The organism is Enterococcus sp. AZ196 (genome assembly GCF_050498845.1).
GTDB lineage: Bacteria > Bacillota > Bacilli > Lactobacillales > Enterococcaceae > Enterococcus_A > Enterococcus_A murrayae.
On sequence record NZ_JBIPAM010000001.1, the window covers coordinates 2,497,501 to 2,612,843 of the forward strand.

Below are 115,343 nucleotides of genomic sequence, written 5' to 3' on the forward strand. Positions count from 1 at the left end.
TTATTTTTTTGTAGTTGCCGGCTTAGCTCAGTTGGTAGAGCATCTGATTTGTAATCAGAGGGTCGAGGGTTCAAGTCCTTTAGCCGGCATCATGCGGAAATAGCTCAGTGGTAGAGCACCACCTTGCCAAGGTGGGGGTCGCGGGTTCGAACCCCGTTTTCCGCTTTCCTGAAGACCAGGGAAGAACGCCGGGGTGGCGGAACTGGCAGACGCACAGGACTTAAAATCCTGCGGTGAGTGATCACCGTACCGGTTCGATTCCGGTCCTCGGCATAATACAAATATGCGCCCATAGCTCAACTGGATAGAGTGTTTGACTACGGATCAAAAGGTTAGGGGTTCGACTCCTCTTGGGCGCGTGGTTTTTTTGTTTATCGGGAAGTAGCTCAGCTTGGTAGAGCACTTGGTTTGGGACCAAGGGGTCGCAGGTTCGAATCCTGTCTTCCCGATCAAAAAGAAGGTGAAAGCCTTCTTTTTTTTTATCCTAATTTAAAGAAAAGCGTTCTTCTTTATTTCATGCGCTAAATTCGATATAATTATGGTCAGGAATAGTCAATAGGAGGCGATATCATGAGTAGAAATACCTCTGATTTGATCGAATCTTACTTGAAAGATATTTTAGAAAATAATGAAATTATCGAAATTCGAAGAGCGGAGATGGCGCAGCTGTTCAATTGTGTTCCTTCCCAGATAAATTATGTGATCAATACGCGTTTTACTTTTCAACGAGGCTATTTAGTTGAAAGTAAACGAGGTGGTGGAGGCTATATTCGAATAAGTAAAGTTAAGATTTCTGATCAGCATTATTTTTTAGAGCAATTAATGGATTCTTTTGGAACTGAAATTTCGGAGGCGAATGCTTTTGGGATTATTCAGAAATTATTTGAAGAAGAAATTATTACTGAAAATGAAGGTAATTTGATGTTAAGCGCAGTATCGAAGAATGTTCTTGGGATCAGTCAAATTGAGAATAGACTACGGGGAAGAATTCTTCATGGATTTTTGGAACGTTTAAGTTATGAGAAAAAGGAGTGAGGGATATGGATCAGCTGTATACAGAACGCGCAAAAGCAGTATTATCGATTGCGCAACAAGAAGCCAAGTATTTTAAACACCGCTCGGTTGGTTCGGAACATTTATTGTTAGCATTAGTGATCGAACAACAAGGAATCGCGGGAAAAACGTTACGTCAGATGAATTCAAGTGAGAACGATATTCGTGAAGAAATCGAGCACATGACAGGGTATGGATCGGTTAAGTCGTATCCCGAGGGAGGATATCTTCCCTATTCTCCAAGAGCAAAACAGATTTTGATTTTTGCTGATGATGAAGCTAAGCGTTTCAATGCAAAACTAGTTGGAACAGAACATATTTTATTAGGATTATTGAGAGATGACGAAATTTTAGCTTCCCATATCTTAGTAAATTTGGGTCTGAGCTTACCTAAAATGCGGCAACTTCTGTTGAAAAAAATGGGCGTTAATGAGACGCAAAATACTAATCAAGGAGTTGGAACTCGTAGAAAAACTCCTGCGAAACCTGCACAAAACAATACCCAAGGAACACCTACCTTAGATGGCTTAGCTCGTGATTTAACGAAGTTGGCCCGAGAAAAACGCTTGGATCCAGTAGTGGGAAGAGATAGCGAGGTACGACGAGTAGTACAAATTTTAAGTCGTCGTACGAAGAATAATCCTGTATTAGTTGGAGAGCCTGGTGTTGGTAAAACGGCAATCGTTGAAGGGTTGGCTCAACGGATTATTTCTGGAGATGTACCAGAAGATATGCGTGGCAAACGCTTGATGATGTTGGATATGGGAGCACTTGTTGCTGGTACAAAATATCGCGGAGAATTTGAAGATCGCTTGAAAAAAGTAATTGATGAAATTTATCATGATGCTCAAATTATCTTGTTCATTGATGAGTTGCATACGTTGATTGGTGCTGGTGGAGCTGAAGGCGCGATTGATGCATCAAATATTTTAAAACCTGCATTGGCCCGTGGCGAATTACAAACGATTGGTGCGACAACATTAGATGAGTATCAAAAATATATTGAAAAAGATTCCGCTTTAGAACGCCGTTTTGCTCGAGTACAGGTGGAGGAACCAACACCTGAAGAAGCTGAAGAAATTTTGAAAGGTCTGCGGCCACGATATGAGGAACATCATGGAGTGGAAATTACCAATGACGCTTTACATGCGGCAGTCTCTTTATCTGTAAGATACATCAATTCACGTCAACTACCAGATAAGGCAATTGATTTGATGGATGAATCTTCTGCAAAGGTTCGTCTGGATTCCACTGATGAAGTATCAGAACTTACAGAGTTGGAAGAAGAAGTTCAAGATTTAGTGACAGAAAAAGAAAAAGCGATTCAAAATCAAGATTTTGAATCAGCAGCACGTTTACGCTTGCGTGAAAAGCAATTATCTGAAGTATTGGAGCAAGCGAAAGTTAAGGCTGCAAAACAAGAAAATGGCTATATCGATCAAGTTACTGACGAGGATGTGGCGGCAGTTGTTTCTCAATGGACCGGCGTACCGTTACAGCAGTTAGAGAAAAAGGAAAGTCAGCGTCTATTAGACTTAGAAAATATTTTACATGAAAGAGTTGTCGGACAAGAAGAAGCTGTCAAAGCTATCTCACGAGCTATCCGCCGTGCTCGTAGTGGATTGAAAGATCCTAATCGTCCGATTGGTTCCTTTATGTTTTTAGGCCCAACTGGCGTCGGAAAAACGGAATTGGCGAAAGCCTTGGCTGAAGCGATGTTTGGTAGTGAAGAAGCTTTAATCCGAGTAGATATGTCTGAATATATGGAAAAATATAGCACGAGTCGTTTAATTGGATCGCCTCCAGGTTATGTTGGGTATGAAGAGGGCGGACAGTTGACAGAGAAAATTCGCCAAAAGCCTTATTCAGTCATTCTATTGGATGAAGTAGAAAAAGCTCATCCGGATGTGTTTAATATTTTATTACAAGTTTTGGATGACGGTCATTTAACAGATTCGAAGGGCCGGAAAGTCGATTTTCGTAATACCATCTTGATTATGACTTCAAATATCGGCGCAACAGAAATCCGCGAGGAGAAAAATGTTGGATTCAATGTAAAGGATATTACCAAAGATCATCAAGCAATGGAAAAACGTATATTGGAAGAACTGAAAAAAGCTTTCCGTCCGGAATTTTTAAACCGAATTGATGAAACAGTTGTCTTTAAATCGTTAGATCAAGAGCAAATTCATGAAATAGTAAAAATTATGAGCCGCTCCATTTTAGATCGTATGAGGGAACATGAAATTAAAGTGAAAATCACGTCAGCCGCTTATGATGTGATCGGAAAAGTTGGTTTTGACCCTGAATATGGCGCCCGGCCAATACGCAGGGCACTGCAGAAAGAGATTGAAGACCGCTTGGCAGAAGCATTATTATCTGGGCAAATTCAATTGGGAGATGCTGTAACAATTGGTGCCAGCAAGGGGAAAGTTACATTAACTGTAAAAAACCCTAAAGAAGAAAAAATTCCAGAAAAAGTTTAGTTGATCAGAGGATGACGTATTGACGTTGTCCTCTTTTTCTAGCTCCTCAGTTGGAAACTTTTGGAAGCTGTGATAGTATGAGAAAGTCTAAAAGGAGGACCTATCATGATTGAATTAATTGCGACGGCAGAATCGATAGTTCAAGCCGAAGATTTATTTGCTGCTGGCGTGGATACACTATACATAGGAGAAGAGGCTTTTGGTTTGCGCTTGTCTCATTCTTTTTCTCGTGATGAACAAAAAACATTGATCGAAACGGCACATGCTCAAGGGAAGAAAATAAATATTGCTGTCAATGGTATTATGCATCCTGATAAGATGAAGCAGATACCAGAATATTTAACTTTTTTAGCTGAAGTAAAACCGGACCATGTAGTTGTGGGGGACACTGGGGTTATTTACTTATTGCAAGAGTATGATTTACCTTATATTTATGATGCAGAAACATTGGTGACAAATGCGCGACAAATCAATTTTTGGCAGAAAAAAGGTGCGGTAGGTGCTGTTTTAGCGCGTGAGGTACCTTTTGAAGAAATGCTGAGTTTAAAACAGCATGTTGATGTCCCAGTGGAGGTACTAGTTTATGGTGCTACGTGTATTCACCAATCGAAAAGACCATTGTTAGATAATTATTTCAACTACACGAAGCAAATGGAGAAAACTTCAAAAGAACGTGGATTGTTTCTTTCAGAGCCGAAAAAGGCAGATACCCATTACTCAATCTATGAAGATCAGCATGGAACGCATATTTTTGCGGATAACGATCTGAATCTAATGAAAGAATTGAGTGAATTGACTCAGGCAGGCTATCAAACATGGAAACTCGATGGGTTATTTACCCCAGGAGCTGATTTTGTGGCCATTGCAAAAATTTTTGCGAATGCTAAAGCAGCAATTGAAAAGGATTCTTGGGATGAAGCAGCGATAGTCAATGCTTATCAAGAAATTCAAAAATATCATCCTGTTGGTCGAGGAATGGATACTGGTTTTTATCATCTGGACCCAACAGCGATTAAATAGGAGTAATAGCAACATGACAAAGAGAAAATTAAAGCGGCCCGAGGTTTTAGCGCCAGCCGGGACACTGGAGAAATTAAAAACAGCCATTCATTATGGCGCGGATGCTGTATATATTGGTGGAGATGCTTACGGGCTGCGTTCTAGGGCTGGAAACTTCTCATTTGAAGAAATGTCAGAAGGGGTGGCTTTTGCTAATAAGTATGGTGCAAAAGTCTATGTAGCAGCCAATATGGTGACACACGAAGGCAATGAAGAAGGGGCTGGAGAATTTTTCAAAAAGCTACGTGATATTGGCATCTCGGCAGTAATCATTTCTGATCCAGCCTTGATAGAGATTTGTGCTTCTGAAGCACCGGGGTTAGAAATACATTTATCGACACAAGCATCAGCTACAAATGCTGAGACCTTGAAGTTTTGGCAAAATGAGGGGTTGGAGCGAGTCGTTTTAGCCCGTGAGGTTTCAATGGAGGAGTTAGCAGAGATTCGTCGCAATACAGATGTTCAAATCGAAGCATTTATTCATGGAGCAATGTGTATTTCATATTCAGGGCGTTGTACATTATCAAATCACATGTCTATGCGAGATGCCAATCGCGGCGGGTGTTCTCAATCTTGCCGTTGGAAATATGAATTATTTGATATGCCTTTTGCTCAAGAGCATCGTTCATTGACAGAAAACGGCGATGTCACAGAAGAATTTTCTATGAGTGCCGTAGATATGTCCATGATTGAACATATTCCTGATTTGATAGAGAATGGCGTTGATAGTTTGAAGATTGAAGGGCGGATGAAATCCATTCATTATGTTTCGACTGTCGCTAATGTGTACAAAGCTGCAGTGGATAGCTATATTTCTGATCCAGAAAACTATGTTTGCAAGCAGGAATGGATCGATGAGTTGTGGAAGGTCGCTCAACGTGAATTGTCGACGGGATTTTATTATCATACACCAACAGAAAATGAACAGTTATTTGGCCCGCGTCGGAAGATTCCTGTGTATAAGTTTATCGGAGAAGTTTTGAGCTATGATGAAGCGAGCGGGATCGCGACTATTCGTCAACGGAATCATTTTAGAGTGGGCGATGAGATTGAATTTTATGGACCGAATTTCCAGCATTTCGAACAGGCAGTTACTGAGTTAAAAAACGATGAAGGTGAAACGATCGATCGTGCACCAAATCCAATGATGATTATAACAATGCCCGTTGCTCAACCAGTCAGACCAGGAGATATGATACGTAAGAAAAAGGACTGAGGAATATACTCTCAGTCTTTTTTTACTAGCAAGTATGAGACATGGAGAGGGACAGAAATACTGAGCCAAAATCTGATTAGGCAAAAAGTAATTATTTTTTAGCAAAATAGATTAAAATGAAGCTATTGAGTCTAAATCATTGAATAGGCCGATTTTTAAGTAAAAGCTTTGTATTAAAGTTAGCTAAATTGAATGATTGCTATAGTAAAATTAATTCATTAGTATGAACTAGGAGGTAGTTGGATGAAAGAGTTTGATTACATCGTTGTCGGCGGTGGCAGCGGCGGGATTGCTTCGGCAAATCGTGCGGGGATGTATGGCGCCAAAGTATTGTTGATTGAAGGAAACAAAATCGGCGGAACGTGCGTTAATGTCGGTTGTGTACCGAAAAAGGTAATGTGGCAAGCTAGCAGTATGTTGGAGATGATTGAGCGAGATGCTCCGAGTTATGGTGTTCAAGCGGATATTGAAAAATTTGATTTCAAAGAATTAGTGGCACGTCGTGAAAAATACATCGATTTTTTACATGGAGCTTATTATCGCGGACTTGATAGCAATCATGTTGAACGCATTGAAGGATACGCGACATTTAAATCAGATCATGTTATTAGTGTAAATGGTGAGGAATACACGGCACCGAATGTTTTAATAGCAACTGGCGGCCGACCAAGTCAGATGACCATCCCTGGTGGTGAATTTGCGATTGATTCTAATGGATTTTTTGAGCTAACAGAACAACCGAAAGATGTGGTTGTCTTGGGTGCTGGGTATATTGCAGCCGAGCTGAGCGGCGTATTGCAAGGTATGGGGACTCAAGTTCACTGGGCCTTCCGTCATAGCCGTCCATTGCGGACTTTCGATAAAATGTTGGCAGATAATTTGGTTGAAATCTATCGTGAGAATAAGATGAAGCTCTACGGTCATCATGTGGCGAAAGAAATAAAACAAAATGCGGATGGAACGTACAGTGTTCATTTTGAAAATGGCAATGTCTTAACGGGAGATCAAGTACTGTTTGCTGGCGGACGTTTACCTAATACTGATAAATTAGGTTTGGAAAATACTTCGGTCACATTAAACGAAAGAGGTTTTGTAATCGTCGATAAATATCAAAACACCACTAGCGAAGGGGTTTATGCAGTTGGCGATGTGATTGGTAAAATTGACTTGACTCCTGTGGCTATTGCAGCAGGCCGACGATTGTCTGAACGAGTATTTAATGGCAAGTCTGAAGAATTTTTAGATTATGAAAATGTACCAACCGTGATTTTTACTCATCCAACGATCGCAACGATCGGATTATCTGAAGCGGATGCTGTCGAACGTTATGGAAAAGAACAGATCAAAATCTACCGTTCACGTTTTACGCCAATGTATTTTGCATTAAGTGATTATCGCCAAAAATGTGAGATGAAATTGGTTTGTCTGGGTGAAGAAGAGAAGATCATTGGTCTTCACGCTATCGGTGTGGGAGTTGATGAAATGCTGCAAGGATTTGCTGTGGCAATCAAAATGGGAGCAACTAAGAAAGATTTCGATGATACAGTTGCGATTCATCCGACGGGCAGTGAAGAGTTTGTAACAATGCGATAAAAAGGATGTGCCGTGATCGGCACATCCTTTTTTTATTGGATGGAGCTTAAACTGATCTCGCCGGATGAAAGTGTTACTTTTTCACTTCCTAAATCAACCACTAATTCCCCAATGTCAGTGATAGCGACCGCAGTGCCTAGATACAGTTGTTCCTTACGTTTAAACGTAATTTTTTTTCCCAACACGAATGATTTTTTGCGATAAGAATCAAGGTAGGTTTTATGATCAGCCAACAGGTCAAAGAAACGATTCCAAATAGCAATAATCAACTGATTGCGTGTAATCGTTGCTTCACCTTCAGGAAATAGAGAGGTTGCTTTTTCTTGCAGCTCTTCAGGGTAATTTGCCTGCGGAATCGAAAAATTGATTCCCATGCCGATAATAATATATTTTAATGAGTTAGTTTCGACATCTGTCATTGCCTCCGATAAGATGCCGACCGCTTTTTTGTGATTCAAATAGATGTCATTGACCCACTTGATCTGGCTATTGACCTCCAGCAACTCATCAATTGCTTCAGCTACAGCAACTGCCATCAGAAGTGTGTACTGAGGCAATTCTTGCAGATGCTCTTTAGGTTCTAGTAATAAACTCATATAGATACCTTGTTGTTTTACTGCAAAAAAAGGTCGGTTGAAACGGCCTCGAGGGGCTTCCTGCATATCAGCTACAATCAATAACGGCGATTTCTTCCCGTCCATGACTGCTAATTGGGCATCCTTCATGGTGGAGGCGGAAGTTTCAAGAACAGTTACGTCAACAGCTTGCTTGATGTGTGCTTGAATTTCTTTCGGATCTAAAATATCTGAAGGGTGATAGCGATAGCCGTTGGCTAAATGTTGAATCTGATAGCCTTTCTTTTCTAGTTCTTTGATGGCTTTCCAAATAGCGGTGCGAGATACGCCTAGCTCTTGAGCCAAGGCTTCGCCGGACAGAACTTTTTCTGAAGCTTTTAAGCGTGCTAAAATTTTTTCTTTTGTTGTCAATCCTGTACCTCCGTCATACTCATTCTGGGCTCAGTGTAACAAAAAAACAGACTACATAAAAGTAGCCTGTCAAGAAAGAAGGAGAATCGTTTGAAAAATCAACTTAGTAACAAAGCATCGTCTTTGAGTTCGACACCAGAGTTTTGATGGAAAAGTTCCATTAATTTTGGAACGGTCAAATTTTGCTTTTCTTCTTTTTTCAGATCTAAGGCAATTTGGCCTTGGTGGAGCATGATTAGACGATTTCCATATTGAATAGCGTCTTCCATATTATGAGTTACCATGAAGGCAGTTAATTCTTGTTCGCGAATCAAACGCTCTGTCAGCTCCATTACAGTTAATGAAGTTTTTGGATCAAGCGCTGCGGTATGTTCATCCAGTAAGATCAAGTCCGGTCGTTGCAAGGTTGCCATTAATAAGGTGATGGCTTGTCGCTGACCACCAGAAAGCAACCCGATCTCAGCCTCTAAACGATTTTCCAAATTCAGATTCAGCATCGCTAATTGTTCCTGGAAGAAACTGCGGTCTTTACTTTTTACGCCTAGAGAAAATCCTCGTTTGTGTCCGCGTTTCATTGCTAGTGCCAAATTTTCCTCTACGGATAAACGAACAGCAGTCCCCATTTTAGGATCCTGGAAGACACGGCTGATTTTTTTTGAGCGACGAGTTACCGAGTGTTTGGTGATATCCTCTTCATTCAAAAATAGTTTGCCTTCTTCAATTGGTAATGTGCCAGCAACACTATTTAATAAAGTTGATTTGCCTGCACCGTTTCCGCCAATGATGGTGACAAATTCGCCAGGGGCTAAGCTTAGGTTGATGCCGCGCAATACATGATTTTCATTAACTGTTCCGCGTTCAAAATATTGATGAAGATTATTAATTCTTAATACTGGTTGCATTTGCGTCAGCCCCTTTCTTTTTTGTTTTGAAGGTAAATTTTGAACGAATTTGCGGTAAGGATAGACAAATGACTAATACGATCGCTGAGGCCAATTTAGAATCTGTCGGTTCTACATTCATCTCGAATACTAAGGCCAAGATAAAGCGGTAAATGATTGCTCCAGCTACGATCGTAATCAAACGGACAAGAATCGGTTTATTATGAAGCAGCACTTCTGCAATGATAATAGAAGCTAATCCAATAACGATAGTCCCAACACCGGAATTCAAATCCGCAAAGCCGTTGTTTTGTGCTAGTAAGGCACCAGAAAGGGCGATGCTGCCATTTGAGATCATGTATCCCAACAGTTTCATGTTCTCAGTCTTGATCCCATTGGCTTCACTCATATCTGGATTATCACCAGTTGCGCGAACGGCCAGCCCAATCTCTGTTCGGAAAAAAAGGACCAACAGTAAAATGACAAGTAGTACGATTAGTGCTCCCACTAGGATTACCGCGTTGTTCTTGCTCAACCCCATGTCTTGTGCAGCCGTAAAAACAGTACTTTCACCAAGCAAGGCAATGTTTGGTGCACCCATTACACGAGAGGTAACGGAATATAAGCCAGTCATCGTGATAATCCCGGCTAGTAAAGCTGGAATTTTGAATTTGGTATTCAAGATTCCAGTAACTAAACCTGCCAACATCCCGCCGCCAAATGCGAACAAAGTAGCCAGTACAGGATGCATACCATTAACAATCCCAATCGCAGCGATTCCGCCACCTAAAGGGAAGCTTCCCTCAGCGGTCAAATCGGCAATATCCAAAATTCGAAAAGTCATGTATACTCCGATCGCTAACAATGACCAGAGCATCCCTTGAGACGTCGCTGATAATAACAAAGTGATAACATTCATGATTCTTCCTTCTTTCTTTGTGAAGCTGTTCTAACTTTTTTATTTAGGTTCTTTGATGCTCTCTGGATCGATACCTAAAGCTTTCGCCATATCTTTATTAACGACTAATTTAAGTGTGTCGGCAGATTCAACAGGTGTATCCTCAGGTTTTGCATCGCCATCTAAGATTTTAGCAGCCATTTTTCCTGTTTGTTTGCCAAGCGATTTGTAGTCAATCCCAACAGTTGCTAACCCGCCACCATCGACTTGCTCAGTTGAGCCTGCGACTAATGGAATTTTCTTTTCTTTTACAACATCTCCAATAACGGAAGCAGCACTTGCAAAAGTGTTATCTGTTGGAACATAGATACCATCTGTCTCGCCGGCTAATGATTCAGTTACTTGCTGAACATCGTTTGTTGTGTTTGCTGTTTTAACCTCTACATCAACGCCTGCTTTTTTCAAAGCTTTCTCCGCAAGATCGGCTTGGATTTTTGAATTCGCTTCTCCTGCGTTATACATAATCCCGATTGATTTCGCATCTGGAACGATCGATAATAGAAGATCAATTTGTTTATCGATAGGAACCATGTCGGTTGTCCCTGTCACATTTCCACCAGGCTTTTTATCACTTTTAACGAGTTTTGCTTCTTCTAAATCAGTTACTGCAGTTACGGTGATCGGAATTTCTGTTGTTGCATTCAATAAGGATTGTGCAGCTGGAGTAGCGATTCCTAAAAGCAAATCTGGTTCATCCTTAATTAATTTCTCGCTCATGCTTTTTAAATTATCCTGATTATTTTGAGCATTTTGATAGTCGATTTTTAGGTTGTCGCCTTCTTTATAGCCGCCTTCTGCCAAACCTTCTTTGAATCCTTCATAAGCATTGTCTAATGAGGAATGCTGAACGAGCTGCAAGACCCCTACTTTTTTCGCTTCATCGTTCCCTGCGGCTTCCTTGTTCCCGCAAGCACCTAACATTAATAAACTGACCAATCCAATTCCTGCTAATACTGTTTTTTTCATCATTTTCTCTCCTTTTTCGTTTCCAAGTATTTCTTTTTATAAGTTGCTTCTCAAACCATCAACCAACGAAACCTTTCTTGCATTGATTTACTTTCTTATTGAGTAAATTAGCAAAGTAATAAAAAAATCACCCGCTTAGAATTGATGAAACTCTAAGTGGGTGATACGAATACAAAGATAGTATGATCCTTCAGCCACTTAGATTTCTCTATGCGGCCGGTGGTACGTTGAAATGCTCTAGCCATCATAGATACAAAAAACACTCAAGTTGTTTGCATCCATCGTGATGAATACAAACCTATCTAAAATAGCTAAAGTAATAGCGGTTATTCAGTTGTGAGTTTTTCGCGTTCAACATAGGAACAACCTCCAACTTGGTTAAGATGTAAATTAGTATACGTTAAGAAAAATGAGATGTCAATAATAAAACGTCGAATATTCTGAATATTCAAAAATGTAAAACAAATTAAATCAATTAATACTTGCTGAAAATTTTAAGAAAAACTTGAGGAGACGTAATCGAAGCGTTGGAGGTATTGACTTTTATATCAATGTCGTGTATCATATTAATTTGCTAAAACTATCTGAAATGATAACAGGCAGGAACGAAATATTGTCCGTTCCGGCTTTTAAATAGGGAAACAAAAGTAGAAGCTCGCGAATATTTTCAAGAGAACGTTCTATTTTTGGTTTTTTTTTGCCTAAAAGCCGCAAAAAATGTCAGGTGTTACAGTAACTTAATTTTCGTAACATTAATGTAATTTATCTTCGGATCGGTTTTCAAACTTTTAAGAGGGGTGAAGAACTTGGCTGGACACGTAGTGAAATACGGGAAACACCGAGAACGTAGAAGCTTCGCACAAATCAGTGAAGTGTTGGAATTACCGAATTTGATCGAAATTCAAACAGATTCTTATCAATGGTTCTTAGATGAGGGCTTACGAGAAATGTTTGAAGACATTTTGCCAATTGAAGACTTTAATGGAAACTTGTCACTTGAATTTGTTGACTATGAATTGAAAGAACCTAAATACACGGTAGCAGAGGCTCGTTCACACGATGCAAACTATTCTGCTCCATTGCATGTTGTTTTACGCTTAGTAAACCGCGAAACTGGCGAAATCAAATCCCAAGAAGTATTCTTTGGCGATTTCCCATTAATGACGGAACAAGGAACCTTCATCATTAACGGAGCTGAACGGGTTATCGTTTCCCAATTGGTTCGTTCTCCTGGTGTATATTTCCATGGAAAAGTAGATAAAAACGGAAAAGAAGGATTCGGCTCAACTGTGATCCCTAACCGTGGTGCATGGTTAGAAATGGAAACAGATGCGAAGGACATTTCTTATGTTCGTATCGACCGTACACGTAAAATTCCTTTGACCACGTTAGTTCGTGCATTAGGTTTTGGTTCGGATGATACAATCTTCGAAATCTTTGGCGAAAGCGAATCTTTACGCAACACAATTGAGAAAGACCTGCATAAAAACCCAAGTGATTCTCGTACTGAAGAAGGGTTGAAAGATGTATACGAACGTTTACGTCCAGGCGAACCGAAAACAGCGGACAGCTCTCGCAGCTTGTTAACTGCTCGTTTCTTCGATCCGAAACGTTACGACTTGGCAAACGTTGGTCGTTACAAAGTAAATAAAAAATTAGACCTTAAGACGCGTTTATTGAACTTGACCTTAGCTGAAACTTTAGTTGATGGTGAGACAGGTGAAATCGTTGTTGAAAAAGGCACCGTTCTAACTCATCAAGTAATGGAAGATTTAGGACCTTACTTAGAAAACGGGTTGAATTCAGTGACTTACTACCCATCAGAAGATGCGGTCGTGACTGATCCAATGACTGTTCAAGTAATCAAAGTCTTTTCACCAAAAGATCCAGAGCGTGAAGTAACAGTGATCGGCAATGCCTATCCTGATTCTTCTGTACGTACAGTTCGTCCGGCTGACATCATTGCTTCAATGAGTTATTTCTTGAACTTGATGGAAGGCATCGGCAATGTCGATGATATCGACCACTTAGGAAACCGTCGTATCCGTTCAGTTGGTGAATTATTGCAAAACCAATTCCGTATCGGGTTAGCCCGGATGGAACGTGTCGTTCGTGAACGTATGTCCATTCAAGACCAAGAAACATTGACGCCGCAGCAATTGATCAATATTCGTCCGGTTGTTGCCAGCATCAAAGAATTCTTTGGTTCTTCTCAGTTGTCACAGTTCATGGATCAAACCAATCCATTGGGTGAGTTGACTCATAAACGTCGTCTATCTGCATTAGGACCTGGTGGTTTGACTCGTGACCGTGCGGGTTATGAAGTTCGAGACGTTCACTATTCTCACTATGGCCGTATGTGTCCGATTGAAACACCCGAAGGTCCCAACATCGGGTTGATCAACAGTTTGGCTTCTTACGCGAAGGTTAACAAGTTTGGTTTCATCGAAACGCCTTACCGTCGTGTCGATCGTGCGACTGGTCAAGTAACAGATACAATCGATTACTTAACTGCAGATATTGAAGACCATTACGTTGTTGCTCAAGCAAATAGCAAATTGAACGACGATGGTACATTTGCTGAAGAAGTCGTTATGGCTCGAGCAACTTCTGAAAACTTGGAAGTAACGATTGATAAAGTGGATTACATGGATGTTTCTCCAAAACAAGTAGTTGCAGTCGCTACAGCATGTATCCCATTCTTGGAAAACGATGACTCCAACCGTGCCTTGATGGGTGCCAACATGCAGCGTCAAGCAGTACCTTTGATTCAACCTCGTTCTCCATGGGTTGGTACAGGTATGGAATACAAGGCAGCTCATGACTCAGGTGCCGCTTTATTATGTAAAAACGATGGTGTCGTAGAATTCGTTGATGCTCACGAAGTTCGTGTTCGTCGCGACAATGGCGCACTGGATAAATACGATATTACGAAGTTCCGCCGTTCAAACTCAGGAACCAGCTACAACCAACGTCCTTTAGTTGGTTTAGGTGAAAAAGTTGAAGTTGGCGATATCCTAGCTGATGGACCTTCAATGGAAAATGGCGAATTGGCTCTAGGTCAAAACGTGGTCGTAGCCTTCATGACTTGGGAAGGGTATAACTATGAAGATGCCATCATCATGAGCCGTCGTTTGGTAAAAGATGATGTCTACACATCCATTCATATTGAAGAATATGAATCAGAAGCGCGTGATACAAAATTAGGACCTGAAGAAATCACTCGCGAAATCCCTAACGTTGGGGAAGATGCATTGAAGAACTTGGACGAAATGGGGATCATCCGCATTGGTGCCGAAGTTCACGATGGCGATCTATTAGTTGGTAAGGTCACTCCTAAAGGGGTAACGGAATTATCTGCTGAGGAACGTTTATTGCATGCGATCTTTGGTGAAAAAGCTCGTGAAGTTCGTGATACTTCTCTACGTGTACCTCACGGCGGCGGCGGGATCGTTCATGATGTGAAGATATTTACTCGTGAAGCTGGCGACGAACTCTCTCCAGGAGTAAATATGTTAGTGCGCGTTTATATTGTGCAAAAACGTAAAATTCATGAAGGGGATAAAATGGCCGGCCGTCACGGAAATAAAGGGGTCGTTTCCCGCATCATGCCAGAAGAAGATATGCCTTATCTACCAGACGGTACACCAGTTGATGTCATGCTGAATCCATTAGGGGTTCCATCCCGGATGAATATCGGACAAGTATTGGAATTACACTTAGGGATGGCAGCTCGCCAACTAGGGATTCATGTCGCAACGCCAGTCTTTGATGGTGCGCAAGATTCTGATGTTTGGGAAACTGTTCGTGAATCACGGATGGCAGCTGACGCTAAGACTGTCCTTTACGATGGTCGTACAGGTGAACCATTCGATAACCGTATTTCTGTTGGCGTGATGTATATGATTAAATTGGCCCACATGGTCGATGACAAATTGCATGCTCGTTCAATTGGACCTTACTCGCTTGTTACGCAACAACCATTGGGTGGTAAAGCTCAATTTGGTGGACAACGTTTCGGGGAAATGGAAGTTTGGGCACTGGAAGCATACGGTGCTGCCTATACGTTACAAGAAATCTTGACTTACAAATCAGATGATGTAGTTGGTCGTGTGAAGACTTACGAAGCCATCGTCAAAGGTGAACCTATTCCAAAACCAGGTGTGCCTGAATCCTTCCGCGTATTAGTGAAAGAATTACAAGCCCTTGGTTTAGATATGCAAGTCTTAGATATCAATGACAAAGAAATCGAGTTGCGAGATATGGACGATGATGATGACGACTTGATCACAGTTGATGCGTTGACGAAATATGCAGAGCAACAACAAACTGCAAAAGAAGTCGAAGAACGGGCAGCTGCTGAAAAAGCGGAACAAAAATCAGATTTGATCCAAGAAATCGAAACTGCTGAAGACTTATAAGAGTCACACTTGCCATATGTAAGTCAGCTAGTTGCTAGCTGACTTACGATAAAATGAAATGGAGGGAAACCCTTTTGATCGATGTAAATAAATTCGAAAGTATGCAAATAGGTTTGGCTTCTCCTGAAAAAATCAGAAGCTGGTCATACGGTGAAGTAAAAAAACCGGAAACCATTAACTACCGTACATTGAAACCTGAGCGCGAAGGGTTATTTGATGAAAGAATTTTTGGGCCAACCAAAGACTGGGAATGTGCCTGTGGAAAATACAAAAGAATCCGTTATAAGGGAATCGTCTGCGACCGTTGTGGTGTTGAAGTCACACGTTCAAAAGTTCGTCGTGAACGGATGGGCCATATCGAATTAGCAGCCCCTGTAACACATATCTGGTATTTCAAAGGAATTCCTTCTCGGATGGGTCTTGTATTAGACATGAGCCCACGTGCGTTGGAAGAAATCATCTACTTTGCATCTTATGTCGTAATCGATCCAGGTAATACAAGCCTAGAGAAAAAACAATTATTGACTGAACGTGAATACCGTGAAAAACGGGATCAATACGGTCAAGAATTTCATGCGGCAATGGGTGCGGAAGCCATCAAGCAATTATTAGATCAAGTTGATCTAGATGGTGAGTCAGCAGAATTAAAAGAAGAGTTGAAAACTGCTCAAGGACAAAAACGTACACGAGCAATTCGTCGCTTAGACGTCTTAGAAGCATTCCGTTCTTCTGGCAATTTGCCAGGCTGGATGGTTATGGATGTTATTCCTGTCATCCCGCCAGATCTACGTCCAATGGTCCAATTAGAAGGTGGTCGTTTTGCGACTTCTGACTTGAACGACCTGTACCGTCGTGTAATCAACCGTAACAACCGTTTGAAACGCTTGTTAGACTTGAATGCACCAAATATCATCGTGCAAAACGAAAAACGGATGCTGCAAGAAGCGGTGGATGCGTTGATCGATAATGGTCGTCGCGGCCGTCCAGTAACTGGACCAGGTAACCGTCCATTGAAATCTTTATCTCACATGTTGAAAGGGAAACAAGGTCGTTTCCGTCAAAACTTGCTGGGTAAACGTGTTGACTACTCTGCCCGTTCCGTTATCGTTGTTGGACCTTTCTTGAAGATGTATCAATGTGGTCTGCCAAAAGAAATGGCGATCGAATTGTTTAAGCCTTTCGTGATGAAAGAATTAGTTCAACGTGAAATCGCGTCAAATATCAAGAATGCGAAACGTAAAATCGAACGTCAAGAAGACGTTGTATGGGACGTTCTAGAAGAAGTTATCAGAGAACATCCAGTTTTACTTAACCGGGCACCTACGCTTCACAGATTAGGTATCCAAGCATTTGAACCGATCTTAGTTGAAGGTCGTGCGATCCGACTTCACCCGCTAGTATGTGAAGCCTACAATGCCGACTTCGATGGGGACCAAATGGCCGTCCATCTACCACTAGGAGAAGAAGCACAAGCGGAAGCTCGTATGCTGATGCTAGCTGCAACCCACATCTTGAACCCTAAAGATGGTAAGCCAGTTGTTACGCCATCTCAAGATATGGTCCTAGGTAACTATTACCTAACAATGGAAGAAGAAGGCCGTGAAGGTGAAGGAATGATCTTCCGTGACATGAATGAAGCTGTTTTAGCATGGCGCAACGGCTATGTTCATTTACATTCACGTGTGGCTGTTGACCCTAATACATTAGGCGACAAACCATTTACAGAAGAACAAAAAGAACGCATGCTGATCACGACTGTTGGGAAAATTATTTTCAACGAGATCATGCCGCAAGAGTTCCCTTACTTGAACGAACCAACTGATTTCAACTTAACACAATATACACCTGACAAATACTTTGTTGAAAAAGGTGCAGATATTCCTGCAGCGATCAAAGAACAAGAAATTATCTTGCCATTTAAGAAGAAAAATCTTGGGAATATCATCGCTGAAGTCTTCAAACGTTTCAAGGTCACTGATACCTCAATGATGCTTGACCGCATGAAAGACTTAGGTTACAAACACTCGACACATGCTGGTATGACTGTTGGTATCGCAGATATCATGGCTCTAGCAGAAAAACAAGAAATCATCGATAACGCCCACAAACAAGTCGGCACGATCACGAAGCAGTTCCGTCGTGGTTTGATTACAGATGATGAACGTTATGAACGTGTTATCGCTGTTTGGAACGCAGCTAAGGATAATATTCAACAACGTCTGATTGAATCAATGGATGCGAAGAACCCAATCTTCATGATGTCCGATTCTGGAGCCCGTGGTAACATCTCCAACTTTACTCAGCTTGCTGGTATGCGGGGACTGATGGCCGCTCCGAATGGACAAATCATGGAATTGCCGATCATCTCTAACTTCCGTGAAGGTCTGTCTGTCTTGGAAATGTTTATCTCTACTCACGGGGCTCGTAAAGGGATGACCGATACTGCCTTGAAAACAGCCGATTCAGGTTACCTTACTCGTCGTTTGGTTGACGTTGCCCAAGATGTTATCGTACGTGAAGAAGATTGTGGAACTGACCGCGGTCTGGAAATCTCTGCGATTCGTGAAGGTAATGAAATCATCGAATCATTGGAAGAACGCCTTGTTGGACGTTATACACAAAAATCAGTCATGCATCCTGAAACGGGTGAAGTTCTTTTACCTGCTGATGCATTAATCAGTGAAGCAGATGCTAAACGCCTTATCGATGCCGGCGTTGAAAAACTAACGATCCGCTCAGTCTTCACATGTAATACGAAACATGGTGTATGTAAACATTGTTACGGCCGCAACTTGGCGACTGGCGACGATGTTGAAGTTGGTGAAGCAGTTGGTACCATTGCCGCTCAATCAATCGGTGAACCAGGTACTCAGTTAACCATGCGTACATTCCATACCGGCGGGGTTGCCGGAGATGATATCACACAAGGTCTTCCTCGTGTCCAAGAAATCTTCGAAGCACGTAATCCTAAAGGTTTGGCTGTTATCACTGAAGTTACCGGTGAAGTGGTCGAGATCGCTGAAGATGCTGCTACACGTACGAAAGAAGTTACTGTCAAAGGTGAAACGGATACTCGTACCTATACAGTGCCTTACACGGCTCGTATGAAAGTCGTTGAAGGTGACTTGGTCCATCGTGGAGCTCAATTAACAGAAGGTTCTATCGATCCTAAGCACTTATTGCAGGTGCGCGATGTAATTTCTGTTGAAACCTACTTGCTGCGTGAAGTTCAACGCGTTTACCGGATGCAAGGGGTAGAAATCGGCGATAAGCATATTGAAGTAATGGTTCGTCAAATGTTGCGTAAAGTCCGCGTTATGGATCCAGGCGACACAGAAATCTTGCCAGGTACACTGCTTGATATTGCTGATTTCAAAGACCAAAACTACAATACATTGGTTGCTGGCGGAACGCCTGCGACATCTCGTCCGGTCTTGCTTGGTATCACAAAAGCATCATTGGAAACAAACAGCTTCTTATCTGCCGCATCATTCCAAGAAACGACTCGTGTCTTGACCGATGCTGCGATCCGCGGTAAGAAAGATCCATTACTTGGATTGAAGGAAAATGTTATCATCGGTAAGATCATTCCTGCTGGTACAGGGATGGCTACCTACCGTAACATGGAACCAAAAGAAGTTGTCGTTGCCAGCGAAAATGTCTACAGTATCTCTGATATTGAAGCGCAGATGGCTGCCGAAGACGCTTTGAACAATTCATTGAATTAGTTTGTAACAGCTTTACGAACTCGTCCTGCTTTGCCATTTCCACTCCGTTTTTTAAGAGGGGTTGGGAATGGTGTGTAGGCGAAATGAAAATGATTTCCTAAAGCTGGAGATAGTAAGACCGCAAGATTCAAAAGAATCTTGTGGTCTTTTTATTTTCGCGCTATTATAAGAAGGTATTTGGAAAATGACAGCGGTCACTTTTATCAGATATTAAATTTCGTTTAGAGCATAAAGGTAAGGCTATATTCAGCGGCCGTTTTATGAGAAAATATCGGAAACTATATAGAGGCAAGATTTTTGAGGTGCTGCATGAGCAAAACAAAGAAGATCATCTTGATTGTCGTAGGGATCATTGTACTAATCGTTGGAGCTGCTACAGCTTATCTATTAAAAGTAAATAATGATGTGGATCAGGCAATCACTAAAATGACTAAGAGAGTCAATTATAAAAGGCAACGTTCAGATACGGTAGATTTGAAAAGCGGAGAGCCTTTTTCTATTCTATTAATGGGGACAGATACTGGTGATAAAGGGCGAACCTACCAAGGACGTTCAGATTCTATGATGCTGGTCACCATCAATCCTGAGAAGAAGCAAACGCTAATGACTAGCTTGGATCGAGATATCTATACCCAAATCGTCGGATATAAGGGTGATGAGAATAATTATGTTGTCAAAGGCGATACCTATCACGATAAATTAAATGCAGCCTATTCGCTGGGCGGCACTAAAATGGCCATCGAGACCGTTCAAGAAATGATGGATATCCCTGTTGATCATTATATCGAGATCAATATGAAAGGGTTGAAAGCATTAGTTGATGCAGTTGGAGGGATCGAAGTCGATAATAAGATCGACTTTACTTTAGATGGTGTGCATGTGAAAAAGGGCAAACAAACCTTAGATGGCCGGCATGCATTGGAATATGTGCGTATGCGTCATGAGGATCCGAAGGGTGATGTGGGGCGGCAAGCGCGGCAACGGGAAATTTTATCCAAGATCGTTCATAAAATGCTTTCAGTAAACTCCGTTACAAAATATAAAAAATACCTGCATGCGGTAGAAGATTATGTTCGAACGGATCTAAGCTGGAGTGAGATGCTGACGGTCGCCAAAGATTATACACCAGCGGCAGAAAACATCAAACAGACGCAGGTCGAGGGTCAGGGCGAGATGATCAATGACATTTATTTTCAAATTTTGGGATTGAATAACTTATTGGAAGAACAAAATATTGTCAAAAAGCAGCTCGGCTTACCTACAAAGAAAAAATTGCCGAATCTAGATGAGGATGACGACAATCAATTATTCTTTGATGACAGTGATGTTGATAAAATCAGTGCAGGAACCCATTATGATTATACTGGGTATGGGAAAATAATTTACCCAATCGATACCGATAATTATTAGAAATAGCCAATAAACTAAAAGAGAGTGTGCCCGTTTTTGCGGCACGCTCTCTTTTTGGTTGCTGAGCAGATTCGTTTCAATTTTTCTTTAAATGTTTATGATGGAATCAAAAGGGGGATTTTCTCATGACAGAAGAAAAAGCAATTTTTGCTGGTGGCTGTTTTTGGTGTATGGTAAAGCCTTTCGATCAAATGCCGGGTATTAAGAAAGTTGTTTCCGGCTATACAGGTGGACAGGTGCCCAACCCAACATACGAAGAAGTTTGCAGCGGAACAACAGGCCATACTGAAGCTGTGGAGATTACCTTTGATCCAGCAGTGATCTCTTATCGACAATTAGTAGAAATTTATTGGCAGCAAACCGATCCGACAGATGCATTTGGCCAATTTGCAGATCGCGGCGACTCTTATCGGCCAGTGATTTTTTATTCTTCACTGGAACAAAAAGCAGCAGCGGAAGCATCGAAGGAACAACTGCAGGCCAGTGGACGGTTCAATGATCCGATTGTTACATCGATTGAACCGGCACAGGCATTTTATCCTGCAGAGGACTATCATCAAGATTTTTATCGCAAAAATCCTGAGCACTATGCTGCTTACAGCGAAGGCTCCGGCCGGCGTGGCTTCATACGACAAAATTGGGAGGCTTAATGGTTTTTTAACAGCAAAACGAAAAGACCGATAAATAAAAAGGGTACAAAAGGAAGCCGCTCAGTTATTTTTTGTCGAAAAGCTTGATAACCGAAAAAGCTTAAACCGCTGAGAGAAGCAATGAATAACAGCTGCAGCAGCTCATAGCCAGATAAAAAGCAGCTCCATAGCCCAATGACCCACAAATCTCCTAAACCTAAGCTGTTTGGGAGAATTTTTTGACTAAGATAAAATAGTCCGCAAATAATCAGCGGCTGGGTCCAATAAATTTGAAAAAGAAAGCATCCGCTGATCAGTAAAATCAATCCTGTTGCCCAGAAGATCCGCATTTCTACTATCAGCTGATCCCAATCAATCACGGCTAAAACAAGCGCGCTTAACAGCCAAAACAGACGCCAAAGATGGAGCCACTGGAAATCTCGCAAAAAGATTAAAAAGAGCATACCGCAAAATAATTCTAACCAAAAACTGCGAGTGGAAAACTTTTGCTGGCAGTGGGTACAGCGGAACCTTTGACAGAGAGCGGAAAGTAAAGGAATCATTTCGCTCGGTCGAAGCTTATGCCTGCAATGGTCACAATGTGATGGGGGGTAAAGCAAGGATTCATTTCAAGGGATACGGGAACAAACGACGGCTAAAAAAGATCCGATGACTGTGCCAAAAATAAAATGTATGATCGTTCTCACCTCCCTTTTTCAATAAGATACGAAAAAAAAGCCCTTTTCCAGCATTTTCTTTGTGCTTTTGCCATAATTGTATTATGCTTTTAGTGGAGTAAATAATTAGGAGGTATGTAGGAATGAAATTTGAAAAAACAAAAGAAGTATTGAATCAACTAGTTGCAGACTTGAGTCAAATGTCCATGGTCATTCACCAAACACATTGGTATATGCGCGGCCCTGGTTTCTTGACATTACACCCAATGATGGATGATTTCATGGATGACGTGAACGATCAATTGGACGAAATTTCAGAACGCTTAATTACATTAGACGGTTCTCCTTATTCAACATTGCGTGAAATGGCTGACCAAACAAAAATCCCAGATGAAGTAGGACGTTGGGATCGTACAATGGAAGAACGTTTAGCGACGCTTGTTGATGGCTACCGCTATTTAGCAGACCTTTACCAAAAAGGGATCGAAGTAACTGGCGAAGAAGGCGATGATCCAACTCAAGATATCTTCATCGAATTCAAAACAGCGACTGAAAAACGTATTTGGATGATCCAAGCACATTTAGGAAAAGCACCTGAAATTGATGCTTAATTAAACTAAAATGAGGTTCCCATCTTTATTGATGAGAACCTCTTTTTTCATACTACTGTTGAGTTATATCCGTATTTAAGCCAATAACGCCGTCTACTGGGACAGAAATCAAGATGCCTTGAGCTTCGCTAAGCAAACCACATTGCTCACCGATGGCCTTCATAATAGCCATTTTCTTGTCTTGCTCCACTAAGATATAAACCATTTCTTTTTCCGGTTGAATACTGATGCCCCATTTTTTCATGGTTTCTTGGGAATCAAGGCGGCGCGCGTGTACGACAGTTCCGCCCGCTGCACCAGCTCCAGTGGCAGCAGTCATGACCTCTTCACTGAATCCTTGGTTGATGGTTACCATCAGTAAACTATATTTCGCATCTTGAATCATCTGCTTTTCCTCTCTTTCCATATGCTTTTGGATTTTATCGTGCATTTCTGAATCTAGAATTTTCATGACATAGCTGCTTGCTCCCGAGATGGGAATAGTAAATGCACAGCCTCTGTTTGGTTTATGAAGACAGAGACCTTCGCCAAGAGCAGCGAATAAAGCAGGCACACATTTTTTTAATACAGGACAAATGAAAAGAGCTTTCTCTGATGTTCCCAAGCCTAAATAATCCATTACTTCATTGGATGCTGTTCCTTTGCCGATACATAAATATTGGACAGGCGTATTTTGAGCATCAAATATTGCGTGAGCTTTCTTCTTATCTTTATGGTCTACGATCAGTATTAACATTCGAACTGCCGGTTTATTATGCATCTTCTTCAGCGTCCTCCCATTCTTCGATTTCATTAAGTTCCTCTATCGTCAAATCTGCCTCTTGATCAGATTGACTTTCTTGCCATTTATAGATGATTCCCATGATTTGAATTGCAATCAATGGGGTTAATGCGACAAGCGCTACGACACCAAAAGCATCCGCCATGATATTTCCATCTAAGGCTTCGCTGACCCCGATACAAAGCGGAAGTAAAAAGGTACTGGTCATAGGACCGCTGGCAACACCGCCGGAGTCAAAGGCGATACCGATGAATATCTTAGGGACGAATCTGGAAAGCAGCAAAGCGATAAGGTAGCCGGGAATGATAATCCAATAGATACTGACGCCAGTGATGGAGCGCATCATAGCTAAGCCGACACTGACTGACACGCCGATAGAAAGACACAAATTCATGGCAGCAGCTGAAATCGATCCGCCGGTGACGTTCTCGACTTGGTGATTCAAAACCTGAATAGCGGGCTCTGCTTTTACAATAAAATAGCCGATCAACATCCCAATCGGAATTAACAGCCACTTGAATTTACTAGCGGCTAGTTCGCCGCCAAGCAGGCTGCCTACCGGGGCAAACCCAATGCTTACACCCGTTAAAAAGAGTACAAGGCCGATATATGTATAAATCAGACCAACGATCATACGAATATATTGTCTGTGGTGGTAACGTCGACTGATAAGCTGAAAAATAAAAAATAGAATGGCTATCGGCAGCATGGAAATGAAGACCTCTTTAGCGAAATGAGGCAGTTCCAACATGAATTCGCGCATCACATCTTGAGTAGTACTTACATTAAGAAATTCCGTCGGTGTGTAAGCAGCATCTGTTGGTTGAAAGAAGATACCTAGTAATAATACAGCTAAAATGGGGCCGATACTGGAGATTGCTACTAAACCAAAGCTGTCGTCTGAAGCATTTTTATCGCTTCGAACGGAGGCTAACCCGACCCCTAAGGCCAAAATGAACGGTACAGTAATCGGTCCAGTGGTTGCTCCGCCTGAATCGAATGCTACAGGTACGAAATCATTCGGTGTTAAAAAGGAAAGCAGAATTACAACAGCGTACAGTACGGTCAGTATGAGCGATAAATTGATTTTGAACAAAATTCGCAGGACTGCGATCGTTAGACAAATACCGACCCCGATAGCGACTGTCCAAATTAATAAATTACTTGGTATAGCGGGCATTTGATCTGCTAATACTTGCAGATCAGGCTCTGCGATCGTAATGACCGCGCCAATTATAAAAACACTGAAGGCAAGGATGACTATTTTTTTGCTTTTGGAGAGCTGAATCCCCATTCCTTCACCTAGAGGGGTCATGGACATCTCAGCACCTAACTGAAAGAACCCCATCCCGATAATCAGCATCACAGCCCCCATTAAGAACATCGCAAATGTTCCTATTTCCATCGGTACTAAAAAGACACTAACAACTAAAACGGTAATTGTGATCGGCAGAACGGCCGACAAGGATTCTGAAATATTCTCTTTTAGTTTTTGATTCATCGATTCACTCCTTTTTTTGTCATTTACAGAAGGACTATGGCTCTACAGCTAAATCCGGTGTTTTCCTTCTCTTAAACACCCGGGTTGTTTCAACTATCGGTAACGCGTAAAGCATAAGAATCAAGCAAGATCCGCGCAATAATTTGTAACGGCAGTCGTGATCGAACCTCGTAATCGGGGAAATAGGAGCCTTCAGATTTGAACCCGACCAAAGCAATCTCGCTATAATTCATCAGGCTGGAAGTGTTATTTGCAGTTAACAGGATTGACCCTATCTCTGCATCATAACAGTTTTTGGCGGCTACGACGAGTTCTTTCGTCTCACCATTCAGTGAAATGAAGATAACGATGTCTCGTTTAGTCAGCTTGCGACTGATATTTTTAATGATTTCCGGATCGGTATGCATCTGACAATTTTTCCCCGTTAATTGGAACTTCACCATCATTTCCTGTCCAATCATTTCTGAAAAGCCGCGAGCAAAAATAAATACCCGTTCCGCGAATTTGATCTTTTGAATCGCATCTTCGATATTGCCGATTTCCATCATATTAATCGTTCGAACGACTTCCTGCTCATTTTTTAGAATGGCTCGCCGAATGCCTTTATCAACCTTATCTAATGAAGAGAAATTGATATTCTTATTTTCCTGCTCTTTTAAATGATGCTTAAATGCGGTGAAGCCCTCGTAGCCTTTCTTTTTCATCGTGCGAACGATCGTAGCCGTCGAAACATTTGCCTGCTCACTAAGCTTCACGATGGAGTAATTAGGCACTTCATGAATGTGCTTCTCAATAAAGTCCCAAAGGTATTGCTCGGTATCGCTCAATTTATGATCCATTGCTTCATTTACCCTTCTTTCAACTTAACACTAGTTAAAAAGTATCATGATTCGTAAAAAAATGTAAAGCTTTTCAGTAAAAGTGTTCAAACGTGAAAACCTTTTCGGTGCTGCTTGTCCCATAATAGGGTCAAGGAGGTCATCACTCATGTCTATCTACACATGCACTATGAACCTAGCGATTGATCTATTTATCGAAACGGACACAATGAATCCTTTTACTGTAAATCGAACGAAGGATGATGATATCCAAGCAAACGGAAAAGGTGTGAATGTGTCACTCGTACTAAAAATGTTAGGAGTCAACACCACTGCATTAGGATTTCGTGCAGGGTTTACAGGGAACTATATAGAAGATTATTTACAGGAAAAAGCCATCTGCACTGATTTTATTGAAGTTCCCGGCATGACCCGCATCAATGTGTTTACTCAAGTCAATCAAACAGGGGAGGAATACAAGCTAGTAAATCAAGGTCCAGAAATACCGGCTGAAAAGGTCCAAGCATTTTTGGATCAGATCAGAAATTTGCAGGCGAAGGATTATCTCTGTATCTCAGGAAGCCTGCCGCGAGGTGTGGAGCCTAAGATTTTAGTTGAGATCAGCCGGATCTGCAAAGAGCGGGGGATTAACTTGATTATCGACAGCAGCTATCAAGAAGTCATGGATTGTTTATCTTATCAACCGTTTCTGCTAAAGCCTAACGAGGAAGAATTGGCATCTTGGTTTGGACAGGTAATTGACACAGAGGAAGCGTATTTGTTTTATGGGCAGCAATTGTTAGAGGCGGGCGCACAAAATGTGCTGTTGTCGCTTGGTGGAAAGGGAGCAATTCTTTTTACGCAGGGTAGAGTTCTACGAGGAAATTCGCCAAAAGGAAAGGTAGTCAATACGGCTTGTGCGGGAGATACGCTATTAGGAACCTTTTTAGCCGGTCATTTTGCCAATCAGCCGCTGGAGGAAACATTACGCAAAAGCTTAGCGGCGGGAAGCTCCACAGCTTTTCGCAAGGGGCTGACCGATTTTTTGGATGTTGAGGAATTAAGTAAGCAAATTGAAATCAAAGAAGAGAGGGTAAAAACATGGGAAATTATCAATTAATCGCAGCAACAGGTTGTCCGACAGGGATTGCACACACATATATGGCTCAAGAAGCATTAGAACAGGCCGCTAAGAAAAAAGGCGTCACGATCAAAGTCGAAACCCATGGGCAAATCGGGATCGAAAATGAACTGACCGCTGAAGAAATCAGAAACGCGGAAGCAGTTATCATTGCGGCGGACAAGGACGTTCATCCTGAACGATTCGCGGGAAAACGCATCATTGATGTTTCTGTCAGCACCGGGATCAAGGATGCGGAGCGTTTGATCGAGGATGCCTTGGCTGGAAAAGGGTCAGTGGCTGCCGAAAATCATGCGGTGGATGCATTAGAGCAGGAAACAGGAAGTCATACTAGTTTTGGCCGCAGCATTTATAAGAATCTGATGAATGGTGTCTCTCACATGCTGCCTTTCGTAGTGGCCGGCGGTGTTCTGATCGCGATTTCATTTGCGGTTTGGGGAATTTATTCATTTGACCCGGATAACGCACAGTACAATTCTACGGCGGCGATGTTAAAAGCAGTTGGGGATGCGGCGATGGGGATGATGGTTCCGGTCCTGGCAGCTTATATCGCTGAAGGAATCGCGAAACGCCCTGGTTTAGTTGTTGGTTTTGTCGGCGGGATCGTTGCAATGAATGGCGGTACAGGGTTTTTAGGCGGAATTTTGGCTGGTTTCTTGGCCGGGTACTTCATTTTATTCTTGCAAAAAATCTTGGAAGTCTTACCTAAACAGCTGGATGGCTTAAAAGCGATTTTCTTGTATCCGGTCATTGGTGTGGCGGTTATTGGGATCGTGATGTCTTTATTGGCTGGTCCAATGAAAGCTGTGAATGAAGGCATGATGAGCTTTTTAGCGGGCTTTGAAAATTCAAATCCTTTGGTTCTTGGTGTAATCGTTGGCTGTATGTGTGCTTTTGATATGGGAGGACCAATCAATAAGGCGGCTTATGTAACAGGAACAGCATTATTAGCGCAAGGAAATACCACCTTTATGGCTGGTGTCTCAGCAGCATGTATCGCACCGCCGTTGATTACAGGATTTGCGACGCTGTTCTTTGGAAAATATTTCGATACGAATGACCGTAATGCTGGATTGGTCAATTTCATTTTAGGCTCCACTCATATTACCGAAGGCGCGATCCCGTTTGCGGCCAAAGATCCGATTCGGGTACTGCCAACGATGATGCTGGGTTCATCGATCGCTGCTGTTTTAACTTATATGTTTGGTGTTCAAGTGCCGGCACCCCATGGCGGGTTCTTAGTTTTACCTGTTGTAACAGGGAAGGTCCAATGGGTTCTTTCCATTCTGATCGGCTCAATCGTGGGCGGTGTGATTTTAGGCTTTATCCAAAAGAGCAGTGTGGCTGCGAAAGAAAAGAAAGCGAAGGCCGAACAAGCAGAAAAATCGGCACTTACAGAATAGAGAGGGAGCTGGAATGGGAATTATTCAAGAAGAGAAAATCTTTCTAAATCAATCATTGGCTACTCAAAAGGACGTTTTTGATTTCTTAGCTGAACAAGCTAAAAAGTTAGCCATTTCTACGGAGGAAAATCAGGTTTATCAAAAGCTGGTGGAACGGGAAAATGAAGGAACCACAGGAATGATGGACGGTTTTGCGATTCCTCATGCAAAGGACCAATCGATCAGTCAACCAAGCATTATCATCGTTACGCTGGAGCACGGAATCGAATGGAACAGCTTAGACGGTCAGTTGATTGACTTTGTCATTGCTTTGTTTATACCAGATTCAGAAGCTGGAACGACCCATTTGAAATTATTATCCGCGGTCGCACGGCTGCTGATGCGAAATGAAGTGACCGAACAATTAAAAGCAGCTCAATCGAAAACAGAAATCGCAACATTATTAAATGAAAAAATAGGTGAGAATGAATGAAGACAATCAGTGCAGGGAAAAAGAACTACTTAGATCAGCTTACTAATAAAGAAGGGATAATCGGTGCTTTAGCGATCGATCAGCGCGGCGCCTTGAAGAAAATGATCGGCAAATACAAAGAAGCGACCACAGAAGATGTGATCAAATTCAAAGAGCTGGTTTCTCAGCAATTGACGCCTTACGCGTCCGCGATTTTGTTGGACCCGGAGTTTGGTTTGCCAGCTGCAGATGTTCGTGAGAAGAATTGCGGTCTGTTATTAGCCTATGAAAAGACTGGTTATGATGCGACAACACCAGGACGTTTGCCTGATGTACTAACTGTTTGGTCAGTGAAACGGCTAAAAGAAGCTGGTGCCGATGCTTGCAAATTCCTACTATATTATGATGTTGATGAGCCGGAAGAAATCAATGAACAAAAACGGGCCTACATGGAACGGATCGGTTCAGAATGTACAGCAGAAGATATTCCCTTTTTCTTGGAGATTGTTTCCTATGATGCGGCGATTTCAGACACGGCCTCATTAGATTATGCAAAGGTGAAGCCGCGAAAAGTCATTGAAGCGATGCGTGAATTTTCGAAGGAACGCTATCAGGTCGATGTCTTGAAGGTAGAAGTGCCTGTTAATATGAACTTTGTCGAAGGATATGGGCAAGAGGCATGCTATAGTCAATCAGAAGCCGCGACGTATTTCAAAGAGCAGTCGGATGCAACCGCTCTGCCGTTCATCTTCTTGAGTGCCGGTGTCAGCGCTGAATTGTTCCAAGAAACATTACGCTTTGCGAAGCAGTCCGGTTCCACCTTTAATGGTGTGTTATGCGGTCGGGCAACTTGGGCCAATGGAGTAGAGTCCTTTGTAAAAGAGGGGGAAGAGCAGGCAGCCGCTTGGTTATCTGATGAAGGAAAACGCAACATTGAAGAATTAAATGCGGTATTAAAAGAAACCGCCACCTCTGTTTATACCAACGCATAAGAAAACCGACTATCCGTATTGGGTAGTCGGGTTTCTTCATTATTAATATAGAAGAGTTACAGCTCGGCTTTTGCCAGCTGAATTTGCTTTTTGACTTGATCAAAGCCGGTACCGCCTAATGAATGGCGGCGAGTGACCGCAGTTTTAGAAGACAGCGTATCATAGATGTCCTCTTCGATCACAGAATTAATCGCTTGATATTCGTCTAGCGGCACATCCTGCAGATAGATGCCCTTTTGGGTGCAGGCTAGTACTAGTTTACCGACGATTTCGTGGGCTTGGCGGAATGGAATCCCTTTTGCTGCCAAATAATCAGCCAGCTCAGTAGCGTTAGAAAAGTCTTTCTCAGTAGCATCGTGCATGATTTTGGTATTGACTTTCATGGTATCGATCATGCCGGCCATGATGTCCAAGCTGGTTGCTACGGTGTGAACAGTATCAAACATGCCTTCCTTGTCTTCTTGCAAATCTTTGTTGTAAGCCAGCGGCAACCCTTTTATGACGGTTAATAAGCCAATCAAATCGCCAAAAACACGTCCGGATTTTCCACGGATCAATTCTGCCATGTCGGGGTTTTTCTTTTGCGGCATGATCGAGCTGCCGGTAGAAAAAGTATCTGTTAATTCAACAAACTTAAATTCATGGCTGCACCATAAAATAATTTCTTCGCAGAAACGAGAAAGGTGCATCATCAAGATCGAGCTGTCGCTTAAAAATTCAAGGATGAAATCACGATCACTCACACCATCAAGACTGTTCATATACAGATCGGCAAAGCCTAACTCATCCGCAGTCATCTGACGATCAATCGGGAAGGTCGTTCCTGCCAAAGCAGCACAGCCAAGAGGCGAAAGATCCACACGCTTCATACTTTCCTCCAAGCGGGCTTGATCACGCGTCAGCATGCCATAATAAGCCATTAAATGATGGCCAAAGGAAATCGGCTGTGCATGCTGCAGATGGGTGTATCCAGGCATGATCGTTTCAACATGTTCTTCGGCCTTGTTCACTAAGACCGCGCGGAAATGGTTCACCTTCTCGATGATTTCAAGCAAGTGCTCCTTCAAGTATAAATGCATATCCGTCGCGACCTGGTCATTTCGACTGCGGGCAGTGTGGAGCTTGCCCGCTACAGGTCCGATTTCGTCGTGAAGCATTTTTTCTAAGTTTAAGTGGATGTCTTCATTTTCAATCGTAAAGGTTAAGTCATTATTGGCTGCTTTTTTTGCCAGGATAGTGAGACCAGCAGTGATTTGCTGCGCCTCTTCTTTTGTAATGATGCCTGTTTCACCAAGCATTTTGACATGCGCTAAGCTGCCGGTGATATCTTGTGTCGCAAGTTGCTGGTCAAACGGAATCGAGGCACCGAATGCATCGATCCACGCTTCGTTCTTTCCATCAAATCGCCCACCCCATAATTTTGCCATTGTTTTATCCTCACTTTTATCTATTGATTTTAGCAAAAAAGACCGTCGCAACGGTCTTTTTATGTCTGGCTTATCGAACTAGCTCTTTGAAGCAACAAGCGAAAATTTTTGTTCAAGAGCTGAACGAGTTCGAAAAGCTTTTAACATAGGGAGGAGGCATCTTTTCAGATACCTCAGGATGAAAACATTGCTGGTTTCCTTATTTCCTGACCGGAAAAGAAACTCTCCTAAGAGCAATGGCAAGATGTGAAACCGGACGGCCTTATTTACCGGCAAGTAAAAGCCGCCTCACATCTGGTACATCTTGCAATTTCTTTAAACTGTTGTTTGCTTGCTTTCAGCTTGGATCTCAGCATGTACCTTGGTCGGCAAGCCCCATAGTTTAATGAAGCCGATCGCTGCATCTTGATCAAAGGTATCCGCAGATGTATACGTCGCTAGATTTTCGTTGTATAAGCTGTTGTCAGATTTACGTCCTTCAACAATCACGTTGCCTTTGAATAGTTTCACACGCAATACGCCGTTTACGACTTCTTGTGATTGCTTCAAGAATGCGATCAAGGCATCCATTGTAGGGTTGAACCATAGACCGTCATAGATCATTTGGCATAATTGCTGTTCAATAACTGGTTTGAAATGGGCCATCTCACGAACGAAGGTGAGATCTTCCAATTCTTTATGCGCCTTCATCAACACTTCCGCACCTGGACATTCGTAAACTTCACGAGACTTGATACCTACCAGACGGTTTTCGATATGGTCGATTCTGCCGATGCCGTGAACGCCGGCAATCGTATTTAATTTCATAATCAATGTAGCCAAAGACAATTCCTCGCCGTCTAAAGCAGTCGGTACACCTTTTTCAAAAGTGATCTCAACGATCGTCGGTTTATCTGGTGTTTCTTCTAATTCAGCGGTGATAGCATAAGCACCCGCTGGCGGAGTTGCCCAAGGGTCTTCCAATACGCCGCATTCGCAGGCACGGCCCCATAAATTTTGGTCGATCGAATAAGGATTGTCCAAATCTGCTGGGATCGGCACGCCTTTTTCAGCTGCGTAGTTAATTTCTTCCTCACGCGACCATTTCCATTCACGTACCGGTGCAATGATCTTCAAGTTTGGATCAAGTGCGGCGATAGAAACTTCAAAACGAACCTGATCGTTTCCTTTTCCGGTACAACCATGGGCGATGGTAGTCGCTCCTGTTTGATGAGCCAGTTCGACCAATTTTTTCGAAATCAATGGACGAGATAAAGCTGATACCAACGGATAGGAATTTTCATAGTAAGTATTGCCCTGCAATGCAACCAAAACGAAATCCTGTGAAAATTCTTCACGCGCATCGATGGCATACGATTCAATTGCGCCAACCTGTAATGCCTTATTCTTAATAAATTCAGTGTCGCGTCCTTCGCCAATGTCTAAACAGCAGGCAATCACGTCGTAGCCTTCATCGACGAGCCATTTGATTGAGACGGAAGTATCTAAACCACCTGAGTATGCTAAAATCACTTTTTCTTTCATCCTGATTGCTCCCTTATCGCTTTTTCATTAAATTCTAATTAATGTGTTGAAGCAATATTAGCACCATAAAATACAAAAAGCAAGCACTTTTTAAATATTTATGCAAAATATTTTTGGTTATTCGTTTCTTTATTCATTTTCGGCTGTATATTGAATAGGAATATGTATAGTAGAAGAGAAAGAGGAAAATGAAAATATTTTGCGTTTTCAAAGAGAAAAACATTGACATGGCAAGGCTTTGCAAGTATTATGGTAAATGGTATTGTTTGCCCCACAAGAGCCCCGGAAACTCAAGTGTTTGTCAAACATTCGAAATCGAAATTGGAGGAAAAAAACGTGCGTACAACATATATGGCTAAGCCAGGCGAAGTAGAACGTAAATGGTACGTAGTAGACGCAACTGATGTTCCTTTAGGACGTCTTTCAACAGTTGTTGCATCTGTACTACGCGGAAAAAATAAACCAACATTCACACCACATATTGACACTGGTGATTTTGTAATCGTAATTAATGCAGATAAAATCAAATTAACAGGTAAAAAGGCAACTGACAAGATTTACTACCGTCACTCAAACTTCCCTGGTGGATTGAAATCAATCTCAGCAGGCGAAATGCGTGAAAAAAATTCTCGTCGCTTAATCGAAACTTCTGTTAAAGGTATGCTGCCTAAGAACACTCTAGGTCGCGCTCAAGGCATGAAACTTCACGTTTACGGTGGAGCAGAACATCCACATGCAGCACAACAACCAGAAGTCTTAGACATCACAAACTTAATTTAATAGGAGGGAAATTCATTGGCACAAGTTCAATATAGCGGCACAGGCCGTCGTAAAAATGCAGTTGCTCGCGTACGTTTAGTACCAGGAACTGGTAAAATTACTGTAAATAAAAAAGACGTTGAAGAATATATCCCGCATGCTGACCTACGTTTAGTAATCAACCAACCATTTGGCGTTACTGAAACAGCTGGTTCATACGATGTATTCGTAAACGTAAACGGTGGGGGTTACGCAGGTCAAGCCGGCGCTATCCGTCACGGTATCTCACGTGCTTTATTAGAAGTAGATCCTGATTTCCGTACACCTTTAAAACGCGCTGGATTACTTACTCGTGATTCACGTATGGTTGAACGTAAAAAACCAGGTCTTAAGAAAGCACGTAAAGCTTCACAGTTCTCTAAGCGTTAATATTTGCTTTGTATCAACGTTCCAGACACTTTCCCTTTTTGGGAGAGTGTCTTTTTTTGAGAGAATAGGTACGAAAAAAGGTACGAGTTTTTTGGTCAGACGTTTTTAATACCCGGATGTTTAGTTGTAACAACGTTCTTTATAATATTTTTATTCGTTATTTAATAGTGTTATTTTATTTTGCTTCTCTAGCTTCATTTAGGCGTTTTTCAAATTTTTCATAAGTAGAAAGATCGACAATATTCGGTGTATTTACATAGATTTCGGTCGTCTTGATATCAGAATGAGTGAGCGCTTGAGAGATTTGCGCCATTGTTGCGCCACCTTCACGAGCAAGCGTACTAAAGGTGTGTCTTAGCTTGTGTGGTGTCGTTTTAGTTAAGCCAGGATGTCTATTTCGAATTAGCCTTAAGCGGTAGTTCAGATAGTCGATATGGACAGGAACATTTAATTCGCCAGTACGTTTGGCAAAGGTAAAAATAAATTGTTGTGCCGATTGTTTAGTCCCAATCTTCAGCAGCTCTTCTTTTTGCTTTTTCTTCCAATCATTTAGTAGATCGAATAAGAAAGGTGGTAGTTTGAACTTTGTATTTTTGCGCCCTTTGGTAGCTTTTAAATTTCCAAATTTATCCTGACTTTGTACAACGGTGATATAGCCATTGTCTAAATCAATGTGTTTCCACTGTAGAGCATATGATTCACTCTTGCGGTCGCCTAAGTTGAGTGTCAGCATGAATAGAACATAATCCTGCATAATCAAGTCACCATTCTCATAATCTTCATTTGCTGCATCCAACCATGCAATCAATTCCTCAGCAGTTAAAGCTTCACCAGCTAATTGGCGTTCGGCCTTCAACTTTTGTTTCTTTGGATCCCCCACATAACGCAAGACTTTTTCAATACGATTGTATTCGATGTATTCCAAAAGTTCTGCGATATCAAACATTTGATTAACATAGCTCTTAAGGACTTTAATATTCGCGTAAGTTTGGGATTTTTGCATTAGTGATCGCATGACGAAATCTTTGTTTTCATTTAAAAACTTGATTGAATAATCTCCAAACATCGGTAACAGGTGGAGCCTAAAGACATCTTTTGTGTTGCTAACAGTCGTTGCTGTTGGGATCTGACGTGAACGTCCTGATGAGCCTGCAAGATACATATCCAGCCAAACTGTTTCGTAGAAATCTTTAAATTTAATGTTTCCAGCTAGTTCAAATGATCTAGCGCTTTTTTCATTCAATACACGTTGGATCTTTTGTTGAACTTCCCTTTCCGCTATTTCAGCTTCTTTTTTCGACCTGAACGTTTTTCTAAAACGTTGATTGGTTAGACCGAGTATTTGTCGAACCTCTTTAGGATAAAACACCTCCAGTTTGTAGCTCTTGCTTTTAAGTTTTGTTATTGCCATTTATTTTCCCACTTTCTTTCATGCAAACCAGAACGTAGGATTGACTACGCTCTGATTATAAACCGTTATCATTGACTAAAGCAATGTAACCATTGATTAACTGCTTCTTTGTCGAATCGCACGACCCCTTCAATTACGATTTTTGGTAAACCTTGATTAACCCATTTATCGAGAGTGTTATTAGAAATGTGAAGATACTGACAGGTTTCTTTCTTTGTGAAATAGCGCTTGTTCAGTGAAGCATCTTTGCGTACTTGCTCTATTTGTTTTGAGAATATCGTATAAATAGTAGTACTGAGTTCTTGGGCTTGCTCTTCACTTAGTGTAATTTTAAATTCGTTCATTTTTATTTTCTCCTTCTTATTAGGCCTCTCCTTATTAATACAGTTACTCTATTTTTTTATTTTTGTATAATGAACAGAAACTGCATGGAAACTAATTTTTTGCTCATTAGTAGCTCTATTATGGAAATTCGGACGTCGGACTATGTAATCACTGCTATAAAGAACTTCTTTATTTTTAATAGTATAAGGGCTGTCTGATAACGTTTTTATAATTTGGGGAGAACTAAGATTTCTTGATTTAAAGAATGCCTTTTTCTTATTATTTTTCATTTCTAGGTCTTTATCAAAGTATTTGCTAATATAACGTCCGCGGTTTTCAATACTGTCCACATCGATCTTGTTAATCTTAATATATCCATGTCCCCAAATCGATTCTAAACGTTTGAAAGGGATATAGGGAAAGTCAAATAGAATAAGGTGGTAATGGATGGCTCCGCGCTTTTGTAACTCCCATGTGGCTATATATTTCAATTGTGCTTTCTTTGTTTTATATAAGTCGTAATTGAGTCGTTTGATGAATTTGTTGAACTCATAATTTGCATAGTCTATATCTTCGATATTTTTCTCAAAGGTGAGAGTTAAAAATTTGGTTTGTTCTCTAAAATTTGTATCCACTAACCGAGCGATCTCAAATCGCATATTTTTATAGTATTGATGCTTCCTTTTTAAACTGTCGTACTGGTCTTCTGAAGGAAGCTCATCATAAATTCTTTTTGAAACTTTTTGATCGTATATTCATGGAAATTTCTGTTTCTTAAAAGGATCATTCGACTTATTTTTCTTTGGGAGTATTGGTTCCGTGTATTCATAGATCTCAATATACGAGGGAGTTTCAATAATTTTTTGATTATATGGTTTCAAAAGTTATCGCTCCTTTTTTGGCTATTCTGTTTTCAAAGGTCTGTAGTCTCTAATGCGAATTCGTTAAATTTCTCTAGATGTTGGTCTATAAATCAAGTTAAGTAGGAAGAAATGCTGCGCATTTCTTTGGTGGACTCCATCGTCTGCTTTTTTCGTTCGCAGCGGCGCCGGGCTTTTGTGCCCTACCGCTGTGAACGAAACCAACCGCTGAAAGTTCCACCTTTATTTCGTTCATTTTCTTGCTTCAACTTTTCGATCTCCTCACGCAGTACTTCTATCGTTTGCTCCAATTGTCTCATTTTGATTAATGACTGTACGATCCTCTTCTCAAGAACTTGCCTCTCTATCAGAAATGACTCGGATACCATTGTTAACAATTCATAAGTAGTCAGGTGGTTGTAATCCTCCTCTTTGTCAAATGCTTGCTTCAAAGCTCGATCTCTGCCAATTTTTGGGATATAGTTTGCAGCTTGATTAAAACGTTGGATATCCTCTTTTGAATAGACTCGCGTTTTTCTATGCTTGACGGAGCGGCCGTGCCGATTGTAAGTCATGAAAGGAAGCTGCTCATACTGGAAATGATAGTGACACTCTCTCTGAATAAAATTGGCCCACTTGTTAAGTGTTGAAATAGATTGGAGCCCCTGAACCTGAGGGAGGACTTCAGGGGCAGTGTAAGTCTTGGTTGGGCTCATTTGTTAGAGGTTTCCACAAGAGCCACATCATCTGCTGTTGCTGTAAGACCATAATTGACGAAGTCCCCGTTTGCCAGTCCCCAAGGGGTAATTGTGAGTCCAGTGAAACTCAGAGAGGCCAATCCACTTTTTTTCAGCTCTTCATTTGAGATGACGGGTTGTTCATTGGAGCTTTTTACCTTCACATTTATTTTTTCATAGCGTACTTTGGGTAAAATGCATTCATAACTCCATCCTAGTACTTCTCCATCTTTATGCCAGCGACTAACTTGAACAACTTTGAAAACCTTTTCAATTCTCTCTTTTGGCAATTCTAAGTCCGAAATTTTTATCATCAGTATCTCTCCTTTTGATTGTTAGTACTTATTTTAGTACAAAACCAATATAAACCTGGATTGGCAGATTGTCAATAAAATAGTACAAAAAATAATACATTAATACTTCAATTTTTTCTATATCTTTGTTATGATGAATTTAACTTAAAAACCAAGGAGGTAAAGGATATGACTCCCAATAAGCAAAAAGTTGGAAAACGAATAAATGAAATTAGGACAAATTTAGGATACAGTATGAGCGATTTTGGAAAGTTGATTGGTGACTTGCCAAGAAGTTCGGTTAATAATTGGGAGAAAGGTGTTAGTCTTCCTAAAAAAGAAAAATTAGAGAAAATAGCTCTTTTAGGCAACACATCCACAGATAATATTTTGTATGGAGATTTAGATGAATATTTATTTGATCTCATTGATGCGAATCTTCATATCCAACTAGATGATGATTTTTTGCAAATGATCGTTCTAGCTTCAAAACCTTTCGGCTTTTCTTATCATGATGATGTGAAATGGCTAAAAGTAATTCAGGATATATTGCAAAAAAATAGAATAGAAAAAATTCCAACTTTTTTATTGTACACTCCAGTAGGACAAAACATTTATATTGCTCAAGTCGACAACCCATACCCTCTTGAAAAAGCTGACATCTCAGTAGGGATGTATCCCATTTTTTATGTTTATGCAGAAGTTTCTAAGAATACTTTACACGTCATACCTTTTCCATTTAATAGAGAAAAGGACGAACTTTTAAAACAAGGAATCGATTTTATCACCATGCCAGAAGAACATATATATTTTACGAAGGGGTTTGAACTACTATCTTTGAAAGAAGAAAACTCTAAGATTGTTTTTTATGGCATTTATGAAGGAAAAATAAATATTACAGCATACGATTTTGATGCACCAAATGATTGTTATAGTACAATTGGAGTCGATGATATTCAATTATATAAACCTTTTGTGGAGGAGCTAGAGAAGTCAATAGCTATATAATAGGGGGGTGCGTCTGATCTACAAATTTAATAAATTATTTAAATAGAAATAACGATTGTGGTTATTCGTTTTTTTTAGAATCAAGTACGTGAAAGTATATGTAACGAGACTTCTGTATATCTAAAGTAGTAGAACAAGGCGAGAATGTCCTAAGTTAATGCAAGAACATATTGATTTTATCACACAGAAAAACCAAAGAAATGTGGTATAATGGACACCATTAAACATTAAAGAAGGAGTTGGCTACATATGTCTGATTATAAATACTCGGTAAAAAATACGACTAAAATCGAGCGTGAGAAGCTTCGGAATGTTGCTCTGAGCTATTCAACTTTAGATGCTGCGGAACCTTCTGATGATACTATGAAGTTAGTAGAAGAATATGTGGCAGGTAATATTGAAATTGCGGATGCCTTAGAAACGGTTATTGAAAAATATCGTGCAATGGGTCTAAAAAATGCTTGATCCTTATTTGATTCCAGATACTGATGTCTTGCAAAATAAACTAGGTATAGCGGATAAGGATATTCTTGAAAAAGCTGAAGCGGATATCACGTATTTAAAATTGTTAGATATTGATGCTTGGTTTGAAAATAAGCCGCTCAACTACGAAACATTTCTTGAAGTTCATAAATACATTTTTGGTGATCTATACGAGTGGGCAGGGCAGATTAGAACGATTGATATCTATAAAGAAGAAGCTGTTCTGGGCGGCGTGTCGTTAAAATACGGTGAAATCTCATCAATTCAGCTTCAAATTGAAACGATTATTGATGATCTGAACCAAGTAGAATGGACTGATATTAGTGTGGAAGAAATGATTCCGTTGTTCTCAGACTTGATTGCTCGACTGTGGTTAATTCATCCGTTTAGAGAAGGAAATACTCGAACGGTTATGCGTTTTGCCGGTCTATTTGCAAATGCTAAAGGATTTCCGTTGAACTCAAAACTGTTGCGCGATCATGCCAGTTATGTAAGAAAGTCATTGGTTTTATATTGTGTTGATGAAGTATCTGAAAAGGAATATTTCTTAAAAATAATGGCAGATGCAATTAACGATTTTTAGTTATATTATAAAAGTAGCCATGTTCTGGTTTGCAAATGTTTTTTAGGTACGAATTTAGGTACGAATGCACTTAAATCAGTTGAAATCTATTGATTTATTATTTTTTAAAAAGTAGTTTAAAATGCTTTTATTACAACTGTTTGGCATAAATTTGTTATTTTATATGCGGAACCAGGTCTTAAGAAAGCTCGTAAAGCTTCACAATTCTCTAAGCGTTAATATATTTTATATATCGACATTTCAGACACTTTCCAATTTTTGGAGAGTGTCTTTTTGGTTGTTTAATATTCAACAGCCACAATTTATAGCGACCTGCTATACTCTACATAAGATAATAGGATAGAGTTTACATAAGGATAACGATATGAGTAGAAAGAAACAGCGCGGTCAGGTGCGTAAACTAAGAATGCTGCTTAGGAATATTGATGGCTTCACGCCATTTGCTGAAGTCAATAGTAGTTATGAGCATTTTCATGTACCAAGTGATCCGTTTATTGAGAGCGAAAGAACCAAGGGAAAAATAAAAACAGAATTTTGCAGAGCATGGATAAGTACCACAGAAAGATTTATTCTTCAAAAGCCGGATGATCTACCTTTTTGTAAGGTTGTAGCGGTTATTGCTGTTCCTCATTATTGGAGTTCGAAAATTATTGTTTTTTATGACGAGGATTACTATAGAAGCTTTTGGGAAAGAACAGGTCCAGAGCAGTTTTGGACAAAGATAGATTCAGAGTATTCATTTTGCAAAGAGCATACTATTAAAACTTCAATGAAGGAGCTTTATTATCGTGAAAAGCTTGTTGATGACGAAATAGTTGAAGGTGATTTATGGTTTTATGGAGAGCTAAGCTAAGCGCTAGTGAGAAAAAAGGTACTTTCCACTTGGAGAGTGTCTTTTTTTAGAATAATCTAGCTAAAGGGCCCAATACCATTTTTAGGCATACGAAATAAACCTGATCAACCCATCATTTTTTTGATCAGACGGCCGGCCTAATTTTTTTATGAGAAAAGCGTCCTTATTTCTTTCTTCCCAAGAATTTGTTGACCCTATTTTTCCATTTTCGTTTATCTCGTTCTTCTTGGATCTTTTCTTTGCTTTTGCCATAATGTTTATCGGATGTATCTGGTTTTTTCGAAGGTATTTTCGCTTCTTTTGGTGGTTTTTTACTTGATTTGGCCCCCTCGGACTCCGCAGAAGGCTCTTTTTCTTTTGTTTGAGTCGGCGGCGCTTCACTTGGGAGCGGAGAGAGCGTATCTGTCTCTTGGTGGTTCAGTGTGTTTGAATCGGAACCGCGGGATGACTGAGCGTGAGCGGTTTTGCTGGCAGTTGAGGCAGCTGCTTTTGATATCGGTTTTGATTCGCGAGGTTGTTCCTCTGCAACAGCTGTTTCTTGAACAGATTCCTCTGGCTCTGCTTGAACGGCTTCGTGTTCTGCATCGATACAGCCTTTTTTGCTTTTGAATTTCACATATTCAGCAAAGCGGCGGATGCCTGAGGAGCGGAAGATCGTCAAGGTAGTCAAAACGCCCAAGACTTTGGCGGTTTCCTCTTCGGAACGCACTTGCTTCGTATCGCGAAGCGTCCACGTATGGCGTTTCCCATTGGCATCTTTAAAAATCGACACGAGATCGAATTGAAATTCGGCTATTTCATGAGTTTCAAGGCTCTTCTTTTCTAATAGCTTTTTATACAAACAAGTTTCCTTGGTAAATTGTTGATACTCTTCATCACTGGAAAATAAGCGCTGAATCACGATTTGCCATTCTTCTAATGAAAAGAAATGCTCAAAGTAGACACAGTGCCGGCGTAAGGTATCATTTGGTGCCGCCTTCAAAAAGATTTGATGGATCATTTCGCTTAGCGGCTGAAGGGAAAAATCCCCCACACAAAGCGCGTGACGAAAGAGAATAGCCACAAGGTATTCCACTACTTCTGCTGCCTGCTGTGTTTGTTCAAAATAACGAAGAACCCTTTTCATCAATGTTTCTTTCTTCATTCCAAAAATTTGTCTTGACCCAAGCTTCACTACATCCATTTTTTATACCCCCATCTAGATCATTATTTAACCCCTGTAATCGTTTCCAATTTATTTAGTTAAAATAGTAGCGTTTGATAACGAATTTGTAAATAGAAAATAGGAATACTTTTTTTCTTTACTATCTGTTAAATAGTTTAATAGTAAGGTCAATAGAGACTTTCACCGTAAAAAATAGCTTGATATGATGTTTTTAAAATAACTAAATGATGGTTTTTGTGGCAGGTGGATAAAGGGTCGGAACGTTTATTTATTTTTTTCACTTTTTTATCTGTTGCCAAGTAATCTATCTGATTATAATTTTTTTGCATAAAAAAAGAGCTGCCGCTTATTAGTAAGGCGATAGCTCGTGAGGCGGAGGCCTCTTTGTATTGCTTGTAAGGGTGGTCGCTTTTATATTATTGTTTCGTCAAAACGCAGGTGAAGATATAGTTGGAGATATCTTTTAAATCGTTGGTCAAATGATTAATTGAAATCGGAAGAATAAAATTCTTTTCCTGATTTAACAGGCAGCGTTCGCAAACAATAAAGCAGTCGATATAAAAAAATAATTTTGGGATATCCTCGATGGAATAATAGATCTCGTCATTGATAAAAAAGTATTTTTCGGAAATAATCTTGCTGATATTATTCCTAAACAGCATATGGGAGTATTCGTCTTTGGACACAATGACGATGGGGATCTTCTTTTTCTCGCCTTTTTTTAGAATAGGCATAACTAAATGACAGAACTTCAGAATGATCGATTCGGACAGGGTGATATCGGCTGAAATATTTTCTCTTAACCATGATCGGATGATCGTACTTATTTTTTCCTTCATGTAATGATCATTGCAATCTATGAAGTAATACTGGTTAAGTAAAAATTCATTGATACCCAAAGTGGTGGTGTATACCAAGTCCATCAGAGGCTTCTCAAATTCCATCTCTCCTAGCAGGTTCATTTCGAAGGCTGCTTCAAAACTTCTGATAAGCGCCACAACAGAAGGATAATTTTTGATCAACCGCTTTCGATAGTATTGGTAATCTCCTTCGATCAATCGATAGTTTTCTGGATTATAAGGCAGGTTTTTATAGATAAAAGAAATAAACGCGATATTCTCATCTTCTCCTTCGAGCCCATGCTGCGAAAAACAAGCTTTGATACTGTTAAAAACAATTCCAGTTTTTAAAAACGCGATCGTCTCGGTATCGATCGGCAGCTGCTCGTCTCTGCTGAGGCTCAAAAATATAGCGTAGTGTAGATAATGCAAACTCTTTTTACTGAATTGATTTTTCAAACAATCACCTAGATCACGTGCCATTTGTTCAGATTTAAGAAAGAGCGGCTCATTTTTCAGCTCATCGATACCGATGCCTCTCATCCAGAGGGCCAAGTAAATATAGCGGACCTTCAATTTATTCTCAAAGGCTATTTCTCCATTAGCGTTGATGCCAAGACCTTGCCTAAAGTATCTATCAGCCTTCTTTTTTAAATTGAATACTTTTGTCACAGAGATAAATTCTTCTTCAGCTATGGAAGTATAGTTATTATTTCCCAAAAGGCATCGGTAGCACACCTTCAAAAATAGAGAGTCTGAGTACAATTTGCGTACCAGCTCGTAACAGCTGACGTCTGGTTTGAATTGAAATGCCAACTGTGATCGCGAGATAGAGTAGGAAATTATTTCCTCCTCCAATTTTGTGGCGATCTTCTGACAATCCTTTTTGATCGTATTGAAGCTGGTATTCATATTGGCAGCGAGTTCCCCGATTTTTATCTGTCTGCATTCATATAACACATACGTAATTTTAATTCTGCGTAGGATATCTTTTTCTATAAAGTTGTCTATCAATTGAATGTCTCCTTATATTGTCAAAGCTAGAAAAATCCTAATATAAAATAAGTATCCCTCTATCCTCCTTATGAAGAAGCGCTTGATTCAGCCTGCTTCTAGATAAGATTCATGCATCCATGTATTTTTGTACCTCGTTGAACAATAGGTCTCCCAAGAAGTAACCCTTGTTCCAGGAAGTACTCAACTCACCATTAGGAAATTTATTTACGACGAGCTTCTTTTTGATCCGATTGGCCAAATTAGAGAGCTGGCATAAATTTGATTTTGTGGCTTCGGTTTCCCAGATTAAGTGGCACAATTTTTCGCGTGAAAGAACTTTTCCATCTTTTTGATATTGATAGAGATGATAGAGGAATTTTTTTTCGTTGGATGAAAGACTGAAAAAGAACAGCTCGGAATTTTTTGCGTTTTTTACGCCACTGGTTTCATCAATAGCGAGTATGGTTTTTGATTGTCCGCAGGTTAATTTAGCGATTTTTTCAATGATTTCGATATCCGTTGTTTCTGGATTGATCCAATCATCGATCTCATCGACGAGGTAGGAAAGCTCTGATTTTTTTAAATCGACTTTGCTTCCTTTCCTTACAATGGACAGCCCGTTTTTCTTGAAAGAGGAATAATACTTCGAAACATCTAGAGTAGAAATGGTATCACTGAAAATAACCAATGAGAAGTACTTGATGATTTGGGGACAGAACTGGGCATCGATTATCAGGTCGCTGGAACAGTAAACCTCATCATTTGAGCGTTGCAGGATGGCCTGCAGCTCTTGTTCCGCCAGTAAATTTTTTGTTATGATTAATATTCTTGCCATAAATTTCACTCCTATTAACTGATTTAGCAGGCATGGGCTGAATCAACATTCGTTAATTCACCTTATTTTCTTATTACTACTGCAACAATACATTATCAAAAATATACAGAATAATTTTTCCTTCTTTTTAATTTTTCTAATTCATAAATTAAATTTTCGGATAAAATACATCGTAATATCAAAATATAAACTGCGATTTATCGTTATTTATAAAGAGAGGTTCGCCTAGATGGGTTATTAATACGCTATTTTGTTCAATTGAACAATAAAATAGTAATAAAGAGCAACTCTAATTTTTTCTGTATGGCTTTTTTATCAATTTAAATTGTTTTAGTTGATACTGGAAAATTATGAAGAAAAAATAAAAATGGAGGTATGGTGTTTATATAGGGCATGCAAAGAAAGGAAAGTAAGGAGCGCTTTAGTGAAGAAGCTGCGGTGGAATCCTAATTAAAAGAGGAGGGCTCTTTTATTCAAACTAGCTTTTTGCTTCTTCCTGCAAACCTTAGTATAATGACGTTGTTTTGGATGATATAGGAGGAAGTATACATAATGACAACTAATTTTTGGGCAGAGCTGCCAAAGCCCTTTTTCATCTTGGCACCGATGGAAGACGTAACAGATGTGGTCTTTCGGCATGTCGTAAAAGAAGCCGGAGCACCTGATGTATTCTTTACGGAGTTTACGAATTCAGACAGCTTTTGTCATCCAGATGGGATCGAGAGTGTTCGAGGCCGCTTGGTTTTCACTGACGATGAACAGCCGATGGTGGCGCACATATGGGGGGATAAGCCAGAATTCTTCCGGGAAATGAGTATCGCTTTGGCCGATATGGGTTTTAAGGGAATTGATTTGAATATGGGGTGTCCAGTCCCGAATGTTGCGGAGCGAGGCAAAGGCAGCGGCTTGATTCTGCGGCCTGAGGTAGCGGCAGAATTAATCGAAGCGGCGAAGGCGGGCGGATTGCCTGTGAGCGTGAAGACTCGTCTTGGTTTTACAGACATTGCTGAGATGGAGAACTGGATCAGTCATTTATTAAGGCAGGATATTGCCAACCTTTCAGTCCATATGCGGACGCGAAAAGAAATGAGCAAAGTGGATGCTCATTGGGAGCTTATTCCCCAGATCGTAAAAATGCGAGATGAAATCGCACCGCAAACCTTAATCACGATCAATGGAGATATAGCAGATCGGCAGATGGGGTTGGAGCTGGCAGAGAAATACGGTGTGGACGGTTTGATGATCGGCCGCGGGATTTTCAAAAATCCTTATGCGTTTGAGAAAGAAGCAAAAGAGCATTCTCCAAAAGAAATGATCGGCTTGCTGCGCCTGCAGCTTGATTTGCAGGATCAATATTCGGAGCAGGTTCCTCGTTCGATCGTAGGTCTGCATCGTTTCTTCAAAATCTATGTCAAAGGTTTTCCCGGAGCGAATGATTTACGAGTGAGCTTAATGAATACGAAATCAACAGCGGAAGTTCGAGAGATTTTGGCTGATTTTGAAAAGGATCATCAGGAGCTTCTTTCGGTTTGACCAGGTAAGTATTAAGTGAAAAGTGCTGCGAGGATCGCCTCGCAGTGCTTTTTTTCGTGCCCTCCCTGCGGTAATCAGTGAGCTTGGCCTGTTTTAAAATCTTGAGCTGGTGAGAGGATGGCTGCTTGGCGTTTTTGGTCTTCTAAAGCAATCAAATGGCAATTTTTTAAATCGGCCATGATGCTCCCCGATTGTTTGTTGATATAATAGATAGCGTAAGTGAGAGGAGCGAAAAGGATGATCGAAGTAAGAGTTGGTGATATTTCACGTTTAGCTGTTCAAGTAGATGCAATCGTCAATGCGGCGAATTCAGCTTTGATCCCTGGCGGCGGAGTCGATGGTGCATTAAATAGAGCGGCCGGCCCTAAATTGAAACAGGCCATGGCAGAAATCGGCGGGACACCGACGGGAACTGCGGTGATTACAGCAGCATACGATTTACCAGCTAAGTATGTGATTCATGCGGTGGGACCGCGTTATATTGACGGTAGGCACAATGAAGAAGCGCTGTTATATGCTGCATATGAAGCGGTTTTTCAGCTGGCACACGAGTATGAGCTACGTACCTTAGCCGTTCCTGTGTTAAGTGCAGGCATTTACGGCTATCCTAAAGAGGCTGCAGCTAGAATCCTGTATGAAGTAGCCGACAGACCACTAAATCAGAAGATCACTACGCAGGTCATTGTTTTTGACGATTTCTGGCTGGATATTTTTAAGGATGTTCAACGAAGCCATCTTAAATGAGAACGGTTCATTCTTTTCATCCAATCCTGAATAAAGTGATAAAATAGTCGTAAATACGTAAAAGTGAGGCGAATGATTTGAAGGCTATCTCCATCCATCCAGAGCCAGTTATGGAAATTCTTTCCGGAAAGAAAACCGAAGAGTATCGCTCGTGGTCGACCCACCATCGCGGCCCGTTGCTGATCTGTTCGACAGCGATCAAGACGCCGGGCTGTATTTCAGGCCATGCTGTTTGTATCGTGGATCTTGTTGATGTTAAAAAATTGGACGAAGAGTCCTATGCGTGGATTTTTGCTGAGGTACGCTGCATCAAACCTTTTCCCATCAAGGGACAGCGGCGTTTATACCACGTGCCGGATGATCGGATCGTTGAGCCGGAGGCGGGAGAATTCATAATCGAGTCTGGCGAAAAGGTTGTGACCGAAGAATTCTGGCAAGAATACTATCTTTCACTCATTCAGCAGTAAAAAAAATAGTGATTGTAAAACGCTTATGAAATCAATGAGCGTTTTTTCTTTGCTCAAATTTACAGATATTGCAGAAATTTCGGCATTATTTAGTATTCATGCAAAAAATTGCTGGCGAAAGCAAGAAGATCGATCCCTTGTTTTTTTCTTTTTTTTAAAAAATTGGGAAAATGCCCTAAAATTGTATTTTATTTCAAGCGATGAGACCCAAATAGGCTTGGATTGGAGCAGTGTTTGTGATTTTTGGTGCGCTTTTTTCCCTTTTTTTTCTTAAATTAAAAAAAATTGATTTTGAAATCATGCATTTTGAATGAATTTGACCAAAAATTGTCAAGGGTCCCTTTTCATATTATTATTTGTTAACAAATAAAAAGATTGCGAGTATCTGGTATTTTTTTCATATAAGTAATGGAATATTGTTGAAATAATGTTTTTAAGTGGGTTCTTTTTGCGTAATAGTTCACTTTTTTCAGAATAAACGAAGCAATACTTGTTTTCTGATTCAGAGCCAAATGGCTGGAACTATTCAAGATGAAGGTGGTCTTTTAATGGGGGGATAATCATGGATTTTCGCGCAGTATTGGGAACAAGTAACAAGCGGCGATTGGCATTAGTGGAAAAACTCTATTATCATCGTAGCGGCTGGTCGAGTATTCAGCTGATAAGTGAGTTGAATTGCTCATTGCCGATTCTGTTAAATGATATTGAATTGATCAATGAAGAGTATCCTAGATTTCAGATTACGAAAATAAAAGGACTCTATCAATTGATTGTGGATAAGAAAGTCAGTTTAGGAAATCTTTATGCCAATATTTTGAATACGAGTCCGGAGTTTCAGATTATTGAAGAGCTTTTGTATGAGGAATGTGAAAATATTACGGCACTCGCAAAGAAGCTGTATCTCAGTTCTTCTAACACGCAACGCTATTTGAAAAAAATTGAGAAGGCGTTGACTCTGGCTGGGCTGGAATTATGCTATCGTCCATTGCGGGTGGAAGGAAATGAAGGGGAGATCCGACACTTTTATTATCGCTTTTACAGTGAACGACAGGTTTCATTTGAAAGCACGCTGCCTAAGCTGCCTCTTAAGCATTACCATATTATTGAGCAGTATATCCAAGAATTTGTTAAGGTCAATCAGATCCACGAAAAGTATGTTTTTCAAAAGCGGCTGATCTATAATTTTTATATCAGTGTTTGGCGAATGAAAAATGGGCATGAGTATCCGAAGGAGGAGCTGAGGACGGAAGGCTTAGACCTGCCGCTGAACCTAAGTTATAAGCTGCTGAAGCACTCTGTTAGAGAAGGGGTAGAAATGGATTTGACACCGGATATGGTGCGGGATGGTCTTTGGCTGCTTTTTTCTGATTCGGTTGTATTCAGCATTTCACATCGGGAGTTTGCGATAGCAGACAACAAGAAGTATCAGCGGCTGTTTATGCAGCATCACGAGCTCGTGGAGGCATACAACAAAATGCTTGGCTATCGTTTAGATAAGCAAAGCCAAATCAATTTGGCGACGGTTCTATCGAATGATTTTTATCTGCATGATCCGCAAGGCAGGTATGTATGCCTGCTATGGCGCAACCGAACGATTTTCTTATCGGAAGTCTCGAAGGTTTATAGTCGCGGGGTGGAACGAGTGTGGGAGCTGGTCCAAGAATTTGTTGATCGCTATGGAATGTATCAGGAAGAGGATTTTATTCGCAACTATGTGTATTTATTGATCACCACAGAAGAGCGGGGATTGGAATGGCTGGCCAGCCAAGAACCTTTTTTGAGGCTGCTGCTGTTATCGGATTTAACACCAACGGAGGAAAGTTTTTTAGCCAAGCAAATTAGTGATACGATCTATGGCAACTTTCTGCTCGTTCATTTTGAAAAATTATCTGGGGGTACCCCGCAGCTGCATAATGAATTGAAAAATTATGATTGCTTGATTACTACGGGTTCGGCTGAAGGGCTGCCAGAGGACTATCCTGTTGTTGTGATCGATCCCTTTTTGACCAAACAAAGCAGACGCTGGATTCAGGATACTATCAACGAGCTTGAGGAAAAACGCTCCTTCGTTTCTGTGTTAGAATAGAAACGAAAGAAGGTTGACTATGGATAGTATGGAGAAAATTAATCAATTTCGTGACGAAAGAAACTGGCGTCCCTTTCACAATGAGAAGGATTTAGCGCTGTCGATTTGTTTGGAAGCGGCTGAATTATTGGAGCTCTTTCAATGGAAGGACTCAGAAGAAGCGCGGACGCAAACGGAACGCCTAAAGGAAGAATTGGCGGATGTATTGATCTATTCTTATATGATGGCGGATAATTTGAACTTTGATATCGATGAGATCATCAGCGAAAAATTGAAGAAAAACGCGATTAAATATCCGGTGGAAGAAGCGTAAGCTTTTGTGCAGCTTCAAAAAATACACATTTTTAGAGCAGAATTTTCTGCTCTTTTTTTATTCGTGCAGCTCCAGCGGCAGTCCATCGGGATCGAAGAAGAACGTCATTTTTTCGCCGGTAAAATCGTCGGTTCGCAAGGGTTCACAATCGACGCCGTGGCTTTTTAAGTAGTCAATGGTCGCTTGGATGTTCGTTGTTTTGAAGGCCAGATGCCGCAAGCCGGCTGCCTCAGGAAAGCTTGGACGCTTCGGCGGATTTTGTACGGCAAAGATTTCTAATTCCGCCTCGTTTAGCTGTAAATCCAATTTATAATCCTGGCGTTCCGGTCGATAGTTTTCACGAATGATCGGCAATCCAAGGATATCCACATAGAAATGCTTGGCCTTTTGATAGTCTGAAACAATGATAGCCACATGATGGATGGCAGAAAAATTTGGTTGAATCATAAAAATTTCCTTTCTTTTTTCTCTTGTCTAGTCTATTGCTGTGAGAGATAGGGAGCATTCTTCAGAATAGAGCAGGATCTGTCTGGTGCTCAAATGCTGGATACGTTCGAGCAGCTTTTATCATTATAAGCTAGTTGGATTAAAAAAAGTATGTTATACTCCAATCAATTGAAGAGAAACATTTGGGGTGCTGTTTAGCTGAGATTATACCCATGGAACCTGATGCAGTTAAGACTGCCGCAGGGAAATGTAGCTAGTTGACTGATCGTACCCGACCATTTTATTTTGGTTGGGTTTTTCTGTCTTTTGAGATACCTCCTCTTGTTTCTTGCAGAAAGGAGTTATTTGTCGTGGAGAAAAATAAAATCCACAAAATGACGTTGCTGGCCTTAATGATCGCGTTGGATGTGGTTTTGTCCCCCTTGATGCGGATTGAAGGAATGGCACCGATGTCCAGTGTGATGAATATTATTGCTGGGGTGCTGCTGGGACCAGTCTATGGAACCGTGATGGCTTTGGTCTGTGGAGTGATTCGGATGACCCTGTTGGGAATTCCGCCGTTGGCTTTGACAGGGGCGGTATTTGGGGCACTTCTTGCAGGAGTGTTTTATCGCTTAGGCAAAAAGCTGATCTGGTCGATGGTAGGGGAAATCATTGGTACAGGAGTCATTGGTTCACTTCTCTCTTATCCTGTGATGGTTTGGTTTACCGGCAGTCAAAACGAGCTGTACTGGCTGATCTATACGCCGCGCTTTGTTGGTGCGACGCTGATCGGATCGGCGATCGCCTTTGTAGTATTAGTCAAGCTGCAGGAAACACCGATTTTTAAACGATGGCAGGGCTTGTTTTCAAATGAAAGGATGTTTGGATGATCAAAACGAATGTTTCAAAAGTCTTCCCCCTAGCAGATGCGCCTTTAGTTCACTGCATAACCAATGAGGTTACGTGCGAAACGGTGGCGAATGCGCTGCTTTATGTTGGGGCCAAACCGATTATGGCATCTGATCCGAGGGAGTTCCATGAGCTGTTTCAACAGACGGATAGTCTCTTGCTGAACATCGGACACCTGTCAGAAGAACGGGAAAAGAGTTTGACGGCAGCTGCTAAGCTGGCGAACCAGAGACAAAAGAAAACCGTTGTTGACCTAGTGGGCTACGGTGTCAGTCGGACGCGAGATCAAGTGGGCCGTTGGCTAGTCGCGGAAAATCCAACAGTAGTGAAGGGAAATATTTCGGAGTTGCGGAATTTTTGCGGATTGTCCAGCCATGCCCGCGGGGTAGACGGCAGTGAGTTGGATCAAAGTGAGGAAGCGTTGGAGGAGTTAGCGCAAGCCATGCAGCAGTTAGTCAAGACGTATCCGAAAACGCTTTTTTTAGCAACCGGCAGACAGGATATCGTGGTTGAGCAGAAGCGGATTTGGCGTTTATCTAATGGCGTTCCAGCATTGGATCGCTTTACAGGTACGGGCGATATTGTCGGGGCTTTGATTGCAGCTTTATTAGGCAGCGGAGTAGAGCCGGCGACTGCAGCTGTGACTGCGGTCAGTTACTTTAATCTTTGCGGCGAGCAGGCAGGAGATGAAACCGGGCTAGCCGCTTTTCGACAAGAAACCTTGAATCAGCTTTCGACCTTGATGGAAAGTGATTGGTGGACTGAGGTGAAGGGATGGGAAAAACAATGGACTTAACATTATATCTAGTAACGGGTCGTTACGACTTTAGTGATGAAAAATTTTTGGCAGTGATTGAAGAAGCCTGCAAAAATGGCGTGACGTTGGTTCAGCTTCGGGAAAAGGAGCTAGTGACTGGGAAATTTTACGAGCTGGCCTTGAACGTAAAAGCAATCACAGATCGTTATCATATTCCGTTGATCATCAATGATCGGGTGGACATTTGTCTGGCGGTTGATGCGGCAGGGGTACACATCGGTGATGATGAGATGCCGGTAGCTGTCGTGCGCTCGCTGATCGGAGCAGAAAAAATCTTAGGTGTTTCAGCCAAAACGATCGAACGAGGGGTAGAGGCTGAAAAAGCGGGGGCAGACTACTTGGGAATCGGAGCGATTTTTCCTACGAAAACCAAGGATACACCGTTGACCTCCAAAGAAACGCTAAAGGCGATCAATGAGGCGGTGGCGATTCCAAGTGTTGCGATCGGCGGGATAAAGGCCGACAACTTGACCGAATTTCGCGGAACGGGAATTGCGGGTGTCTCGATCGTCAGTGATATTATGCTGGCTCAAGATGTCAGTGAGAGGGTTCGCAGCTTAAAAACAAAAATGAATGAAGTACTGGAGGCATAAAAATGATTAATGGAACTCCTCAAGTGGTAACGATTGCCGGCTCTGACTCAGGCGGCGGAGCAGGGATTCAAGCCGACTTAAAAACCTTTCAGGCGCGAAAAGCCTTTGGCATGAGTATTATCGTGGCGCTGACTGCGCAAAATACTTATGGCGTACAGGACAGCATGGCGATTCCCAGCGGGTTTATTGAAGAGCAGTTTGACTCGCTAGCGGCTGATTTTGCTATTGGTGCCGCTAAAACAGGTATGCTGGCAGATGCGGAGCGGGTGGAAACGGTGGTCAAGAAATTGAAGCAAGCTGATTTCGGTCCTTTAGTTGTCGACCCAGTGATGGTGGCAAAGGGCGGGCATCATCTGCTGCAAAGTGATGCGGTAAAAACCATCAATCAAGAGCTGCTGCCCTTGGCGGCAATCGTCACGCCCAATCTGCCGGAAGCAGAAGTGATTATTGGGCAGCGGATCGTGACCGATCAAGAAATGATTGAAGCGGCCAAAACGCTGCAAGCCTTCGGCACACAAAATGTGGTGGTTAAAGGAGGGCATAGTCAAAACAAAGACGCCGCCGACTTTGTTTTACTAGCATCTGGGGAAAGCTTCTGGATGAGCGCGCCGAGAGTGGAGACGGCCAACACGCATGGGACAGGGGATACATTTTCAGCATGTATCGCGGCTGAATTGGCAAAGGGAACAGAGTTAAGAGAAGCGATCATTATCGGAAAGAAATTTATCCAGGCGGCCATCAGTCAACCGATTTTTGTGGGGCACGGACATGGACCAACCAATCATTGGGCCCAAATGACAGATACGATTGTGATCAAAAAAAGAAGTTGAGATTTTCTCAACTTCTTTTTAGTTTGCCTTCAAAGAAACATCCTGTCCTTGTTCTTGGAGATGTGCAACATGCTGTTCTCCCCAGCTGCACAGGCTGTCTAAAATATCTGAAAGACTGCGGCCGTACTCGCTTAACGAATAGTCGACTTTAGGTGGTACTTGCTGATAGACTTTGCGGTCGATGATATTATCCTCTTCTAATTCACGAAGCTGCTGTGTCAGCATTTTTTGGCTGATGCCAGTAATCCCGCGTTTTAAGTCACTGGGCCGCATCGGTCCGTGACGAAGATTGCAAAGAATAATAGGCTTCCATTTTCCGCCGATGACATCCATTGTTGCCTCGACACCGATCATGTAGGCACGATTTTCCAAAAAAAATTCCTCCTCAAAAGCTTGCTGTGATCCAAAAGTTACTGAAAGGTACCTATGGTACAAAAAAGTGGGTACTTATCAAAAGGTCATCAACAGTATATAGTATCTTCTCGTAGCTTACAAATATTTTTTTGGAGGAATAATATGGAAAAGAAAATCTCACCAAACTTAACATTACTGGCTCTGGCGATCAATGCGTTTGCGATCGGGTCGACTGAATTCATCAGTGTTGGCCTGTTACCCATGATCGTTAAAAGCTTCCATGTCACCTTGGCTCAAGCAGGTCTGACAGTTTCTTTATACGCTTTAGGGGTTACGATCGGGGCCCCGCTGTTGACGGTCTTAACAGGAAAATGGAATCGCCGCAGCTTGATGCTCGGAATCATGCTGTTGTTTATCAGCGGAAATATACTGGCTGCTTTTGCACCGACCTTTATGGTGCTGTTAGCAGGTCGAATTTTGGCGGCGTTGGCTCACGGAATCTTCATGTCGGTTTCGACAGTGATTGCGGCGGATGTTGTAGTCCCCTCTCGTCGGGCGAGTGCGATCGCGATTATGTTTACCGGCTTGACTGTAGCGACCGTAACAGGTGTTCCGCTTGGGACATTTATTGGTCAGCAGACGACTTGGAATATGTCCTTTATCTTTATCGCCGTGGTTGGCTTACTTGGTCTGATTGCCAGCAGTTTCCTCGTTCCCCGTCATCTGCCGATTCCCGGGAAAGTTGACTTGAAGGGCTTCATTCGAATAGGTAAGAATAAACCATTAGTGCTGTCTTTTCTGATCACTGCGTTTGGTTACGGCGGAACATTTGCTGCCTACACCTATCTTTCACCAATTTTAGAAGGGTTTGGCTTCTCTGCTAGTGCCATCGTAATCCTTTTGATCGTTTACGGTGTGATGGTGGCGATCGGCAATACTGTTGGCGGACACTTTGCGAACGACAAGCCACTGGACTCGTTAATCAAAATGTTTGGTCTGTTGCTGGCAGCGCTCGTGTTCTTATTTGTGACGATCCTAATTGGAAAGTCTGGTTTGGGCCTGTTAGCCGTAATGCTCTTAGGACTATTCGCCTTTATGAATGTTCCTGGGTTGCAGCTATATGTTGTTCAGCTGGCTGAAAAATATGTCCCTAAAGATATTACGCTGGCTTCAGCGTTGAATATCGCGGCCTTCAATATTGGGATCACATTGGGATCAACGGTTGGCGCGCAGATAACTGGAAAAATCGGCATTCATTATACGCCTATTTTCGGTGCAGGGATCGTTTTACTAGCGATTCTGTTGATTCTGCGAGTGGAAAAAGGCGAAGTCCGGACTCTCTTAAATGAAGAGACAGACTGTGAGGAGTAAGTAAAAACCGCGACTTTTTGGTCGCGGTTTTTACTCTAGTTAATGACTTCAGTCAGTTTCGCTCGTGTTAGCGAGTGAAACAAAAAAACCGCGCGTTTCTACGCGTGGACGAAAGAGCTTTAGCGTTAAAAACTCCTTTCGATATACTACTAAGTGGCTACCAACCGCTCATTTTATCGAAAGGAGTTTTTCTATGCCATCAAATGACGACAAAAGTTTATCACATACACGCTGGAATTGTAAGTACCACATCGTGTTCACACCAAAATACAGAAGAAAAGTAATTTATGGTGAGTTAAGAAAAGATATCGGAAGAATTTTGCGTAAACTTTGTGAGATGAAAGAAGTAGAAATCATCGAAGCTCATGCAATGCCAGATCATATCCACATGTTAGTAAGAGTTCCACCGAAAATAAGCATTTCTCAGTTCATGGGATTTTTAAAAGGCAGAAGTGCGACTCTGATCCATGAGCAGCATGGAAACTTAGTCTATAAATATGGGAATAAAAGTTTCTGGTCTAAAGGATATTACGTAAGTACAGTGGGGTTGAATCAAAAGACAATCGCAAAATATATAAGAGAGCAGGAATCAGATGATCGTATTCGAGATAGTATAAGTAAACGAGAATACGTTGATCCATTCAAGAGTAAGAAAAAGAAATAAAGTAGCGAGCGCCGAGCGGTTGGCGGTCTTTTGGGAAGCTCCATTTATGGAGTACGTGAGTGGGGACCTCTTCTAGAGGTGTTAAAAAGCCACCCGTTTTCACGGGTGGATGGGTTACTGTTTTTCCAGATTTGAGCCAAAATATCCTTGAAGACGAGAAAAGCATCTTGATCCGTATACCCATAATCCTTTTTTAGCTGCTTCAACAGGTCGTTTATCAGCGGAACGTAGTCATCCAAGTGGACGACTTCTTGGTATGTCGTTAAGACAGGATATTTCTCTGCCCAGACAGTTGTCCAATCAATTTTTTGCTGTTTCTCTTCACTGGTCTTGGCGATAACTTCCTTTATGTCGTTTAAATCAGGGTCGAATTCGATCAAATCGTCTAAAGAAACTTTGTAGATCGCGGCCAATTTTTTCGATTGGTTGATATCAGGCAGTGTTTCGTCCAGCTCCCACTTTGAAATCGTCTGTCTGCTTACACCAAGCTTTTCTGCGACAGCTTCTTGGGATAACCCTTGCTTTTTACGGGCATTGAAAAAATTAGTTCCTAGTGTCATCGTTTATACCTCCTACCTTGATAATTTAAGTTTATCAGGATAGGACAGGAATGCTAGCGAGTATCCGCTGAACTTATGCCCTTTTTCTTACCATTAGGCTGTTGCCGCTTTTTTACGAAAATGAATCAGACAAGCGATAAAAACAGCCAGCAGCAGACCTAATAATACGAGTAATGAAAGCTGCGAGCCAGTAACCGTTGCGGCAATAAAATCGTCTTGGGACTGCTGCGCTAAGTTGATGATGGTTGCGACTATCGCTGTGGCGACTGCACCGGAGAATTGCTGCAAAGTGTTGAACAGCGTATTACCATCGCCATATTCGTCTTCTGAAAGCAGGTTCATTCCGGTAGTCATCAGGTTGCTATAAGAAAACCCAATACCGATCATGTAGAAGACATGCCCTGCAACAAAACCAAGCAGAAGCGGTGAGCGCAATAATAGGGTTAGGGCGATCCAGCCGATCGTCGCAAAGCTTAATCCCAGCAGGATCGGCTTTTTCGGCCCAAAAGTATCTAAGACACGGCCGGAGATCGGTGCTAAGATCGCACCAACTGCAGCCCCTGGCATCATTACGAGCCCTGCGATGAAGGCATCCTTGCCCAAAACGATTTGAATAAAGTTAGGCAAAACAAATGAGATCCCCAAAAGCAAGAACTGACAAACTAGGAAGCCGCATAAAAATAAAACGAAGACCTTGTTTTTTAAAACAGTAATACGCACTAATGGATTTTCCCCCGTGTCGCTTGGCGATAGAAAATGATTAGTCCGATGATACCAACCGCTAATGAGAGGAAGCTCATCAGACTGCCTATCTGGTTTAAAAACATTAGCAGGCCGCTGAAGAGCAATGCAACACCAATCAGACTTACGATATCGAAGGCTCCCGTTTTTTTGACCGGCATTTCAGGAATGGCATAAAGTCCGATTACTAAAGAAATTGCTAGGACCGGCAACAGGAACAAGAAAATTGAGTGCCAAGAAAGACTCGCCGTCATAATCCCGCCATAAGTTGGACCGATCGCAGGAGCAATTGACGTTGTTAATGTACCGACTCCCATCATGGTGCCGCGCTTGTGCATGGGAGTGAAATTCAAAATAATATGGAACATTAACGGCAGCGCAATTCCTGTACTGATCCCCTGCAATAAGCGTCCAACCAATAAAATACTGTAGGAAGGAGACCATAAATCAATGATTAAACCTGCGATGAAAAAGAGATTAGCAACGATAAATAATTTACGGATCGAAAAATTCTTCAATAAGTAGTTGGAAAAAGGCACCATGATAGAGATCACTAAGAGATAGATAGTCGTGACCCATTGCACCATACCAGTAGATATACCAAACTGCTTGATCAGCGTGGGGAAGGTCACGTTCATGGCGGTTTCGATCAATACGCCGGCAAAGGACATGATCCCGGTGGCAAGGACAGCGAACAACAAATGGATTTTCTTTTCTTTCATGTAATAACCTCACTTTGATTAGATAGATAAACGAACAAAAAGAGAGGTGGTTTCTAAATTAATAGAAACCGCCTCTCTCTCGACACGTAATACGTGTTATCTGTACGATTTATTCACAAAAGAAATTGTATAGCTTTTTGCGAACAAGGTCAAGTCTAGCGTTGGATGAAAAAACTGATGATGGCAAAAAGTGCGATGTGTGCGGGATAAAAAATGTAAAAGAAATTCCGCATACTGCGGCCTTTTTCGCCATTGTATAAAATAATCGGAATAGCTGCTAAGCACATCATCCATTGATAATTAAGTGTAAATGCGTGCTGCACGCCGCCGCCAAAAATCAATGTAATGATTGCGATAATTAGTAATGACGCCACTTGTAATAAACGCTTGCCGTGGAAAAGATAGAACAAAACGGACAATAGAACAAAGAGCACGCCGCCTTCTGTTAACATCAAAGTAGGAACCAATAGAGTGAAGCCTTGGAAGAAAAACATCCCTGATTTTGAATCAAAGAGGTTGCCACCATACAACAGTACCATTGCTAAAACACTTAAGATCGTTGGAACAAGAAACCAAATCAGCCCTTTAAAGAAGGTCTTTCTTTGTTTAAAATATTCGCAGGCCTGCATGTAGACAGTCCCTAAGAATAATGTACCAAAAATATTGTTGATCACTATCGCATTATTGATTGAAAAATAATGGTTAAGGATTGTATTAATAATGCCCATCAACCAATAACCTGCTAATAGACGAAACATATATTTTTTACGATTGCTCGTGTGAATGAACCCTTCAGAACTTTCAAACAAGAAAAGCGGAGCCGCGATTCGACCGATCCAATGAAACCACATAGGCACCCCTAAAAATAGAAAGAATTCTCCAATGTGGTCGATCACCATCGTCACAACCCCTAATACCTTTAACTGGAAACCAGTCATTCCTTTATTCATAAAAAAACCCCTCTCAATTTATAAGGTAACAATACTGATTTTTTTCAAGACGCGCCATTTATTGAACGAACAATCAGCTTACAAAAATGAGAGACTGAAATGTCAGAAAATTCTTTCTACTTATTGACAACTAAGGAAACCTCCGTTATCATTACAATCATAAATTAATTTAAATGCCATTTAAATTTAATTTTTTAAAGGAGAATTTCTATGAACGCGACGACTACTGAACAAATGATTATTAGACTGAGGACTTGAGACTTGTTTTGAAAAAAACAGTTTGAAGTCCTGTTTAACATTTGTTGAGTGGGATTCTCCAAAGCATCCCGCTAAGAAATTAGTGAGATGCTTTTTTTACTAGTTTTTGCTGCTCAAGGGCATATCTAGTGGAAATGAGCGGATCAATATTGTTTTAGCTATCAGTAAGGAAGCACCATTTTTAAAAGAAAATGCAAGTGGATTAAATGGTCTGGCTCAATCGAAGCAATCGATTAAGTCTCGAGAGCATACAAATTAGAGCCTAGCAATCAAAAAAAGGAGTGGGAAAAAATGGAAAACAATGCAGCAAAGGTGAGTGTTAAGGAAACAGCAATCTACACGGTAGAAACAGAGAATGCACCAAAAGCAATCGGGCCATACGTTCAAGGGAAAGTTGTAAACGGTCTGTTGTATGCTTCCGGACAAATCGCGTTAGATCCAGCAAGCGGAGAAATGGTTGGTGAAACGATTGAGGATCAAACCCAGCAGGTTTTACAGAATGTGGGCGGTCTTTTGAAAGCTGTTGATGCAGATTATGATCAAGTGATAAAAACGACCTGCTTCTTGAAAAACATGTCTGATTTTGCGGCCTTCAATCAAGTCTATGAACGCTTTTTTGATAACGAAAAACCAAGCCGCTCGTGTGTTGGTGTCGCTGATTTACCCAAGGGCGCTTTGGTAGAAGTAGAGATAGTAGCGGTAGTCGAATAAAAAGAAAACAGAGCAGGTAAGCGAATTTTTTCTGAAGTAGCTATCAACATATCAGAAAGAATCCAAAGTAAACCTACTCTGTTTTTCTTATTAACGTAATAATCCTTTTTAATGCTTGTTCTGATAGAAAACGACAAGTTATTCCTAAAAAATTTTTACACTCTATTGTGCCGTCTAATGGGATTTAAATACCCAACAGAAAAATAAACACCAGCGCAGCGATTGTTTGAACAGCGCCGACGGATAAGCCGTAAAGCAGGAAGCGCGGACCTTCTTTTAAGAATTTTCGGAAGTCCAACCGTAATCCAATGGCTGCTAATGCCGTTGTTTCAAACCAAGTACTAATGAAATGCGCCCCATTATTGAACAGCGGCGGCAATGTGAAAAAGCTGTTGATAACACAGAAAATCAAAAAACAGGTAACATACCATGGGATCGGGAATTTTTTCTTCGATCCTTTTGTCGTGACAATACCGTCATGTTGGGCTTTTCGTTCGAATACGAAAACGACCACCACTAAAAAAATGATGCGAGTGATTTTAAAAAGCATCGCGTATTTGACGGTTTCTGGATTGATCAAGCTGGCTCCGGCAACGACTTGTCCGACGGATTGCAGAGTTCCGCCAAGCAAAGCGCTCTTGCTTAATAAAGCATTCCCGAATAAAGAAAGGCCTAAAAAGGGCAGCGTCAGCATCATTATTGTTCCCAGCAAATTGACAAGAGTAATGATTTGTCCTTTTTCTTCATCATTTGCTTCAATCGAAGGGGCGATCGCACCAATCGCTGATGATCCGCACACCGCATTTCCACCAGCCATCATCATGGACATTTTTTCATTGAAGCCCAGTTTTCTGCCGATCCAATACGCTCCGACAATGACGGTCGCCATAATCAATAGAATAAAGAACAGTCCTTTGAAGCCCATTTCCCCGATGGTTTGAAAAGTTACCGTGAATCCCAATAAAACGACGGAATATTCTAATAAGCGGCTTTCAGAAAATTTGGTGCCGGCGGCTAAAATTGGTTGCTTAAATAAAGTATTTCCTAAGATGATTCCCAGCAAAATCGCCAAAGTTGCTCCGCCTAGTTTGGGCAATAGCAGGGCGGCTGATTTGGCTAAGATTGCCACACCGATAGATAGGCCTAACCCTGGTAAAAAGGGTTTGGTTTTTGTATAAAAACGAGTAAACATCGTTCGACCTCTTTCTAATAATTGATAGTTTTTGCAGATTTTGTGTACACAGTTTCTTTTAACGAGTAGGATTAAAAGATTTTTCACCGGCTTTTCATTTGCATAACAAATTATAACTGATATCTTTTATTATTATAATTTATTGATATAATACCTTAGATAGAAAAAGATAATGGAAGTGATTACGATGTTTAAGTGGCTAGAAACCTTCAAAGTAGTATATGAAACAAAAAATTTTTCGAAGGCTTCGGAAATTTTGTTTATTTCCCAGCCAACGGTTTCTTCTCAAATCAAGCAGCTAGAAAATGAATTTGGCACACAATTGTTTATTCGCAGTGGTCGGAAGGAGGTGCTGGTCACACCGCAAGCCGAGATATTGTACGAGCGTGTTGTCGACTTGATGGATGATTGGGATAAGCTGTATCAAGCGGTCCAAACGAATCAGCAGCAAATCGTTCGTTGTGTGATCGGTGCTTCTCATACCTTTGCTAATTATGTTTTGCCAACTCTTTTGATTCAATTACATCAAGAATTTCCACAGATTCGTTTTAGTGTTCGGATGATGAATTCACTAGAGGTTTTACAAGCGGTGGAGCATCACACGGTGGATATCGGATTTATTGAGAAGCCCTTATCTGCACCTAATATCAAGCGGTTCTCGTTGATGGAGGATCAGCTGGTTCTAGCCGGTGACACAATCAAGGGTCCTTGGCTGGTGCGTGAAAATACTTCCGGTGTGTACTATTATACGAAGCGATTTTTAGAAGAGAAGGATATCGATGGTCCCGTCATGGAAGTCCAAAATAATGAGGTTATTGTGGGGCTGTTGAAGCAGGGATTCGGCTGTTCCTTAATTTCAGAGCTGGCGGCAGAGGGAATTGCTCATCAATGCTTGGATGATAGCTATAAACGCAATTTCTATTTGATCCGGCGTAAAGCCGGTGCATCTGCTGATATTGAAAAATGTGCTGATTTTATTTGTGAGTGGAGCAAGGAATAAAAATACTAGAAATTGATAAGAAAAGCTTTGCGACCTCGTTCTGCTTAATGCTAATTTAGCAGCGGCTGGCGGAGTCACACCATTGTGTAGAAACGCCGGCTATCGAAAAATTTGGTAGTAACGTTTTTAAAATATGAAAAAACTGTCTGCTAAAACAACAGACAGTTCGAACTAAGAAATCAGGGTGTCGCTGCTTGGCTCAACTCAGCTAAAAATAGTACGGATTCTGCTAAACGCTGATAATCAATGATAGTTAAATTATCTTTTGGCGTGTGCATGACGGCTTCCATCAATAGGGCTATTTGTGTCGAAGTGACCGCGACCGCCGGGATACCCGCTCCGGCAAATAGCATATGATCTCCCATAGGCCAAGGATCAACCTTTTCGACGGTTGGATAATTTGCCGATAAGGTGTCCAATTGTTTGGTCAGCTGTTCCGAGCATTCATAGAGTGAGTAAGAGATGGTGCTGTCTTGCATACCGACACCATCGACATTAAAGGCGAATGCATACTCTGCCGGTTGATTTAGTGATTGCTCCATAAAAGTCATTTCACCAGGCATCGAATAATAATCCTCGCCATTAAATAAAACAAATTCAAGCTGATTATCCAACTCAGTTTGAGCCAGCTCCTCAGCTAGAGCTAGCAGCACTGCTACACCTGACCCATCATCTAACGCGCCGGGGGTGGTTGGCTTGGTATCGATATGAGCCGAATAAACGAATTTCTTTCCTGTACCTAAGGTTGCAATCACATTGGCTGCGGTTGCTGCTTTGCGTTCGGTCATTAGCCGCAGAGTCGCGTTTTTCTTCTGTAATAATGCAGATAAGAATTTACCCTTGATTGTTCCACATGGAACAGTAAAGTCGCCATCTTGAATGATCGGTACCGGGACCTCTTCAAGAAAACTCACGGTGATGACGGCTAAAGGCTGTTTTTGCTCCAGCTCACGAATAATCGTTTGGTGGTCTTCAGGGTTCCAAAAAATCATACTTTTTGGCATAAGCGGTTCTTTACATAAGTCTCCGTACATCACGCAAATCTTATTGGTCAAATCAGCCTCTTTCAATTCTTGGATCGTTTGTACACAGATCAGTTCCCCGCTGACCTCGCAGGGCAGTGCATATTCCGCTGCCGCAACTTCAACCGATTGACCATCTACAATTAATTCAGCTCCATTATTTTGCCAATCCATACAAGAAAACTCCTGCAAGCGAACATCATACCCTAATGATCGAAGAATTCCCGCAGCGTAATCAACAGCGGCCTTATTGCCAGCTGATCCAGTGGCTCGCGGTCCGATTTCCTGACACAGCTTTTCCATGTGACGAACTAAATTCTTTTTGATGCGTTTCATTTAGCAACACTCCTGCCTATTTTATCGTATTCATTCCTAAACAGTCTATCCTTCCAGCAAGCTTTTCGGTAGTTGATTTGTTGTGTATCCATTTCTGTTTCAAACAATCGAAACCAGTTGGACGATGTGCCATTTAGTTGATACCATAAGTATAGAAGAGACCTGGAAGCATTTCTTGACCTTCCTTGTGATTTTTTGGAGAGTCGCTAGAGTCGCTTAAGTAGAGAAATACTAAGTAAGAAAGAGACGTGGAGGATTATTATGGCGAATTTGGAACATGCAGCGGCAGTTACTCGCATGCAAATGTACATTGAAGAAAATTTAGATAAAGATATCACGCTGCACATACTCGCTCAGCAAGCGGGCTACTCACCGTGGCACTCTGCCAAAATGTTTAAGGAGTATACGAATACCTCCCCGTTTGAGTACATTCGTAAATTACGTTTATCCAGAGCGGCTTTGGTTTTGCGAGATGAGCAATTGCGTGTAATCGATGTGGCATTGGATTTTGTCTTTGATTCTCATGAGGGGTTCACTCGAGCATTCCGCAAACAATTCGGTGTCACTCCGAAAAGCTATCAAAAAAAGACACCGCCCATCCCCTTGTTCACCCCTTACCCAGTCGAAAGCTATTATTTAATGGGGGAGGAGCGTGAGAAGCTGCCGCCCTTATCGAAAAATTTGCATGTTCGTTTAATTCATTTTCCAGCCCGTAAACTGATTTTCTTACGTGGGGAGAAGGCTGAAAGCTATATTGAATACGCGCGCGAGGTAGGCTGCGATGTGTGGGGGATACTTGCCAGTATCAAAGAAGCCCTGTATGAGCCTGTGGGTCTTTGGCTGCCTGAAAATATACGGCCAGCAGGCGCTTCAACATATGCTCAAGGCGTTGAAGTTCCCATTGATTACCAAGGAATGATTCCTGAAGGCTTTGAGCTGTTGACGTTACCGGCATGTACGATGCTGCTGTTCCAAGGAGATCCGTATGATGAGTCTCGATTTGATGAAGCGATTCCTGCGGTAATGCATCAGATCGATCGTTATGATCCGCAAGAGAACAATTGTCAGTGGGCAGAAAATGAAGCGCCGCGTATTCAACTAGAACCTCAGGGCTATCGCGGCTATATTGAAGCTCGTCCAGTTTATTTTAATTTGTAAGAGCAGAAAAAAATTTTTTACTACGAATGTGTTTGTATTATATGAAGGAAAAAATCAGGGGATTTTTTTGTCAACCACTTAGCCGAAAAATCAGTCGAAAGTCTGAGGTGCAGGTTTCCCCGAATGATATAATTAGCTCAATCACACAGAATAAAAAATCAGAAAAAAGGTTGGGATAAAAATGAAACGAAGAGGTTCAGGTATCATTGTTGGAATTGTCGTCATCGTTCTGGCAATCGGCGCATACTTAATAACGACATATAACTCATTGGCATCAGCAGAAAACGACGTGGACGCAAAATGGTCGCAGGTGGAAAATGTGATGCAGCGACGGGCAGATTTGATTCCAAATCTAGTAAATAGTGTCAAAGGCAGTATGAAACACGAAGAAAAAATCGTCAAGGAGATCACCGATGCGCGTAAAGCCTATAATGGTGCAAAAACACCGGCTGAAAAAAATGCAGCGAATGATCAAATCGATCAAAGCTTAGGAACAATGGTGAATGTCATTCAGGAAAACTATCCGACATTGGCTTCTAATGAAAATGTTAAAACGTTGATGGTCCAGCTGGAAGGAACAGAAAACCGAATTTCAGTTGAGCGAAAAAATTATATTGAGCAGGTCAATGACTACAATCAAAGCTTGGTTCGTTTCCCCAAAAACATGGCAGCGAAAGTTTTAGGCTTCGATAAAAAGGCGAACTTCAAGGCCGATGAAAAGGACAAGGAAGTACCGGATGTCAGCTTTGAATAAGAATGGGTGAGGAAAATGAAAAGGGAACAGCGTACTTCAGGGAAACAGCTCCATCAAGAGGTCGTTGAGAATTATCGTAAGGTGCGTAAACGCAATGGGCTATTTTCCATAGTGTTAGTGATTGTGATGTTGGTCAGCGGGTTCAGTTTGTTCAATCTTTTCTCGAACAGTGACTATAATGATAAAAAGGCCGCCTATGATCAGCAATTGACGACCTTGGATCAAGAACGAGAAGATATTTTGTCTGGTAAAAAGGTCACCGTCAGCCAATCCTTCAAAACCACCATGAATGATAATTTGGCAAATTTGAAGGAATATCCTAAGACGGCCAATAATTATGACGTGGCGATCAAGGATACAGATGGGCATTTAACCATCAATAAGAATAATATTTTTGTTTCTGATAATGCTCAGATGCTGAGTCAGAAAACAAAGCAAAAAATCTATCAATTGAATAAGCAATTAGCCGCAAGTACTAACGGTGCCCAATTTGAAGTAGTCACAGTACCGCAATTGCCTCGGGGCGAAGATATTGAATCTTATGCCAACAAGATCTTCAATCAATTGGGGATCGGTGATAAGAATGAGAACAATGGGGTCTTGTACTTAGTAGCTTTAGATGAACGAGAATTTCGTTTGGAAGTAGGGTATGGCTTGGAAGGCCTGATTCCTGATGGAAAAGCCGATGACATTATCAATGATGATGACGTGGTAGATGCCTTCAAGGATGAGGACTATGATACGGGTGTTAACCAAGTCTTGGATGAAGTATTCGCGATCATGAATACGAAGACGGCTTTGGTAGATTCACAGATCAAAAATGTGAAGAGTCAACGAACAAAGCTGATGTTCTTTCATTTGACGGGGATGGTAGTCTTAGGTCTGCTTTTCTTTGTCAGTCTCTTATTAGTAGTCAATCTTTTACGAGCACGTGTCTTCTTAAAAGAGAATTACAAGAAATATCAGTCCGAAACAGCTTCGATCACTGGTGAGACAGAATTACAGCGCAAAGTTAAACACACGGAGCTTTACCAAATTCTATTAAGTGGTTTAATCGTTGGTATGTCTGTAAGAGGAATCAAACGGGCGATCATCCAAGGGAAGTTGCTTAGAAATCCTTCTGCTCAAAAGAAAATGTTTGGTCGCATCTTGATCGGCGACACCTTATATTCCGGTAATGGGGATGTATTGACGACGGCTTATTTAGCCTCAAACTATAATTCTAATAACTGGTCGGATAACGATAGCGGCTCAGGCGGCGGCTCTTCTTGGGGCTACTTCGGCGGTGGTTCATCAGGCGGTGGCGGAGCGTCAGGCGGATGGTAATTGAATATAATAAAAAAAGCGTGAGACAATTCCAAAATGTCTCACGCTTTTTGCCAGTTCTACTTTTCTCAGTTTACAAATTTTGTATTTCTAGATAATAATGAATGCCTATGACTTATCCAAACCTTTACTACCTATTAAAGACTTCCTGACTATAATGGATAGGAAGACTTTTTATTTTTTGTCCGTTGCAACGGTCAAAAACGAGTGAAGCGTTTTCTTTCTGACAGGTTATGATAAAAACAAGAAGGGGAGGTTGATAGCCGTGGGAGCAAAGAAAAATCGTGAACAAAGGCTGTTACTACTTCTAACGAAACGACATGACTATATCACGTCCGACGAATTGGCAGAGCATCTGGAAACATCACAAAAGACCATTTATCGCCTAATCAAAAAAATTAATGAAACATATGGCGAAGGACTGATTCAGTCAGAAAAGGGGCGAGGCTACAAATTAAATTATGAAAAATATATTAATCAGACAAACGTTCAACCCAGCCATCGTAGTCAATATTCTCCGCAAGAACGCAGAAATCGTGTGATGGAGGAGTTATTACTTTTATCACCCAATGCGAAAAATGTTTATGACTTATTTGAAGAGTACTATGTGGGAGAGTCCGTTATTTTCAGTGATGAGCAGATGATCGCGGAGCATTTACAACGTTACGGCTTGAATTTGGAACGAAAACAGCGAACACTGACAGTCTTAGGAAAAGAGGCCAATATTCGTCGCGCGATTGCTGATTTGATTCAAATGCACCATATCATTGAAATCGACGAGCTAAAGAATAATTCTGATTTAAACTTTAATAACTATGACGTGCTGTTTATCTTGGACCAGCTTAAACTAATAGAAAAACAATTACAGCTGACGATCCCATATCCCTATAATGTCAATATTTTTTCTCATTTGTACATTTTGATCAGTCGTTTGAGAAAGGTTCATAAACTACCGAACGAAGAAATGAGTCCGCTTTCTAAAAAGGAGCAAGAAGATTTACAACAAGACATCGCTCTTTATCAGGTTGCCAAAGCGGCAATAAGAAATGTGGAAAATTATTTGCATAATGATCTGCCTGATTCAGAGGTTTACTATCTTTATCAGTATTTGAGATCATCGCGGATGCAGGGTTCATTAAGCAAAGTAACAAAATTTTCTTCAAAGGTTGTTGAGATCACGAACATGTATTTAGATGGTATGAGTCAGCGTTTGAATATACCCGTTAAAGACGAATCCATCTTCCTTGATCTGGCGAATCACATCAAGCCAATGATTAATCGATTAGAGCATGCCATCCATGTGAAAAATAGTTTACTAGATCAAATCAAAATGACGTATGAAGTGATTTTTACAGATGTCAGCGATGTTTCGGATGGCGTGAGTGAGCGTTTCAAACTGCCAAAAATCAATGAAGATGAGAATGGATTTATCACTCTTTATTTTGCGCGAATCATTGAGACCAATCAATTACCGATTCGCACGGTAATTATGTGTACAACCGGAGTTGGGACCTCAGAGCTTTTAAGAGTTAAGATTGAGAAGAAATTTCCGGAATTGGAAATCGTTGACGTTGTTGCGTCACGGGATGCGAAACATTTCGTGGAAAAATATCCAGGAATCGATCTGATTTTGACGACGGTTAGTGTCAGCGATACGATCCCGATTCCATCTTTACTAGTGAGTGCGATGTTTACACGAGACGATCAAAACAGATTACAAAAGAAAATCGAGGCCATCTATGATGAACGATAACTTTTTCCAAGTTTTCTTGGACCAACCGTTTAAAAACAAGGAACAAATTCAACGCTTTATCGCAGAATTTGCAAATCAAACTGAAGCGCAAGAATTGATCGACTTGTTAAAGCAACGAGAAAAGGCTGGTAATACGATGATCGCAGAGCATGTAATTTTGCCTCACTTAGAAAGTGCGAAGATCAAACAAAGTCAAATTTTATTCATTCGTTTAACAGAGGCAATCGATTTGGATAGACAAACACCAGCAGTCCGACTGATTATCACGATTCTATTGAAGAGGAATGAGAGCCAAGAAATGAAGAAGAAAATCGCACAATTTACACGGCGATTAGCAGACGATGACTTCTTAGAAGATTTGCTACATGCTGAAAATGCTCAGCACTTTTATCAAAAACTGAGTATCTCTTCAGATTTTGGCAGGCTGTCGAACTAAAAAGATATTTAGTAAGATTGGACCAATTGTCGATCAAAACATTTTGTTGAAGGATATCCGACATTCGAATCGAGAGAACTTTTCTAAAAAAAGATTATTTTGAAACACATAAGGAGGAATGAGCTATGAAAATAGTTGGAGTAGCAGCGTGTACAGTGGGGATTGCTCACACATACATTGCACAGGAAAAATTAGAAAATGCCGCAAAAAAAGCGGATTGTGAAATGAAGGTAGAAACACAGGGAACAATCGGGATCGAAAACGGGCTGACTCAAGAAGAAATTGATCAAGCGGATATCGTGATCTTGGCGGTAGATGTAAAAATTTCGGGACGGGAACGTTTCGAAGGGAAACGAATCATCCAAGTGCCAACAGAGATAGCCGTGAAGTCACCGAATAAATTGATTGAAAAAGCAAAGGAAGTTGTTACTCAAAAAGTGTAGCAGGTGTTGTTTCGAGGGAGGAATTCAAATGGAAGTAAAAGACATCGTGGATTTAGATATCGTCAAAACGAATATGACTGCCAAAACCAAGGATGATGCATTAAATGATCTGGCAAACCAGCTATTAGAGAGTGGCTATATTTCGGAAGTAGAAGGATTTATTAAAGACATTTATGCGCGTGAAGCAGAAGGCCAAACGGGTATTGGCAATTATATCGCGATCCCTCATGGAAAAAGCTCTTATGTCAATAAAGTTGGTGTAGCAATCGGAATCAATCAGGAAGAAATTCCCTGGGAAAGTTTAGATGGCAAAGGCGTGAAGGGAATCATTCTTTTTGCAGTTGGAAATGATAATGATGGTGCAAGCAATCATTTAAAATTATTGTCGCTATTTGCTAGAAAACTTGGAAACGATGAAGTAGTGGGTAATCTATTGCAGGCGAAAAAGCCAGAAGATGTTGTTGAAGCATTCGCTTAGTTAAATGGAGGAAGAAAAATGAAAAAAATTAAAGAGTTAAATCTTAAAGTACACTTATTGACGGCGATCTCTTATTTGATTCCGATCGTCTGCGGTGCCGGATTCTTGATCGCTATCGGGATGGCATTTGGCGGTTCGAGTCAGGATGCATTGGTGCAAGGGAAGTTTACGATTTGGGATGCCTTGGCAACGATGGGGGGTAAAGGGTTAGGGTTGCTGCCTGTAGTTATTGCGACCGGAATTTCGTATTCAATCGGTGGGAAACCAGGGATCGCACCTGGCTTTATCATTGGATTAACAGCAAATGCAATCGGTGCTGGTTTTATCGGCGGTATTTTAGGCGGTTATTTGGCAGGGTATCTAGTATTAGCGATTTTAAAATATGTTAAATTACCGAACTGGGCTAAAGGATTGATGCCAACGCTGATCATTCCATTTTTAACATCGATCATTGGCGGCTTAATCATGGTGTACATTATCGGTGCGCCGATCGCTGCATTGACCGCATTGTTAACAAATTTCTTAGATGGGTTAGGAAATTCTTCACTATTAGTCTTTGGCGGTGTTATTGGTCTGTTGAGTGGTGTTGATTATGGCGGCCCGATCAACAAAACAGTCTTCGCCTTTGTATTAACGATGCAAGCAGAGGGCTTAAATGGACCGATTACTGCTTTACAATTAGTTAATACCGCAACACCGATTGGTTTTGGCCTAGCCTTCTTTATTGCAAAGTTATTCGGGAAAAATATCTATACAAAATTAGAAGTTGAAACATTGAAATCAGCGGTTCCAATGGGTGTTATCAATATTGTTGAAGGTGTCATTCCATTAGTTATGAATGATATTGTACGCGGTGTTGCAGCCACTGCCATCGGCGGATTTGCCGGTGGAGCGACGACAATGATTCTAGGCGCAGATGCGACAGTACCGTTTGGCGGGGTACTGATGATCCCGACTATGTCTAGACCATGGGCAGGAGTAATCGCGATCCTAGTCAATGTAGTTATAACCGCAGTAGTGTTGGCAGTAATCAAGAAAAATGTCACGGAAGAAGACGCGGCGATGCAGGTTGAGAAAGAAGAAGATGACATTAACTTAGAAGACATTCAAATTTTTTAATACAGAAAGAGTGACAATACATGAAGAAAGTAGAATTTTCTCCATCACTAATGACGATGGATTTAGACAAATTTAAAGAACAAATTGTCTTTTTAAATGATCATGTAGATTCTTATCATATTGATATTATGGATGGGCACTATGTTCCAAATATCACCTTATCTCCATGGTTTATCGAAGAACTGCGAAAAATTACAACATTGCCCATGTCAGCACATTTGATGGTGACTGATCCGAGTTTTTGGGTACAACAGTTAGTGGATCTGGGATGCGAGTGGATATGTATGCATGCTGAAGTATTGGACGGGTTAGCTTTTCGCTTGATCGATCAAATTCATGATGCTGGTTTGAAGGCTGGAGTCGTATTGAACCCTGAGACACCAATCGAAACGATCTTTCCTTATATCGAACTAGTCGATAAGATTACGATCATGACGATTGATCCAGGTTTTGCTGGCCAACGCTTTATTGAAAGTACGCTAGATAAAATCGTTGCACTACGGGAACTAAGGGAAGAAAAAAGCTACAAATATGTGATCGAGATGGATGGTTCATCCAATCGAAAATCCTTTCAACGTATTGATGCAGCTGGCCCAGATATATACATTGTTGGACGTAGTGGATTATTTGGCTTAGATAAAGAGATTGCGAAAGCCTGGGAGATCATGGTCAATGATTATGAAGAAATGACGGGCAAAAAGCTTATTTATATAGAAGCAAAATAATTTTGAAAAAACTGGGGTCGAGTGACGCCAGTTTTTTTGAGTAAAATGAGATGAATTTATTAGACATAGGTCAGTTATCGGATAAGAAACATCTATATGAAATTTAGCAAGCATGAAGCAACTTTTTTGTGATATAGTAAACAATAATGTAAACGCTTTAAAAAGGGGGAGTTTAATGGACTATCAAGGACCAATGCTGGTGGTAAAAGATATGGAGCGGTCAAAAGCGTTCTATCGAAAAATTTTAGAAGTAGATATCATTTCTGATTTTGGTGAGAATGTGACATTTAATGGCGGTCTATCGTTGCAAACAGAGGAATCATGGATACAATTTACTGGTTGCAGCAAGGAAAGCTTTAACTATCAGAACAATACGGTTGAATTTTATTTTGAGACGAAGGATTTTGATGGCTTCATCGAGCGAATTAAGAATGAGGACTTAGACTTTTTGCGAGACGTCGCAACGATGCCTTGGGGACAAAAGGTAGCCTGTTTCTACGATCCAGACAAGCATGTGATTCAAGTCGGTGAGGATCTGACAGTCATGGTGAAGAGACTTGCCGCAGATGGAATGACCGTGGATGAGTTAGGAGAAAAGACATTTCTTGGCAAAGAAATGGTAGAGAATATGCTGAATAGCTAAAAGTTAGTTGAGGGCCGCAGCCTTCAACTAACTTTTTTATTTTAGGCTTTGCGTTGTCCAGTTTTCGTAAAGAAAAGTGAAGGATCCTGGAGGCGCTTGAAGACTGGATTCCAGCATTTGGGCTAGTGCTTTCAGCTTCAACTGGACTTCCTGCTCGGTCCAGGTAAATAAACCAGGATCCAGTAAAAAGATAATCGGCGAAAGCAATAGTTCTGCTGTTTGTTCCGTATGTGCACAGACAAAGGTCTTCTCTTCAACACCTTGCTGCAAAATTCCACTGACGATAGGTGCCAGCTTTTGCATGATAAAAGCATTGGATTTCTGATGAATCGCGGCATTTTGGGGTTCATGCAAAGCACTGTCCAGTGCACGATCCACTGCGGTAGAGCGATAAAAAAAGAGTAATAATTTTATTTTTTCCAAAGCAGGTGCGTCGACAGCAGCCAGTTTTGTTCGGCAAGTTTCAATGACGTAGCTATACTGTCGTTCCACCAAAGCATCTAGTACTTCTTCTTTGCTTTTAAAGTAGTAATAAAGCCCGCCCTTTGCGATTTTGGCTTTACTTGCAATATCTTGAACGGAAGCGGTGCCGGCTGTTCCCTCATAGAGCAGTTCCTGCAGGGCATCCAATATCAAATCTCGTTTGCTCATTGTATCAACCTCCGAAATTAGTATACCACAACAAGTTGACCATCGTTCAAAAACTTGTTATGATGAAGTTGTTGAACGGTGGTCAAAAAAGGAGGGCTTACTTTGTTGGTAGTAGGTGTATTTATTTTCATTCTATTGTTACTTGCTTTGTTCAGTTTGGTATTGCTGATTAAATTCTTCGTTTTTCTTTTTAAGCGTTTACGGGGACAGAAGACGGCCTTTCTGACGAAGGGAATCAAAAAAGGGGTTTTGGGAATGCTGGTGATCATTACTTTAGGAATAATTCTAATAGTCGCGACTCAGCTAACCGCAGAGACACCAAAAATTGCTGGAGAAAATAGTATAGCAGAGCTGAGGGCCGTTCAGTTGAATGGCCGTAAGGAATGGATCAGCATTCGTGGGGAAAATCGAAATAAACCGCTGCTGCTCTTTTTAGCGGGTGGTCCCGGTGGTTCTCAATTAGCAGCAACACGATTTGAGCTTGCGAAGCTGGAGAAGGATTTTGTCGTCGTCAATTGGGAGCAGCCAGGCTCAGGAAAATCTTTTTCAGCGATTTCGAAAAAGCAATTAACTCCTGAAATCTATGTGAAGGATGGGACGTCGTTGGTTCGTTCATTGCTGAAAGAATTTAAGCAGGAAAAGCTTTATCTAGTGGGGGAGTCTTGGGGAAGCGCGTTAGGGATTTTCATGGCAAAGGAGCGTCCGGATTTGTATCATGCATTTATGGGGACTGGGCAAATGGTTGCTTTTGAAGAAACAGAAAAGATCGATTATGCCTTAGCGCTGAAACTGGCAAAAGAAAATGGAGATCAGAAGGTAGTAGATACTTTACGGAAAAATGGTGAGCCGCCCTATTATGGCCGTTCAGTAACTACTCAAAGTGCCGTTTATCTAAATTATCTGAATCAAATCATGGCGCGAAATCCTGAGATTCAGAATGCTGGTTTTCAAACAATCCGTGATCTTTCAGCAAAAGAATACGGCTTGCTGGATAAAGTCAATTATCTCCGAGGGATCTTGCAAACCTTCAATCAAGTTTATCCGCAGCTTTATGGGATCGATCTGCGAAAGGAGTACTTGAAATTAGAGGTTCCTGTTTATTTTTTATTAGGCAGGCATGATATGAATGCGCCAGTGGATTTAGCTGAAGATTATTATGACCAATTAGAGGCTCCCGCAAAGGAAATTATTTGGTTTGAGCATTCCGGTCATAGTCCTTGGATCAATGAGAGGGGACGCTTTGTTGAAGTAGTTCGGCAGATTGCAGAAAAGACAAAATAAACCCAGAGTATCTACGAAAGGCATCGTGGATACTCTGGGTTTTTAATTTTCGAATTGTGCTTGATGCAGCTGGTAATATCGCCCATGTTGGGCCAATAATTCCTCGTGAGTTCCTTGCTCAACAATATTTCCGTCGTTGACCACTAAGATCAGGTCAGCTTCACGGATCGTTGAAAGCCGATGAGCAATAATAAAGGAAGTTTTATTGGTCATCAATTGCCCCATGGCTTCTTGGATATGCCATTCAGTTTGCGTATCCACATTAGATGTCGCTTCATCAAGGATCAATAATTCGGCATTAAGCAGCATCGCCCGGGCGATCGTCAATAATTGTTTTTGTCCCTGCGAGATTGCTAAGCCATCCTCGGTCATCACCGTGTCGTAGCCTTTTGGCAATTGTGCGATGAAATCATGGATATGAGCCGCTTTGGTTGCTCGAATCACATCTTCTAAAGTAGCGTCTTCATTCCCATAGGTCAAATTCTCAAAGATTGTCCCCGTAAAGAGCCAAGTATCCTGCAAAACCATCGCATATTGCTTTCGCAAACTGGCTCGGGTCGCATTTTTGATATTTTGTCCATCTAAATAGATCGTGCCGCTGTCAGGATCGTAAAAGCGCATCAATAGATTAACGATGGTTGTTTTTCCTGCTCCAGTCGGACCAACGATGGCCACGACACTGCCGGCAGAGATATCAAATGAGAGATCTTTGATGACTGGCTGTTCTTTTTGATAGCTGAAGGAAACATGGTCAAAACGAATATCTCCGCGGGCCTTTTCAAAGACGTGGGCATTTGGTACGTCTTGAACCTCGGGACTTTCATCCAATAGCTTGAAGACACGTTCAGCAGCAGCAATAGAGGATTGCAGATCACTGAAAATATTTGCCAGCTCATTGATCGGGCCTGAAAATTTTCGTGAGTACAGCACAAAAGAAGAAAGCTTACCTAAGGTTAATTGACCAAATAAAAATAGAAAGGCGCCTAAAACACTGATCAATGACAGCGAAACATTATTGATGAAGTTAACGGAAGGCCCCGTCATACTACCGTAGTATTCCGCATTATAATATGCAGTCATAGCCTCTTCGTTTTTCTTTCCAAAGCGTGAAATCATCGTTTCCTCCTGATGATAGACTTTGGTCGTTTGCTCACCAGACAAAAGTTCCTCTGTTAAACCATTTAATTCCCCCAGCTTAGCAGAACGCTTCCGGAATAGGGGCTGAAACTTATTCGTTAAAAAGCGTGTCAATAAAAGCGAAGCGGGTACGGTGACTAAGAAGATCGTCACCATTAATGGCGAGATCACTACCATCATTACAAAGGAGCCGATAATGGTCACTAGGCTGCTCAGTACTTGGACCGAATCGCTTGCCAACGAAGTATTGATCGTATCGATATCATAGCTCATACGGCTGACGATATCGCCGGTTTGGTGCTGATCAAAATAGCCGACAGGCAGTGAAACGATTTTATCGAAAAGGTCTTTCCGTAAACGAAAAGCGATTTTTTGACTTAAATAGATCATTAGTCGGCTGATAGTATAGCTTAAAATCGCTGAGGCTAAATAGAAGCCGACCATCAAGCTGCAATAGAAGAAAACCTTTTGGAACGCCACATTGCCTTTGCCGATTTGGATCGCATCGATCGCGTAACCAGATAGAAGCGGTCCAACTAAAGCAAACAGATTACTGGCAATGGTCAATAGTACCGCCAGCAGTAACAGCCATTTGAATTGATACAAATATCCCCATAGCCGGAGCAGCGTACCCTTGCGTGAGTCCTTATTCTTCAATGGTTTGCCCTCCAGTCTGTCCTTGATAAATTTCTTGATAGGTTGGATTGGCGGCTAATAATTCCTCATGAGTACCGTAGCCAATCATTTTCCCCTTGTCTAATAGCAAAATTTTATCAGCATGTTGAACCGAGCTGACTCGTTGCGCAATCAATATTTTCGTTGTCTCAGCGAAATGCATCCGCAAGGCTTTTCGCAGGTTTGCATCGGTATGATAATCCAACGCACTAGAGGAGTCATCTAGGATAAGCAAATCCGGTTGGCCAATCAAGGCACGAGCTAAAAGTATTCGCTGTTTTTGACCGCCGCTGAGGTTTTGACCCTTGGCTTCCAGGCGATAGTCCAAGCCTTCTGCTAGTTTATCGATGAATTCACGAGCCTGCGCATCATCGATTGCTTGCTGGATTTGGTCTTCTGAAAACGTTCGGCCAAATAGAATATTCTCCCGAATGGTATCGGCAAAAAGAAGATCCTTTTGCAGTACGGCCCCGATTTTTTGATGCAAAGCATCCAGTGAGTAATGCTTGATTTCTTGTCCATCAAGTAAAATCTGTCCAGAGGTCCGATCATATAACCGTAAAATCAGGCTAGCAATCGTGGTTTTTCCACTGCCGGTAGCGCCCATGATCCCTAAAGTTTCCTCAGGATCAACGCTGAAACTGATCTCTTCAATTGCCGGACCGCCATCAGGATAGGTGAACGTCACATGATCGAAAACCAATTTAGTAGAAGCGGGCTTTCTTTGATCTAATGTTCCAGGAACTAATGAAGCTTTTTTGCGTAAAACCTCATTAATCCGATTGGCGGAGGCTAGACCGCGAGAGTATAGGACGAAAATTCGCGTGATCGAAAGCATCGCATTCAAAATAATTGTGAAATAGGTAAGGAAGGCTACAATAACTCCTGGTTGTGTCAAGCCGTCATTCACTCGATAGGCACTGACTACAATGACTAAGGTCAAACCTAAATTTAAAAATAGATCCAAAAGAGCAGGAGAGGCAGCCAGTGTTACATTGGCTGTTGTTTCGGCATTCACTAAGGACTGGTTTACATGTTCAAAACGTTGACGTTCAAAGGCTTCCTTTGACAGAGCTTTAATGACACGTGAGCCGGTCACATTTTCTCGAACGGTCAAAACAAGCTGATCCACTTGCTTTTGCAGCTTGCCAAAAAGCGGCACGCCCTTTTTCGAAATATGCGTCACCATCACAAAGATAATCGGCATAACTGCGACTAGGACTAGAGTCAAAATCGGATCCAAGGTGGTAGTAATCACTATTCCGCCTACTAAAAGAATCGGTGCGCGAATGCCCATCCGCATCATGACACCTAAGGTCAAATGAATATTGTAGGTGTCAGATGTTACACGTGAAACTAATGAGGAAACACCGATATCCTCAATCTGGGTTGTATCTAAATAAGTAATTTTATGGAATAAATCGCCGCGAATATTTTCCGTCGTGTCCTTGGCGATCCGCGACACCATTCGATTGGCAACGATGTTTGCCCATAAGGCAAAAGCCGACGCGGCCAGCATCACACCGCCCCAAAAAAGAATTTTGTTAGGATCTTTTTGCGGGATGACGCGATCCAATATATAAGCCAAATTCCATGGGAGAACCAGCTCCATCATAGTCCCTAAAAATTTAATAATAGCGCCTAACGTGACACGAGAACGATAGGGTTTCAAATAATTAATGATTAATTTCATTTTTGCTCCTTACTGCATAGTTCTGTTTCTGCTTTTTCCATCATTGCCTGTAATCCAACCAACACAGCTTTTTGTTGTTCCGCTGGTATCTCTGCTAATAATGTTTGGTTCCATGCTGCTAGAATTGAACGGATTTCAGACTCTAGCGCCAAGGATTTTTCTGTTGGAAAAATTCTTAGCCGCCGCGCATCGTTCTGATCGCTTTGACGAGTGATAAAGCCTTTTTGCTCCAGCTGTGCTAATTGCCGCGCAACATTGCTTTTATTAATAAAGATTTTACAGGCCAGCTGCTCCTGTGAAATCCCCGGATCAGCACAAACGCTCAATATATAGGCATGATGCATTTCTCCTAACCCCAGCTTTTTAAATTCTTTTTCTCGATATAAAGCCGAAAGCTGTGCGATACGATTGATCATCTTAACAAAAGAATCCACTTAACTATACCTCCCGATAAACCAGCAATTACCTTATTTAACAAGCATATAATAGTATAAAGTAAAAAAGTTGCGGACGCAACGAATGTGAGCCATCACTTTTTTAAAGCCGACGATTATAGAAAATTGGCGGTTTTTTCCTGTTTTCATGTGCAAAAATTAACATTCTTTACGTAAACATAACAATCTTTATTTTATCTTTGCACAAACTTGATGGTGTCTTTACACTGCATCGGTATACTTCTTATCAAAGGGCGCCGAGGCGCTGGTGCCTTCATGCTTTAGTAGGAATTGGCGCAATAGGCTTCTGACTGAAACAATGTTCCTTATCATAAAAAAGGAGAGATAAGTGTGTTAAAACTCGAAAACATCACGAAAAAATTTCAAGAAACGACAGTACTGGAGAATATCAATTTAGAAATTGAATCTGGCGAGATCGTTTCTATACTTGGACAATCCGGCTCTGGAAAGACTACCTTGTTAAATTTGATACTAGGCTTGGAAGAGCCTAGTGAGGGAGAAATTTTCTTTAACGACAGCAACATTACACATACGTTGATGGAAAAACGACCATTCAATATTGTATTTCAAGATTATGCGTTGTTCCCTAACTTAACAGCCTATCAAAATTTGACCTACGGATTGCGCAACAAAAAAGACTGCTCGACCAAAGCAGAAGTAGATGAACTGATCCAATTATTGAATTTGGAAAAACATCTGGAAAAACCGATCCATCAATTATCTGGTGGGCAAAAACAGCGGGTGGCTCTTGGGCGGACCTTAGTGATGAAGCCGCAGCTGCTTTTGTTAGACGAACCGCTGAGTGCGTTAGATGGAGTAATCAAGGAGTCAATCAAAGAAAAAATTCAAGAGATTGCTCGGAAGCTGCATTTGACTATCGTAATCGTTACCCACGATCCAGAAGAGGCCTTGACGATGTCTGACAAAATCGTAGTACTCGATGAAGGAAAAGTTGCACAATGCAGTTCGCCTGTTGAAATCATGAGCGAAGCTTCCTGTCATTTCGTCGAAGAATTTATCGTCAATCAATTAGCCATCAAACAACAGAACATTCAACAAATTTTTCAACAATCTATGAAAAGAGTGGCATCATGAGAATCTCATTTTCAATAAAGAAGTTGATCAGCTGGATCGTATTGGCGTTTTTCTTCTTGTTTCTAGCGTATCCAATTATTCAGATTATCATTACCGCTTTTCCACAAACGGATGGCGAAAATTTGCCTATCTTCACACACGATTGGCGCATTTCTTTTGCTAATAGCTTGAAATATTCTTTGGCGGCGACGAGCTGCTCGACGATCTTAGGTTTTTTCTTGGCTTACGGGAATAATTTTACTCGAATCGATCGAAGATTCTTAAAAGTGAACGAAAGCATCCTTCATTTTCCGATGCTTCTGCCAACGATCACTTATGGATTTGTTCTGATCTATGCCTTTGGGAAACAAGGCTTGTGGAGCAAGGTTTTTCAACAGGAACTGTTCCACATCTATGGGTCCATCGGTATTTTATTAGGCTTTATCATTTATACGCTGCCTCCGATCTTTATTTTGATTAATAATTCGATGAAATATTTGGATACACAATTATTCATTGTTTCTCGCTTGATGGGAGATAGCTGGTATCGCTCGCTTTATAAAACGATTCTGAATCCATTGACGCGAGTTTTGGCTGTCGCTTTTCTGCAGGGCTTTTTCATGTCCTTTACCGATTTTGGGATTCCTAGTGCAGTCGGCGGACAAACGCCATTTATCACTACATTATTATATGAAGGATTTATGGGGACGATCCCTAATTTCCAATTTGGTTCTTTGGTTGCCCTAACGATGCTGCTGCCATCAATCATCAGTATTCTGGTTTTGAATCATTTACAGAAGAAGGTGGTGCGCTACGAGCGGCCGCGACAAGCAGCGATTAAAAAGAATCCTGCGAGAGATTGGTGTTTTCGCCTGCTTTATCTCGGTTTGTCCTGCTTCATTTTAGGGGTATTTGCAGTTCTGATCATCATTCCAATGGTAACTAATTGGCCTTATGAGCTGACACCAACAGTCAATAATTTTACTCGCTTTATTCAAGATGACAGCTTGGTTCTCACCTTGAAAAATTCCTTGCTGATGGCATTGTTAACAGCTGGAATTGGAACGATCATTGCCTATTCAGCAGCGATTATGACATCAAGAGAGCACAAAATTCGTAAAATTAATCAGGTCATCGATAGTATCGCGACGATCACGAATTCGGTCCCAGGAATGGTCCTGGGGGTTGCTTACTTATTACTATTTAGCGGCACCCAGCTGCACAACACCTTGATGGTATTAGTCATTGTTACGATTGTTCATTACTTCTCGACACCGTATCAAATGGCTAAAGAAGCGCTGCAGAAGATGAATTTGAATTGGGAGAATACTGCCAAATTAATGGGAGACAGCTGGCTGAAGACGGTCTGGCGAATCTTGATCCCCAATTCTAAAGTAACGATCGTGGATATTTTTGCCTATTACTTTTTCAACTCGATGGTCACAATCAGCGCTGTGATCTTCTTAACCAGCGCGAACACAATGGTTATTACCGCCAAATTGAAAGAACTGCAGCACTTTGGCCGGTTTAACGATATATTTATGCTTTCCTTGTTTTTACTAGTGATTAATTTAGTGATGCAGGGAATAACACACGCGATAAAAAGAATGCCCGTTTCATTATTTTCGGCTAGGAAAGGAAAGAAGCAGCAAACAAAAATGACGACAATTCAAAAGTAACCACCATTCATAGTAAAAGGTATAGAGGAATGGTATACGGCTTGAAAATCAGATTAAAATATGAAAAAGGAGAATGATCAATGAACAAAAAGAAATTAATTGCTTTACTTGGAGGCCTGCTTTTCGTTCTATTATTAGGCGGCTGCAGCAAAGGCGACGCAGCAAATGGGAAAGTGACGATCTACACCAATGCGGATGAAGAACCCGTGGAAGTGATTAAAAATGTTTTAGATAAAAATGGCTACAAGGGAAAATATACGCTGCAATCCTTTGGTACTTCAGAGCTGGGCGGTAAGCTTTTAGCAGAAGGAAAAGACATTGAAGCTGACTTAGTGACGATGAGTACCTTCTATTTAAATAGTGCTCAGAAAAAAGAAGACATGTTTAAAAAACTGGAGCTGCCTGTCGATTCGCTGACGAAGATTCCAGACTATATCGCGCCATTTACAGTACAAGAGGGAACGATTTTTTACAACACTGATGTAATGAAGGAAATGAAGCTGCCAGTTCCTGCCAGCCTAAAGGACTTAGCAGATCCAAAATACAAAGATGCGCTATCTATCTCAGATATCAAACAATCCTCTACAGCATGGCTATTGTTTCAAGCATTGGTCGATAACTATGGACAAGCTGAAGCAAAAACAATCCTGCAGGGAATCTATAAAAATGCCGGCGACCACTTAGAAAGCTCTGGCTCTGGGCCATTGAAGAAGGTTCGGTTAGGGGAAGTAGCAATTGGTTTTGGCTTACGACATCAAGCAGTCAAAGACAAACAGGACGGACTGCCGATTGATTTTGTGGAGCCAACAGAAGGAACCTACACGTTGACAGAATCTCTAGCAGTGATCGATAAAGGAAAAAATATCAATCCAGAAGCAGAAAAAATGCTGAATTTGATCTTAGAAAAAGGGCGTAAAGACTTATTGGAAATTTATCCTAGTGCGCTGTACAAAGGCGAGACTGTCGACCCTGAACAGGAAGCGAAGGATCAAAAGGTATTTCCTAACGAATTAACAGCTGAATTATTAGAAAAACATCAAAAATTGGTTGATTAAAGGGGTGCAGCATGGACTATAAATTATTAACACCGGGACCGTTGACGACGACAAAATCAGTCAAACAAGCAATGATGGTCGACCACTGTACTTGGGATCTGGAATACAAGACGATTACCCAAGAGATTCGTCAAAAATTGTTGTCTTTGGCGGGAGTAGCAGAAACAGAATATACGTCGATATTGATGCAGGGCAGTGGATCATTTGGTGTGGAATCTGTCTTGAGTTCAGCTATCGGGCCAAATGATCACGTGTTGATTTGTGTGAATGGCGCATACGGTCGCCGAATAGTTAGTATGAGTGAGCGTTACAAGTTGACTCATACAGTCTATGAAGTCGCTGAGGATGAGATTCCTCAGGCGACAGCTATTTCAGAAATACTTGAAAAGGATCCCTCTATTACAGCGATTGCGATGGTCCATAGTGAAACGACTTCCGGTATTTTGAATGAGTTAGAGGAGATAGCGAAGCTTGCCGAAGACAAGGGGCTGTTGTTCATTGTTGATGCGATGTCTAGCTTTGGCGGAATTCCGATTGACGTTTCCGCGTTATCCATTGATTTCCTAATCTCAAGCTCGAACAAATGTATTCAAGGGGTTCCTGGATTTTCCTTTATTTTGGCAAAACGAGAGCAGCTGGAAAAACGCCGAAATTATGCTCGAACGGTATCCTTGGATCTGTATGATCAATACGAAACGATGGAAAAAGACGGGAAATGGCGGTTTACTTCACCTACCCATACAGTTTTAGCCTTTCATCAAGCATTGAAGGAGTTGGATGAAGAAGGCGGCATCTATCAAAGATATATGCGATATTTGACCAATAATCGACTATTGCGGCAAAAGATGGAGGAGCTGGGATACCAGCCGTTTATCACAAAACACCAAGGGCCATTTATCACTTCCTTCTTGTATCCAAAGCAGGCGGCCTTTGATTTTGATAATTTTTATCAGCATTTAAAACAAAATGGTTTTGTGATCTATCCAGGAAAAATTAGTACGGTCGATTGTTTCCGTATCGGAAATATTGGTGATATTTATCCAGAGGATATTCATCGTTTAGTAAAAGTCATTGAAAATTATACGGAGGTGGCATATGCCGGTTAATACAATTATTTTAGATTGGGCAGGAACAACCGTTGACTTTGGTTGTATGGCTCCTGTTGAAGCGTTCAAAAAAGCGTTTGAAGAAAAAGGGATTCAGCTTACGGACAGAGAAATCCGAAAACCAATGGGACTGCTCAAAAAAGATCATATCAAGCAGCTGCTTTCACTTGAAAAAGTAAAAAAACAATGGTTGGAGCTTCACGGACGCCCTTCAGCAGAAGCGGATGTATCAAGTATTTATCAAGACTTTGAGAAATATCTATTTGCGGATTTGGCGGAAAACAGCCACCTCAAGCCAGAAACCAAGCAAGCGATGAAAAAAATTAAGCAGCTCGGTTATAATATCGGTTCGACGACCGGATATACCAAAGAAATGATGGCTGTCGTTTTTGAAACGGCCAAAATGGAGGGCTATCATCCAGATTATGTTGTGACCCCAGATGATGTCGATTCATTAGGGAGACCATATCCTTTTATGATTTTTGAGAATATGCGCCATTTTCAAAATCGTTCGATGGAGGAAGTAATCAAGGTCGGAGATACTATCACAGATATCAAGGAAGGAAAAAACGCTGGTGTATTGAGTATCGCAGTAACAGAAGGCAGTTCAGAAATGGGACTTTCACTAGAGGAGTATAAGGGTCTCTCGAAGGAAGAGATGGAGCGGCTGAACCAGCAGACAGCTGAAAAATTTTATCAGCAGGGTGCCGATCTTTGTGTGAAGAACCTATTAGAGTTAGCCGAAATTTTACAAGAGCGTTCCACTATTCAAAAACTGCGAGAAAAGAAGAAGGAAGCAGTCATCAACTAGAAGAAAACACCGGCTTTTATAGTCGGTGTTTAGTTGTTTTTTATGGAGAATATAACAGTAGGACGGATTATCCAAAAAGTAAATAAAAAAAACAAAAAAAGAATTTTTATCGCGCGGCTGTTTCCAGGAATTTGAAATATAGCTAGATGTAAGCAATCTCAAACTAGAAAGCGGATACAAATCCCTTGGCTGCTTATTTTTATCCAAAAATTAAATTTTATATTTCAAAAATGGCTGGGACATTCCTTATAAATGCGGGTAGAATAATATTGTAACCAATGGTGTGCGCAATGAAGGTGTTTTCTAGGTTTTACGAGACTGCTGGAAGGGTTTCTAATCGTGAATTCCTTTAGTCGTTGATCACCTCTCGTGAAAGTCCATAAAAAAACAAAAATACATAAGAGATCCGGTCATTGTAATTATTACTGACAGCATGCTGAAGGTTGATGGAATCAGTGAATCTTAGCATCTTTCTTTATAAAAAGAAGCCAATTTGCCGCGAATCAGTGAACGATTGTGACTTATCAGAAGCCATTTAAAGTCTCAGCGATGAACGGCGCAGGATGCTCAGCATTCACTGGTAATTTTTACAAGGTGGATGCATCATTACCGAAGTTTGAATCAAGGATGCGGATTATTGTCAGCATCCTTGATTTTTTTTTCAAATCATTGGTTGCCCCAGTATTTCCAAAAAATACTTAGCGTTATTCAGGATAGAAAGAAGGGGAAATGTTCATGAAAAAGATTGTTATGGCAATTTGTGGGGTAGTAGTGTTTTGTTGGGGAGCTGCTAGCCTGCGCAGCGGGGCACTAAAAGCCGATAACTTGCTTCAGGAATCGTCTGTTGTGGAAAGAACAGTCCCGGAAAGTTCAACGGTTGCAGAACCAGCAGCACCGGAGGCTCCGGCAGCACCAGAACCGATTCAAGAAACTCCGATGCCAGAGACACCTGCAGATGAGCCATCGGGGGATGTGTCAGAAGCACCAAGCGTAAAGGAGCCGACGGAAAGTGCGCCGGCTGATGAGCCTATATCGGAAACAATACCAGAAAGCAGTACAACCGAACCGTCAAGCAGCGACAGTTCAATTACGGAAAGTTCGACTAAAGGGGAGTCGACAGAAAGTTCGACGAGCGGGACCTCTGGGAGTCAGACATCCAGCTCCACTGCTACCAGCACTTCTAAAAGTGATACTTCGACTGCTAGCAATACTTCAAGTAGTACGACAAGTTCGAGCAGCAGTTCAACAGGGACGACAGCAACGAGTTCTTCTACTAGTCAGGAGCAGCCGAGTACACCATCAGCCCCGTCTGCACCAGGTTCAACCCCAAATCCGGCACCAAGTACACCTACACCGCCGGTCCAGAGTGAGCCCAAAGTTCAAGCGAGTGCGGCTGTTATCCAAGAGACTCCGGCTGCTTTTTCAGAGACGAGTACATTGCAGCTGCCAAGTGAGTTGAAGACAGCGGAAGTGGCACAATCAGATCTGAAGGGCTATGAGCTGCCGTTGCTTTCGAGCTTCGAAAATAAAGCGCAAGCGGCGTTGATCTATGATGGAATCAAGAAACTAGGCATTGAGCAAGAGCCTGATTTTAATACAGAGCATTTAGCAGCTAAACTATACAGCGATCTTTTTGGAATTGAAATCACCGGGACACCTGAGAAGCAGGCGGACGAAATCAGTGTCGGCAGTTTGCTTTATCGAAAGAAGGACGATCAGCTAGAAATGATCGGTATTTCCATCGGAAAAGACTATTACTTAACGGCTGAGGATGTGGAGGTAGAGGTTTCCCCAGACGCAACGAAGATAGAAGCGAATGAGGATATAGAGTCAAGTGAGAATGATAATGATCAGAATAACGAAGAATCAGATAAAAAGGAAAAGCAGCGGCAAGTCGTTCTTCAGCCGATGGACATCGATGAAGAGGTGTTCGTTCAGACTTTGCCAGACGTTACATTGACTGAATATGGTCAAACAATTTTGGCCGAATACCCCGCTTCGATCAACTTCACAGAAAATGAAGCCTCGAAGAAATTCATTTCAACGATTGCAGAAGATGCGCGCAAGCTTGGACAAGAATACGATGTTTTTGCTTCAGTAATGATTGCTCAAGCATTGCTGGAAAGCGGTTCTGGCAGCAGCAGCTTGTCGCTGCCGCCAAATTACAACCTGTTCGGAGTGAAGGGAACCTATCAAGGACAAGCCGTTTCGATGGCAACTCAAGAGGATCGTGGAAATGGCGATTTGTATTCTATTAATTCCGCTTTTCGCAAGTATCCAAACTATGCGGCTTCATTAGGCGATTACGTTCAATTGCTAAGGGGAGGGATATCCGGTAATGACGGTTATTATCAAAAAGCATGGCGTTCTACCGCGAAGAATTATTTGCGCTCGACCCATGCGCTGACTGGGACTTATGCGACAGACACCTCCTATGATAGAAAGCTGAATTCGATCATTGCAGTCTACAATTTGACGCAATACGATCGTGTAAAAGTTGATCAATCATCCGGCGTCTTTATTAAAGGCAAGGAGGAGATTCCCAAAGAATATCGCTCCATGATGCGTTATCCAGATTATAACGGGATCAATTACAATACTTCCGGTTCATACCCAGTTGGTCAATGTACGTGGTACGCCTTTAACCGTGTGAAGCAGTTAGGAAAGAGCGTCGATGACTTTATGGGCAACGGCGGTGAATGGGGGACAAAAGGAAAAGCCTTGGGATATGAGGTCAGTCGTGAGCCTAAAGCCGGCTGGTTGATTTCCTTCACACCAGGCACAGCTGGATCAGATCCGCGCTATGGTCATGTCGCTTTTGTTGAAGTGGTTCGACCAGAGGGGATTTTAATCTCAGAAGGAAATGTATATGGCGGTACAGTGATTTCCTATCGGGTGATCGATGCAAACTTAGCCAAATCTGATTTAGTAACTTATATCAAAGCAAAATAAAGGGGTGCCATCACTCGTGGCAAATAAGCGACACGAACACGCAGAGGATTCACCGTATGACAGGAGGACGATACTGTTAACCATTGTTCTTCTCATCATTTTATCTGTAACGATGCTGTTTGTTATGAGAGGACAGTTACAAAAGCGCTATAGTGTTCATACGATTTCTGGGACTTCGATGGTTCCAGCATTGACTGAAAGAGATCAGGTTCTAGTAAAAAAAAATGTTCAGATCCAGCGCTACGATATCATTGCTTTTTCAGTGGATAAGGAAGAGGGGATGTTTGTCAAACGTGTAATTGGATTACCAGGTGACCGTTTGTTTATCCGAAATGATCGCATGGTGTTAAATATCGGCGAACAAGGCGATTTTGAAACCACGAGCACGTTTCACCTATCGCCAACTGTAGCGGATGAGTTTCAAACATTAAACAAAATTCCAGAGGACGTTTACTTTGTGATCGGCGATCATGTAGACGTTTCTAAAGACAGCCGCACATTTGGTTTCGTTCATCAGGACGCAATCGAAGGAACTGTCCAATTCCGTTTTCCGGCGATTCATCTCGCTAAGGTGGAAAACTAAAAGAAAAGGGGTAAACACGTGATAATCATTAATTGGATTTGTGCAGGGCTCATTATTTTAGTGCTCTTAGTATGGCTATATCGGATGGTTATCAATGTTCGATTGCAGCTGATTAAACCACCAAGAGATGCATCGACGACCTTTCAGCGGAAGTTGGATTATGTCAAGCAAATGCAACAGACAAAGCATGTTTCGGCTTTATTATTCATCACCTTTTGTTTAGCGGTGGGGTCATTCTTGACCACGTACAGCCTGTTTCAGGTACAAGATCAGCTGTATGCGGTCAATGAACAAAACAGCACGTTAAGAGACGATGTCCAAGTAATGAAAAAGGAACAGAAAAAGCTGATCAATAAACTGCCGGTCAAAGAGTATCCGCAGGAAGGAATCGGATTGCAGGATTATGCTTGGGCTGAGCTGTTCTCCGATGATAGCCGCGAAAAACAATACGCGATGGAGAGTGACCTTTCCAACAAACTCAGTCCTTACTTTGGTTTGCCGACGACGCTGATCGTCTTAGATATACCGACTCAAACATTGAACATTGCTTTGGCGGGAGAGTTAACCAGTGATAACAATCGCAAACAAATCAAGGATAATATCAAGGCTTTTGCTGCTGAAGCAGAGAAAATAGCGAATTTGACACAAATCACTTTCCAGTTGAATGTAAGAGACGGAGAAAAGCAGAAACAAGATTATAGCTGTACTTTCTCTCGTGAGAATGGAGAAGATAAATTTGTAATGATTCAAGAAGAAGACTAACGGAAAGAAGGGGAAAAAATGGTAGCACAACAAAAGAAGAGCGGATGGTTTTTCAATAAGAACATTATCGATGAAATCAATTCCGTTCCGGAGGAGAAAGTGGAAAACGAAGCACCGGCACCAACACAGAATCAGGCAACTCCGCCTGCACCAGCTCAAGCTCAGCCAAAATCTGCTCCTGCATTAAAGATGGTCTCTGATAATACTGTTCCAGAGTCACCAGAGAAACAAGCAGAAGAAATCAAAGAACTGAAACGTTTGATTTTTGAAAAAGAGCAGGTTTTACAAAAGTATAAAAAGGAAATGTCTGCTCAAACCCAACAATTGACGAAGGAAAACGAGAACTATCGCCAATCCGTTTTACGAATGGGTGAGGAAAAAGCACAAAATCGTCGACAAATTCAAGATTTGGAAGCCGAGGTTCAGAGGGCACGGCAAGAGGTCCAGCGTCTAAAAGAAACGCAAGAGCTGGATAACTTGAAGCAGCAGCTGGAACAGGTTCAGGAAGAAAACAAGAAATTAAAAGACTCGGTTGAACACTTAGCTACGGTAGAACAGGAGTTGGAAGAAATTCACGAAGAACATCACGCACTGGTTGCTCAGCAAAAAGATGAAGAGATCCAGCGGCTTGAAAAAATCCATCAATTGGAAGGCCAGATCAATGATCTTATTTCAGAGATCAATGAGAAGGACGAGCAATATTCTCAACTCGATAAGGTGATTGTAGAGAAGGATCAAGTGATGGATCGTATGATCGAAGAACAAGCGGCTAAGGAAGTTCAAGCAAAAGAGACTGCCGAACTGCGTGAAAAGGTTGCAGCACTTAAAGCCGAGAATGAGCAGCTAAAACAAGAAGCCGTTTCGACTCAGCAAGAAATAGGAGAAGTATTGGTCTCGGCACGGAAACAAGCCAATCGTATGGTGGAAAAGTCTAAAATGGACGCTCACCGTATCATTGAAGAAGCTAAAAGAGAGTTGGCACTGATCAATGAACAGGCGAAAGAGATTTCCGATGAAGTCGTTGAATCACGCCAATCTGTATTGTCATTGTATGAAGAAATGCAAACCCGAGTAGATATCCTTGCGCAAGGAAAAATGCAGGAAAATGTCATTTCGAAATCAGAATAATAGCATCCTAATGTGAATCGATAGGTATAAATAAAAAACGATGCCTTAAAATTTTTCATTAATGGATAAAAGCGCAAGAACATTTGATCTTTTCAGATGTTCTTGCGCTTTTCTTTTTAAGGTTGTTTGCCAATATAAGCAAGGATACCGCCATCCACATATAGAATGTGTCCATTCACAAAGTCTGATGCTTCGGATGCTAAGAACACCGCTGGTCCTGCTAAATCTTTAGGGGTTCCCCAACGTGCTGCGGGAGTACGACCAACAATAAACTGATCAAATGGATGCTGAGAACCGTCTGCTTGTTTTTCACGGAGCGGTGCAGTTTGAGGCGTTGCAATATAACCAGGTCCAATGCCGTTACATTGGATATTGTATTCGCCATATTCCGAAGCGATATTTTTCGTCAACATTTTTAAACCGCCTTTGGCCGCTGCATAAGCACTCACTGTTTCACGACCAAGCTCACTCATCATGGAACAAATATTGATAATTTTCCCACTATTTTGTTCCATCATTTGTGGAAGTACTGCTTTTGCCATAATAAATGGTCCGTTTAAATCGATATCAATTACTTGGCGAAAATCAGCTGCCGCCATTTCATGCATAGGTGTTCGTTTGATGATTCCGGCGTTGTTTACGAGAATGTCGATACTTCCAACGTCGTTCTTGATTTGTTCTACCATTGCTTGAACTTGCTCTTCCTTAGTAACATCACAAACATAACCGTGGGCGTCAATACCGACCTTTTTATAATTTTCAATCCCGCTGTCGACTGATTTCTGATCGAGATTATTAAAAACAATTGTTGCTCCCGCTTCGGCTAGTGAACAGGCGATTTCAAAACCAATTCCGTATACAGCGCCTGTTACAAGTGCGACCTTTCCATCCAAACTAAAACTATTCATAGTGAAATCCATCGATTTTTCCTCTTTTCTCATGATTAGATTCTGCTCATATCTATTAATTTGTTAGGGCTTGTTTATTTCAACTGCTCCATTGGTATCATATCCATATCACTGTACGTAATATTTTCTCCGCACATCGCCCAAATAAAGGAGTAATTACTTGTTCCAACTCCCGAATGGATGGACCAACTAGGTGAAATGGCTGCTTGCTCGTTTGCCATGACCAAGTGTTTTGTTTCCTCAGGCTTACCCATCATATGGAATATTCGTGTGTCCTGTTCCATATCAAAATACACATAGGCTTCCATTCGACGTTCATGCGTGTGACAAGGCATGGTGTTCCAAGCGCTGCCTGGTTCTAAAATTGTATACCCCATTTGAAGCTGGCAGCTCTCACAGACATTCGGATGAATGTATTGATAAATTTTACGTTCATTTAAGGTCAATGGTTCACCAGTCTCCATTGGTTTGATATCATCAATGCTAATTTTTACATTTGGATATTTATGGTGGGCTGGAGCAGAACTAATGTAAAATTTGGCTGGATTCTCTTCGTTTTCAGAAGAAAAAACAATATGTTCCGTTTCTTTTCCAATGTAGTAGCCGTCCTGTTTTTTCATGGGTTCCTTTTTTCCATCAATTTCAATAAAACCAGGACCGCCAATATTGATTACACCTAGTTCGCGTCGTTCAAGAAAATAATTAACGCCTAATTCTTTATCCAGCTTAATTTCCAACGGCACTTTTGCAGGTGTCACTCCGCCAAAAATCATTCGATCATTGTGGGTGTAGGTCAGTGTGATTTCGCCAGGAATAAACACTTTTTCTACTAAGAATTCCTTCCTCAACTGTTCTGTAGAATAATGACGGATGTCTTCCGGACTATGTGTGTAACGATTTTCCATGTTTTGCATAATAAATTCTCCTAGTTCTATATTTTTTAAATTTTTATCGAACGATTTTTCCAGATCCGAAGTACAAAAAGTTTTCGACTTCTTGCTGATTAAATTGATTTGAGTCGCCATAAACGGTATGCTTCAGAGCTGCAGCAGCTGTGGCAAAGCAAATGGCCTTTGAGTAAGTGTCCTTATTCAGCAAACTATGAAGAACTCCGCCTGCAAAAGCATCCCCGCCGCCCACGCGATCCACGATAGGGTCAATCATGTGACACTGTGATTCATAGAAATTTCTTTCAGCCCACATCGTTCCTATCAATTGATTCACGCTTGCAGAATTCACTGTCCGGTTTGTAGAATAAAAAACAGAGATATTAGGATACCTTTTTTGCATCGCTTGATAATAATAAGTCATCTCTTCTTTTCGGCCGGTTCCTGAATAAGATGGAATCTCCAGTAATTTCTGAGCATCTAGACTTCCTGCTGAACAATAGTCCACATAGGGTAAAATTTGCGTAAGGAATTTTCCGGCCTGTTCTGGTGACCAAAGCTTGCTGCGATAATTGACATCGAAGCTAATCTTGCACCCAGACTTTTTCGCCATTTGAACAATGTCTAAAGCAAGCGCCCGCCATTTTTCCGACAAAGCTGGCGTGATCCCAGAAATATGAAAAATATCGACCCCGTTAAAAAGACTCTCTAGATTCCATTCAAGCTGCTCCATCGCAGCAAAACTAGAGCCTGCTCGATCATATATCACATTAGCTGCTCGTTCCCCGACGCCTGACTCTAAATAATAAGTACCCAGACGATCCCCACCGAATAACAAATGTCTGGTGTCGACACCAAAACGATTTAGATGTTTTTTTACCGCTTCTCCTAAACCATTCGCGGGAACTTTACTGGCAAATAGTACCTGATGGCCATAATTTGCTAGAGAGATAGCAACATTCGCTTCTCCGCCTCCATAATGAATAGAAAAACTTTCTGCTTGGGGGATACGAATCCCAGTTTCCGTAGAAAAACGCAGCATGATTTCACCAAGAGTAACTACTTTTCCCATTTTTAAGCTCCTTTTATTTCTTGGTATCTCGTCATATACTGTGATGCGATCTCTGTCACTTTTTCAAACTCACCGGTGGCTGCCGGGGCGAGTAAATTACCACCTACACCAACCGCTACGGCACCAGCATTAATCCAAGCTTCCAGGTTCTCCAAACTCACGCCTCCGGTAGGCATTATATTAATGTAAGGCATCGGAGCCTTGAAGGCAGAAATAATCTGTGGGCCATAAACGCTGCCAGGAAATAGTTTTATAATATCAACACCGTGTTTATAGGCTTGTTGTATTTCAGTAATCGTCATGCATCCCGGCAAATAAGGGACTTGATACAGATTACAAAGCTCTGCTGTTTCTTGATTGAAGAAGGGACTAACAATGAAATCAGCACCAGCTAAAATCGCCAAACGAGCAGTTGTTGCATCTAGTACAGTACCTGCACCAACTAAAACTTCGGGAGACTGTTCATATGCGGTCACTAGCTCCTTGATGACTTCTTCTGCTTCGGGAATCGTAAAGGTTATTTCAAGCCCATGCATGCCGCCTTTAACAATAGCGTGACTGGCTTTAATTGCTTCTTCCTTACTTTCTCCGCGAACAACAGCGATTATTCCTGCTGCTTCCACTCGTTGAAGAATATCGACCTTTTTCAAAATCATCACTCTTTTCCAATTGCAGTATAGTTATTTCTTGTAAAGCGTAGTGGTGTCTGTCTGAAGAAAACAACCACCACTACAAAATTGCTGATCGAACTTGAGAAACGTGTTTTTAATCACTCGATTTATAAAAAATCTTCTCGAATCGGAGTAAAGGAATCCAGTAAACGGCTATCATCTTCTAAAGGAATACAGCCGTGCTCATGATTGCTTGGGAAATAAATAGTATCTCCTGTTTGAACTACCCGTGTTTCAGTGTGATCGGGATATTTAATACTGAATTTAAAGGAACCCTTCATAACGTAGGTAGTTTGTACATGCTCATGCTTATGGTAAGGAATCTCACTTTCCGAGTCCAAACCGTTCTCAAATATAATCAGGGCATTCATTAACCCTTCACCGTATGCTAGTACTGTTCGTAATGTATTGTCGTCGACACGAGTTGTTGCTAATTCTTCTTTTTTAAAAAACATTTCTTTCATCCTTTCAATTATCTGTATTCAGATAGTAGTATCTATTTTTTTGAAAATTTGTACCCATAAAATTATTTTGACTATTTTATCTGCTAAAACCAGCGTAGTATCAACCAGAATAGTCCAGAAACAGTAATCATATCTGGATCGGCAAAAGTAGTTCCGTCAACCCCCAAGGAACTAAACAAAGTCAATGAAACTGCCGGCATTATAGCTAGCAAAAGACCATCGATTACACTAGAGATTACAGCGCCGCGTACACCGCCTTCAGCATTGCCCAAGATTGCAGCCGCACCTCCTGTGATAAAGCAAGCCATCAACCCAGGTACAATTACTGGCAGACCAAGCAGCGGTAAAAGAAAGACCATCAGGATTCCTACGCCAAAAGAAATTAAGAACCCAATAAGTGCAGTATTTTGCGCTTCCTCAAACAACACCAAGACATCTACGCCGGGAACGGCTCCTGGTGCAAAAATTTTAGCAAAGCCTTTAAATGCAGGAACAATTTCATCGGTAAACATTTTGATACCGGCTTTAACAATAAATAGCCCCGCTGCAAAAGTAGCCGCCTTTTCCATGGCGTAAAGTACGATCATTTCACCACCAGAAACCTCTTGGATCACCTTTTCTTGAGCGAATATACAAGTGATGATAAACAAGATAAACATGGTGAGGGTAGTTGCAACGATCGGGTCCTTTAAAAACATGATCTTATCATTCATTTTTATTTTTTCAGCATCATTATTTTTATTACCGAATTTTTTTGCGGCAATGGAGCCCAGTACATAAGACAATGTTCCTGAGTGTGCGATCGTGTAATCTTCGGAATGCACAACATCCTTGGAATAGTGCCCCAGAATACTTGGGGAAATGGCCATATAGGCGCCTAATCCCAAACCGCCTAAGGCAATAGCGAGCATCTCATTCATGTTTAGCATTTGAAAAATTGCTGAAATAGCAAAAGCTGTAAACAAAGCTAAATGGAGTGATAGGTAAATAGATTTAAATTTAGTAAATCGCGCAAGCAAAATGTTCACAAACAAGCCAACAATCAAAATCAATGAGGCGGTACTCCCTAAGGTTTTCAGAGTCATAGCCATCATAGCTTCATTACTCGGAACGACTCCTTGAAGCCTGAAAGCGCTGTTAAAAAGACTGCTAAAAGCGGTTAGGGTCTCAGCCAAAATGCTGCTGCCCATTTTAATCATCGTAAACCCAACAAACGAAATGATGGTACCCGTAATAACTTTGGATGGTTTGTTTTTCATCGCAATCAAGCCGACCAATGTGACCAATGCAATAATGATTGCAGGCTTTCTCACGATTTCAATAAAGATTCCCATTAATTTTCCTCCTTCTAGTACAAGCTAGATGACTAGTGACCAGATACTCAAAGTGTAACTATCTGAGTTTTAATTGATGTTTTAGAGCGTTTATTTGTTTCCTGCGCAAGAAACGGGAATTGATAAACCGGTTTAGTAAATTAGAAAAATAAAAACGGTTGATTCGCTGTCAATAAAAAATAGGTCCAGATTTCATTTATTGTTCGCTACTAAACCGGTTTATCAATTTATTTGAGTATAGCGTCTGGAAAAAGAAAATGCAAGCGCTTTTTTCAAATAAAAAAAAGATAATCCAAGAAAATGGATTATCTCATATAAAGTAATTGGGACTACAACAATCAGAAAAAGGGATCACTGCTGGATTCGTTTCACGGATTCTCTTTCAATCAATTGTGTAGAATATCGATAGACTTTTTTCTCATCGCTGACATTTTCTTGGATTTGTTTCAACAGAAGTTCCGATGCTTTTGTTCCGATGGCATCTACCGGTTGGGCAAGGGTAGTGATCTCCGGTGTGTGCAGTCGAGCGAATGAGACATCGTCAATGCCCAGCAAGCTGAAGGTGTCTGGAATAGAAATTTTCTTGTCCTTCGACCATATCAAAACCGCTTCTAAAATCATATCATTTGTTGCTAAAACAGCAGTTGGTTTATGAGTACGACTAAAGAGCTCATCTAGTTTTTCTCCTACTTCGCTTTGTTGACAGGTAACCATAAACTCTGAATGTTCGGATATTTTGTTTTTAGCCAAAGTTTTTTTATAGCCATTCAACCGTTCAAATCGAGTAGTGATCCTGTCCCCTAATGGAAATGTGATGATCGCGATATCGCGATGTCCGTTGTCGATTAGTAATTGTGTTGCTGTGGCAGTAGCCTGCTCATTATCTAATAGAACACTTGGGACAGTTAGTTCTGGTAATACACGGTCAATAAAGACTAACGGTATTTTACGGTCCTGAAGTTCTTGGTAAAGGCTCTCATTTTCAGCCGTTGGAAAGACCAGCAGCCCATCTACTTGTCTGGCAACAAAGGATTCGATCAGCTCACGTTCACGATTGGGATCGTCTTCAGTACTAGTCACCACGATAGAATATTTTTCCGTTTGAAAAAAGCCTTCGATTGCTCTAACTAACTCCAAAGAAAAGCGCGAAGATAGTGTTGAACAAACAAAAGCAATCAGCCGAGTATCTTTTTGTTTTAAGCTCTTTGCGATTTGATTGGGGTAATAGTTCAATTCTTTGATAGCCGCTTCAATTTTTTTTCGAGTGGCTTCACTCATATAGGAATAACGCTTATTCAGGAACTGTGAAACGGTGCTTTTTGACACACCAGCTTTTTCAGCGACATCCTTAATAGTTGGTTTCATGGTTCTCCACCTGTCTTACTCTTGATTAGCAAGATTATAGCACAAATTGTATCTTTATCAAAAAAGGGAGGCAAAGATGAAGGCGTGTCAGCAACGGTCAAATTGTACTCTAAAGCCAGCTAGCGATAGCTCAAATGATGCTGGATAGGGGGCTGGAACAGAAGATAAATAGGATGAATCAATTATTTTGAAGAGAGCATAGGACAAGAGACGGATCGAATCACTTAGAATGATTGTTTTCAAGCTATGAAACCGCTATACTTTAAGGTGATTAGGATCATGGACAATCATTTTTTCAATACTCATGATAAAGGAGCGGATGAAATGAAATTGGCGATTATCTTGGAAACAAACGAGCACGAAAAAGCCTGGAATGCTTTTCGCTTTGGTGTGGCAGCGCTGAAGAAAACACATGAGGTCAAATTTTTCTTGATGGGTGAAGCTGTAGAGGTCGAAAGTATCGAAGACGAGCAATATGATGTGCCGGCTGAAATGAAGAAGCTGGAGGAACAAGGAGGCGAGCTGCTGGCTTGCGGTACCTGCCTTAAATCTCGCCAACTAGAAGATCAAACCTCTTGTCCGATTTCGACGATGTTTGATTGCGTGGAAATGGTAGAATGGGCCGATAAAATCGTGACATTCTGATAACGAAAGAAGATCCCAGACTTGGATAGCCAGTCTGGGATTTTTTTGTATGTTTTGAAAACCATAGGCTATGCCTATGGTTCCAGAGAGCTTCCAGCGTGGTATTAAAAAAGCCTCCCAAAATTGATAAACTGATGATGGTTTCCCGACCGCATCACAATCAAATTTAGGAGGTATCCTTATGATGAAGGATAAAGAAAGTTTAGCACACTCAAAATGGAGATGTAAGTATCATATTGTATTTGCACCAAAATATCGTAGACAAATCATTTATGGGAAATATAGAGAAAGTATCGGAGCAATCATCCGTAAGCTTTGCGAAAGAAAAGGGGTAGAAATTCATGAAGCAAATGCTTGTAAGGATCACGTTCATCTTCTTGTCAGCATTCCACCAAAGCTAAGTGTGGCTCAATTTATGGGATATTTAAAAGGAAAAAGCAGCTTAATGATATTCGATCGACATGCGGAGTTGAAATATCGATATGGGAATCGTAAATTTTGGTGTCGCGGATACTATGTGGATACGGTTGGTCGAAATAAGGAACAGATAGCAGAATACATTCGTAAACAACTCAAAGAAGATCATGTAGCGGACCAGTTAACGTTGTTTGAAGAAGTAGATCCATTTACAGGAGAAAAAAACAAGAAGAAATAAAGAGAGATTCTTTTAGAATCAGCGAGTAGATGTGGTGCGGGAGGAAGCCTTCAGATGGCCTTTCAGGCCAAGGCCGGTAATAGAGGCTTTCAGCCGAAGAGCAAACCACCCGTTTCACGGGTGGTTTTGATTTTAATGATTCAATTGATTCAGGTTTGCTGCCATTTTTTTATTGTCGAGTTTGGAATAGAAATAGAAAGTAAGGATATGCAAGACTAACGTTAATAACAATACTGCGAGAAAGAATGGGCGAATCAAATCAAACATCTGAGTTGAATAAAGATAGACTGCGGTATACCCGCAAAATGTATTCACTAGCGTGCAGATAATAATGTTAATTGAAGCTTTCAACGTAGAGTAGTTCCACAGATAGGGGTAGATCACACCAAATACTAGACCGATCAAAAGGCTGATTCCGATTAAGTGCCAAATGTAATTAAATGGCACCTGTGAAAAGAAGTCGGTGATGGAGCAAAGTATCGTGATCCAAATTAGTGAACTAAAAGCGGCTTGAAAGAAATTATTTTTTAATTGTTTGAACATGAGAGTCTCTCCTTAATATTTTTGGCGTAGTGGCGACTGACAACATAAGCAGTACTTGTTTTAGTATGAACTTCTAAACGAGCGTGTTCTCCTAATTGGAAAGATTGAACCGCTTTTAGATTTAACATTTGCGAGTTATTGATCCGATAGAAATTTTGACTTTCTAGATAGCTCAGTTCTTTGAGTCGTTTTTGCAGAATGTAGGTCTGCTGGTTCGGCAAGTTCACTCTGACCAGATGGCCCATTGTTTCAAATGACTCGATTTGATGTAACGGAATTTTGATTGAGCGATTGTTTTTTGGATCGACTGCGACGATTTCATGAGCTTGATTTAAGTGCTTTTCAAGCTGCTGCAGCCTCGTTTTATTTTCAGGATTTGCGAAGATATCTATTTCATTTAATGCTTTTTCTTTCACCCAGGTAAAGTTGATATTCATTTGTTGCCTCCTTTGTGACTCTAGCATAGCAAGTAGTGAGGATAGAGAGAACCTTTTTTTCGTTTGTTGCAATAAAAGAGGCATTTGTTGCATAGAGCCATTGAAATTGTGCAAGAAAAAGAATAAGCAAACACGGCTTTCTACTATAATTTAGCTAGAGACGCTACTAACAGTGACTTTTCCTTATAGGCATCTTTATTGCATCGATTCAGTAATCGGCATATATTTACCGTGTAGTAAGTGAATCATAGATTTTTTGCTGGGGATAACTAAAAAAGAAAGAAGGAAGCTAGTTATGTTGAAGTTAGTTGAGAGAGAAGCTTTAACGATTCATGGTTGGATCACGACCCTGCAGTCGACGAATTCATCAGAGGAATTGGCTGAGATGAGCAAACAAAAGATGCAGGCTAAAGAAAAATATGCTTCAAAGGTCGAGGGCGATTTGTATGCAGTAAATGCAGTAATTGACGGCGACCGCTGCTATTTGATTGGGAACGCCGAGGAGGAAGAGGCGCGCCCATCAGCGTTTGATTTGCCAGCTGGAACATACGCAGGCTTTGAATTAAGCTACACTGATCAAGTGGAGCTGGATCAATTGATCGGTCAGACCTATGGTGAATTGATGCAAAATGAAGAGTATCAGATTGCTGGAAATTTTAATCTAGAGGAATATACTAGTGTTGGGAAGCTGACATTTTATGTGCCAGTTAAGAAGAAGGCACAATAGAAAATAAGAGATGTGTTATGAAGGAACTGCTAAGCAATTATCGCTCGGCAGTTTTTTTGCGACTATGATTCAGTGAGTGTCTCTGTTTTATGGACTACAAATAAGAAGAATATTTATAAAATGAGTTCCTAAAATTCTTTTTTTTAACAGTAAAAGATATAATCGGATTATATTAAAATTTTTTGTTGAATTTAATGAAATGAGAGCGTATACTCGTGATTATTGGGTGTTTGAAAAAAATATTTTTTTAAATAAAAAAAGATAACAGCTGTTATCTCTTTTTTATCGCACTCAACTACACAAATGCATTGAAATCAGGAGGGAATAAGATGCGCAGGGAAAAAAATAGATGGCTGATCGCCTTGTCAGGAGTAGCGATTCATCTGTCTATCGGTTCGGCATACGCGTGGAGTGTATTTAAAGAACCGATCAAAGAATTGACGGGTTGGGATAAATCGTCGATCTCTTTTGCATTTAGTTTAGCGATTTTCTGTTTGGGAACATCAGCAGCATTTATGGGAAAATTTGTAGAAAAATTTGGACCAAGAAAAACAGGAACGGTCGCATCGATTTTATTCGGCTTAGGAATCATCTCGACTGGTTTTGCCATTTCTAGTCAATCATTGCCAATGCTGTATCTGACTTATGGAATTATCGGCGGGATCGGTTTAGGAGCGGGGTATGTGACCCCAGTGTCAACGATGATTCGTTGGTTCCCAGATAGAAAAGGATTAGCTACCGGACTTGCTATCATGGGCTTTGGTTTTGCTTCTATGATCACTGGCCCGATCGCCCAGCAATTGATGGTGCATGTTGGCGTTTCTAAAACCTTCTATATTTTAGGGGTTGCCTATTTCTTAGTGATGTTTACTGCTTCGCGTTATTTGGAAAAGCCGCCAGTTGGCTGGACACCAGAAGGCTTCGAGGCTCCAAATCCAAAAGAAGAGGTAAAGGTTCAATACAGCGGTGTACAACTGACCGCCAATCAGGCAATCAAAACCAAAACTTTTTGGTTATTATGGTTTATGCTATTTCTAAATATTACTTGCGGAATCTCGCTTGTTTCAGAAGCCTCGCCAATGGCTCAGGAAATCACTGGAATGACTGCCGGCATGGCAGCTACGATGGTGGGAGTAATGGGTGTCTTCAATGGCTGTGGCCGATTGGTTTGGGCACTGGTCTCAGATGTGTTAGGTCGAAAAAATGTCTTTACGATTCTTTTCGTGATTGATATCGTTGTTCTAGTGAGCCTATCCGTAGTAAGCTCACCGTTGCTGTTTGCAGCATTGATTTGTTTATTGATGACTTGTTACGGCGCCGGATTTTCGATTGTTCCAGCTTACATTGGAGATGTCTTCGGTTCGAAAGAGGTTGGCGCAATTCACGGCTATATCTTAACTGCTTGGGCAGCAGCTGGAATGTTTGGTCCGATTTTCTTAGGGAAGGTCACTGAAATGTTCCATTCGTATACCAACGTTTTACGAATTTTTGCTGTACTGGCATTGATTGGATTTGCAGCTTCCATGATTATTCGTGCGGCTATCAAAGGTTTAGCTAAATCCAGCAATAATGAAACTTCGACAGGAACAAGTACGAAGCAGGCGTAAAAATAAAATAGGAAGCGATTGAAATCATTTTGATCTCAATCGCTTTTTTTAATTCTTGAAAGCAGAAATTTTCGCCTTATTATTGCAAAGCTGAGTGAGCTTGCGAAGACTTTCCTATTAACCATAAATAATCATCGATAAAAAGTTTTTGGAACAATAGTTGACCACTCAACTATTATTTGGTAAATTGGTTGAGTAGTCAACTATTTTGTTTTGGGATCAGGAGGAAACGATGAAACGAAGTGTGGGACGTTTGATTTCGATTTTGTATCGAAAAAATCAGATTTATTTAAATGCGGCAATGAAGCCATTAAACATTACAACAGCGGAGCAGCCGATCTTGATGTATCTATATCGGCATAATGCGGTGACACAAGAGGAGATTAGTGCGTATCTTCAAGTAGACAAGGCGTTGACGACACGAACGGTTCAGTCGCTATTAGAAAAAGACCTGATTACGAAGGAAAAGGATAGCCAGGATAAGCGTTGTAATAAAATTTCTTTGACTGAAAAAGGTTTGGATATGCGAGAAGCGATGGTAGAGAAATTTGTTGGTTGGAATCAGATCATGCTAGAGGGAATGGATCAGGAGAAACAGGACTTGCTTTTTGAGTTGTTAGAGGAAATGGTCGCAAAGACTGAACAGCATGATTTAAAGGGAGGATAAAAAATGGAAGCAGCAAATCCGTTAGGGACTGAAAAAATCTCAAAATTGCTATGGCAGTTTTCCATTCCGGCAATTATCGGAATGGTTGTGAATGCGCTATATAATGTAGTGGATCGAATTTATATCGGTCATGCTCCAGGTTTGGGAGCAAATGGTTTGGCGGGGATCACGATTGGCTTTCCAATCATGATCATTTTATTGTCAATTGGTATTTTGTTTGGTGTAGGCGGTGCGACGCTTTTCTCCATGAAGTTGGGAGAGGGAAAAACACAGGAGGCCGAGCTTGCGTTAGGGAATGCTTTTTCTCTGCTGATAATCAGCGGACTTTTATTTATGGCGATGGGCCATTTGTTTCTGTCTCCTGTATTATCCGTATTTGGTGCCAGTGAAAATGTCTTGCCTTTTGCTATGAGCTATATGCGGATCATTTTTTCAGGTGCGGTTTTTCAAATTGTCAGTATTGGTTTGAATAACTTTTTACGTGCAGATGGACAGCCTAAGCTGGCGATGATCACGATGTTTATGGGGGCGGGAGTCAATATCATCCTCGATCCAGTTTTTATCTACGTGTTTGATATGGGGATGGCCGGTGCTGCGCTAGCAACGATTCTTTCTCAATTCATTTCGATGATCTGGATTTTGACTTACTTTTTAAGTAAACGCAGTCATCATCAAATTCAAGTAAAAAATATGAGGATCAACCTTCATGTTGCCGCGAGAATCACGACATTAGGGTTACCGAATTTTTTATTGCAATTAGGAAATAGTCTGTTGAATGTCGTATTGAATATGACGCTTTTAAGCTATGGCGGCGATATTGCTGTTTCTGGCATGGGGATCGTTAATAGTATTCAGACAATATTGCTGATGCCGATCACTGGGTTGGTTCAGGGGGCGCAGCCGATCATCAGTTTTAACTTTGGTGCGAAGAAATTCAATCGCGTGAGGGAAACACAAAAATATGCCATCTTGATCGCGACGATGATTGTTAGTATCGGTTGGCTGGCTACTAGAATAATGCCGGAACAATTGGTGCGGTTATTCAATAATGAGCCTGAGTTGTTGACCTTTGGTGCGAAGGCTTTGCAAACCTGGTTCTTGTGTTTGCCAGTCATCGGCTTTCAAATCGTTGCTTCCAATTTCTTCCAGGCAACAGGGCGAACGCGTTCAGCGATCTTTTTGACATTGACAAGACAAATTATATTATTGATTCCAGCCATCTTGCTTTTCTCTAAAGTATGGGGAATGGACGGACTGCTACACGCCGCGCCTTTTGCTGATGCTGGAGCCGGTCTTCTGACAGGAATCTTTTATGTGATTGGCGTCAAACGACTGAGTAAGGAAGAGTCCGCGTCGGAAGAGCTGAATTACGAAACAGAATAACCAAGATAAGGTGTGTCGCTTTTTTGACACGCCTTTTTTTGTTTAAATGGGCGATGTTTTTTCGAAAAAAACAAGCTAGGGAGCAGCTATAACTTATAACCTGAGTAGGCTATAATGAATAAAAAGTCTTTAGATGGAAATGAGGAGGATGGAAAATGTTTGTTGCAAGTCTCATTGAAAAAGCACATGTAGATTCGGTTCCTTTATTATTCGCGGGCTTGGGATTAGCGACTCTAGTAATTAGTTTACAGCCGTATACTGGCGGCCTCGGTTATCGCGGGATTGCGTTTTGCTGCTATGGCAAACGGATTTGGCAGTTTTCTAATCGTCTGTTCGGCGGCCTCTTGATTTTTGTCTCTCTCCTGCTGTATTTATTGTTTAAAACGGGGGGACTTTCGGCTAGTAATAAAGTGATTATTGCAACAATAGCCTGCCTTCTTTGCAGTTTCATCAGCGATCTAGTGACACTATATCTGAAGCGATTAAGAGAGTAAGATCAATGGTTGACAAAGGGAAAAAATGTGTTTAATATAGTTAGCATGTTAACTGTTTTTTCAAAGGGAGAGAATCACATGAATGAACCAGAAACGATTGGTTTTAAGATCAGAGAATTGTCCTTGTTGATTGCTAGGTATATGGAGCAGACGAATGAAGATGGCCACATTAGAGGTCCGCAAGGCTTTGCGTTAGGCTATTTAGTCCATAATCGACACAAAGAAATCTATCAAAAGGATCTGGAAGAACGTTTGTCGATTCGGAAACCAACGGCCAGTAATTTAGTTGACCGTATGATCAAAAATGGTTTTTTGACGACTGCACCGTCTCAAAAGGATAAGCGCCTGAAACGATTGATCGTGACCGAAAAGGCAATCGAAACCACGATCGAGATAGAAAAGCAGGTGGATGCCATCGAAAAGGTTTTGAAACAAGGGATTTCAGAGGATGAATTGGCGCAGTTTTTTGCAACGATACAAAAACTCAAACAAAATATCCAAATCTAATCTGGTTGTTAAGACAATCAGATTTCTATTCTTACTAATAGTTAGCATGCTAATTTAATAGTGGTATTTCGTTAGTTAAAAGAAAGAAGTTCAATAATAGGAGGTTTTTTATGATACAGCTAATAAAACGAACAAATTTAAACGAGCGATTACTGGCACTGGCAAGCGTTCTATTCATCATTGGTCAGGTATGGATGGATTTGAAGGTGCCGGATTATATGTCTCAAATCACAAAGCTGCTGCAGACACCTAATACTACGATCAACGAGGTTTTGACTCCCGGCGGCTGGATGGTTCTGCTGTCCTTGTTGAGCTTTGTCTTTTCATCAATAGTTGGCTTATTTGCTGCAAAAATAGCAGCGAGCTTAACCTGCCGATTGCGTCAGAATATGTTTAGCAAGGTTATGGATTATTCCACTCATGAGATTCAACAATTTTCGATCCCAAGTTTGACTACACGGACTACGAACGACTTAACGCAAATTCAACAGATCGTCGCGATGGGCTTACAGTTGATGATCAAAGGACCGATTACCGCAGTTTGGGCAGTTTTGAAGATCTCCGGAAAAAGTTGGCAATGGACCACGACTACCGGGGTTGCTGTTTTGATTCTATTGATCCTGCTATCGGTGATTTTGACTTTAGTTCAGCCTAAATTCCGTAAAGTTCAACAACTTACGGATCAGGTTAACAGTCTCACACGTGAAAATTTAACCGGTTTACGAGTTGTGCGAGCCTATAATGCAGAAGGGTATCAAGAAGAAAAATTCGCGGCGGCTAATCAGGAGCTTACGTCGACCAATTTATTTGCAGGACGAGTAATGGCTTTGATGAGTCCGAGCATGAGTTTGATTTCCAGCGGATTGACTTTAGCGGTCTATTGGATCGGTGCTTACATGATTCAGCAAGCACAAGGTATGGTAAAGCTTTCGTTATTTAGCGATATGATCGTGTTCTCCTCTTATGCGATGCAAGTCGTCATGAGCTTTGTTTTGATGTCGATGATTTTTATGATTTTGCCGCGGGCGACTGTATCTGCGAAGCGGATCAACGAGGTGCTGGACAAGGAAGCTTCCGTAGTGTTTCCAGAAGAGGGCGAAAAGCTGCAAACGAATATCAAAGGAACGGTGGAATTTGATCATGTGTCCTTCCACTATCCAGATGCTTCTGAACCGGTGATCCATGATATTACCTTTAAAGCAGAGCAGGGGGACACGATTGCTTTTATCGGTTCGACAGGTAGTGGGAAAAGTACGATTTTGAACTTGATTCCACGGTTTTATGAAGCCAGTGAAGGGACGATTACGATCGACGGACAGCCGATCCATACATACAGCCATGTGAATCTGAACGATATCGTTGGTTATATTCCACAAAAGCCAGTGTTGTTCAGTGGAACGATCCAGTCGAATTTGGATTTTGGGAGCAGCAGTAATGCTCCTTTGAATGGAGAGAAAATACAAGAAGCGCTGTCGATTGCTCAAGCCAGTGACTTTGTAAATAAAAAAGCGGAGAAATTGAAAAGCCATGTTGCTCAAAACGGCAACAACTTTTCTGGTGGGCAGAAGCAGCGTTTGGCAATTGCCCGCGTGATTGCCCGACGACCTGAAATCCTATTGTTCGATGACTCCTTCTCGGCATTGGACTATCAAACAGATAAAAAGCTGCGTCAGGTATTAAAAGAAAAGCTAGCCGATACAACAAAATTGATTGTTGCTCAGCGGATCAGTACTATCATGGATGCTGACCAAATCATTGTTTTAGATGAGGGGCATATTGTTGGACAGGGAACACATGAAGAATTACTGGAGAAAAACGCGATCTATCAAGAGATTGCCTATTCACAGCTGTCGAAGGAGGAATTGGTCAATGGATAATACATTGGGGAGTATTCAGACACAAACAAAGGAACATCCTTTGAGAAGAAATATTTTTAAAGCATTGAATCAATACAAATGGCCCTTGGTCATAGCAATCTTATTTGCCGCGATCGGAAGCATTACTCAAATTCTTGGGCCAAACCGTCTAAGCGAGATCACGGATCTGATCACACAAGGCTTGAGAGGAACGATTGATCTTACTCGGATCAGTCAAATTGGACTGAGTTTAGTTATCCTTTATATAGTTGGAGCGATCCTTTCCTATTTTCAAGGATTTATCGTGGCGACAGTTACTCAAAAGTTTTCTAAACAAATGCGGCGCCAAATATCAGAAAAAATCAATGCCGTTCCGTTGAACTATTTTGACACTCACAGCCAAGGGGATACTTTGAGTCGGGTAACGAATGATTTGGATACGGTCAGTCAATCTCTGAACCAAAGCTTGAGCTCATTATTTCCTTCGATCACACTATTTATCGGATGTTTGATTATGATGCTCCGGACGAATTTGATCATGACGATCACCTCGGTTGTTTCTGTTCTGCTCGGTTTTTTATTAATGGGGATTATTATGGCAAAATCACAGGTTCATTTTAATCAGCAGCAGAAAAAATTGGCAACGATCAGTGGTTTTGCGGAAGAGGCTTATTCTGGTCAGCAGGTCATTAACGCATATAATGCCAAGGAAAATATGAAGGTCGAATTTGCTGAAATGAATCAAACGTTTTACGGCAGTGTCTGGAAGGCGCAGTTTCTCTCTGGAATCATGCAGCCTTTAATGGGGTTCATCGGGAATTTCGGTTATGTAGCAGTGTGTGTCGTCGGAGCTGTTTTAGCTTTGAGAGGAGATATTACGCTAGGGATCATCGTAGCCTTTACGGTATACATCCGCTTGTTTTCACAGCCTTTATCGCAGCTGGCTCAAGCCTTTTCTAACCTGCAATCAGCAGGAGCCGCAATGAGTCGTGTATTTGAATTTTTAGCTGAGGATGAACTGACAGCTGAGTCAGAAAAAGCAGTGAAGCTGCGACGCGCAGAAGGCAATGTGCGTTTTGAAAATGTCAGCTTTGGTTATGACAAGGAGCGGACGATCATCCATCATTTCAATGTAGAAGCAAAGGCAGGACAAAAGATCGCCATCGTTGGTCCAACCGGGGCTGGGAAAACGACGGTCGTCAATCTGTTGATGCGTTTTTATGAAACGAATCGCGGAGAGATCCTTATCGATGGTGTTCCGACTAAGGAGATGAGTCGAGAAGAAGTGCACGATCAATTTTGTATGGTTTTACAGGATACCTGGCTGTTTGAAGGGACGATCAAGGATAATCTGATTTATAATCAGGAACACGTTTCTGATGAAACAATCGTGAATGCCTGTAAAGCAGTGGGGATCGATCATTTTATCCGAACATTGCCGGGAGGCTACGAAACCTATCTAGATGATAGCGTTAGTTTATCCGTCGGACAGAAACAATTATTGACGATTGCTCGAGCAATCATCAAGGATGCACCGATGTTAATTTTAGATGAAGCTACCAGCTCTGTAGATACACGAACGGAGGAATTGATCCAAGCAGCGATGGACAAATTAATGAGCAACCGCACATCCTTTGTTATTGCTCACCGCCTATCAACTATCCGTAATGCGGATCTGATTCTTGTCATGAATGAAGGGAATATCATTGAACAAGGAAATCACGAAGCGTTAATGGAGCAAAAAGGCTTCTATGCTGATTTGTATAATAGTCAGTTTGAGAAGGAACAGCTAGCATAAAAACAAAAGGCGCTTAAAATCGAAAGGTTTTAAGCGTCTTTTGCTTTGTTAAAACGTATAGATAGCACGTACTTTGAAGGGCCGTTTGTACAGGCAAAGGGAGAGAGGAGTAAAAATCAGGAGAATCGAGTGCAGCAGTTATAAAGTAACAGAGGTTATTTTAATTAAATTAAAAGGGATAAATTAACATGATGTCTATTTTTGTAAACCTAATAATAGTTTTAAGATGTTAATTTATTAAAGAGTTCTAATAAATATAAAGATAACTTATCAAAGGAAGCAACAACAAAATATTATTGCGGAAGGTTTTAAAAAAATGAGTCTTATTTTTTAATTATTTGAGTAGAGAGAGCAGGAAATTTGGTTTTTTAACATGAAACCAATAAGATGTTTTGGTACTTATAAGAAACACTTCTAAATGGATGAGATCAATGCTCGAGACCTTTTTTCTGATAAAGCTCGATAAAGATAGGCAAAGAGGTATTTACCAGTATCTCGGTAATTTCTTCAGGGCTTTCCTCAAAGTTTTTCCGAATCCAAGTGCCAATAATCAAGTAGTTGCCTTTTGATAGATAGTCTAAATATTGAGTCAATGTCTGAGGATCAAAGTTCACTGAGAAAATTAATGGAAGATTTCCTTTTAGCTGTTTATTGAAGAGATTTCTTACATATTTCAACAGGTCGATATCGCTGTTTCGTGAAGTGAGGATTTCTATTTTTTTCCGATTCTCCCAAAAGAAGCGAATGACGTTTTCGACCCTAACGGTCAAGTTCGAACGAATGGCCTCCAAGCTAGGAGCACTTACTTGTTCGTAAAAAACGACATTTGATTGGAAAACAAGGGTCATTTCGGCTAGAAAATCCTCAACGATGCTGTCTAATAAATCTTCTTTGTTTTGAAATTTTTTATAAAAGGTAACACGACTGACCCCGGCTTTAGCTGCAATATCACTGATTCTAATGCTTCTAAACTCATGTGAATGCAGCAGTTCAAGAAAGGCCTCTTCGATCAGACGGCGTTTTTCATCTAACATAACCATACCTCCTAATGCGATTGTAACTTGATTTGACAGCTAAGCCAAATAAAGAAAGGAAAAAAATTTGATTTGAATAAAAATCTTGTAAAAAAAAGTATTCTCGATGCGTTCTTAGAACTGTTGACCGTATCTAAATATGAAGACATAACAGTCAATGAAATCGTAGAAAATGCTTATGTCAGCAGGGTTACTTTCTATAACTACTTCAAAAATAAAGATGCGCTATTAGATGAATTACTCGACCAATTTTTGAAGAACTTTAATAAGCTTCAAAAGAGTGATTTGCATTTATTAGAAAAAATGACGATCACTCAGAAAAAAGATACATATCAAGGGCTTTACCCATATACATATAAAATTCTCGATTTTTTCTATTGCAATAAAAAGTTAGTACGGGCTTTCTACAATATGAATCATGAAAAACTGGATTTCATGCAAATTCTTCAAAAAAATTATCATGATCATTTTAGTCAAGCACTGCCCCGTCCTTTTTATAAAGCGTTAGAAGCATCCAGAATTGAGTATTATTCTTTGTTTATGACAAATGGCGTGGTCTCCATTATTGAAAAATGGTTCGCGTCAAACTTTGAGGGAGACATTGCGGATGTTGCTGACAAGATTTTGGTCTTGTTGATCACGAATCTAAGTGCTTTATATTCAGAATTAGACTCACGATAGAACATGGAACAAAAGACGATACAGTCAAAAAAGTGAAGGTAGGATGACTAATGGCAAAAATATTGATTATTACTAAAAATCCTTTGGCGGAACAAGAATTGCAGCTTGCTCTTCAAAAAATCAACGATGAAGTTTTTTGTACATCCAGCTTATTAGAGCAAATTGATTTTTATCCAGAGGTTGCCGGCTATTTTTCGATCGCCATTTTAAGCGAGACGATTTCTAGCTTGGAGCTGTCTAAATACCTAGTTTCTTTAAAAAGGAAGGGGCTCCTGCTGATAAGAAAAGGAAGTCAGGACCAATTAAAAGAAACAGACCTAGATTGGATGATTTCAGAAATTGACGAGTGGTTTACAGATCAGACACCAATGGAAGACTTTATTGAGAAAATCGCTCGATTAAAGGAACAAATTGGCGAATTAAAGAGCGATGTAAGTAAAACGTATAAAAAATTCATTTCTCGATTAACGAAGAATGAACGGAAGGTCGTTTATTTCTTATACAAAGCAAAAGGAGCGCAATTATCGAGAGAGAAGCTTTGCGAAGAAGTCTGGGGAACGGGAGTGAATACGTCAAATGTTTGTCAGCTTTCTTTTCTGGTGAGCTGTATTCGAGAAAAAATGGTCAATGCCGGCTTTGATGAGAATGAATTAAAAACGATGTGGGGACGAGGATACCAGCTAGGAGACATGCTGGTATCATTATTAAACAAAAATGAATTTACCTTGACCCCATAGTGTATATAGATTACCCTCTCGTGCCTTTATCCTATGTTAATGACAGGCACCGCCGCCTTCGATACAATGAATAAAACAGTTAGAAGGAGTAGGCGATGACAGAAATTGAACAGGCAGTTAGGAAATTAGCGAGTCGCTATGCCAAAGTAACGATCAAAGGAACCGTTCTTTCCCGATTGATAGAATTAGGTACTCTCATAGATTTTTCGTCAAATGATTTGATCGTTGCCGCAGGAGATAATCAAAATAAGCTTTATTTATTAGTGGATGGTTTGATTCGAAAGTATTATCTAGATTATCAAGGGAATGATTTGACCCATCAGTTTTTGGAAGCAGAACAGGTCTTTAGTACCCAACATGTTGTTTTTAGCGGACAGGTCATGTGCAATTTTGAAGCAGTAGAACCGTGCAGAGTCGTTTGCTTTGACTATGAGCTCGTTCAGAGTCTAATGCTGGAAGAACCCGCATTAACACAAATTTATATTGGAATGCTAGAGGAGACCTTGCGAATCAAATTAGTCCGGGAGACAGCATTGTTGACCGAAAGTGCGACAACGCGTTACATGAAATTAAAAACCGAGATACCAAACATTGACCAGCGTGTGAATCACGGACATATCGCGTCTTATATCGGTGTCACCCCTGTTTCTTTGAGCCGTATTCGCCGGACGTTAAGGGAAGAAAAGTGATGAGGGGGCACAGAAAAATGATTATAGGTATCGTTGGCGGGATCATACTGCTGGTGGGGATCATTTTAGTGGTCAGCCGGCAGAAGGATATTGTGATTGAAGGTGTTTCAAGGCTGGAGATCACAAGCCCGGCATTCAAGAATGGGGACAAGATCCCTATAGATTACACTGGAAATGGAAAGGATCGGTCACCGGAGCTGCGCTTGGCTGAGCTGGATCGAAGGGCTGTTTCGCTGGTGGTAATTATGGATGATATTGATCATCCATTGGCCGGAGTCTACAATCATTGGTTGATTTGGAACATCCCTCCAATGAAAATTATTCCAGCTGAAATTCCCCAAGGCAAACAAGTATCGGAGTTAGGCAATTCGGTGCAAGGCATTGGCTATGGGAAGCACCGCTATCGCGGGCCGAAGCCGCCCTTCGGCAGTCATCGCTACAAATATAATGTCTTTGTTTTGGATACTAAATTGGATTTGCTCGCTTCTTCGAGGAAAAGAGAACTTCTAGAAGCGATGGCGGGGCATATTTTACAATATGGGTATCTGATAGGGGAGTATTCTGCCCGTTAATCGTTAATTAAACGTGAGAAGCCATGTTTTGCCGGAGGGAAGCATAAAGACAAGAAGAGTCCGCTCTTCTTGTCTTTATTTTTGCTTCATCTGCATTGTTATCAAGGTCGTCAGCGTATCGCCGTAGTAGTCTTTTCCTGATAGTTCGTCTTCGACTACCCAGGATTGTGAGTTTACGAGATTTCCGTAAGCTTCTTTCTGTTGAGCAGCGTATAAAATAGGTGCCGAGAAATTTTTAGCTGGACTAGAGGATAACGATTTTCCTGAAAGAGTGTAGCCTTCAGTGATCACCTTCTCTTCTAAAAAGAAGTTCATCATCTTGCTTAATACCTGATTGACATCTTTATCCTTCGAGCTGGCAAGGCGCCAGGGGATGCGGCAGGCATTCGCTCCGTAGTTGCCATCGTTTGCATCAGCGACCTGATCCTTTTTAGCCGGTGTGACTGTTTTGTTTTGTACCCAGGCAAAGTCTGGAATCAATCCGGTTTTATGCTGTTTGCTCAATGTTTCCAGGACATCTACGGAATTTGTCTTGAGTGTTCGCCAGAAAGTATCGCCGCTGAATGACGCAAAAGCATCAAAATAGCTGGGAATGATATCGGATGGCCGAATCAAGGCATAGGATTCAGAATCCTTCGTTGCCCAATCACCAACAGTCAATAATTTGTTGGTGGCATTATAATTTCTTTTCTTAATAGCTAAAAGCAGGCTCTTTGCCGCGTGCTTGTAATCTGTTGAGCTGTCGGGCCATTGCTTACTTGCCGCGATCAGGGCATAGGCAATATCCAGATCTCCGTCTGTTGCATTCGTTTTTTCTTTTTCTATAGTATTGTCTTCTTTAAACGTTTGTCGCCAGCTCATCAATGGATTTTCCTGACTGATCCGAAAATTTTCATAGTAGCGATAAAAATCGTAGAAATCTTTCTCAGTTGCCCAACCGCGTTTGACCGCTTGCAGGGTAATCAGCATACCGTACCCATGTCCTTCAGACAACGAGATATCGGTTTTTCCCTTAGGATTTGTTTTGACGAAAGCACCTTCAGCGTTTTCTTTCACATAAGCTGAGCGCCACTGTTGATACACGTTTTTTTCTACTTTGATCTGATTGTCTTCTATATTTAAAAGCACTGCTGCAACATAACCTAAAAAAATCAAAGCCAGCAGTGACCACATAATTGCGGGACGTTTGCGCATAAAATTGCCTCCTAGTCATCGAAACGTTGTGTTTTATACCACTTACTGCTATCACGCCGAAATAGTTTATCCCCCACATAAGAAAAGAGCGATACGATCGATATTCCGATGAACAATAAGGAATAGGTGAAATAAGATGCAATGGCATAAAAGAAATTGGCGGTGGTCGCTTGCCCAAATTGACTAGATAAGGCCAATTGAATTTGCAGCAAGTAGATCGCAAACATCAATGCCCAATTCACTAATAAAAGAGCGCCGATCTGCCGATTGCTCCCGCCAAAAGTAAAGATCACATCAATCGAAGGAAACCAAACATGCAAAATCATTGCGATCAAATTGGCAAGAAACATGATGTTCGATAAAATAATCGCACTGGTGAACCAGAAAAACGTATTGAAGTAATAAATACTTTGAAGACGGATACGCCAGTTTGAACCGCCAAAAATATCTTTGAGATTATTGATGATCACTTCGTAGTTTCCTTTGGCCCAACGTTTTCGCTGACGATAATAGACAGACAGCGTTTCGGGTTCTTGCTGGAAGGCCTCTGAACGGGAAGCAAGAGCGATCAATTTGCCAAGCTTCATGATTTTAAAGCTTAGGGCAGTATCCTCTGTCAGCGCACCATTATCCCAGCCGCCTAATTCTCGGATCATTTTTGTTTGAATGATAAAGTTGGTGCCGGGGATTTGTCCAATCTTAAACAGCTGCCATAAGCCGGTATGAATAATCCGCTGACTGGTTACGATTTCTAAATTGATACAGCGTGTCAAAAAGTTGCGCTTATAATTTCTTGTCTTGTTTCTGCCAAAGACCGCGCCATAACGTTCTGGGTCCTCCAGGGCTCTTTCGACCAGAAAATAAAGAGCGTTTTGTTCAGGCATCGCATCGGCATCATAGACACAGAGATACTCACCATGGGCGATTTTTAGGGAATCGTTCAATACGCCAGCCTTGCCTCCGGTTCCGCGGCGATCAATGACTTTAGTCAAATAATACCCTTGATATTCTGGCTGCTGAAGAATCGTATGGACGCGCTCATAGGTCTCGTCGTCACAATTATCCGCAAAAACTAAAATTTCCATTTTATCCCGCGGATAGTTCATACTTAAAATGGCCTTCACCGTATCTTGAATGACGATCTCTTCGTTATGTGCCGGAACAACGATCGTAATCAGCGGGTAGGCTTTGAGTGGTTCCAAACGATTTTTCGGCGGCCGAATATTTTTTAATAAATAGTAGACCGCGCCAAATAAGATAACTAAGGTGATCAGCAGGGAGAACCAAATCGAGATGATTCCAAACATTAACAATATGGAACTCATTAATAATTCCGCCTCCTAAAGTAGCGCCAAATCCGATCCTTGATGATCAACAAGCAGAGAAATAGAACCACAGCCGCGATAAAAAATATCACTGTAACGACCTTACTCGCTTCAAAAAAATAAATGAGTAGTTGATCCATGACTATTTCCCTCCTTATAAAATGTATTCATCCGTCAAATCGGCTTCGGAGCGTCGTCTCACACGACTGATAACCTGTTCGGCGGTTAATTCTGTAGAACCTTCAATTGTTATTTCACCAAAACGAATCACCGTGTTTTGGGAACGTTCGAAATTTTTAAATGGAAATAGAGAAAATTGTGTTTTCGTTATCCGGTTCAGCTCTTGGATAAACGTCAAACTGTCTCCTGAATGATAAATAGGAGACATGACGACAAAGGTGCCATCCCCTAAATAGAACTGATCTTCTTCTGGTAAACGAATATCACTCAATTCTTGCGCCAAGGCCTGCAGCAATTGATCGGTCGCCTGGTCATTTTGGTACCGCAATTGCTCGATGTAATCAACTGTATAGAAGGATACGATGAGACCACGGCCAATTTTTTCATACAAATTCATGGCGCATTTAAATTTTTCAAAGCGGGCTTCAAATTCTTTTTTGTTATACAAACCAGTTGTTTCATCTAAGGTTGTCAAATAGTGACGCATTCTTGGCTGAAAGGTATTTGAGCGCCGATTGAAGAGCACACTATTTTTTGTAATAAGTCCCAAGACAGCAAAGATCGGAATAACGATGATCAAGTAAATTTTTTCCAGCCGCGGCATGATAATAGGCGTGTAATACAGCAAGTATGTTCCTGTAGCCATCACCAGCATAGAGAAGACCGCTACCGTAATAGTATTCCCTAAAAAACCAACAAGTAATCCAAAAAAGGCTAAGAGAGAAATACTTAACACAGGAACAAAACCAAAACGATCATCTAAAATCAAATTTTGAACGAGAAAGACGGCGGCTAGTAAGATCATCATCCACTCGATTCGAATTCGTTGGATATATTTCATCTCGTAGTTCTCCTTAAAGGCTGAAGTCTTCTGGGCGTTCGGCTAGTTGAAAGTAGTGTGCGATCGCTTCTGCAATTCGTTCGCTGGCTTTTCCATCGCCATAAGGATTGCTGGCCTTCGCCATTTTGTCATAAGCAGCTGGTTCTTCAAACAACTCTTTGATCGTCGTGTAAACAGTCTGAGCATCGGTTCCAACCAATCGCAGTGTCCCAGCCGCTACTCCTTCTGGTCGTTCTGTTTGGTCACGAAGCACCAGCACAGGAACTCCTAAGGATGGCGCTTCCTCTTGAACACCGCCGGAATCTGTTAAGATCAAATAACTCTGTTTAGCATAATTATGGAAATCAATAACGTCTAAAGGTTCGATCAATGAAACATTTTCTAGGTTGCCTAAAAGTTCTCGGGCAACTTTTCGAACGGCTGGATTTTTGTGCATTGGAAAAACAAATTGAGTGTCTGGATAATCATTGGCGGCTTTTTGTATCGCACTAAACACAGCATGCATCGGTTCGCCCAAATTTTCGCGGCGATGCATGGTGACTAGAACGATCCGGTCCCGCTCCTTTGAAACAGCGGCTGGAATCACGTAATTCTTATCTACGGTATTTTCCATCGCGTCGATCGCCGTATTTCCTGTGACATATAGGTATTTTTCCGGGTGATTTTCCTTAACCAGATTTTCTTTGCTTTTCATTGTTGGAGCAAAATAAAGGTCGGTCAGGTCATCTGTTAATTGTCGATTCATTTCTTCAGGAAATGGAGAATATTTATCCCAAGTTCGCAGCCCAGCTTCAACGTGTCCGATAGGTATCTGTTGGTAAAAGGCACTTAAAGCAGCCGCAAAAGTCGTTGTGGTATCTCCGTGGACCAATAAAATATCAGGTCGATCTTCCAGTGAGATGGCAGTCAATTTTTCAAGGACACGACTAGTGATCTCACTTAAAGTCTGACCCTGATGCATAATATTCAAATCATAATCAGGAACGATCGAAAAGGCCTGCAGCACTTGATCGAGCATTTCTCGATGCTGCCCAGTAACCACTACTTTGGACTCAAAACGTTCATCTGAAGCTAGCTTCTTGGCTAATGGCGCCATTTTGATCGCTTCTGGTCGTGTTCCAAATACTAAAAATACTTTTTTTCTCATAATAATCCTCCGAAAAAAATTAAATTTTATAGATGAATGAAAGGAAAAGTAAAAGAAGTAATTATGATAGTTCATTCACCCATTAAAAAATTCATCATTCATTTTATTTATGTGTAAGGTTTAGTATAGGAAAGGTTCAGTAATTTGTCTTATAAAA

The 115,343-nt window shown here is 41.2% G+C and carries 110 protein-coding genes, 5 tRNA genes, 1 pseudogene and 1 riboswitch; of the genes and pseudogenes, 72 read left to right on the forward strand and 44 right to left on the reverse strand.

The genetic code is table 11. From position 1 onward, the window contains the following. The first annotated feature begins 16 nt into the window (after nt 1-16). From IGI67_RS12000 to gor, 10 genes are all read left to right on the forward strand, one after another. Nucleotides 17-89, forward strand: a tRNA-Thr gene (locus IGI67_RS12000). A 4-nt stretch (nt 90-93) separates the two neighbouring features. Further along, nucleotides 94-165 (forward strand) — tRNA-Gly (locus IGI67_RS12005). A gap of 22 nt (nt 166-187) precedes the next feature. Further along, nucleotides 188-273: transfer RNA gene (locus IGI67_RS12010), tRNA-Leu, on the forward strand. 12 nt (nt 274-285) lie between these two features. Next, a tRNA-Arg gene (locus IGI67_RS12015) sits at nt 286-359 on the forward strand. A gap of 16 nt (nt 360-375) precedes the next feature. Next, nucleotides 376-449 (forward strand) — tRNA-Pro (locus IGI67_RS12020). 118 nt (nt 450-567) lie between these two features. Continuing rightward, nucleotides 568-1,035 (forward strand): CtsR family transcriptional regulator, encoded by a 468-nt coding sequence (locus IGI67_RS12025; RefSeq protein ID WP_347401822.1) that lies wholly within the window; start codon nt 568-570, stop codon nt 1,033-1,035. Nucleotides 1,036-1,040: 5 nt separating this feature from the next. Then, nucleotides 1,041-3,539, forward strand: coding sequence for an ATP-dependent Clp protease ATP-binding subunit (locus IGI67_RS12030; protein ID WP_207110747.1), 2,499 nt, complete (start codon nt 1,041-1,043; stop codon nt 3,537-3,539). Nucleotides 3,540-3,644: 105 nt separating this feature from the next. Further along, complete coding sequence (locus IGI67_RS12035; protein WP_429957831.1) at nt 3,645-4,559, forward strand: peptidase U32 family protein; 915 nt, start codon at nt 3,645-3,647, stop codon at nt 4,557-4,559. 13 nt (nt 4,560-4,572) lie between these two features. Next, the gene (locus IGI67_RS12040) at nt 4,573-5,814 is read left to right on the forward strand and encodes a peptidase U32 family protein (protein WP_207110745.1); all 1,242 of its coding nucleotides are present in this window, start codon (nt 4,573-4,575) and stop codon (nt 5,812-5,814) included. Nucleotides 5,815-6,057: 243 nt separating this feature from the next. Further along, nucleotides 6,058-7,407 (forward strand): glutathione-disulfide reductase, encoded by a 1,350-nt coding sequence (gene gor / locus IGI67_RS12045; protein WP_429957832.1) that lies wholly within the window; start codon nt 6,058-6,060, stop codon nt 7,405-7,407. 32 nt (nt 7,408-7,439) lie between these two features. Here the strand turns inward: gor and IGI67_RS12050 are convergent, their stop codons facing one another. The 4 genes from IGI67_RS12050 to IGI67_RS12065 all read right to left on the reverse strand — a co-directional run bounded on the left by IGI67_RS12050 (nt 7,440) and on the right by IGI67_RS12065 (nt 11,198). Further along, on the reverse strand, nt 7,440-8,393 hold the full coding sequence (locus IGI67_RS12050; RefSeq protein WP_429957833.1) for a biotin--[acetyl-CoA-carboxylase] ligase: 954 nt from the start codon (nt 8,391-8,393) through the stop codon (nt 7,440-7,442). 98 nt (nt 8,394-8,491) lie between these two features. Then, on the reverse strand, nt 8,492-9,295 hold the full coding sequence (locus tag IGI67_RS12055) for an ABC transporter ATP-binding protein (RefSeq protein ID WP_207110742.1): 804 nt from the start codon (nt 9,293-9,295) through the stop codon (nt 8,492-8,494). Then, a complete protein-coding gene (locus IGI67_RS12060) occupies nt 9,273-10,193 on the reverse strand; it encodes an ABC transporter permease (protein WP_207110741.1) in 921 nt (306 codons plus the stop codon). Before IGI67_RS12060 ends, IGI67_RS12055 begins: the two co-directional genes overlap by 23 nt. A gap of 39 nt (nt 10,194-10,232) precedes the next feature. Continuing rightward, nucleotides 10,233-11,198, reverse strand: coding sequence for an ABC transporter substrate binding protein (locus tag IGI67_RS12065; protein WP_429957834.1), 966 nt, complete (start codon nt 11,196-11,198; stop codon nt 10,233-10,235). Nucleotides 11,199-12,004: 806 nt separating this feature from the next. Between IGI67_RS12065 and rpoB the strand changes: the two genes are divergently transcribed. The 4 genes from rpoB (at nt 12,005) to msrA (ending at nt 21,407) form a co-directional block, all read left to right on the forward strand. Further along, nucleotides 12,005-15,619: a DNA-directed RNA polymerase subunit beta gene (gene rpoB, locus IGI67_RS12070; RefSeq protein ID WP_207110739.1), complete on the forward strand. Its 3,615-nt coding sequence runs from the start codon at nt 12,005-12,007 to the stop codon at nt 15,617-15,619. Between the two features lie 74 nt (nt 15,620-15,693). After that, nucleotides 15,694-19,347, forward strand: a complete 3,654-nt coding sequence (gene rpoC / locus IGI67_RS12075; RefSeq protein ID WP_207110738.1) for a DNA-directed RNA polymerase subunit beta' — start codon at nt 15,694-15,696, stop codon at nt 19,345-19,347. 309 nt (nt 19,348-19,656) lie between these two features. Then, nucleotides 19,657-20,757, forward strand: a complete 1,101-nt coding sequence (locus IGI67_RS12080; RefSeq protein WP_429957835.1) for an LCP family protein — start codon at nt 19,657-19,659, stop codon at nt 20,755-20,757. A 125-nt stretch (nt 20,758-20,882) separates the two neighbouring features. Continuing rightward, entirely contained in the window at nt 20,883-21,407 is a 525-nt protein-coding gene (msrA, locus tag IGI67_RS12085; RefSeq protein WP_207110736.1) for a peptide-methionine (S)-S-oxide reductase MsrA, read from the forward strand. Here the strand turns inward: msrA and IGI67_RS12090 are convergent. Beyond that, nucleotides 21,404-22,006, reverse strand: a complete 603-nt coding sequence (locus IGI67_RS12090; protein ID WP_429957836.1) for a prepilin peptidase — start codon at nt 22,004-22,006, stop codon at nt 21,404-21,406. The genes msrA and IGI67_RS12090 overlap by 4 nt on opposite strands. 200 nt (nt 22,007-22,206) lie before the next feature. Between IGI67_RS12090 and IGI67_RS12095 the strand changes: the two genes are divergently transcribed. After that, nucleotides 22,207-22,674, forward strand: coding sequence for a Dps family protein (locus IGI67_RS12095; protein ID WP_207110734.1), 468 nt, complete (start codon nt 22,207-22,209; stop codon nt 22,672-22,674). A gap of 52 nt (nt 22,675-22,726) precedes the next feature. Here IGI67_RS12095 and IGI67_RS12100 read toward each other — a convergent pair whose 3' ends face one another. From IGI67_RS12100 to IGI67_RS12110, 3 genes are all read right to left on the reverse strand, one after another. Continuing rightward, a complete protein-coding gene (locus tag IGI67_RS12100) occupies nt 22,727-23,434 on the reverse strand; it encodes a transposase (protein ID WP_429957837.1) in 708 nt (235 codons plus the stop codon). Then, on the reverse strand, nt 23,427-24,956 hold the full coding sequence (locus tag IGI67_RS12105) for a DUF1538 domain-containing protein (RefSeq protein WP_429957838.1): 1,530 nt from the start codon (nt 24,954-24,956) through the stop codon (nt 23,427-23,429). The genes IGI67_RS12100 and IGI67_RS12105 overlap by 8 nt, the downstream gene beginning before the upstream one ends. An 89-nt stretch (nt 24,957-25,045) precedes the next feature. After that, a complete protein-coding gene (locus IGI67_RS12110; protein WP_429957839.1) occupies nt 25,046-25,795 on the reverse strand; it encodes a MurR/RpiR family transcriptional regulator in 750 nt (249 codons plus the stop codon). 148 nt (nt 25,796-25,943) lie between these two features. Between IGI67_RS12110 and pfkB the strand changes: the two genes are divergently transcribed. Genes pfkB through lacD form a run of 4 tightly spaced genes read left to right on the forward strand, consistent with a single transcriptional unit; the run spans nt 25,944 to nt 29,761 of the window. Next, nucleotides 25,944-26,894 (forward strand): 1-phosphofructokinase, encoded by a 951-nt coding sequence (pfkB, locus tag IGI67_RS12115; RefSeq protein WP_429957840.1) that lies wholly within the window; start codon nt 25,944-25,946, stop codon nt 26,892-26,894. Beyond that, nucleotides 26,876-28,318, forward strand: coding sequence for a PTS fructose transporter subunit IIC (locus IGI67_RS12120; RefSeq protein ID WP_429957841.1), 1,443 nt, complete (start codon nt 26,876-26,878; stop codon nt 28,316-28,318). Before pfkB ends, IGI67_RS12120 begins: the two co-directional genes overlap by 19 nt. A gap of 13 nt (nt 28,319-28,331) precedes the next feature. Then, nucleotides 28,332-28,790 (forward strand): fructose PTS transporter subunit IIA, encoded by a 459-nt coding sequence (locus IGI67_RS12125; protein ID WP_207110729.1) that lies wholly within the window; start codon nt 28,332-28,334, stop codon nt 28,788-28,790. Beyond that, nucleotides 28,787-29,761, forward strand: coding sequence for a tagatose-bisphosphate aldolase (gene lacD, locus IGI67_RS12130; RefSeq protein WP_429957842.1), 975 nt, complete (start codon nt 28,787-28,789; stop codon nt 29,759-29,761). Before IGI67_RS12125 ends, lacD begins: the two co-directional genes overlap by 4 nt. A 56-nt stretch (nt 29,762-29,817) precedes the next feature. Here the strand turns inward: lacD and argH are convergent, their stop codons facing one another. Beyond that, nucleotides 29,818-31,188, reverse strand: coding sequence for an argininosuccinate lyase (gene argH / locus IGI67_RS12135; RefSeq protein WP_429957843.1), 1,371 nt, complete (start codon nt 31,186-31,188; stop codon nt 29,818-29,820). Between the two features lie 315 nt (nt 31,189-31,503). Further along, entirely contained in the window at nt 31,504-32,712 is a 1,209-nt protein-coding gene (locus IGI67_RS12140) for an argininosuccinate synthase (protein WP_207110726.1), read from the reverse strand. 351 nt (nt 32,713-33,063) lie between these two features. On the opposite strand from IGI67_RS12140, the gene rplM reads away from it, so the two are divergent. Next, nucleotides 33,064-33,492: a 50S ribosomal protein L13 gene (rplM, locus tag IGI67_RS12145; RefSeq protein ID WP_347401821.1), complete on the forward strand. Its 429-nt coding sequence runs from the start codon at nt 33,064-33,066 to the stop codon at nt 33,490-33,492. A 15-nt stretch (nt 33,493-33,507) separates the two neighbouring features. Continuing rightward, on the forward strand, nt 33,508-33,900 hold the full coding sequence (rpsI, locus tag IGI67_RS12150; RefSeq protein WP_207110724.1) for a 30S ribosomal protein S9: 393 nt from the start codon (nt 33,508-33,510) through the stop codon (nt 33,898-33,900). 175 nt (nt 33,901-34,075) lie between these two features. Here rpsI and IGI67_RS12155 read toward each other — a convergent pair whose 3' ends face one another. From IGI67_RS12155 to IGI67_RS12175, 5 genes are all read right to left on the reverse strand, one after another. Then, complete coding sequence (locus tag IGI67_RS12155; RefSeq protein WP_429957844.1) at nt 34,076-35,311, reverse strand: tyrosine-type recombinase/integrase; 1,236 nt, start codon at nt 35,309-35,311, stop codon at nt 34,076-34,078. A 68-nt stretch (nt 35,312-35,379) separates the two neighbouring features. Then, nucleotides 35,380-35,655 (reverse strand): helix-turn-helix domain-containing protein, encoded by a 276-nt coding sequence (locus tag IGI67_RS12160; protein ID WP_429957845.1) that lies wholly within the window; start codon nt 35,653-35,655, stop codon nt 35,380-35,382. 48 nt (nt 35,656-35,703) lie between these two features. Beyond that, the gene (locus IGI67_RS12165; RefSeq protein WP_429957846.1) at nt 35,704-36,270 is read right to left on the reverse strand and encodes a rolling circle replication-associated protein; all 567 of its coding nucleotides are present in this window, start codon (nt 36,268-36,270) and stop codon (nt 35,704-35,706) included. 428 nt (nt 36,271-36,698) lie between these two features. After that, nucleotides 36,699-37,070: a hypothetical protein gene (locus IGI67_RS12170; RefSeq protein ID WP_429957847.1), complete on the reverse strand. Its 372-nt coding sequence runs from the start codon at nt 37,068-37,070 to the stop codon at nt 36,699-36,701. A 137-nt stretch (nt 37,071-37,207) separates the two neighbouring features. After that, on the reverse strand, nt 37,208-37,549 hold the full coding sequence (locus tag IGI67_RS12175; protein WP_429958639.1) for a hypothetical protein: 342 nt from the start codon (nt 37,547-37,549) through the stop codon (nt 37,208-37,210). Nucleotides 37,550-37,714: 165 nt separating this feature from the next. Here IGI67_RS12175 and IGI67_RS12180 point away from each other — a divergent pair, with 165 nt between their 5' ends. The 4 genes from IGI67_RS12180 to IGI67_RS12195 all read left to right on the forward strand — a co-directional run bounded on the left by IGI67_RS12180 (nt 37,715) and on the right by IGI67_RS12195 (nt 40,452). Then, on the forward strand, nt 37,715-38,533 hold the full coding sequence (locus IGI67_RS12180) for a helix-turn-helix domain-containing protein (protein ID WP_429957848.1): 819 nt from the start codon (nt 37,715-37,717) through the stop codon (nt 38,531-38,533). A 249-nt stretch (nt 38,534-38,782) separates the two neighbouring features. After that, nucleotides 38,783-38,998, forward strand: coding sequence for a hypothetical protein (locus IGI67_RS12185; RefSeq protein ID WP_429957849.1), 216 nt, complete (start codon nt 38,783-38,785; stop codon nt 38,996-38,998). Beyond that, on the forward strand, nt 38,991-39,599 hold the full coding sequence (locus IGI67_RS12190; protein ID WP_429957850.1) for a Fic/DOC family protein: 609 nt from the start codon (nt 38,991-38,993) through the stop codon (nt 39,597-39,599). The genes IGI67_RS12185 and IGI67_RS12190 overlap by 8 nt, the downstream gene beginning before the upstream one ends. A 364-nt stretch (nt 39,600-39,963) precedes the next feature. Further along, on the forward strand, nt 39,964-40,452 hold the full coding sequence (locus tag IGI67_RS12195; protein ID WP_429957851.1) for a DUF3916 domain-containing protein: 489 nt from the start codon (nt 39,964-39,966) through the stop codon (nt 40,450-40,452). A 163-nt stretch (nt 40,453-40,615) separates the two neighbouring features. Here IGI67_RS12195 and IGI67_RS12200 read toward each other — a convergent pair whose 3' ends face one another. The 3 genes from IGI67_RS12200 to IGI67_RS12210 all read right to left on the reverse strand — a co-directional run bounded on the left by IGI67_RS12200 (nt 40,616) and on the right by IGI67_RS12210 (nt 44,287). Continuing rightward, nucleotides 40,616-41,635: a hypothetical protein gene (locus IGI67_RS12200; RefSeq protein WP_429957852.1), complete on the reverse strand. Its 1,020-nt coding sequence runs from the start codon at nt 41,633-41,635 to the stop codon at nt 40,616-40,618. 398 nt (nt 41,636-42,033) lie between these two features. Continuing rightward, nucleotides 42,034-43,470 carry a helix-turn-helix domain-containing protein gene (locus tag IGI67_RS12205; protein WP_429957853.1) on the reverse strand — a complete coding sequence of 479 codons (1,437 nt, stop codon included), beginning with the start codon at nt 43,468-43,470 and terminating at the stop codon, nt 42,034-42,036. A gap of 109 nt (nt 43,471-43,579) precedes the next feature. Continuing rightward, complete coding sequence (locus IGI67_RS12210) at nt 43,580-44,287, reverse strand: helix-turn-helix domain-containing protein (protein ID WP_429957854.1); 708 nt, start codon at nt 44,285-44,287, stop codon at nt 43,580-43,582. Between the two features lie 552 nt (nt 44,288-44,839). Between IGI67_RS12210 and IGI67_RS12215 the strand changes: the two genes are divergently transcribed. The 5 genes from IGI67_RS12215 to IGI67_RS12235 all read left to right on the forward strand — a co-directional run bounded on the left by IGI67_RS12215 (nt 44,840) and on the right by IGI67_RS12235 (nt 49,430). Further along, complete coding sequence (locus tag IGI67_RS12215; protein ID WP_429957855.1) at nt 44,840-45,820, forward strand: tRNA dihydrouridine synthase; 981 nt, start codon at nt 44,840-44,842, stop codon at nt 45,818-45,820. A gap of 237 nt (nt 45,821-46,057) precedes the next feature. Next, the gene (locus IGI67_RS12220; protein ID WP_429957856.1) at nt 46,058-46,564 is read left to right on the forward strand and encodes a macro domain-containing protein; all 507 of its coding nucleotides are present in this window, start codon (nt 46,058-46,060) and stop codon (nt 46,562-46,564) included. A gap of 77 nt (nt 46,565-46,641) precedes the next feature. After that, the gene (locus IGI67_RS12225; protein ID WP_429957857.1) at nt 46,642-47,031 is read left to right on the forward strand and encodes an ASCH domain-containing protein; all 390 of its coding nucleotides are present in this window, start codon (nt 46,642-46,644) and stop codon (nt 47,029-47,031) included. Between the two features lie 562 nt (nt 47,032-47,593). Continuing rightward, nucleotides 47,594-49,117: a helix-turn-helix domain-containing protein gene (locus IGI67_RS12230; RefSeq protein ID WP_429957858.1), complete on the forward strand. Its 1,524-nt coding sequence runs from the start codon at nt 47,594-47,596 to the stop codon at nt 49,115-49,117. A gap of 19 nt (nt 49,118-49,136) precedes the next feature. Beyond that, complete coding sequence (locus tag IGI67_RS12235) at nt 49,137-49,430, forward strand: nucleotide pyrophosphohydrolase (RefSeq protein WP_207108714.1); 294 nt, start codon at nt 49,137-49,139, stop codon at nt 49,428-49,430. Nucleotides 49,431-49,487: 57 nt separating this feature from the next. On the opposite strand, the gene gloA2 is transcribed toward IGI67_RS12235, so the two are convergent. Beyond that, a complete protein-coding gene (gloA2, locus tag IGI67_RS12240) occupies nt 49,488-49,877 on the reverse strand; it encodes an SMU1112c/YaeR family gloxylase I-like metalloprotein (RefSeq protein ID WP_207108713.1) in 390 nt (129 codons plus the stop codon). A 173-nt stretch (nt 49,878-50,050) separates the two neighbouring features. After that, a riboswitch (TPP riboswitch) is annotated at nt 50,051-50,140 on the forward strand. A gap of 129 nt (nt 50,141-50,269) precedes the next feature. On the opposite strand from gloA2, the gene thiW reads away from it, so the two are divergent. Genes thiW through thiD form a run of 4 tightly spaced genes read left to right on the forward strand, consistent with a single transcriptional unit; the run spans nt 50,270 to nt 53,008 of the window. Then, nucleotides 50,270-50,749 (forward strand): energy coupling factor transporter S component ThiW, encoded by a 480-nt coding sequence (gene thiW / locus IGI67_RS12245; protein ID WP_242550344.1) that lies wholly within the window; start codon nt 50,270-50,272, stop codon nt 50,747-50,749. Next, nucleotides 50,746-51,564: a hydroxyethylthiazole kinase gene (locus IGI67_RS12250; RefSeq protein ID WP_429957859.1), complete on the forward strand. Its 819-nt coding sequence runs from the start codon at nt 50,746-50,748 to the stop codon at nt 51,562-51,564. The genes thiW and IGI67_RS12250 overlap by 4 nt, the downstream gene beginning before the upstream one ends. Continuing rightward, nucleotides 51,555-52,178 (forward strand): thiamine phosphate synthase, encoded by a 624-nt coding sequence (gene thiE, locus IGI67_RS12255; RefSeq protein WP_429957860.1) that lies wholly within the window; start codon nt 51,555-51,557, stop codon nt 52,176-52,178. The genes IGI67_RS12250 and thiE overlap by 10 nt, the downstream gene beginning before the upstream one ends. Nucleotides 52,179-52,180: 2 nt before the next feature. After that, nucleotides 52,181-53,008 carry a bifunctional hydroxymethylpyrimidine kinase/phosphomethylpyrimidine kinase gene (gene thiD, locus IGI67_RS12260; RefSeq protein ID WP_429957861.1) on the forward strand — a complete coding sequence of 276 codons (828 nt, stop codon included), beginning with the start codon at nt 52,181-52,183 and terminating at the stop codon, nt 53,006-53,008. Between the two features lie 18 nt (nt 53,009-53,026). On the opposite strand, the gene IGI67_RS12265 is transcribed toward thiD, so the two are convergent. After that, entirely contained in the window at nt 53,027-53,380 is a 354-nt protein-coding gene (locus IGI67_RS12265) for a winged helix-turn-helix transcriptional regulator (RefSeq protein ID WP_207108709.1), read from the reverse strand. Nucleotides 53,381-53,524: 144 nt separating this feature from the next. Between IGI67_RS12265 and IGI67_RS12270 the strand changes: the two genes are divergently transcribed. Next, on the forward strand, nt 53,525-54,733 hold the full coding sequence (locus IGI67_RS12270; RefSeq protein ID WP_429957862.1) for an MFS transporter: 1,209 nt from the start codon (nt 53,525-53,527) through the stop codon (nt 54,731-54,733). A gap of 193 nt (nt 54,734-54,926) precedes the next feature. Continuing rightward, the gene (gene tnpA, locus IGI67_RS12275; RefSeq protein WP_429956540.1) at nt 54,927-55,397 is read left to right on the forward strand and encodes an IS200/IS605 family transposase; all 471 of its coding nucleotides are present in this window, start codon (nt 54,927-54,929) and stop codon (nt 55,395-55,397) included. Between the two features lie 44 nt (nt 55,398-55,441). Here tnpA (IGI67_RS12275) and IGI67_RS12280 read toward each other — a convergent pair whose 3' ends face one another. The 3 genes and pseudogenes from IGI67_RS12280 to IGI67_RS12290 form a co-directional block, all read right to left on the reverse strand. Beyond that, nucleotides 55,442-55,957, reverse strand: coding sequence for a helix-turn-helix transcriptional regulator (locus IGI67_RS12280; RefSeq protein ID WP_429957863.1), 516 nt, complete (start codon nt 55,955-55,957; stop codon nt 55,442-55,444). 93 nt (nt 55,958-56,050) lie between these two features. Then, nucleotides 56,051-57,420, reverse strand: a pseudogene (locus IGI67_RS12285) (MFS transporter). Between the two features lie 155 nt (nt 57,421-57,575). After that, nucleotides 57,576-58,370 carry a TraX family protein gene (locus IGI67_RS12290; protein WP_429957864.1) on the reverse strand — a complete coding sequence of 265 codons (795 nt, stop codon included), beginning with the start codon at nt 58,368-58,370 and terminating at the stop codon, nt 57,576-57,578. Between the two features lie 549 nt (nt 58,371-58,919). Here IGI67_RS12290 and IGI67_RS12295 point away from each other — a divergent pair. After that, a complete protein-coding gene (locus IGI67_RS12295) occupies nt 58,920-59,339 on the forward strand; it encodes a Rid family detoxifying hydrolase (protein ID WP_429957865.1) in 420 nt (139 codons plus the stop codon). A gap of 184 nt (nt 59,340-59,523) precedes the next feature. Here IGI67_RS12295 and IGI67_RS12300 read toward each other — a convergent pair whose 3' ends face one another. Continuing rightward, nucleotides 59,524-60,531 (reverse strand): YeiH family protein, encoded by a 1,008-nt coding sequence (locus IGI67_RS12300; RefSeq protein ID WP_429957866.1) that lies wholly within the window; start codon nt 60,529-60,531, stop codon nt 59,524-59,526. Nucleotides 60,532-60,718: 187 nt separating this feature from the next. On the opposite strand from IGI67_RS12300, the gene IGI67_RS12305 reads away from it, so the two are divergent. After that, a complete protein-coding gene (locus IGI67_RS12305) occupies nt 60,719-61,531 on the forward strand; it encodes a LysR substrate-binding domain-containing protein (RefSeq protein ID WP_429957867.1) in 813 nt (270 codons plus the stop codon). 179 nt (nt 61,532-61,710) lie between these two features. Here the strand turns inward: IGI67_RS12305 and IGI67_RS12310 are convergent, their stop codons facing one another. Then, nucleotides 61,711-62,889 carry a M28 family peptidase gene (locus IGI67_RS12310; RefSeq protein WP_429957868.1) on the reverse strand — a complete coding sequence of 393 codons (1,179 nt, stop codon included), beginning with the start codon at nt 62,887-62,889 and terminating at the stop codon, nt 61,711-61,713. A 261-nt stretch (nt 62,890-63,150) separates the two neighbouring features. Here IGI67_RS12310 and IGI67_RS12315 point away from each other — a divergent pair, with 261 nt between their 5' ends. The 10 genes from IGI67_RS12315 (at nt 63,151) to IGI67_RS12360 (ending at nt 71,724) form a co-directional block, all read left to right on the forward strand. Continuing rightward, nucleotides 63,151-64,047 (forward strand): helix-turn-helix domain-containing protein, encoded by an 897-nt coding sequence (locus IGI67_RS12315; protein WP_429957869.1) that lies wholly within the window; start codon nt 63,151-63,153, stop codon nt 64,045-64,047. A gap of 181 nt (nt 64,048-64,228) precedes the next feature. Beyond that, nucleotides 64,229-64,801 (forward strand): LemA family protein, encoded by a 573-nt coding sequence (locus IGI67_RS12320; RefSeq protein ID WP_429957870.1) that lies wholly within the window; start codon nt 64,229-64,231, stop codon nt 64,799-64,801. 15 nt (nt 64,802-64,816) lie between these two features. Further along, nucleotides 64,817-66,127: a TPM domain-containing protein gene (locus IGI67_RS12325; protein WP_429957871.1), complete on the forward strand. Its 1,311-nt coding sequence runs from the start codon at nt 64,817-64,819 to the stop codon at nt 66,125-66,127. Between the two features lie 265 nt (nt 66,128-66,392). Next, nucleotides 66,393-67,880, forward strand: a complete 1,488-nt coding sequence (locus IGI67_RS12330) for a BglG family transcription antiterminator (RefSeq protein WP_429957872.1) — start codon at nt 66,393-66,395, stop codon at nt 67,878-67,880. Then, on the forward strand, nt 67,867-68,316 hold the full coding sequence (locus tag IGI67_RS12335; RefSeq protein ID WP_429957873.1) for a PTS sugar transporter subunit IIA: 450 nt from the start codon (nt 67,867-67,869) through the stop codon (nt 68,314-68,316). The genes IGI67_RS12330 and IGI67_RS12335 overlap by 14 nt, the downstream gene beginning before the upstream one ends. A 125-nt stretch (nt 68,317-68,441) precedes the next feature. After that, nucleotides 68,442-68,759 (forward strand): PTS fructose transporter subunit IIB, encoded by a 318-nt coding sequence (locus IGI67_RS12340; protein ID WP_429957874.1) that lies wholly within the window; start codon nt 68,442-68,444, stop codon nt 68,757-68,759. Nucleotides 68,760-68,787: 28 nt separating this feature from the next. After that, nucleotides 68,788-69,237, forward strand: coding sequence for a PTS sugar transporter subunit IIA (locus tag IGI67_RS12345; RefSeq protein WP_429957875.1), 450 nt, complete (start codon nt 68,788-68,790; stop codon nt 69,235-69,237). Between the two features lie 18 nt (nt 69,238-69,255). Further along, entirely contained in the window at nt 69,256-70,356 is a 1,101-nt protein-coding gene (locus IGI67_RS12350) for a PTS fructose transporter subunit IIC (RefSeq protein ID WP_429957876.1), read from the forward strand. A 20-nt stretch (nt 70,357-70,376) separates the two neighbouring features. Continuing rightward, nucleotides 70,377-71,081 (forward strand): D-allulose 6-phosphate 3-epimerase, encoded by a 705-nt coding sequence (gene alsE, locus IGI67_RS12355; protein WP_429957877.1) that lies wholly within the window; start codon nt 70,377-70,379, stop codon nt 71,079-71,081. Between the two features lie 175 nt (nt 71,082-71,256). Then, nucleotides 71,257-71,724 (forward strand): VOC family protein, encoded by a 468-nt coding sequence (locus IGI67_RS12360; protein ID WP_429957878.1) that lies wholly within the window; start codon nt 71,257-71,259, stop codon nt 71,722-71,724. A gap of 36 nt (nt 71,725-71,760) precedes the next feature. Here IGI67_RS12360 and IGI67_RS12365 read toward each other — a convergent pair whose 3' ends face one another. After that, the gene (locus tag IGI67_RS12365; RefSeq protein ID WP_429957879.1) at nt 71,761-72,375 is read right to left on the reverse strand and encodes a TetR/AcrR family transcriptional regulator; all 615 of its coding nucleotides are present in this window, start codon (nt 72,373-72,375) and stop codon (nt 71,761-71,763) included. A gap of 102 nt (nt 72,376-72,477) precedes the next feature. On the opposite strand from IGI67_RS12365, the gene IGI67_RS12370 reads away from it, so the two are divergent. Continuing rightward, complete coding sequence (locus IGI67_RS12370; protein WP_429957880.1) at nt 72,478-73,656, forward strand: alpha/beta fold hydrolase; 1,179 nt, start codon at nt 72,478-72,480, stop codon at nt 73,654-73,656. A 42-nt stretch (nt 73,657-73,698) separates the two neighbouring features. Here IGI67_RS12370 and IGI67_RS12375 read toward each other — a convergent pair whose 3' ends face one another. From IGI67_RS12375 to IGI67_RS12385, 3 genes are read right to left on the reverse strand one after another with little or no spacing between them, the layout of a single operon-like run. After that, nucleotides 73,699-75,450 carry an ABC transporter ATP-binding protein gene (locus IGI67_RS12375; RefSeq protein ID WP_429957881.1) on the reverse strand — a complete coding sequence of 584 codons (1,752 nt, stop codon included), beginning with the start codon at nt 75,448-75,450 and terminating at the stop codon, nt 73,699-73,701. Beyond that, entirely contained in the window at nt 75,440-77,161 is a 1,722-nt protein-coding gene (locus IGI67_RS12380; RefSeq protein WP_429957882.1) for an ABC transporter ATP-binding protein, read from the reverse strand. Before IGI67_RS12380 ends, IGI67_RS12375 begins: the two co-directional genes overlap by 11 nt. Then, nucleotides 77,158-77,595, reverse strand: coding sequence for a MarR family winged helix-turn-helix transcriptional regulator (locus IGI67_RS12385; protein WP_429957883.1), 438 nt, complete (start codon nt 77,593-77,595; stop codon nt 77,158-77,160). Before IGI67_RS12385 ends, IGI67_RS12380 begins: the two co-directional genes overlap by 4 nt. Nucleotides 77,596-77,946: 351 nt before the next feature. On the opposite strand from IGI67_RS12385, the gene IGI67_RS12390 reads away from it, so the two are divergent. From IGI67_RS12390 to IGI67_RS12430, 9 genes are all read left to right on the forward strand, one after another. Then, nucleotides 77,947-78,711 (forward strand): ATP-binding cassette domain-containing protein, encoded by a 765-nt coding sequence (locus IGI67_RS12390; protein WP_207108683.1) that lies wholly within the window; start codon nt 77,947-77,949, stop codon nt 78,709-78,711. After that, a complete protein-coding gene (locus IGI67_RS12395) occupies nt 78,708-80,369 on the forward strand; it encodes an ABC transporter permease subunit (RefSeq protein WP_207108682.1) in 1,662 nt (553 codons plus the stop codon). The genes IGI67_RS12390 and IGI67_RS12395 overlap by 4 nt, the downstream gene beginning before the upstream one ends. 80 nt (nt 80,370-80,449) lie before the next feature. Further along, on the forward strand, nt 80,450-81,424 hold the full coding sequence (locus IGI67_RS12400; protein WP_429957884.1) for an extracellular solute-binding protein: 975 nt from the start codon (nt 80,450-80,452) through the stop codon (nt 81,422-81,424). 11 nt (nt 81,425-81,435) lie between these two features. Continuing rightward, nucleotides 81,436-82,530, forward strand: coding sequence for a 2-aminoethylphosphonate--pyruvate transaminase (gene phnW, locus IGI67_RS12405; protein WP_429957885.1), 1,095 nt, complete (start codon nt 81,436-81,438; stop codon nt 82,528-82,530). After that, complete coding sequence (gene phnX, locus IGI67_RS12410; RefSeq protein WP_429957886.1) at nt 82,520-83,341, forward strand: phosphonoacetaldehyde hydrolase; 822 nt, start codon at nt 82,520-82,522, stop codon at nt 83,339-83,341. Before phnW ends, phnX begins: the two co-directional genes overlap by 11 nt. Nucleotides 83,342-84,076: 735 nt before the next feature. Further along, the gene (locus IGI67_RS12415) at nt 84,077-86,293 is read left to right on the forward strand and encodes a glucosaminidase domain-containing protein (protein WP_429957887.1); all 2,217 of its coding nucleotides are present in this window, start codon (nt 84,077-84,079) and stop codon (nt 86,291-86,293) included. A 16-nt stretch (nt 86,294-86,309) separates the two neighbouring features. Beyond that, nucleotides 86,310-86,876: a signal peptidase I gene (gene lepB / locus IGI67_RS12420; RefSeq protein WP_207108677.1), complete on the forward strand. Its 567-nt coding sequence runs from the start codon at nt 86,310-86,312 to the stop codon at nt 86,874-86,876. Nucleotides 86,877-86,894: 18 nt separating this feature from the next. Next, nucleotides 86,895-87,638 (forward strand): hypothetical protein, encoded by a 744-nt coding sequence (locus tag IGI67_RS12425; RefSeq protein WP_429957888.1) that lies wholly within the window; start codon nt 86,895-86,897, stop codon nt 87,636-87,638. An 18-nt stretch (nt 87,639-87,656) separates the two neighbouring features. Then, nucleotides 87,657-88,766, forward strand: coding sequence for a hypothetical protein (locus IGI67_RS12430; RefSeq protein ID WP_429957889.1), 1,110 nt, complete (start codon nt 87,657-87,659; stop codon nt 88,764-88,766). 116 nt (nt 88,767-88,882) lie between these two features. Here IGI67_RS12430 and IGI67_RS12435 read toward each other — a convergent pair whose 3' ends face one another. From IGI67_RS12435 to IGI67_RS12465, 7 genes are all read right to left on the reverse strand, one after another. Further along, nucleotides 88,883-89,686 carry a gluconate 5-dehydrogenase gene (locus tag IGI67_RS12435; protein ID WP_429957890.1) on the reverse strand — a complete coding sequence of 268 codons (804 nt, stop codon included), beginning with the start codon at nt 89,684-89,686 and terminating at the stop codon, nt 88,883-88,885. Nucleotides 89,687-89,748: 62 nt separating this feature from the next. Then, a complete protein-coding gene (kduI, locus tag IGI67_RS12440) occupies nt 89,749-90,588 on the reverse strand; it encodes a 5-dehydro-4-deoxy-D-glucuronate isomerase (protein WP_429957891.1) in 840 nt (279 codons plus the stop codon). A gap of 34 nt (nt 90,589-90,622) precedes the next feature. Further along, on the reverse strand, nt 90,623-91,633 hold the full coding sequence (locus IGI67_RS12445) for a PfkB family carbohydrate kinase (RefSeq protein WP_429957892.1): 1,011 nt from the start codon (nt 91,631-91,633) through the stop codon (nt 90,623-90,625). Nucleotides 91,634-91,635: 2 nt separating this feature from the next. Continuing rightward, nucleotides 91,636-92,283 carry a bifunctional 4-hydroxy-2-oxoglutarate aldolase/2-dehydro-3-deoxy-phosphogluconate aldolase gene (locus tag IGI67_RS12450; RefSeq protein WP_429958640.1) on the reverse strand — a complete coding sequence of 216 codons (648 nt, stop codon included), beginning with the start codon at nt 92,281-92,283 and terminating at the stop codon, nt 91,636-91,638. Between the two features lie 128 nt (nt 92,284-92,411). Further along, entirely contained in the window at nt 92,412-92,759 is a 348-nt protein-coding gene (locus IGI67_RS12455) for a cupin domain-containing protein (protein WP_429957893.1), read from the reverse strand. Nucleotides 92,760-92,851: 92 nt separating this feature from the next. Next, entirely contained in the window at nt 92,852-94,102 is a 1,251-nt protein-coding gene (locus tag IGI67_RS12460) for a PTS ascorbate transporter subunit IIC (RefSeq protein ID WP_429957894.1), read from the reverse strand. Between the two features lie 351 nt (nt 94,103-94,453). Next, the gene (locus IGI67_RS12465; protein ID WP_429957895.1) at nt 94,454-95,467 is read right to left on the reverse strand and encodes a LacI family DNA-binding transcriptional regulator; all 1,014 of its coding nucleotides are present in this window, start codon (nt 95,465-95,467) and stop codon (nt 94,454-94,456) included. Nucleotides 95,468-95,791: 324 nt separating this feature from the next. Between IGI67_RS12465 and IGI67_RS12470 the strand changes: the two genes are divergently transcribed. After that, the gene (locus IGI67_RS12470; RefSeq protein ID WP_429958641.1) at nt 95,792-96,112 is read left to right on the forward strand and encodes a DsrE/DsrF/TusD sulfur relay family protein; all 321 of its coding nucleotides are present in this window, start codon (nt 95,792-95,794) and stop codon (nt 96,110-96,112) included. Nucleotides 96,113-96,293: 181 nt separating this feature from the next. Continuing rightward, the gene (gene tnpA / locus IGI67_RS12475) at nt 96,294-96,767 is read left to right on the forward strand and encodes an IS200/IS605 family transposase (RefSeq protein ID WP_429956784.1); all 474 of its coding nucleotides are present in this window, start codon (nt 96,294-96,296) and stop codon (nt 96,765-96,767) included. A gap of 132 nt (nt 96,768-96,899) precedes the next feature. Here the strand turns inward: tnpA (IGI67_RS12475) and IGI67_RS12480 are convergent, their stop codons facing one another. Both IGI67_RS12480 and IGI67_RS12485 read right to left on the reverse strand, forming a co-directional pair. Then, nucleotides 96,900-97,310, reverse strand: coding sequence for a hypothetical protein (locus tag IGI67_RS12480; RefSeq protein ID WP_429957896.1), 411 nt, complete (start codon nt 97,308-97,310; stop codon nt 96,900-96,902). Continuing rightward, entirely contained in the window at nt 97,295-97,747 is a 453-nt protein-coding gene (locus IGI67_RS12485; protein ID WP_429957897.1) for a LytTR family DNA-binding domain-containing protein, read from the reverse strand. The genes IGI67_RS12480 and IGI67_RS12485 overlap by 16 nt, the downstream gene beginning before the upstream one ends. Before the next feature lie 295 nt (nt 97,748-98,042). Here IGI67_RS12485 and IGI67_RS12490 point away from each other — a divergent pair, with 295 nt between their 5' ends. The 8 genes from IGI67_RS12490 (at nt 98,043) to IGI67_RS12525 (ending at nt 106,786) form a co-directional block, all read left to right on the forward strand. Continuing rightward, nucleotides 98,043-98,474, forward strand: coding sequence for an effector binding domain-containing protein (locus IGI67_RS12490; protein ID WP_429957898.1), 432 nt, complete (start codon nt 98,043-98,045; stop codon nt 98,472-98,474). 329 nt (nt 98,475-98,803) lie between these two features. Continuing rightward, complete coding sequence (locus tag IGI67_RS12495; RefSeq protein WP_207108671.1) at nt 98,804-100,081, forward strand: L-lactate MFS transporter; 1,278 nt, start codon at nt 98,804-98,806, stop codon at nt 100,079-100,081. A 232-nt stretch (nt 100,082-100,313) separates the two neighbouring features. After that, nucleotides 100,314-100,748 (forward strand): MarR family winged helix-turn-helix transcriptional regulator, encoded by a 435-nt coding sequence (locus IGI67_RS12500; RefSeq protein WP_429957899.1) that lies wholly within the window; start codon nt 100,314-100,316, stop codon nt 100,746-100,748. A 3-nt stretch (nt 100,749-100,751) separates the two neighbouring features. Further along, on the forward strand, nt 100,752-102,131 hold the full coding sequence (locus tag IGI67_RS12505; protein ID WP_429957900.1) for an MATE family efflux transporter: 1,380 nt from the start codon (nt 100,752-100,754) through the stop codon (nt 102,129-102,131). A gap of 155 nt (nt 102,132-102,286) precedes the next feature. Next, nucleotides 102,287-102,625, forward strand: a complete 339-nt coding sequence (locus tag IGI67_RS12510; RefSeq protein ID WP_429957901.1) for a hypothetical protein — start codon at nt 102,287-102,289, stop codon at nt 102,623-102,625. 78 nt (nt 102,626-102,703) lie between these two features. Next, nucleotides 102,704-103,132 carry a MarR family winged helix-turn-helix transcriptional regulator gene (locus IGI67_RS12515; RefSeq protein ID WP_429957902.1) on the forward strand — a complete coding sequence of 143 codons (429 nt, stop codon included), beginning with the start codon at nt 102,704-102,706 and terminating at the stop codon, nt 103,130-103,132. 110 nt (nt 103,133-103,242) lie between these two features. After that, complete coding sequence (locus IGI67_RS12520) at nt 103,243-105,009, forward strand: ABC transporter ATP-binding protein (protein WP_429957903.1); 1,767 nt, start codon at nt 103,243-103,245, stop codon at nt 105,007-105,009. Next, entirely contained in the window at nt 105,002-106,786 is a 1,785-nt protein-coding gene (locus tag IGI67_RS12525; protein ID WP_429957904.1) for an ABC transporter ATP-binding protein, read from the forward strand. Before IGI67_RS12520 ends, IGI67_RS12525 begins: the two co-directional genes overlap by 8 nt. 428 nt (nt 106,787-107,214) lie before the next feature. Here the strand turns inward: IGI67_RS12525 and IGI67_RS12530 are convergent, their stop codons facing one another. Continuing rightward, a complete protein-coding gene (locus IGI67_RS12530) occupies nt 107,215-107,820 on the reverse strand; it encodes a TetR/AcrR family transcriptional regulator (RefSeq protein ID WP_429957905.1) in 606 nt (201 codons plus the stop codon). Nucleotides 107,821-107,892: 72 nt separating this feature from the next. Between IGI67_RS12530 and IGI67_RS12535 the strand changes: the two genes are divergently transcribed. The 4 genes from IGI67_RS12535 to IGI67_RS12550 all read left to right on the forward strand — a co-directional run bounded on the left by IGI67_RS12535 (nt 107,893) and on the right by IGI67_RS12550 (nt 110,499). Further along, nucleotides 107,893-108,501 (forward strand): TetR/AcrR family transcriptional regulator, encoded by a 609-nt coding sequence (locus IGI67_RS12535; RefSeq protein ID WP_429957906.1) that lies wholly within the window; start codon nt 107,893-107,895, stop codon nt 108,499-108,501. A 50-nt stretch (nt 108,502-108,551) separates the two neighbouring features. Further along, nucleotides 108,552-109,238 carry a winged helix-turn-helix domain-containing protein gene (locus IGI67_RS12540; protein WP_429957907.1) on the forward strand — a complete coding sequence of 229 codons (687 nt, stop codon included), beginning with the start codon at nt 108,552-108,554 and terminating at the stop codon, nt 109,236-109,238. Between the two features lie 95 nt (nt 109,239-109,333). After that, nucleotides 109,334-109,927 (forward strand): Crp/Fnr family transcriptional regulator, encoded by a 594-nt coding sequence (locus tag IGI67_RS12545; RefSeq protein ID WP_429957908.1) that lies wholly within the window; start codon nt 109,334-109,336, stop codon nt 109,925-109,927. Nucleotides 109,928-109,944: 17 nt separating this feature from the next. Continuing rightward, entirely contained in the window at nt 109,945-110,499 is a 555-nt protein-coding gene (locus tag IGI67_RS12550; protein WP_429957909.1) for a YbhB/YbcL family Raf kinase inhibitor-like protein, read from the forward strand. 75 nt (nt 110,500-110,574) lie between these two features. Here IGI67_RS12550 and IGI67_RS12555 read toward each other — a convergent pair whose 3' ends face one another. From IGI67_RS12555 to wecB, 5 genes are read right to left on the reverse strand one after another with little or no spacing between them, the layout of a single operon-like run. Further along, entirely contained in the window at nt 110,575-111,693 is a 1,119-nt protein-coding gene (locus tag IGI67_RS12555) for a glycosyl hydrolase family 8 (protein WP_429957910.1), read from the reverse strand. 11 nt (nt 111,694-111,704) lie between these two features. Beyond that, nucleotides 111,705-113,018 carry a glycosyltransferase family 2 protein gene (locus tag IGI67_RS12560; protein ID WP_429957911.1) on the reverse strand — a complete coding sequence of 438 codons (1,314 nt, stop codon included), beginning with the start codon at nt 113,016-113,018 and terminating at the stop codon, nt 111,705-111,707. After that, a complete protein-coding gene (locus IGI67_RS12565) occupies nt 113,018-113,158 on the reverse strand; it encodes a hypothetical protein (RefSeq protein WP_207108657.1) in 141 nt (46 codons plus the stop codon). Before IGI67_RS12565 ends, IGI67_RS12560 begins: the two co-directional genes overlap by 1 nt. A 14-nt stretch (nt 113,159-113,172) precedes the next feature. Next, nucleotides 113,173-114,039, reverse strand: coding sequence for a GGDEF domain-containing protein (locus IGI67_RS12570; RefSeq protein WP_429957912.1), 867 nt, complete (start codon nt 114,037-114,039; stop codon nt 113,173-113,175). A gap of 13 nt (nt 114,040-114,052) precedes the next feature. Further along, nucleotides 114,053-115,186, reverse strand: a complete 1,134-nt coding sequence (wecB, locus tag IGI67_RS12575; protein ID WP_429957913.1) for a non-hydrolyzing UDP-N-acetylglucosamine 2-epimerase — start codon at nt 115,184-115,186, stop codon at nt 114,053-114,055. Between the last annotated feature and the right edge of the window lie 157 nt (nt 115,187-115,343).

What these genes read in the sequence shown, in the direction of transcription:
- IGI67_RS12030 (WP_207110747.1), top strand. Translation starts at nt 1,041, where the DNA reads ATGGATCAGCTGTATACAGAACGCGCAAAAGCAGTATTATCGATTGCG.
- IGI67_RS12035 (WP_429957831.1), top strand. Translation starts at nt 3,645, where the DNA reads ATGATTGAATTAATTGCGACGGCAGAATCGATAGTTCAAGCCGAAGAT.
- IGI67_RS12040 (WP_207110745.1), top strand. Translation starts at nt 4,573, where the DNA reads ATGACAAAGAGAAAATTAAAGCGGCCCGAGGTTTTAGCGCCAGCCGGG.
- gor (WP_429957832.1), top strand. Translation starts at nt 6,058, where the DNA reads ATGAAAGAGTTTGATTACATCGTTGTCGGCGGTGGCAGCGGCGGGATT.
- IGI67_RS12055 (WP_207110742.1), bottom strand. Translation starts at nt 9,295, where the DNA reads ATGCAACCAGTATTAAGAATTAATAATCTTCATCAATATTTTGAACGC.
- IGI67_RS12060 (WP_207110741.1), bottom strand. Translation starts at nt 10,193, where the DNA reads ATGAATGTTATCACTTTGTTATTATCAGCGACGTCTCAAGGGATGCTC.
- IGI67_RS12065 (WP_429957834.1), bottom strand. Translation starts at nt 11,198, where the DNA reads ATGAAAAAAACAGTATTAGCAGGAATTGGATTGGTCAGTTTATTAATG.
- IGI67_RS12080 (WP_429957835.1), top strand. Translation starts at nt 19,657, where the DNA reads ATGAGCAAAACAAAGAAGATCATCTTGATTGTCGTAGGGATCATTGTA.
- msrA (WP_207110736.1), top strand. Translation starts at nt 20,883, where the DNA reads ATGACAGAAGAAAAAGCAATTTTTGCTGGTGGCTGTTTTTGGTGTATG.
- IGI67_RS12095 (WP_207110734.1), top strand. Translation starts at nt 22,207, where the DNA reads ATGAAATTTGAAAAAACAAAAGAAGTATTGAATCAACTAGTTGCAGAC.
- IGI67_RS12100 (WP_429957837.1), bottom strand. Translation starts at nt 23,434, where the DNA reads ATGCATAATAAACCGGCAGTTCGAATGTTAATACTGATCGTAGACCAT.
- IGI67_RS12105 (WP_429957838.1), bottom strand. Translation starts at nt 24,956, where the DNA reads ATGAATCAAAAACTAAAAGAGAATATTTCAGAATCCTTGTCGGCCGTT.
- IGI67_RS12110 (WP_429957839.1), bottom strand. Translation starts at nt 25,795, where the DNA reads ATGGATCATAAATTGAGCGATACCGAGCAATACCTTTGGGACTTTATT.
- pfkB (WP_429957840.1), top strand. Translation starts at nt 25,944, where the DNA reads ATGTCTATCTACACATGCACTATGAACCTAGCGATTGATCTATTTATC.
- IGI67_RS12120 (WP_429957841.1), top strand. Translation starts at nt 26,876, where the DNA reads ATGGGAAATTATCAATTAATCGCAGCAACAGGTTGTCCGACAGGGATT.
- IGI67_RS12125 (WP_207110729.1), top strand. Translation starts at nt 28,332, where the DNA reads ATGGGAATTATTCAAGAAGAGAAAATCTTTCTAAATCAATCATTGGCT.
- lacD (WP_429957842.1), top strand. Translation starts at nt 28,787, where the DNA reads ATGAAGACAATCAGTGCAGGGAAAAAGAACTACTTAGATCAGCTTACT.
- argH (WP_429957843.1), bottom strand. Translation starts at nt 31,188, where the DNA reads ATGGCAAAATTATGGGGTGGGCGATTTGATGGAAAGAACGAAGCGTGG.
- IGI67_RS12140 (WP_207110726.1), bottom strand. Translation starts at nt 32,712, where the DNA reads ATGAAAGAAAAAGTGATTTTAGCATACTCAGGTGGTTTAGATACTTCC.
- rplM (WP_347401821.1), top strand. Translation starts at nt 33,064, where the DNA reads ATGGCTAAGCCAGGCGAAGTAGAACGTAAATGGTACGTAGTAGACGCA.
- IGI67_RS12155 (WP_429957844.1), bottom strand. Translation starts at nt 35,311, where the DNA reads ATGGCAATAACAAAACTTAAAAGCAAGAGCTACAAACTGGAGGTGTTT.
- IGI67_RS12160 (WP_429957845.1), bottom strand. Translation starts at nt 35,655, where the DNA reads ATGAACGAATTTAAAATTACACTAAGTGAAGAGCAAGCCCAAGAACTC.
- IGI67_RS12170 (WP_429957847.1), bottom strand. Translation starts at nt 37,070, where the DNA reads ATGACTTACAATCGGCACGGCCGCTCCGTCAAGCATAGAAAAACGCGA.
- IGI67_RS12180 (WP_429957848.1), top strand. Translation starts at nt 37,715, where the DNA reads ATGACTCCCAATAAGCAAAAAGTTGGAAAACGAATAAATGAAATTAGG.
- IGI67_RS12185 (WP_429957849.1), top strand. Translation starts at nt 38,783, where the DNA reads ATGTCTGATTATAAATACTCGGTAAAAAATACGACTAAAATCGAGCGT.
- IGI67_RS12190 (WP_429957850.1), top strand. Translation starts at nt 38,991, where the DNA reads ATGCTTGATCCTTATTTGATTCCAGATACTGATGTCTTGCAAAATAAA.
- IGI67_RS12195 (WP_429957851.1), top strand. Translation starts at nt 39,964, where the DNA reads ATGAGTAGAAAGAAACAGCGCGGTCAGGTGCGTAAACTAAGAATGCTG.
- IGI67_RS12200 (WP_429957852.1), bottom strand. Translation starts at nt 41,635, where the DNA reads ATGGATGTAGTGAAGCTTGGGTCAAGACAAATTTTTGGAATGAAGAAA.
- IGI67_RS12210 (WP_429957854.1), bottom strand. Translation starts at nt 44,287, where the DNA reads ATGGCAAGAATATTAATCATAACAAAAAATTTACTGGCGGAACAAGAG.
- IGI67_RS12215 (WP_429957855.1), top strand. Translation starts at nt 44,840, where the DNA reads ATGACAACTAATTTTTGGGCAGAGCTGCCAAAGCCCTTTTTCATCTTG.
- IGI67_RS12220 (WP_429957856.1), top strand. Translation starts at nt 46,058, where the DNA reads ATGATCGAAGTAAGAGTTGGTGATATTTCACGTTTAGCTGTTCAAGTA.
- IGI67_RS12230 (WP_429957858.1), top strand. Translation starts at nt 47,594, where the DNA reads ATGGATTTTCGCGCAGTATTGGGAACAAGTAACAAGCGGCGATTGGCA.
- IGI67_RS12235 (WP_207108714.1), top strand. Translation starts at nt 49,137, where the DNA reads ATGGATAGTATGGAGAAAATTAATCAATTTCGTGACGAAAGAAACTGG.
- gloA2 (WP_207108713.1), bottom strand. Translation starts at nt 49,877, where the DNA reads ATGATTCAACCAAATTTTTCTGCCATCCATCATGTGGCTATCATTGTT.
- thiW (WP_242550344.1), top strand. Translation starts at nt 50,270, where the DNA reads ATGATCGCGTTGGATGTGGTTTTGTCCCCCTTGATGCGGATTGAAGGA.
- IGI67_RS12250 (WP_429957859.1), top strand. Translation starts at nt 50,746, where the DNA reads ATGATCAAAACGAATGTTTCAAAAGTCTTCCCCCTAGCAGATGCGCCT.
- thiE (WP_429957860.1), top strand. Translation starts at nt 51,555, where the DNA reads ATGGACTTAACATTATATCTAGTAACGGGTCGTTACGACTTTAGTGAT.
- thiD (WP_429957861.1), top strand. Translation starts at nt 52,181, where the DNA reads ATGATTAATGGAACTCCTCAAGTGGTAACGATTGCCGGCTCTGACTCA.
- IGI67_RS12270 (WP_429957862.1), top strand. Translation starts at nt 53,525, where the DNA reads ATGGAAAAGAAAATCTCACCAAACTTAACATTACTGGCTCTGGCGATC.
- tnpA (WP_429956540.1), top strand. Translation starts at nt 54,927, where the DNA reads ATGCCATCAAATGACGACAAAAGTTTATCACATACACGCTGGAATTGT.
- IGI67_RS12280 (WP_429957863.1), bottom strand. Translation starts at nt 55,957, where the DNA reads ATGACACTAGGAACTAATTTTTTCAATGCCCGTAAAAAGCAAGGGTTA.
- IGI67_RS12290 (WP_429957864.1), bottom strand. Translation starts at nt 58,370, where the DNA reads ATGAATAAAGGAATGACTGGTTTCCAGTTAAAGGTATTAGGGGTTGTG.
- IGI67_RS12295 (WP_429957865.1), top strand. Translation starts at nt 58,920, where the DNA reads ATGGAAAACAATGCAGCAAAGGTGAGTGTTAAGGAAACAGCAATCTAC.
- IGI67_RS12300 (WP_429957866.1), bottom strand. Translation starts at nt 60,531, where the DNA reads ATGTTTACTCGTTTTTATACAAAAACCAAACCCTTTTTACCAGGGTTA.
- IGI67_RS12305 (WP_429957867.1), top strand. Translation starts at nt 60,719, where the DNA reads ATGTTTAAGTGGCTAGAAACCTTCAAAGTAGTATATGAAACAAAAAAT.
- IGI67_RS12310 (WP_429957868.1), bottom strand. Translation starts at nt 62,889, where the DNA reads ATGAAACGCATCAAAAAGAATTTAGTTCGTCACATGGAAAAGCTGTGT.
- IGI67_RS12315 (WP_429957869.1), top strand. Translation starts at nt 63,151, where the DNA reads ATGGCGAATTTGGAACATGCAGCGGCAGTTACTCGCATGCAAATGTAC.
- IGI67_RS12320 (WP_429957870.1), top strand. Translation starts at nt 64,229, where the DNA reads ATGAAACGAAGAGGTTCAGGTATCATTGTTGGAATTGTCGTCATCGTT.
- IGI67_RS12325 (WP_429957871.1), top strand. Translation starts at nt 64,817, where the DNA reads ATGAAAAGGGAACAGCGTACTTCAGGGAAACAGCTCCATCAAGAGGTC.
- IGI67_RS12335 (WP_429957873.1), top strand. Translation starts at nt 67,867, where the DNA reads ATGATGAACGATAACTTTTTCCAAGTTTTCTTGGACCAACCGTTTAAA.
- IGI67_RS12340 (WP_429957874.1), top strand. Translation starts at nt 68,442, where the DNA reads ATGAAAATAGTTGGAGTAGCAGCGTGTACAGTGGGGATTGCTCACACA.
- IGI67_RS12345 (WP_429957875.1), top strand. Translation starts at nt 68,788, where the DNA reads ATGGAAGTAAAAGACATCGTGGATTTAGATATCGTCAAAACGAATATG.
- IGI67_RS12350 (WP_429957876.1), top strand. Translation starts at nt 69,256, where the DNA reads ATGAAAAAAATTAAAGAGTTAAATCTTAAAGTACACTTATTGACGGCG.
- alsE (WP_429957877.1), top strand. Translation starts at nt 70,377, where the DNA reads ATGAAGAAAGTAGAATTTTCTCCATCACTAATGACGATGGATTTAGAC.
- IGI67_RS12360 (WP_429957878.1), top strand. Translation starts at nt 71,257, where the DNA reads ATGGACTATCAAGGACCAATGCTGGTGGTAAAAGATATGGAGCGGTCA.
- IGI67_RS12365 (WP_429957879.1), bottom strand. Translation starts at nt 72,375, where the DNA reads ATGAGCAAACGAGATTTGATATTGGATGCCCTGCAGGAACTGCTCTAT.
- IGI67_RS12380 (WP_429957882.1), bottom strand. Translation starts at nt 77,161, where the DNA reads ATGAAATTAATCATTAATTATTTGAAACCCTATCGTTCTCGTGTCACG.
- IGI67_RS12395 (WP_207108682.1), top strand. Translation starts at nt 78,708, where the DNA reads ATGAGAATCTCATTTTCAATAAAGAAGTTGATCAGCTGGATCGTATTG.
- IGI67_RS12400 (WP_429957884.1), top strand. Translation starts at nt 80,450, where the DNA reads ATGAACAAAAAGAAATTAATTGCTTTACTTGGAGGCCTGCTTTTCGTT.
- phnW (WP_429957885.1), top strand. Translation starts at nt 81,436, where the DNA reads ATGGACTATAAATTATTAACACCGGGACCGTTGACGACGACAAAATCA.
- phnX (WP_429957886.1), top strand. Translation starts at nt 82,520, where the DNA reads ATGCCGGTTAATACAATTATTTTAGATTGGGCAGGAACAACCGTTGAC.
- IGI67_RS12415 (WP_429957887.1), top strand. Translation starts at nt 84,077, where the DNA reads ATGAAAAAGATTGTTATGGCAATTTGTGGGGTAGTAGTGTTTTGTTGG.
- IGI67_RS12430 (WP_429957889.1), top strand. Translation starts at nt 87,657, where the DNA reads ATGGTAGCACAACAAAAGAAGAGCGGATGGTTTTTCAATAAGAACATT.
- IGI67_RS12435 (WP_429957890.1), bottom strand. Translation starts at nt 89,686, where the DNA reads ATGGATTTCACTATGAATAGTTTTAGTTTGGATGGAAAGGTCGCACTT.
- kduI (WP_429957891.1), bottom strand. Translation starts at nt 90,588, where the DNA reads ATGCAAAACATGGAAAATCGTTACACACATAGTCCGGAAGACATCCGT.
- IGI67_RS12445 (WP_429957892.1), bottom strand. Translation starts at nt 91,633, where the DNA reads ATGGGAAAAGTAGTTACTCTTGGTGAAATCATGCTGCGTTTTTCTACG.
- IGI67_RS12455 (WP_429957893.1), bottom strand. Translation starts at nt 92,759, where the DNA reads ATGTTTTTTAAAAAAGAAGAATTAGCAACAACTCGTGTCGACGACAAT.
- IGI67_RS12460 (WP_429957894.1), bottom strand. Translation starts at nt 94,102, where the DNA reads ATGGGAATCTTTATTGAAATCGTGAGAAAGCCTGCAATCATTATTGCA.
- IGI67_RS12465 (WP_429957895.1), bottom strand. Translation starts at nt 95,467, where the DNA reads ATGAAACCAACTATTAAGGATGTCGCTGAAAAAGCTGGTGTGTCAAAA.
- IGI67_RS12470 (WP_429958641.1), top strand. Translation starts at nt 95,792, where the DNA reads ATGAAATTGGCGATTATCTTGGAAACAAACGAGCACGAAAAAGCCTGG.
- tnpA (WP_429956784.1), top strand. Translation starts at nt 96,294, where the DNA reads ATGATGAAGGATAAAGAAAGTTTAGCACACTCAAAATGGAGATGTAAG.
- IGI67_RS12480 (WP_429957896.1), bottom strand. Translation starts at nt 97,310, where the DNA reads ATGTTCAAACAATTAAAAAATAATTTCTTTCAAGCCGCTTTTAGTTCA.
- IGI67_RS12485 (WP_429957897.1), bottom strand. Translation starts at nt 97,747, where the DNA reads ATGAATATCAACTTTACCTGGGTGAAAGAAAAAGCATTAAATGAAATA.
- IGI67_RS12490 (WP_429957898.1), top strand. Translation starts at nt 98,043, where the DNA reads ATGTTGAAGTTAGTTGAGAGAGAAGCTTTAACGATTCATGGTTGGATC.
- IGI67_RS12495 (WP_207108671.1), top strand. Translation starts at nt 98,804, where the DNA reads ATGCGCAGGGAAAAAAATAGATGGCTGATCGCCTTGTCAGGAGTAGCG.
- IGI67_RS12500 (WP_429957899.1), top strand. Translation starts at nt 100,314, where the DNA reads ATGAAACGAAGTGTGGGACGTTTGATTTCGATTTTGTATCGAAAAAAT.
- IGI67_RS12505 (WP_429957900.1), top strand. Translation starts at nt 100,752, where the DNA reads ATGGAAGCAGCAAATCCGTTAGGGACTGAAAAAATCTCAAAATTGCTA.
- IGI67_RS12510 (WP_429957901.1), top strand. Translation starts at nt 102,287, where the DNA reads ATGTTTGTTGCAAGTCTCATTGAAAAAGCACATGTAGATTCGGTTCCT.
- IGI67_RS12515 (WP_429957902.1), top strand. Translation starts at nt 102,704, where the DNA reads ATGAATGAACCAGAAACGATTGGTTTTAAGATCAGAGAATTGTCCTTG.
- IGI67_RS12520 (WP_429957903.1), top strand. Translation starts at nt 103,243, where the DNA reads ATGATACAGCTAATAAAACGAACAAATTTAAACGAGCGATTACTGGCA.
- IGI67_RS12525 (WP_429957904.1), top strand. Translation starts at nt 105,002, where the DNA reads ATGGATAATACATTGGGGAGTATTCAGACACAAACAAAGGAACATCCT.
- IGI67_RS12530 (WP_429957905.1), bottom strand. Translation starts at nt 107,820, where the DNA reads ATGTTAGATGAAAAACGCCGTCTGATCGAAGAGGCCTTTCTTGAACTG.
- IGI67_RS12540 (WP_429957907.1), top strand. Translation starts at nt 108,552, where the DNA reads ATGGCAAAAATATTGATTATTACTAAAAATCCTTTGGCGGAACAAGAA.
- IGI67_RS12545 (WP_429957908.1), top strand. Translation starts at nt 109,334, where the DNA reads ATGACAGAAATTGAACAGGCAGTTAGGAAATTAGCGAGTCGCTATGCC.
- IGI67_RS12550 (WP_429957909.1), top strand. Translation starts at nt 109,945, where the DNA reads ATGATTATAGGTATCGTTGGCGGGATCATACTGCTGGTGGGGATCATT.
- IGI67_RS12555 (WP_429957910.1), bottom strand. Translation starts at nt 111,693, where the DNA reads ATGCGCAAACGTCCCGCAATTATGTGGTCACTGCTGGCTTTGATTTTT.
- IGI67_RS12560 (WP_429957911.1), bottom strand. Translation starts at nt 113,018, where the DNA reads ATGAGTTCCATATTGTTAATGTTTGGAATCATCTCGATTTGGTTCTCC.
- IGI67_RS12565 (WP_207108657.1), bottom strand. Translation starts at nt 113,158, where the DNA reads ATGGATCAACTACTCATTTATTTTTTTGAAGCGAGTAAGGTCGTTACA.
- IGI67_RS12570 (WP_429957912.1), bottom strand. Translation starts at nt 114,039, where the DNA reads ATGAAATATATCCAACGAATTCGAATCGAGTGGATGATGATCTTACTA.
- wecB (WP_429957913.1), bottom strand. Translation starts at nt 115,186, where the DNA reads ATGAGAAAAAAAGTATTTTTAGTATTTGGAACACGACCAGAAGCGATC.